A 113,757-nucleotide genomic window follows, 5' to 3' on the forward strand; every position below is an offset into this window, starting at 1 on the left:
CCGCATCCGGGCGCCGGCCTCGTCGATCAGGTCGATCGCCTTGTCCGGCAGGAACCGGTCCGAGATGTACCGGTCGGCCAGCGTCGCCGCCGCGACCAGGGCCGCGTCGGTGATGCTGATCCGGTGGTGCGCCTCGTAACGGTCACGCAGACCCTTGAGGATCTCGATGGTGTGCGCCAGCGACGGCTCGGCCACCTGGATCGGCTGGAAGCGGCGTTCCAGCGCCTTGTCCTTCTCGACGAACTTGCGGTACTCGTCGAGGGTCGTCGCGCCGATCAGCTGCAGCTCACCCCGGGCCAGCATGGGCTTGAGGATCGAGGCCGCGTCGATCGCACCCTCGGCCGCGCCCGCACCCACCAGGGTGTGGATCTCGTCGATGAACAGGATGATGTCGCCGCGCGTGCCGACCTCCTTGAGCACCTTCTTCAGGCGCTCCTCGAAGTCACCGCGGTACCGCGAGCCGGCGACCAGCGACCCCATGTCCAGGGTGTAGAGCTGCTTGTCCTTCAGCGTCTCGGGGACCTCGCCCTTGACGATGGCCTGGGCCAGGCCCTCCACCGCGGCGGTCTTGCCGACGCCCGGCTCGCCGGTCAGCACCGGGTTGTTCTTCATCCGGCGGGACAGCACCTGCATGACCCGCTCGATTTCCTTCTCCCGGCCGATCACCGGGTCGAGCTTGCCCTCCCGGGCGGACTGGGTGAGGTTCGTGCCGAACTGGTCGAGAATCGTCGACGTCGACGGCGCGGTCGGCTCGCCCGGCGCGACCGGCTCCTTGCCCTCGTAACCGGAGAGCAGCTGATTGACCTGCTGGCGGACCCGGTTGAGGTCGGCGCCGAGCTTGACCAGCACCTGGGCGGCGACGCCCTCGCCCTCACGGATCAGCCCGAGCAGGATGTGCTCCGTGCCGATGTAGTTGTGCCCGAGCTGCAGCGCCTCGCGCAGCGACAGCTCCAGCACCTTCTTGGCCCGCGGCGTGAACGGGATGTGCCCGCTCGGCGCCTGCTGACCCTGGCCGATGATCTCCTCGACCTGCTGCCGGACCCCTTCGAGCGAGATGCCCAGGCTCTCCAGAGCCTTGGCGGCAACACCCTCGCCCTCGTGGATCAGGCCGAGCAGAATGTGCTCGGTCCCGATGTAGTTGTGGTTGAGCATCCGGGCCTCTTCCTGGGCCAGGACGACAACGCGACGGGCACGGTCGGTGAACCGCTCGAACACGGAAATCACGTCCTCGCGGCGAAGCCCCACGCCCCTCGCCCAAGGAAACGCACGCGGACGCGCGGAAGTGGACAAGTGTCGCGTGCGCTGAGTCGGAGCCTCTTGGCGTTGACGCTCGGCCCGCGTGGGGGGCCTCGCTACGCTCGTGCAGGCGCGCTGCCCTCTGACCCTACCGCGACTCCGACCTACGATGAGCGAGGGAGGACCACGATGAGCGGAACCGAAGGCCGACGACCCGTACCCGATCGCGCCCGTAAACGCGCGATCCGAGCCCTGGCGGCCGAGCTCGGCGTAGCCTATTCGGTCGCTGCGCGCCTGCTCACGGCCCAGACCCCGGCGCCGGCCGAGCCGCCGCGGCCCGGTTTCCCGATCGGCGGCGACGAGCACCGGGCCTGGATGTTCGCTGCGCGCGAACATCGCACCTTCAACGCCCGGGTGCGGGACACCCGGCTGGCCGCCGAGCTTCCGCTCGGCCGCGCGGCCCATCTGGCCACGCGGTTCCCGCCGCTTCGCGCCACCGCCGGGATCGGTCCGCTCTATCACGGCGAAGGCCGCGAAACTGCCCTAGCCATGCTGTACGCCGTGGTAGCCCACGAATCACCACATCTGCTCCCCCCTACCGACGAACTCACCTGGGCCGCCGAACTCGGTGAGGAAACCGCCGTCGACATCGCCTGCGCCGCGGTCGACCGGGCCGCCCGGCGACTGCTCGACCTCGACCGCTGGCAACTGTGGGTCCGGGTGGAGGCCGCCCTCACCGCCGGCGAGGCCGAACGCGACCGGAAGGTCCGCGACCCGGCCATCACACTCGGCCGGGAACTGCGGTCGACCAGCCTGCGCAGCTCGCTCGACGGCACCCGGCAGATCCTCGACGCCCTCCTGGTCGAACCGCACCACTGCCACCCACCGGGCGAACGGGTGCGCGTCGGCGGCCGCCCCGGCACCGTGGTCGGCGCCGAGTGGGAGCAGGCCGGCCCACCCACCGCCTACCGGGTGCGCTTGGACGCCGAATCGGCCATCCGCACCGTGCCCCTCAACGCGCTGGCCGCCGAATCGGACGCCGAACTGGAGCCGCTCTCCAGCTAGGGAGGGCCGAATCTGCGAATGGCGCGACAGTGCGGTGCCGGCCGTCTCGCCGGCCGGTCGCCGCCAGTTGGTCCGGATGATGAATGGCCCGGCTGATTCGACTCCCGGCCGATTGCCGTCACCGTCGGCCGTCGCCGTCGTCACCGGTGATCTCCTCACCATCCGGCTGACCGGCGAGATCGACCTGGCGACCGCCACGCCACTGGGTGACCGGCTGCAGAACATGGTCGCGACCAGCCCGGCCCGCCATGTCGTGGTCGACCTCGCCGGGGTGGACTTCTGCGACGCCGCCGGAGTCCGGACGCTGGTGTCCCTGGCCACCACGGCCACCGGCCACGGCGGTTCCTTCCGCCTGCACGGGGCCCGCCCGCACATCGTGTGGCTGCTCACCACACTCCAGGCGGCCCACCTCCTCGCCGCGGCCTAGTCTCGCGGGGAGCGGGGAGCGGGAAAGGGGTGGGCGGATGGATCCACGGCTTCGCGGAGCGGTCGACGCGAGTGTGGGCTGGTACGAAGATCTCTGCACCCTGCACGGCGTCGGGTCGGTGCTGGTCGACGGACTCTGGAGCGCGCTCGGCACGCCCCCGCCGCTGCACTCGGACGCGGTGGTCGTCGAGCCGGCCGTGACCGCCGATCAGGTCCTCGCCCGCCTCGAGGGCCGCGATCGCGGCGGGGTGAAGGACAGCTTCGCGACCATGGATCTGTCCGGCGACGGCCTGGGGCTGCTGTTCTCGGCCACCTGGATCCACCGCCCGGCCGCGCCGCCCGGCATGCCGGCCGGGTGGGCCGCCGTGACCAGCCCCGCGGAGCTCTTCGCCTGGACCGGCCGGCACGACACCCGGGACGTGCTGTTGCCGCCATTGCTGCAGCGCGCGCACTTCCGCATCCTGGCCCGGTACGCCGACGATCGGATCGTGGCCGGCGCGGTCGCCCGGCTCGGCAGCGGCACCGTCGACCTGTCGAACGTCTACGCCGTACCCGGGCATGGGGTTGATTGGGCCGAGTTGGCCGCGGTGGCCGGCGCGTTCTTCCCCGGCCGGCCGCTCGTCGGTTACGAACGTGGGGAGGCGCTAGCCGCCGCCCTGGCCGGCGGGTTCGCACCGGTCGGCGACCTGCGGGTCTGGGTCCGGCCGGCGGTCACGGCTCCCTGACGTCGTCGTAGCCCTCTTTCCGCAGGCCGGAGCGGTAGGCGCGGTTCATCACCGGGCGCAGCAACCGGGTGAGTCCGGGAATCGCCGCCATCGCCCGCATCAGGACGGCCGGTGGACCGCTGGTGGCGAGGGCGAGATGCTTCCCCGCTATCGCGAGCAGGTCCGGGGCCGTGGCGCGGTCCAGGTGCGTGCCGGGATCCCACAGCCGCGCGCCGGTCACCGCCTCGTTGCCGATCATCTCGGCCTGCTCGACGTCGATGAGCAGGGCCGCGTGCGGCGGCATCCCGCGCAGCGCCATGGTTTCCAGCAGGTCGGGATCGGTGGTGATCGCGCCGCGGCCGCGGACGTGCAGCACCTCGTCGCGTCCGGGGAGCAGCGCGGCGAACGAGAGCCGGTCGTCCTGCAGCAGGTTGTGCAGGGTGTCGGCGCGCCGGTTGCCCTTCCGGTCCGGGATGACGATCGTGCGGTCGCCCACCATCCGGGCCACCGTCGAGCGGTCACCGCGCGGGCTGGTGTCGCTTCCACCGGACGCGTCCCAGCTGGACAGCGCGAGGAACGGCGACGCCGCCAGGAACTCGGCGATCCCGGTGGGCGAAGCGGGCGGGGCCGGTGGCTTCCAGAGGCGGGACCGGAGGATGGCTTGGGCGCAATGGACGTACGCCTCCTGGATCTTGATGGTTGTCTGTTGGCCTTTTCGGGTGGTCACCGTGCCGTTGACGCGCAGGAGTTCGCCGACGCCGGGCAGAAGGAAGAAGAACGAGACCGGGCCGTACGGGGTGGCGGGCTCGGTGAGGTCGAACGAGATTCGCGTGGGTGAATGGACGCGGACGAACCCCGGGACCCCGCCGATGAAGGTCGTCCGGCTGGTGCCGGCGGCGTCCCGATAACCGAAGGCCGCGAGCGGGCTGAGGGCGAGGATGGCGCGGCAGCCCTCGTCCAGCGCGCTGACCTGCTTCAGCATGATCATCGGTGCCGGCCGGCCGACCAGAGCCTCGATCATCGGACTTCTACTTTCGCTGCTCACACCACTATTGTGAGCAATAGCTCAGTTCTCTGGCTACTCGCTTTTCGCGCCTTCGAGGAGGGTCCCGGATGCCGCCGGCCGACCGCCGTCTTCAGCCACGTCGCAGCCCTCGCCAGGTCCGCGCCGAGCTCACCCGCGAGCGCATACTCACCGCGGCTGCTCACGTTTTCGCCGAACACGGCTACGCCGCCGGCACCACCAACCGCATCGCCGAGCGGGCGCGGATCTCGATCGGTTCGCTGTATCAGTACTTCCCGAACAAGGACGCCATCCTGGCCAAGCTGCTGGTCCAGCACATCGACCGCGGCACCTGGACGGCCGCCGACGGGCTGGACCTCTCCCCCGGCACCCTGGAGGCCACGGTGCGGGCGCTGGTCCGCGACGCCATCGACAACCACAGCGACGACCCGCAGCTGCTCCGCATCATGATCGAGCAGGCCCCGGTGTCGGCCGAACTGATCGAGACGATCGACCGGCACGGCGAGATGCGCACCGCCCAGGTGCGCGACGTCCTGGCCCGGCACCCGGACGTCCAGGTGCGCGACCTGGCCACCGCCGCCGAACTGATCATGTTCACCGTGGAGATGAACATCCACAAGCTGATGGCCGCCCCGCGCACCATCCCGATCGAGACCGTCGAGAGCGAGCTTGTCGACATGCTCACCCGCTATCTGCGCGGCGATCGGTAGCGGCCGCGCTTTACCTATGGCCCATCATGGGCGGCATGGCCATCACTCCGTTCGGCATTGCCTATGACCACGTCTCGGGGGCCGGCGGCACGCCGGTCGTGCTGGTGCACGCCGGGGTTGCCGATCGGCGGATGTGGGAGCCGCAATGGGCGGCGATCGGCCGGGAGCGCGACGCCGTGCGGCTCGACCTGCGGGGCTTCGGCGAGTCGGCGGCGCGGCCGGACGGAACGCTCTCGCACGTCGACGACGTCCTCGCCACGCTCGCCCACCTCGGCATCGACCGATGCCACCTGGTCGCCTCGTCGATGGGGGCCGGCGTCGCCGCCGAGGTCGCCCTGACCGCGCCGCAGCTGGTGCGGTCGCTGCTGCTCGCCCCGCCGGGCGGCAGCCTGCTCGCCGAGCTGACCGACGACCTCAAGGCCTTCTTCGACGCCGAGCGCAGCGCCCTGGCCGCCGGCGACCTCGAGGCCGCCGTCGAGGCCAACATCAAAACCTGGGTGATCGGTCCGGGCCGAGATCCGGCCGAGGTCAACCCCCAATTCCAAGATGCCGTACGCCGGATGCAGCGCCGAGCCTTCGAGATCAACGACACCTGGGCGGACGTCGACGAGGCCGAACTCGACCCACCGGCGCTGGAGCGGCTGGCCGATCTCAAGGTGCCGACCCTGATCCTGATCGGCGGCCACGACCTCGCCACCACCCACGACTCCGCCGACCGGTTGAGCGCGGGCCTGGCCGAGGTCCGCCGGGTCGACTGGCCGGACGTAGCCCACCTCCCGTCCCTGGAACAGCCGGAAAGATTCCTGACCCTGCTCCGCGAATGGCTTGATAGCGTCGGAGATCGCAGTGACGCTTCTCAATCCCTCGGGGGGCTCGGATGGCAATCCGCAGACGGACAGCAGCGGCCGCCGCAGCGCTGATCACGCTGGCGACTCTCGCGATAGGCGGCCCGGCCGAGGCCGCCGGCCCGCCGCCGGGTGTCACCCACGAGCAGAACCCACGCGTACCAGAGGGTGCGGTGTGGACGGAGGCCTACTTCCCGTCCGCCGACCACAGTGGAGTCGAGCTGCACGCCGACGTCCTCCGCCCGGCCGGCCTGCCGGCCCACGCCCGTACCCCGGTGATCCTGGCCGTCGGCCCCTACTTCGGCCACGCGGGCCAGACCGGGCCGGAGGGCTGGGCCCAGACCGGCCCGTCCAGCCGGTTCGCCGACTTCACCAGCGGCACCGGCCTGTTCGCCCGCGGCTACACCTACGTCATGGTCGACCTGCGCGGCTTCGGCGGAAGCACCGGCTGCCTCGACTGGGTCGGCCCGGGTGAGCAGGCCGACGTCAAGGCCGCGATCCAGTGGGTGGCGACCCGCCCGTGGTCGACCGGCAGGGTCGGCATGTACGGCAAGTCGTACGACGCCGTGACCGGCCTGGTCGGCAACAACCTCCGCCTGGGCGCGCTGAAGGCGGTGGTGGCCCAGGAGCCGGTCTGGAACATGTACAACTACCTGTTCAGCAACGCCGTCCCCCGGCCCAACGTGACCGGCACCCCGAACGCCTACAACAGCATCGCCACGATGGCGGCCCTGCCCGACGACAGCGCCCGCTACACGGCAAATGCCACCTACGAGACGGCCCACCCCGAGTGCCTCACCGACAACCTGACGAACAACAACAATCCGGACCTCGACTCGTCCTACTGGCGCGCCCGCAACCTCGCCGCGCAGGCCCGGGGCACCAGCACCCCGCTGTTCGTCACCCAGGGCTTCATCGAGAACAACACCAAGCCCGAGGACGCCGAGGAATACCTGGACAACCACCACGGCGTGGAGCGTGGCTGGCTGGGCCAGTGGGAGCACGTCCGCGGCAACGAGACCAACGGCCAGGGCCAGTTGCTGCAGGGCCGCGCCGGCTTCTTCGACGAGGTCATGCGCTTCTACGACCACTATCTCAAGGGCATCCGCCCGCAGGTGCAGGACCCGGCCTTCGCGATCGAGGACAACACCGCCGCGTGGCGCGCACAGTCGAGCTGGCCCACCCCGTCTTACAAAACCAGGGCAAATCTTTCCGGCGGAGCGTACGTCGATGACGGCGTCGCCTCGGCACTGGCAGCCCCGGCCGACCAGCCGTGGGACATGGAGCACTACACCGACCCGGTGACCCTGCCGGCCGGTCAGAGCTTCGCGGACGACACCCACAGCTACTTCAGCTGGTCGACGCCGACCACGTCAGCCATCCGGATCACCGCCACACCGCGGCTCACGCTGCACGCCAGTGCGCCCGGCAACGTGCTGGTCCGCCTGTGGGACGTCGCTCCGGGCGGGACCGCGGTGATGTTCGACGAGAACGTCTCGCTGATCGAGCAGGCCGGCCGGGTTGCGTTCGACCTGAAGTCCACCGACTGGACCATCGCCGAAGGCCACCAGCTCGGCGTACAGATCGGGACGATCGGCAGCGGCAGCTGGCGGGACACCCCGACCGGCAACACGATCACGGTGACCCGGGCGCGGCTCGATCTCGCGCTGCAGAACCCCCGGTTCGACGTGCCGACCCAGGGCGGCCGGTCCCCGTTCCTGGACACCTATCTCCGGCAGTACACCCGGACGCTCACCGGCGTCGGTACGGGCACCTTCTCGCTCTCCCCACAAAAAGATCGATAGCGGAGGTAACCTTTCCGGCCTCAGCCACGTCATCTTCAATGCGGCCATCGATGACGCCGGACCCCTCGATTGCGAGTGCCATGATTGAGCGACGCAAGGTAATCCTCGGGACGCTGGGCGTCGCCGCCGCGGCGGCGACCGTCGGTGGTTCCGCGCCGAGCTCGGCAAGCGCCGAAACCAAGACGGGCGCCGACCTGGACGAGAAGGCCAGCGCGCCGATCGTGCCGGTCCGGCTGAGCGTGACCCCGGGCAGCGGGTCCAGGACGGTGTCCCCGTCGACCCCGATCGTCGTCACCGTGCGCGACGGCGCCCTGCAGACGGTCGCCGTCACCAGCGGCACGACGCACATCTCCGGTTCGGTGCAGGACGACGGGTCCTGGCGGTCCACCGGAAAGCTGGCCTACGGCAAGACGTACCAGGTGGTGGTGACCGCGACCGACAGTGCGGGCACGGCCACCGAGGAGAAGTCCAGCTTCACCACGGTGAAACCGCAACACCTCATCGAGACGACCTTCCGGGCCAACGCGATGAGCTCGCTGAAGAAGGGCCAGGCGTACGGCGCGGGCCAGCCGGTGATCATCGCGTTCAGCCGCGCCGTCAACAAGAAGGCCGCCGAGAAGGCCATCGAGATCACCACCTCGCCCGCCATCGAGGGCAAGTTCTACTGGAAAGACGGCAAGACCGTGCACTGGCGCCCGGCGAAGTACTGGGCCGGCGGCACCTCGATCACGGTCGACGTCAACCTGTTCGGCGTCCGGCTCGGCAACGGCGTCTACGGCGAGAAAAATGCGTCGACCCGGTTCACCATCGGCCGTCAGCTGATCGCGATCACCGACAACAAGACCCACCTCACCAAGGTCTACATCAACGGCAAACTCGTTCGTACGATGAAGTCCAGTCTCGGTAAGGGCGGCTCGACCACCGGCGCGAACGGCGAGCACATCAGTTACTGGACGACCGGTGGCCCGCACGTGGTGCTGTCCAAGGAGCGCGTGCACAGCATGAGCTCGGCCAGTTACGGCATCACCGACCCGAACGACCCGAACTACTACGGGGCCGAGGACATCGAGTACTGCACCCGGATCACCTACTCCGGCGAGTTCCTGCACGCGGCCCCTTGGAACCACTCCCTGGGCCGGGCCAACCTGTCGCACGGCTGCGTCAACCTGAGCGTGTCCGACGCCAAGTGGGTCTACGAGAACTTCCTGCTCGGCGACGTCGTCGACGTCACCAACAGCCCGCGGAAGCTGCAGATCTGGAACGGCCTCGGCGACTGGACCGTGGCGTTCGACAAGTACGGCGCCTGACCGGTCAGCTCGCCGGGACCTGCTGCTTGGCCCATTCGGCCACCCGGCGGGCGCTCTCCTCTTCGGACAGGTCCTCGACCCGGGTCATGACCGACCAGCGCACCCCGAACGGGTCCCGGATGCTGGCGAACCGGTCGCCGGACACGAACGACGTCGGTGCCTCCCGGATGGTCGCGCCGGCCGCCTCGGCCGCGGCGACCACGGCGTCGACATCCGGGCAGTACAGCCCGATCGAGTAACAGTCCTGGTCCCCCTCGGGCGGCGCGATCAGGCCGTAGTCGGGCTGGGGCGCGCCGAGCTGCAGCAGCCCGTTGCCGAAGTCGAGCACGGCGTGCGCCACCACGTCACCGAACTCGGTCACGTCGACCACCCGGGCCCCGAAGATCTTCACGTAGAAGTCGATCGCGGCGCGGGCCTCCGGGATGGCCAGGAAGGGCGTCAGGGAGGTGGCGCCGTGCGGGGTGCCGTTCGTGGTGTACTGGCCGTCAGCGGCGCGGTTCGTCTCAGTCATAGGTCAGGATCGTAGGTATGCCCAGCCCCGAGCGGCTTGAAGATTCGCGACAGGAATCCCCCCGGGGTGTTCTCTACCCGGCTCGGCTGCCCACCCTCGACCGGCTCCCGGCCCCCGAACCGGTCGCGCAGTTGGTGCGGTGGTTCTGGATTCCCGAGTGGCAGATCCAGCCGGGTCGCACCTCCCGGCAGCACGTGATCGCCTATCCGGCCTGCAACCTGGTGGTCGAGTCGGGCGGGGTCGGCCTGGCCGGACCGACGACCCGCCGCTCGTACCGCGATCTCACCGGAACCGGTTGGGCGGTCGGGGCCCTGCTGCGCCCCGCCGCGGTACCCCACTTCGCCCCGGATCCCGCGAGCCTGCGGGACGCGTACACGGGCATGGATTTTCCGATTTTGTTCGAAATGGTGTCTCGGGCTATGACCGGGCCCGGCGATCGGCACCGGCTGGCCGTCGAGGCCTTCAGCACCTGGCTGGCCGGCGAGGTTCCGGCGCCGGATCAGGAGGCGCTGGCGGCCAACGCGATGGTCGAGGCGATCGAAGCGGATCCGGGGATCCGCAGGGTTCAGGACGCGACCGTACGGCTGAATGTCTCGGCCCGGTCCCTGCAGCGGCTGGCTTCGAAGTTTGTGGGTTTGCCGCCGTTGATGTTGATCCGCCGGCGTCGCCTGCAGGAGGCCGCCGAGCGCCTGCGCACCGAACCGGACACCGCGCTGGCCACCGTCGCCGCCGACCTGGGTTACAGCGACCACGCCCACCTGGCCAACGAGTTCCGGTCGGTCCTCGGACTGACCCTGAGCACCTACCGCGAGCTGGCCACGCCGCCGAATCGTTCGGCGAACCGCGCGGTGAACAGGTCGGCACCCTTGCGCTGATAGACCACCTCGGCGGTGGCCGCGGCGACCCCGTCCGGCGTCGGGAGCTGGCCGACTCCCCCGCGCGTGCCGAGCGGAAGCAGGATCCTCCGATCCGGCGTCGAGAGGTGCACGGCGGCCGGCCGGTCGCCGGCCAGCTGGGCCTGGATGTTCCGCACCACCACCTCGGCCTGCACCATCGCGTAGGACGCCATCCTGGGATCGGGCAGGGCGGTGATGTCGCCGATCGCGTAGACGTGGTCGTAGCCGTTGACATTCATGCGCTCGGTAACCGGAACCGTCGCCTGCTCGGTAAGTGGCGTGAGATGCCCGTCCGCCAGGTAGTCGGTGTTGATCCGGACCCCGAACGCACGGAACCGGATGTCCGCGACGATCTCCTCGCCCGGGTCTGTGGTGCCCAGTCGCAGTTCGACGCCCAGTTCGGCCAGCTGGCGGTGCAGGTCGGCCCGCACCTCCGGGAGAAAGCCGGGCAGGAGCTGATCCCCCCGGTCGACGATCACCACGTGCTTGCCGGGCCAGACCTCCTTGATCTCGCCGGCCAGCTCCAGGCCGACCGGGCCGGCGCCGACGATCAGCACGCGGCCGGCCGCGGCCAGCTCCCGATGCGTATCCCGGAGATCGGCCAGTTGCTCGGCGATGCTTGTCGACGCGGGGTTCGGCTTGGCCGGGTACGAATAGCCGGAACCGGTGGCCAGCACCAGGTAATCGGCCTCGATCCGCTCCCCCGAACCGAGCGTCACGCCCTTCGGATCCACCGAGACGGCCCGGTCGCGAATCACCCGCCCGCGTTCAAGCAGAGTCTCGTACGAGAAGAAGGCGTTGTGCGCCCAGTCCGGCCGGGTCAGCGCCCGCAGCGATGCCGCGGCGTTGACGAAGCCTTCGCGAGGGTCGATCAGCGTCACGTTCGCCGCGGAGTCCAGCGCCTTGGCGACCATCGTCCCGCCGTAGCCCCCACCGATTACCGCCACCGTGCTCATGTTTGCCTCCGCCGGAATGAGTTGACGCGTCAACTCTAGGCCTCCCGGTACGATTCCGCCATGACGCTGGAACCCGAGGAGTGGGAGCTCTGGAACAGCTGGATGCAGGCGCAGCGCCTACTCACCCGTGAGCTGGACCGCCGCCTGCAACAGGACTACGGCATCTCCAAGGCCGAGTTCAGCGTCCTCGTCTCGCTGCACCGGGCCCCCGGCGGCCGGATGCGCGTCGGTGAGCTGGCCGAGTCGCTCGACTGGGAGAAGAGCCGCGTCGCCCACCTGCTCACCCGGATGGAAACCCGCGAGCTCGTGGAGCGAACCGAGACCGGGGCGGGCGGCCGCCGCACCGGCATCGGCCTGACCGCCAAGGGCCGCGCCGCCGCCGACAACGCGATCCTGGGCCACGCGGACAACATCCGCCGATACTTCTTCGAGCCGCTCACGCCCCCGCAGGCCGCCGCCATCCAGGCGTGGAGTCAGCAGATGATCTCCAGCACCAGCGCGCGGTGATCGGAGACCTCCGGGCCGGCCAGGATCTCGAAGTGCTCGACCGCCGCGACGTCGGAGACCAGTAGGTAACTGGCGTGCCGCACCGCCTTCGGATAGTGCGACGTGCGGGTGTCGGCGGTGCCGACCAGGTCGGTCAGGCCTGCCTCGGCCAGTACGCCGAACGTCTCACTGCCGGGCAACAGGTTGAAGTCGCCGCACAGCACCACCAGGTCGCGCGGCCCGCGAATCCGGCGCACCAGCGCGGCCAGCCGCTCGGCCTGCGCGCGCCGTTCGGGGGTGTCCGCCTTGCCGTGCGAGTCGCGCAGCCCGTGCACCTGCACCACCCACACCGACCGGCCGCTGTCCCGGTCGACCGTCTGGACCGCGAGGGCGATCCGGGGACGGCCGGTGGCCGGCCACTCGACGTGGTCGGCGAACTCGCCGTGCACGAAGCCGGAGTCGACCCCGACGATCGGCAGGCCCTCCCCGACCAGGGTGGCCAGCCCGAAGTCCTGCCGGTAGCGGCGGCCCGCGTCGTCGTGCACCGGGCCGGAATCGCTGGTCACGAAGATCGCCTGATGCCGCGGCAGCGCGCCGCGCACGTCGTCGAAGAGGTCGGCCCGCTGGGGCAGGCTCCGCTCGGCATCGGCGAAGCGCGTCCAGCCGCCCAGCCCCGGGGTCCGGGTCACCTCCTGCAGGCAGGCGATGTCGGCTCCGCTGTCCGGCAGCCACTTGAGCAGGTCGTCGGCCAGGGCCCCACCCCAGGCATTGACACTCACGATCCGCATCAGTCGTCGGCCAGCCGGATCGCGAGTTCGATCTGCCACCGGGTCTTCATCCGTTCCGTCCGGGGATCGGTGAGGTAGGCCTCGTACCGGCAGCCGAATCGGTCACCGGCCGGATCCGCCACACAGTCCAGGGCCAGATCCTGCTGCCGGACCCAGTCGATCAGGGCGCCGTTGGCCGGGCGGCCGTGACCGGTATAGGTCAGGGTGGCGTACCGGCCGGCCGGCAGCACCGCGGCTTTCACCCGCTCGTCGCCCTCGACCGGCCCGTCGGTGAGCACGCCCACCTCGACGTCCATCGGACCGTCCATGTCCACGACGTGCAGCCGGAAGAACGTGCGGCCGGTAGCGATCTCGTGGTCGTCGAGCCAGCCGTACAGCTCCTTCATCAGCCGATCGCGCACCGCGAACATCCCCTTGAACGGGGTGATCGTCCGCAGGCCGGCGTAGTGCCGGTCGGCGATGGCGACGACGGCCGGGCCGTCGATGATTTCCATCAGACCACCCTAGGGGTCCCGCCTCCGGCCCTCCGCCCCATTGATCTATGTCGATGCCGTTCGTCGCACGAGGTCTACCGCCCGGCGCAGTGGCCAGGTAAGCGCTTGCCTGTCGATTTTTCCGGAGCACACGCTGAGGATCCGTCCCCCCGGCTTTTGGGAGCAATCATGCACAGACTGCTCGTCCTCGCCCTCGCCATCCCCCTGGCGCTGGCGGCCCCGGCCGCCGCCTCCGCCGCGCCCGGCTGCAGCGTCCGGGTCGACCCGGCGGCCGCCGTCGCCGCCGCGGCCACCACCAACGTCTGGATGGCCGGCGACTCCACGATGGCCAATCCCAGCTCCAGCTCCACCTGTCCGGTCGGCTGGGCCACCGAGTTCGACGGCCAGTTCCACACCAACATCGTGGTGAACAACCTGGCCGTTTCCGGTCGCAGCATCCAGACCTGGCTCTACGAGAGCGGCGTGACGTCGACCAAGAACTCGGCCGGCGAGTGCACCCTCAGCTCGACCACCCCGTCGACCAACTGGCAGAAGACGCTCGACGGCATGAAGGCCGGCGACTACCTGTTCATCCAGTTCGGCATCAACGACGGCGACACCGCCTGCCCCCGGCACGTCGGCAGCGCCCGTTACCAGCAGCTGCTGACCATGATGGCGCAGACCGCGCAAGCCCGCGGCGCCTTCCCGGTGCTGGTCACCCCGGTCGCGGCGATCGCCTGCTCGGGCAGCACCGCGACGCTGAACCGCGGTTTCTACCCGGAGACCTTCGCGGCCGGCACCGCCACCGGTGCCCCGGTCATCGACCTGCGGACGCTCAGCGTCAACTACTACAACTCGCTGGGGCTTTGCCCCAACAACGGCGATTACACCGCCGGGCTGGTGGGTCAGTTCTTCTGCAACGACCACACCCACTTCGAGGCGTACGGCGCCCGCCGGATCATGCGGCTGGTCACCGGTGCCCTGAAGACGCAGAACATCGCGCTCGCCGGTTCGCTGCTCTCTTAGCTTTAGCTTTACCGCAAATCGAAGCGCTTCGATTGACACACAGTTAAACCCGTAGCAACACTCTTCGGCAGGTGCGGATCGGAGCCACCGCCGGTTCCCGCGCCTGTGACCGGACGAGAGGAACATCATGAGATCCATCGCAAGGAAGGCCGGGCTGGCGTTCGCTGCCGCCGCCCTGACCTTCACCGGAGTCGCATACGGCGTCACGAGGTCGGCCGCCGCCGAAGTCGTGGCCCAGCTGACCGCTCCTCAGCTGGTTGCCGACATGGGCGCCGGCTGGAATCTGGGCAACCAACTGGAGGCCAACAACAACGGAGTCCCCAGCGAGACGGCGTGGGGCAACCCGGTCGTCACGCAGGCCCTCATCGACCGGGTGAAGGCGTCGGGCTTCAAGACGATCCGCATCCCGGTCTCCTACCTGGGCAACATCGGCGCCGCCCCCAGTTACACGGTCAACTCCGCCTGGCTGACCCGCATCGCCGAGGTAGTCAACTACGCCTACAGCCAGGGCCTGTACGTGCTGATCAACATGCACGGCGACGGCTACAAGTCGATCACCGGCTCCTGGCTGATCTGCGACGCCGCCGACCAGACCACGATCAAGGACAAGTACCAGAAGGTCTGGCAACAGGTAGCGACGAAGTTCCAGAGCTACAACGAGCACGTCGTCTTCGAGTCGATGAACGAGGAGTTCGACGGCCAATACGGCAACCCGACCTCGGCGTGTTACTCGAACATCAACGCCTACAACCAGATCTTCATCGACACCGTACGCAAGACCGGCGGCACCAACGCATCACGGTGGCTGCTGATCCCGGGTTGGAACACCAACATCGAGTACACGGCGGGCAACTACGGCTTCGTCATGCCCACCGACACGAACCGCTCCAGCTCGATCCCCAGCGCCGAGCAGCGAATCATGATCTCCGTCCACTACTACGACCCGTGGGACTTCGCGGGCCAGGAGGACGGCACCATCACCCAGTGGGGTGCCGCCGCGACAAATGCGGCCAAAAAGTCGACCTGGGGCCAGGAGGACTACATGGACACCATGCTGAAGAAGATGTACGACGCCTTCGTCGTACGCGGATACCCGGTCTTCGTGGGTGAGTACGGCTCGATCGACAAGACGGCCTACGACTCGACGAACAACACGTACCGGGTGAACTACGCGAAGGCCCTGGTGGCCACCGCCAAGAAGTACGGCGCAGCCACCGCCTACTGGGACAACGGCTACAACGGCCAGCACGGCTTCGGCCTGTTCAACCGCACCAACGCCACGGTGACCCAGCAGGCCTTGATCACCGCCATCATCACCGCGGCCGGCAGCACAACTCCCACCACCACGCCGACCACCACCCCCACCACGACGCCGACGACAACGCCGACCACGGCCCCGACGACGGCTCCCACCACCGCGCCGACGACGGCCCCCGGCGGCACCGGCGCCTGCCGGGTCACCAACGCGGTGAACGCGTGGAACACCGGCCTGACCAACAGCATCACCATCACCAACACCGGCACCACCGCGATAAACGGCTGGTCCCTGGCCTTCACCCTGGCCACCGGCCAGACGATCGTCTCGGGTTGGAGCGCCACCTACTCCCCCACCAGCGGCACGGTGACCGCGACAAACGCCAGCTACAACGGCTCGCTGGCCGCCGGAGCGTCAGCCTCCATCGGCTACCAGGCCAACCACACCGGCAACGCCGCCGCCCCCACCGGTTTCAAACTGAACGGCACCACCTGCAGCTGACCCGAAACGCGACGGGCCGGACCGATTGGGGCGCCGGCCCGTCGTGGCGTCAGGCCGACGTGCGGAACGGGGCTACGGTCGCGCGGATCAGGTCGGCCGCACCCCAGTCGTTGTCGAACTGGGCCAGGACCGCGAGGTGCTGGCGCAGCTGGATGATGGGCATGCGGGACTGCCAGCCGCTGTCCAGCGCGGTCAGCTCCGCGTAGACCTGGAAGAACCGGTGCGCCTCGGGTGGGGGTGCGGTGGTCCACACGTGCGCGAGGTCTACTTCGGCCCACATGTAGGACACCGCCGGATCGATCAGCGCGGGCCGGCCGTCCGGGGTGGCCAGGAGGTTCTGGGTCCACAGGTCGCCGTGGGTCAGACAGGCCGGGCGGGTCGGCAGCAGCTCGGGCAGCCGGTGACACAGCCGCTCCAGCGCCGCACGATCGGCAGCGTCGAGTGCGGCCTCGACGCGGGGCTCCCCCAGCCAGCGCAGCAGACGGTGCTCCGCGAAGAAGGAGTAGCCGTCGTCGTTCCAGGTGTTGATCTGCCGGCGGCGGCCCAGCCAGTTGTCCCGGTGCCAGCCGAAGCGCGGGTGGACCGTGCTGGTGTGCAGGTGGGCGAGCGCGTGGGCGAACCGCTCCCAGAAGGCCTCGCTGCCCGGTCTCGGCCGCAGCGCCGACAACACGAGCAGTTCCGGGTTGGCCAGGAGCACGTCCGGGGTCGCCATGCCGTTCGCGCGCAGGGCGGCCAGTCCCTCCGCCTCCGCGGCGAAGACGTCATCGCTCGGCGCGTCGGCAAATGCTTTGACGAACACCGGTGGCGCGTCCGGCCGGGTGGCCATGCCGGCGAGCGCCGCGAGCCCACCGGTCACCGGCTCCACCGCGACGACGTCCCGCATCCCGGCCCGGTGCAGGCGCTCGAGCAGGAACGCCGCCGACTCCATCGGCCCAGCCTATCGGGCGCCGGACGCTGATAGCGTCGGCCACTATGAGGGTCGCGGTGATCGGTGGAGGGGTAGTCGGCCTGTCGGCGACCGTCGCGCTGCTGAAGCAGGGAGTCGACGCCCGTTGCTACGAACCCGGCGACCCGATGGGCGAGCGTTCCATCGGCGACACCCGGATCTTCCGGCTGGCCCACGCCTACCCCGACATGGTGCAGCTGGCCGGCCAGTCGCGCGCGCTGTTCGCCGACTGGAGCGAGCAGGCCGGCACCCCGCTCATCGACGAGGTAGGCACGGTGGTCAGCGGCGCCGACGTCGCGACCTGGGCAAACGCGATGGCCACGGCCGGCGCGGCCCACGAGGTGGTGGAGCCAGGTTCCGCGCGGCTGCGCCTGCCCGCCCGTACCTTCATCGGTCCGGCTTTGATCGACCCGGCCGGCGGGATCATCCGGGTCGACCGGATCCGCACATTCCTGGTCGAAGCGGTCGGCGACCATCTCCGGCAGACACGAGTGGATGCCATCGAAGAGACCGGCCCGGGGGTACGGGTCAGGTCCGGCCCCGATGCGGACACCTTCGACGCCGTCCTGATCTGCGCGGGCGCCGGCACCTCCGCACTGGCCGCCGGCGCCGGCATCGAGATCCCGTCAGCGCTGGAGCACCACCTGCGTGTCAGCTTCCCGATCCGCCCAGAGGCCCCGACCCCACTGCAGTGCTGGATCACCGAGCCGGCCGACGGAGTGCTGGGCACCTACCAGCACTTGGCCGCACCGGGCCGCTGGGCGGTAGGCGGGGACATAGATCCGACCCAGGTGACCTGGGAGGGTGGGCGCCAGGCGGCCGAGCAGGCGTCCCTGGCAGCCCTGACCGCCTACGCCACCGAACACCTGCCGTTCGTAGACCCAACCCCAACCGACCAGGTGTATTGCACACACGACCCAGACCTGGGCGACGGCCTACAGTTCGCCCGCCAGGGCCAGGTCCTAGCCACATACGGCGAGAACTTGATGAAGTTCGCCCCACTGCTGGCCAAAACCCTGACCCACGCCTGCCTCAACGGTTCCACCCCCGCCAACGCCGGCCCCACCGCCGAATGATCGACAGCATCCTCGCCGAGATGGCGGAACCAGGCCACCTCAGGCGGCGATATCTTCTCTCCAGGGTGGCTTCCGGAACTGGGGGCTTTTGCCCGGAAAAAAAGATCCCTTTTCGGTACGCGCCGGACCACTCCCGTGGCACTCGGTCCCGCTGAGCGGGACTCACCCTCCGCGCGCCCGCCCCGGGCGGTCCCGGCCCAAGACCCCAACCCCCCACCCTGCCGAGCAGGACCAACACCAACCTGTTCGACAGTTTGCTCTGCGTACCTATACGCGCTGCTCTGCGCACCTCGGGTAAACGCCAGGCGGGCCGTTCCAGACGCTGGGGAGTTTGCGTTTTTTGCCCATTTCGAGCGGGCCGGTTCCGCATCGAGGTCTTCCCGGCCTCACTCCGGCTCGCAGATGTTGAAGACTTACCGCTCGGAGCTAACGGGAGCTCCGCAAGATCGCGCAGACTCTCGCCCGATGCCGTAGATATGTCCGGCATATCATTTCTTTCTGGCGAGCGATGCCTGGCGCTCTGGCGGCACTGCCCACGAGGCGGGACCGAACCTCCACGATGCGGGACACCGGCCCAGGACCCGCGAGCGGCGACCGTCATGCGGGAGTCGCCGGCTGGGCGGCGGCGCTGGCGTTGCCGACGCCCGATTTCCGGGGTGTCGGCCGGCCTGGGACGGGCCTGAACTCGCGCGCTTACCGGAGGTAAGCAGAGCAGCGCGTATTGGTGCGCAAAGCAAAGCCCCCGCGGGGTGAGTGGTCGGTTGCGCGAGAGGCGCTGCACGCGCCGGTGTTGCAGGCTGGTCGCGCGGTGGCGGCGGTCGGGGGTAGTTGCGGTTGTCGACGGTGTCGCCCGTACCGGAAAGGGTTTGTTTTGAGGGACCTTGATCCTGAAATGTGTCTGGATCCGGGGTCAGCCCTTTACTGCGCCGGCGGTTAGGCCTTCGGTCAGGAAGCGCTGGCCTAACGCGTACATGATTACCACCGGGATGCTTACCAGTAGGGACGCTGCGGCCAGTTGGCCCTGGGGGACCACGTCGCCGGCGATCATTGACTGCATTCCTACCGGGAGGGTTTTGTACTCGTCCTTCGTGATGAAGACGAAAGCGAAGAGGAACTCGTTCCAGGCGTTGGTCAGGGTGAACAGCGCTACTGCCAGCAGGCCGGGCTTGGCCAAGGGCAGCACTATCCGGCCGAACGCCTGGACTCGGGTGCAGCCGTCCACCAGCGCGGCCTCTTCCAGCTCGATCGGGATCGATGCGAAGTAGCCGGACAGCAGCCAGGTGGCAAAGGGAAGTGTGAAGGTGGGGTAGGTCAGCACCAGTGACCACAGCGAGTCGGTCAGCCGCACCCCGATCAGCAGTTGGTACAGGGGGATGAACAGCAGCGCGCCCGGCATCACGTAGGTGAGCAGCACCGTGACGGTGAAGCCCTGCGCCCCGCGGAACCGCAACCGAGCCAGGGCATAGCCGGCCAGGACGGCGCAGGCCAAGGCCACCAGGGTGGACGCCGCGGACACCAGCACCGTGTTGAGGTACCAGCGGCCGAACGGCTGGTTGGTGAACAACGCCCCGAACTGCTCCAGCGTCCACGGCGTCGGCCACAGGTCGTGTTCGCGGGTGACGACCTGGCCCTCGGATTTGAAGGCCGTGACGGCGATCCAGTACAGCGGGCCCAGCACGAAGGCCAGCAGTCCGGCCAGCGCGACCCCGGACCCGAGGCCCGACACCCGGGACGACGCACGGCGGCCGCCCCGAACCTGCAGCGACGACACCACCCGGCCGACCGCCGCCGCGATCAGCAGGATCACCGCGAGGATCACTGCCGCCTTCCAGAAGATGTGCGGTGACGCCCAGGCGAGCAGACCGGTGAAGGCCGCGGAGAGAACCCAGGGCAGCGCCTTGCGCGCCGGTCCGGGCCGGCCTTCGAACCGGGGGACGGCATCCTGGCGTAGCAGGCGGACCAGGAAGAACACCCCGGCGGCGATGATCGGCAGCATGACCAGCGTGACCGCCGCCCCGGCGCCGTACTGCAGCTGCAGAATCGCCTTCGAATAGGCGACCAGCACGTACGGCGTGGTCACGTCGCCGGGACCACCCTGGGTCAGCAGCCAGATGAGGTCGAAGTTGTTGAACGTCCAGATCGAGGACAGGGTCACCGTCACCGTGATGACGTGCCGCAGTCCGGGCAGTGTCACGTGCACGAACCGCTGCCAGGCCGAGGCCCCGTCGATGGTCGCCGCCTCGTACTGGTCGGCGGGGATGGCCTTGAGCCCGGCCAGGAAGCAGATGGTGAAGAACGGCACCCCCTTCCACACGTTGACCAGGATCACCGACGGCATGGCCAGCGACGCGTCGGACAGCCAGCCGGCCGGCCAGCTGTCGACCAGATGCAGATCGGCCAGCAGCGGTCCGATCCCGGACGAAGTGAGCAGGCTGTTGACGCTGCCGAAGATCGGGTCGAGCAGCGCGCGCCAGCTGAACGCCGTCACCACCGTCGGCACCACCCACGGCACCAGGAGAAGGCCGGTCACCAGCGCCCGCCCCCGGCGGAGGCGGTGCAGCAGCAGAGCCGCGGCCAAACCCAGAACAACCTTGAAGATCTCGGCGTACGCCGTGAAGACGAACGAATTCACGACACCGGTACGGAACTGGCCGTCGCCGGCGAGTGCGGCGTAGTTGGCCAGTCCGACGAACACGTTGTCCGCCCCGTGCCGCTCGGTCGTGCTGGTGACGACCGAGCGGGCGATCGGCACCAGCACCAGCGCGCCGACCAGCACGGCGGTGGGCGCCAGGAACAGCGCCGCCAGCCGCCAGTCCCGGCCGAGCAGCCGCTGGACCGGGGTCAGGGAGCCGGGCCCCGGCGGCGAGGGAGCGTTCGCCACCGGGGCCGGCGCTGGGCTGACCGTCCTCACTGCGGGAGCCCCTGCTGGGCGAAGATCTGCACCATCTTCGCGTGCGCGCCCTTCACCGCCTGGGCCGGCGCGGCGCCCTGGACGACCTGCTGCATCATGTCGGTCAGTACGTAGGCGGCGACGACCGCCTGCTGGCCGGCGCTGGCCTTCTGCGGGAAGGTCAGGCCGTTCTTGGTGGACAGCGGCAGCGTCTGCTGGGACATGGTGCGCACCATGCCGAACGCCGGGTCACCGCCGGTGAAGTACGGATCGGCGTCCCAGACCTTCTCCCAGGCCGGCATCACCAGGCCGGGTGCCTCCTTGGACACCCCGACCAGCGCGGGCGCACTGACCAGGTACTGCGCCAGCAGCTTGGCGAGCTCCGGGTTCTTGGCCCCCTTGAAGACCACGAACCCCTGGGACTGGCCGAGAAGCAACGACTTGTCGGTGGCCGGGCCGACGCAGTCGGAGAAGACGTGCGTGTTGCCGTACACCGGATTCTTCTTGGTCTTGGAATCGGCGTAGATGCTGAAGCTGTTGCGGGTGTAACCGAGGACCCCGGCCAGCCAGTTCTCGTTGTTGCTGGTGTCGGTCCAGCTGGCCACGCCCGGTGGCAGCATCGATTTGTACTTGGGGTTGGTGTAGATGTCGCCGAGGAAGGTCACCGCCTGCACCGTCTCGGGCGAGTCGAAGGTGACCTTCTTGCCGTCGTTGGTGGCGATCGACCCGCCGTACGAGTTGATCAGCGCCTCGATCATCCCGTTGCCGTCGCCGGAGCGGTTGACCGTCATGCCCCACCCGAACCGGCGCTTGCCCGGGTCGGAGATCGACAGGCACAGGTCCCGCAGTTCCTCCCAGGTGTAGACGTCCTTGGGGGTGATGCCCTTCTCCTGCATCCAGTCCTTGCGCAGGAACGAACCGATCCCGATGAAGTGGTACGGGATGGCGACCCACTTGCCGTCGAAGACGCAGAAGTTCTTCGCCTCGGCGCAGGGCTCGCCGTACTTGGCCGACAGCGCCGTGACGACGTCGGTGACGTCCTCCAGGTCGCCCAGCGCGTGGAACTGGGCGACGAACCGCGAGTCGGTCATGAACGCCAGGTCCCGGGCGACGCCACCCTTGACCTCGGCGTCGATCTTGGCCACCACGTCACCGGCGTCGGCCTGGACCAGGCTGTTCTCGATCTTCGTACCGGTGGCGTCGGCGAATTTCTTGATCGAACTGTCGAGTGCTTCGTTGGCGGCCGTCGAATACAGCTTCTGCGACAGCACGCCCATCGCGGAGCCCTTCAACGACGCGGCGCCGTCGATCAGCTCCTTCGGGACTTCCGCCTGCACCTTGGGCGACGAGTCGGAGGTGTCCCCGCATGCGGCCAGACCGGCCGCTCCGAGCACCCCCACCCCCATCCCCAGAAAGTCGCGGCGGGACCAGAACGGGCTTTCCTTCATAGCCAGTCGCTCCGTTCGAAATTTCGAACCAAGGTTCGATATATCGTATGGGGTGGACGCGACGCTATGGGACGACCGTGAGAGGTGTCAATGTTTCGATGCGATTTCCGGTTACCGGGGCGTAGCGACGAACCCCATCCGGGCGGACAGCGTGGCGGCGCCCTCGCGGACCAGCCCGGCCCATTCCTCGTGCCCCGCCGGGGTCCAGCGGATGATCGGCGCGGACAGGCTCATGGCCGCGACGGTCGCCCCGGAGTGGTCGCGGACCGCCGCGGCGACGCAGCGCATGGCGGTGTCGGACTCGCCGTTGTCGACCGCGACGCCCTCGGCCCGTACGCGTTCGAGGTGCTCCCGCAGCCGGTCCGGGTCGGTGATGCTGTCCGCCGTCATGCCCGCCAACGCGCCGCCGGCCAGCACCGCGTTCAGGGCCGGCCGGTCGAGGCCGGCCAGCAGCACCTTGCCGACCGCCGTGCAGTGCGCCGGCAACCGCAGCCCGACCCCGGAGACCATCCGGACCGGGTGGGTGCTGTCGACCTTGACCAGGTAGACGACGTCGGCGCCGTCCAGCACGGCCACGTGCACCGCCTCGTTGCACGCGGCGGCGACGTCCCGCGCGACGCTCTGCGCCTCGCGCACCAGGTCGAGCCGGCCGGCGAACGCCGAGCCGAGCTGGAACAGCGGCAGCCCGAGCCGGTACTCCACCGGCTGCCCCGGGACGGAGATCAGGTACGAGCGGGCCACCAGCGTGACGAGCAGTTCGTGGACGGTGGTCCGGGGCAGGGCCAGCCGTTCGGCCACGTCTCGGGCCGAGAGCTGGGAACGATCCAGAAACAGTTCGAGGATGTCTAGTGCGCGGATGACCGCCGGTACCACTCGGGGCATGACGAAGAGGGTAACTCGCCACGGGAATGGTTACATTTCCCCAGATTTAGGATGGTCATATGTCGGTCTCCCTTCATCACCTGCGCGCCGGTGACACGTCGCGCTGGGCGGTGCTCCAGGACGGCGCATGGAGCGAGCTCGATCATGGGCTCGCCGACCTGCTCGCCCGGCCGCTCGACCAGGCCCGGGCGGTCGTCGAGGCGGCCCGGCCGGTCGGTCCGCCGAGGCCCGGCGAGCAGGTGCTTCCCCCGATCGACCGGCAGGAGGTGTGGGCGGCCGGGGTGACCTACCTGCGCAGTCGGGACGGGCGCAAGGAGGAGTCGGCCGGGCACGGTTCGCTCTACGACCACGTCTACGACAGCGACCGTCCCGAGCTCTTCTTCAAGGCCAGTCCGTGGCGGGTGGTCGGCGAAGGCGAAGCGGTCGGGATCCGCGCCGACTCCGGCTGGGACGTGCCCGAGGCCGAGGTGGGCCTGGTGCTCAACGCGGCCGGCGAGATCTTCGGCTACACCCTGGGCAACGACATGAGCAGCCGGTCGATCGAGGGTGACAATCCGCTCTACCTGCCGCAGGCGAAGATCTACGACCGTTCCTGCGCGCTCGGCCCGGCGATCGTGCCGAGCTGGGCGGTCGAGCCGGGCCCGTTCCCGATCGGGTTGCGGGTGCTGCGGGAAGGTCGGGAGGCGTACGCCGGCACGACCTCGACCTCGGCGATGGCCCGCAGCTTCGCCGACCTGGCCGGCTGGTTGTTCCGGGCGCTGAGCTTCCCGGAGGGCGTGGTGTTGCTGACCGGCACCGGAGTCGTGCCGGACGCCGACTTCACCACGCAACCCGGCGACGTCGTCGAGATAACGTCCGCCCCGCTCGGGACGCTGACCAACCCGGTAGTCGCCGTCGGCGAGGGAAAGGGAAAACCGTGACCACGATCGAGAGCCGTTCCCCGCAGTCACCGTCCGACCTGGTGGTGAGCGTTCCCGACACGGCGCCGGAGACGGTGGTGGTGGCGGCCGGCACCGCCCGGGCCGCGGCCGCCGACTGGGCACGCGGCCCGGCGCACGCCCGGACCGCCGCCCTGCACGCCTGCGCCGAAGTGCTCGCCGCGGCGGCCGACGAGCTGACCGGCCTGGTGGTCCGCGAGGTCGGCAAGCCGGTCGGCGAGGCGCGCGCCGAGATCGGCCGGGGCGTGGCGATCCTGCGCTACTTCGCGCAGCTGGCCCTGCTGCCCGAGGGCGAGGTCTACCCGCCCGCCGACGGGGTGTCGTTGCTGCACACCCGGCGCCGCCCGCACGGCGTCGTCGGGCTGATCACCCCGTGGAACTTCCCGGTGGCGATCCCGCTCTGGAAGGCCGCGCCGGCCCTCGCCTACGGCAACACCGTCCTGCTCAAACCGGCGCCACAGTCGTCGGCGGTCACGCTGCGGCTGGCCGAGCTGTTCGCCGGGGCGCTCCCGCCGGGCGTGCTGACCGTGCTCACCGGCCTCGGCGGGACCGGCGAGGCGGTGGTCGACGCGGTCGATGCCGTCTCGTTCACCGGCTCGGTGGCGGCCGGGCAGTCGGTGGCCCGCCGGGCGGTGACCCGCGGCATCCCGGTCCAGTGCGAGATGGGCGGGCAGAACGCCGCCATCGTCCTGCCGGACGCCGACCAGGACGCGACCGCGGCGGCGATCGCGGCGGCCGCGATGGGCTACGCCGGGCAGAAGTGCACCGCCACCAGCCGGGTGATCGTGGTCGGCGATCCGGCGCCGTTCGCCGAGCGGCTGGCCGCGGCGGTCGAGGCGCTGCCGGTGGGTGACCCGGCCGATCCGGCCACGGTGGTCGGCCCGCTGATCGAGTCACGCCCGCGCGACGCGATCCGGGCCGCGGTGCAACGCGCCGAAGAAGGCGGGGCCCGGGTGCTGACCGGAGCTCGGCAGCCCGGCGGCGACGGGTGGTTCCAGGCGCCGACCGTGCTGACCGACGTGCCGCCGGGCGACGACCTGCGCAGCGAGGAGTACTTCGGGCCGGTCTGTGTGGTGCTGCCGGCCGAGTCGGCCCAGGCCGCGGTACGGGTGGCCAACGACGTGCGGCACGGGCTGGTCGCCGCCGTCTACACCCGGGATCTGGGCTCGGCGCTGACCATGTCGAACGGGCTGGACGTGGGGATGGTGAAAGTCAACGCTCCGACCACCGGGGTGGACTTCCACGCTCCGTTCGGCGGCGAGAAGGAGTCCAGTTACGGCCCGCGCGAACAGGGCACCGCCGCCCGCGACTTCTACACCCGGATAGTCACGGTCACACTGACGCCGTAAAAAGTGCCCCCGGCCGCGACCGGGGGCACCACAACGTCAGTTGATGACGAACTGGGAACCAGGTTGGACGACGATGTTGCCGTCGGCCGAATTGGTGATGGTGACGTTGGTCAGGTTGGCGTTACCGCGGGCCCCGCTCATCGCCAGGATGCCGGCGCCGTTGTTCGATTTGTCGATCTTGACATTCGAAAGAAGGACGTTCGGCATGTTGCCGCCGCCGGTCTTGAACTGGATGCCGTCGTAGGTCGAGTCGACGATCTCGGTGTCCCGGATCGTGACGCCGACGATGTCCTTCGAGGACGGGAACAGGGTGATCGCCCCGAATTCCTGGTCCTCGTTCCAGAACACCCCGCCGGCCCGGTAGAGGCCGTTGTTGGCGATCAGCGTGGTCCCGGTGAACGGCAGCGGGTCGTGGTCGGTCGCCAGCATGATGCCGGGGTAGTTCATCGTGTCGTACACCAGGTTGTTCTCGATCGAGTTGCTGAAACCGCCGTAGATCGCGATGGCGTTCGCCCGCCACGGCAGCTGCACCGTGTTGTTGACGAAGTGGTTGTTCGACGCGATGTCGACCGAGGTGTCCTTCACTCGCGGGTTGGCCCAGACCGCCAGCGAGTCGTCGCCGGTGGTGCGGAACGACGAGTTGAAGACCCGCGAGTTACGCGTGCCGTTGCTGAAGTTGATGCCATCGGCGTACGTGTCCCGGATCCGCATGCCGGAGAACTCGAGGTTGTCGCCCGGGTTCCAGTACGCGGGGGTGTCCGAGTAGTCGCGGCCGACCCAGGCACCGACGTTGACGTGCTCGATCCACACGTTGCTGATCTTGGTGTTCTTGCCGAGGCGGCCGTTGATGCCGTGGCCCCGGTTGGCGCGGTTGGTGGTCATACCGAAGATGGCCAGGTCGGAGATCTGGGTGTTGTCGTCGATGTCGAAGCCGACGTTGCCCTCGTGCGGGTGGTTGATGTTGCCGACCACGTTCTGCGGCTCGGTGTTGGTGTAGAGCTGCGTGTGCCACATGCCGGCGCCGCGGATCACCACGTTCCGGATGCCCTTCTGGTTGTACTGGCCGCGGTTCGGGTCGGGCGACAGGATCTTCTGCTCCTGGCGCCACTGGCCGGCCGGGATCCAGACGCAGCTGATCACGCCGTTCTCGTCGTCGGTCACCGCGCGCTGGATGGCGGCGGTGTCGTCGATGCCGTCGTTCGGCACCGCGCCGTAGGTGGTGATCGAGGTGCAGCCGGCCGGCTGGGTCAGCGCCGGAGCCACCTGCTCCAGATCGATCATGTCAAGGTAGTAGAAGGCGGCGGTATCGGTGGCGTCGCGCTGCAGCTTGAAGCGGGTGCCGGCCGGGTACGACGTGGTCAGCAGGGCGTTCGACTCGTCGAACAGCCGCCGCGCGTCGGCCGACGGCGTGTTGGACAGTGACTCGGTGTCGTCGCTGGTGCCGTACAGCCAGCTGTTACGCGACGACAGGGTCAGCTTCTGCACGAACTGGTCGTTGACGTACAGGCTGATGGTGGCGTTCTGGCCGCCGCCGCCCGCGGCGTCCGGGATCGAGTTGCGCACCACGATCGAGTTCGACGGGTTGACCGAGGTGAACTCGACGAACTGGCCGGTGCTGGTCAGCCGCACCGACGCCCGGCCGGAGGACTCGGTGCCGAAGTTGGTGTGCCCGAAGGTCCGCAGCGCGTCGGCCTGGACCAGCGTGCCCTGGTAACGCGCGGCTTCCGCCTCATAGGAGACATAAGGCACGGCTGCGCCGCGACCCACCACAATCGCCTGGGTACGGGCATTGTTGTTCTCGTTCGTCTCGGCGACCAGGTTGGTCGCGTCGGCGGTGGCGGTGATCGTGGCGCCGCCGCTGGTGGCGGTCCAGGTGCCGACCGAAACGGTGACCGTGGCGCCGGCCGCGATCGCCCCGGTGTTCGCGTTGAGCGTGGTGCTGCCCGCGACCACCCGGGTCACGGTGGCCGCCGCCGCGCTGGTGCCGCGGTTGTTGACCGCCACCGCGAAGGTGACCGGGGCCCCGGCCGACGGGTTGGCCGGTGCCGGGGTCACGCTGAGCACCTGCAGGTCGGGCCCGGGTGCCTGGGCGACGACCAGCGCGGACGACGCGGTCAGGGTGTTGTTGGCGTTGTTCTGCTCGGCGACCGTGTCGGCCGGGTCGACCACGGCCGAGACCTGGTAACTGCCCTGCGCGAGCCGCCCGGCGTTGACCGTGACGGTGGTGGAGGCGCCGGCGGCGAGGGCGCCGACGTTCGCACTGCCGACCACGGTGCTTCCCACCCGTACATCTGCGGTTGTAGCGGCCGACGCGGCCGTTCCGGCATTACGCACCGTGGCCGCGACGGTGATCGCGGTGGCCTCGTCCGGCGCGGACGGTGACCAGGTCAGAGCGGTGACCACCAGGTCGGGGTTGGGGGCCCAGGTCCCGAGGACCTGGATCTCGGCGACCTGGCCGCCGGGAGCGCCGGTGTTGCTGAAGATCTGCAGCTGTACGTCGGCGGCCCGGCCGGTGACCGGGATCGTGACGGTGTTCTGGTTGGCCGAGGGGTTGAAGACGTAGTCGGCCCGGGCCTTCAGCGAGACCGAGGAGGCGCCCTGGGCCTGGCCGAAGACCTGGATGCTCTGGGTGCGGGTGCCCCAGGCCTGGTCCGGGTTGAGTTTGATGACCACGCCGGTGATGTCGGCGTTCGCGCCCAGGTGGGTGGTCAGGGTCGACGGGAAGCCGTTGGACTCCCAGTAGGTGCCGGTGTTGTTGTCGTTGGCGTTCGCCGCGACGAAGCCGAACACCGAGGAGGTGGCCTCCAGGGACTTGCCGGTCGCGAGGTTGGTGCCGGTCGGCGGGTCCGGATCCGGGTCGGGGTTCTGCCCGGCCACGCCGTAGATCTCCAGTTCGGACAGCTGGCCCGCGGGCCAACCGGTGTTGCTGGTGAAGGTGGCCCGGACGTAGCGGATGGTCACCGCGGTGAAGTCGATGGTCACGGTGTTGCCGGTGGCCGGGTCGAACAGGCGCCCGGCCGGGCCGGACAGGGTGATCCAGGTCGAGCCGTTGGTGCTGCCCTGCAGGGTGATCGTCTGGGTGCGGGCGGCCCAGGCGGTGGCCGGCGGCAGTTTCAGTTTGGCCTGGTCGACGGCGAGGTTGCTGCCGAGGTCGACCTGCACCCACTGCGGGAAGGCGTTGTTGGGGCTCTCCCAGTAGGAGTTGGCGTTGCCGTCGGTGACGTTGCCGGCGCCGTACACATCGACCGACCCGGAGGCGGTGGCCGGCTTGCCCTGGGCGAGGTTGGTCCCGCCGGCGGCGTGCGCGGTGCCGGGGGTGAGGACCGCGGCGACCAGCACCGCGGCGAGGAGGGTGGGGAGCAGTCTTCGCATGAAGCCCTCTGTTCTGCGGTGGCCGCCGCGGTCGGGGATCCACGATGGCCAGAGGGGGATGGGGATGCCTGCCACGGATTTTCGGCGTTCTGCCGAGTTTTTGCGTAGACAGGCATCTAAGGTTTCAGATGTATGTCCATTAAGTCAACGGCTTCAACGGTCAGCGGCTGGCCGCGGACATGCTGGCCCAGCGGGTGCTGGCCCCGCAGCAGATCCCGGTCGGCGCGATGACCGGCTTCCTGGGCGGCATCTACCTGGGCGTTACGCGAGCTCGTCTGCGCCGTTAGGAGGTATGGCATAAACGATCTTGGAGGGCCTCCCATGCGACGCCGCGTCTTTCTGCAGTCCGCCGTACTCGGCTCGCTCAGGTTTTCCGGGTTCACGGTCGCACCCGCGCCCGGCCCGGAGGATAGGCTCATCGGGGTGTGGACTGGAGAGCATGGCGGTTACCCGGCCTTCGACCAGGTGAACCCGACCTCGATCAAGGCAGCGCTCGACAAGGGCATGGAGCTCAATAGAGCCGAGATCGCCCAGATCGCCGGCTCGGCCGAGCCGCCGGCCTTCGCCAACACCATCGCCGCGCTGGAGGACAGCGGCCGCGCCCTCGACCGCGCGCGACGTTTCTTCGAGATCTTCACCTCGGCGATGAACGACCAGGCGATGCAGGACCTGCAGACCGAGATGTCGCCCGTCCTCTCCGCCTTCGGCGACGACATCATTCAGAACGCCCAGCTTTTCGCCCGGATCCGGGCGGTCTATGACGGCCGGGCCACCGCCGGTCTGTCGCCGGAGCAGAAGCGCCTCGTCGAGAACTACTACCAGAACTTCACCCGGCAGGGCGCGGCGCTCAACGACGCCGACCAGGCCACGCTGAAGGACCTCAATCAGAAGCTGGCCTCGCTCTACACCAGGTTCAGCCAGAACGAGCTTGCCGACGAGGAGAACTACCGGCTCACCATCGAGACCGAGGCGGATCTCGAGGGCCTTCCCGAATCGCTGCGTACGGCGGCCGCGGTCGACGGCAAGTGGGTCTTCACCAACACGCGTTCCTCGATGGAGCCGTTCCTGGCCTACTCCGCCAAGCGCGAGCTGCGGGAAAAGGGCTGGCGCATGTGGATCATGCGCGGCGACAACGGCACCGCCACCGACAACAAGGCCGTGATCAGCGAGATCCTCCAGCTGCGCACCCAGCGGGCCCGGCTGCTCGGCTTCGAGACGTACGCCCACTGGGCCGTCGCGAACAACATGGCGAAGACGCCGCAGGCCGCGATGGACCTGATGATGAAGCTGTGGGGCCCGGCCCTGCGACGCGCCCAGGAGGAGATCGCCGACATGCAGGCGATCGCCGACAAGGAGGGCGCCGGCATCACGATCGAGGCCTGGGACCACCGGTTCTATTCGGAGAAGGTGCGCAAGGCGACGTACGACCTCGATCAGAACGAGGTGAAGAACTACCTCCAGCTGGACAGGGTCCGCGACGGCATGTTCTGGGCCGCCGAGCGGCTCTACGGCCTGCGATTCGCCAAACTCGACGGTCTGCCCGTCTATCACCCGGACATGTCGGTCTACGAGGTGACGCGCGGCGGCGAGCGGGTGGGCCTGTGGTACTTCGACCCTTACGCCCGCACCGGCAAGAGCTCCGGCGCGTGGATGAACGAATACCGCACCCAGGAACGCTTCCGGGCCGACATCACCCCGATCGTCTCCAACAACGCGAACTTCGTGAAGTCCGGCTACGGCCCCGTCCTGATCTCGTGGGACGACGCCGTGACCATGTTCCACGAGTTCGGCCACGCCCTGCACGGCCTCAACTCGAACGTCACCTACCCCGGCGTGGCCGGCACCGCGGTCAAGCGCGACTTCGTCGAGTTCCCCAGCCAGATCAACGAGCACTGGTTCCCGACCCCGGAACTGCTCAACCAATTCGCCCTGCACGTCGACACCGGCAAGCCGATCCCCGCCGAACTGCTTGCCAAGATCCAAAAATCAGACAAATTCAACCAAGGCTTCGGTACGGTCGAATTCCTGGCGTCGGCGATCTACGACATGAAAATTCACCTGGCCGCGACACCGGACGGCACGATCGATCCCGACGCCTTCGAGAAGAGCTGCATGGCCGAGATCGCGCTGCCGCGAGAGATCGTCATGCGCCACCGCCCCACCCAGTTCGGGCATATCTTCGCGGGCGACGGATACGCGGCCGGCTACTACGTCTACCTCTGGGCCGACGCCCTGACCGCCGACGCGTGGGAGCTGTTCGAAAAGAACGGCGTCTGGGATCCAGCCACCGCCAAGGCCTTCCTCGACGACATCCTCGCGGTAGGCAACGCCGTCGCCCCCGACGAGGCGTTCCGCAGTTTCCGCGGCCGAGACGTAGACACCGAGGCCTTGATGCGCTCCCGCGGCTTCGCCTGACGGTCATGTTCAACCACGAGCCAGACGGCTACCAATGTCCCTTCTGCCGGCTAGTAGCCGGCGACGAGGACGAACAGCGAATCAACACCCAGCACGACATCGTGCGACGCGACGAGTTGGCCACCGCGTTCATCTCCCCACGCTGGTGGCCGAACAACCACGGCCACGTGCTGGTAGTCCCAAACGCTCACCACGAAAACCTTTACGACCTGCCGGCCCACTACGGTCACGCGGTCCACGACCTGGTGCGCGACATCGCGATCGCCATCCGCCAGACCTACGAATGCGACGGAACCTCAGTACGGCAACACAACGAGCCGGCCGGAAACCAGGACGCCTGGCACTACCACGTGCACGTCTTCCCCCGCCGCGCCGGCGACAACCTCTACACCACCCGCCCCTACCCCAACTTCGTAACCGCCGACCAGCGCCGCCCCTACGCCGACAAACTCCGCAACTACTTCAAGTCAGCCCCACCCCGCTGACCAGACGCCATCACCCACTCCTCAACCGCGGTGAGGCGATGGCAGTCCAAACCTCGCCCAAATCAGGCTTGACTCTCACACCGTGTCAGGCCGAATGGTACGAGGATGACGTTGCCCTACCGGGGAATCGACGGCGCCGGGAAGACCTCGTTTGTCGCCCCGGCGATCCGCTTTTCCGCGTCCATTCTGGTGGGGCTGCTGGCCGGCCTGGTGCTGCAGGTCTTCACCCTGGCCTTCCTGGGCCGGCTGGGCGAAGAGGCGCTCTACGTGCGTGCGATCTATACCCCGATCGGATTTCTGGTCCTGGCCGTCACTGAAGGGCTCGTGGTCGCCGCGCAGGTGTCGGCGGGAATCGCGACGCGCTCGGGGCGGCGCGACACCCTCCGGCCGCTGCCGACCTTCCTGGTGCTGGGCGGCGGTGCGTTGATCCTCACCGCCGGGGTGTTCGCCGCCGCCGCGGCCCCGATCATGAACGCGCTGGAGGTCGATCCGGCTGACCGCGGGGCGGTGCTGGTCTTTGTGGTCGCGGTCTGTCTGGCTACGGTCGTGAGTCTGGTGCCGCTGGCCGGGGGTGCGGTGCTGCGAGGCATGGGGCGCACGGTTGCCTCATCAGTCCTGTCGGTCGGATTCACACTCCTGTCCATCGGTGCCATGGTGGTGCTGCGAATCTGGACGGACCTGGGCATGCTCGCGGTGCCGGGCAGCACGCTGGTAGCCGGTGTGGTCGCCGGCGCCGCGTCATGGTGGCAGCTGCGCGGGAACACGGCCGCCGGTTCCTGGTTCCGGCGGCACGCAGCGGCGGAACTGTGGATGTTCGGAGCGCCGGTGGCGATCACTTTCCTGATGCTGTCCTCGGTGAACTTCGGTTACCTGCGAGTGCTCCGCAACGCCACCAGCGCGGACATCGCCGGATTCAACCTGGGGCAGGGTGCGAGTTCCTTCTTCATGGTGGTGGCGATCGCCGTCGGTTCCGGCACGGCAATCGTCGCGAATCTGCGACAGGGCGAGGTGCGGCAGCCGATCGACGGGGCCGGGCTGAGCGCCGTCGTCCGAATCTCCCTCCCGGCCTACGCGGCGATCGGCATCCTGGCCTTCGCGTTGCGCGATCCCCTGAGCCGGTTGCTCGCCGTGGACACGAACGTGGCGCGGACGACCGCCGGCTATTTCCGATGGATGGGACCCACGTTCGCGGTCTTCGGCGGGACCCTGGCCGTGCTGACCTACCTGGAACAGGTGGGCCGGGCGCGGACCGCGCTCCTGCTCAACGCTGTCTATTTCGCAGTGCTGTTGGCGGTCGCGTTTCTGCTTCCTCAGCCGGTCGGCAGCGACACCCTGACGAGACTGCTCGCGATCAGCAACGTCGTCGGCTTCCTGACGTGCTGGCAGAGCGCCCGATATTTGATCAATCGCACTCGGTAACAGTGGGACATTCCGACCGGCCAACGCCACGCATGTGCGCGACCAGGTCCCGCCGCTGCCCGCACCGGCCCATCTTCGCCTCCGCCGCGGCACCCGCTACAAGCACCACGGACCTACCACCGATTGACGCGAATATCACGTTGTCGTCAGCTCGTTTTCCCCGGCCTCTGCGCGAGGCTGGCGCAGGCCGCCTGAACCTGCCGCACCCATGGATTTCCGCCGATCGTCACGGTTATTTGGCGACGGTCCCCCGCAACGGTTTCCACGGAAAGTGAGGCCGGCACCGCGAGCAGACCGCGACTGACGGCACATTCGATCTGAAATGCGAGCTGAACCGCCATTGTTGCCGCCGGCCCGACCCGCCCCGCGGTGTAACCGAGGAGCACCATGCCCGGCTGATCGACGGCAAATCCGAGCACGTCCAACGCCATCGGCCCCGCGTTGACGATCGTCACATGCGCGTTCAGGGAAACAGCGGTCGTTTCGCTCCCCACGCCGGCGGACGACTGCACCAGGCCCGGCCGATCGCCGAAATCTGTCAGGGCAACGACCGATATCACCGAGGCGTCAGCTTCCCGCGACGTATGCGCCTGCCACCGATGCGTCACCAGACCACCGACCAGGCCGCCCACGACGAGAAGAATCACGCCCATAATCCACCGACGTGCGCGTCCGGGTGCGTCACCGGAAACCGGCGGGAGACGCTCGGGCAGGTCCAGGTCAATCAGAGCCACTGCCCTCACCCCATGGCCGATCCACGACGGCATCCCCGTTGCGGCGCCTGGATCGAAGCGCCGCAGGGCACCCTAACATCGGGGCGGGCGTGCGACGATCGGCTCGTGTTCGCCTGGCGACGGCCCTATTCGGATGCCTCCCGCGTCTTCACCGGATTCATCGCGGGGGCCGGGACCGTTTTTGCCGTGGTGGTCGTTGCCCTGATCGCCACGCACTGGCGGTCGGGGACGGTGCTGCGGGCCGCCGGCGTCGGTGGTTTTCTCGGTGTGTGGCTCACGGTGGCCTGGCGGTTGCACCGCACCGCCCTGCTGGTGAGTGATGCCGGAGTTCGAGCGCGGTGGCTGCTTCGCACCCGGACCGTCCCGTGGTCGCAGGTCAGTCGGTTTCGGACGGCGCCGGATTTCCTGGTCCGGGAACGATTGTGGATCGTGTTGGTCGACGACCGCATGGTGCGCACCCCGGTCCAGCACGCGGCTGGGGTCTTCGGGAGCGCGCTCAACGACGGCGGCACCCGGCTGGGCGGATCTCGTTACTACACCCTGCTCGATTCGCTGGCCGACGAGATGCGAGCACACGGCAACTGAACAGCGCAGTCATGCGGACGGTGGAGTTCCCGAAGCCGGGTGGTGTGCCAGGGTTGGATCGTGGCCACTCGTAGCTGGGACTCGCGAGAAGCGCTGGACCAGGAGTCCGCGACAACCGCGGTGGCACCCTCGCGCGTACAGCTGATGTTGCAGTTCGGTGGAAACCAGGCCGTTGGGCGGCTGCTCAATGACGGCTATCCGCATGCGGGGGCGATCAACTCGGCATTCGGGCAGAGCGTTCCGCTGCGCAGCGTGGTCGACCCGCAGGGCTGTGCCGAGGCCGGCGTGCCGGCGTTCACCGAGGCCGGGGTCACGCACTTCGCCGAGCCCAAGCCCGATCTGCACGTCGCCGCGCACGAGGCCGCGCACGTCATGCAGCACTCCGGACGGACGTCCGACGCCGGGCTCGGCGCCGAGGGGCATGCGGGGGCGGTGGCCGACGCGGTGGCCGCGGGCCGGTCGGCCGGGGAACTGCTCGGCGCGGGCGGCGAGCGGGTGCCGGCCGAGCGGCACAACTACACGCTCACCAACGGGGACGCCAAATACCAGGGCGTCAACCCGGGTGGCCTGTTCGCCAAGCTTGCCGACACCGGTGAGGCCTGGTCCTACCGTCCGCATCAGCTCTACGCGACGCCGCAGCTGATCAACGAGGCGGCCGCCAAGCTCAGCGGGCAGAAGTCGGGCGTCAAGCTCAGCCCGGACGGCTCCGATCAGCGCACCGTCGACGCGCCCGACAAGACCGGCCGCAAGTCGCTGTCGCTGATGAAGGTGGAGATCGCCAACGGCGGCGGGGGCGAGAAGCAGACGTTGCCGTCCGACTGCCGCCGGGCCGCCCTCGAGGTGATGGGCCTCGCCCAGAACCCGGCCGCGAGCGTCCAGTTCGACGGGCCGAAATCCCTGGTCAAGCCGACCGATCCGCGTAACACGATCGCCGAGACGATGTTCGTGCAGAAGCGGATCAACGAGACCCCGGACTATGCCACCCTGACCGCGGCCGACCAGCGGATCGTCATCGACAAGGCCAAGACCGACTTCGCCGAGCTGTCGGCCGAGGAGAAGGAGAAGCTCAAGCACTCGCCGCTGGCCAACGCGGCCGCGGCCAAGCTGGGCCTGGACGAGTCGGCGATGCCGGGGGTGGGCGAGGCCTACAGCATCCACCGGGCCGGTGCCGCGCCGGCCAACGAGTTCGAGTACCACTACGCCGCCGTCATTCTCGCTCCCGGCCAGGACCGGGTGACCTTGGAGAACTCCGGCGGCGACAAGGGCGACCGCAGCGCGCAGTGGAAGATGGAGATGTACGGCCCGGCCAGCAAGCAGCAGTCGTTCCACGAGGAGTGGGCGCGCGTCTTCGGCAAGGACGCGCACACCGTCGTCGACCGCGACGAGGCGCTCCGCGGGTCAGCCGTCGACTATCCGAAGATGGCGACCTCGGCGCTGCTCGCGCTCTACCGGGACGCGAAGGACCCGGACGAAGTCGGCGCGATGGAAACTGAGCTGCGCAAACGCACCATCCAGATCAGTGTGACCGTCGACGCCCTCGAGGATTACACCAACGACGAGGTGTTCGTCCGGCTGCGCAGCGGCGACAAGAAGCTGGACACCGACATCCTGCTGTTCTCCAAGGGCGACACCCGCGCGTTCCCGGCGCTCTCGTTCGACAAGTTGCTGCCGCTCGGCGACAAGGTGACCGTCGAGCTGTTCGAGTTCGACCTGATCGGCAACGACCTGATCGGCACGATCGCCTGGTCGCTGCCGCTGCTCGACCAGGTCGACGTGCCGAAGGCGGCCGGCGACGCTCGCTACCGGATCAGCCTGTCTACGCCACCCCGCTGAGCCGGATCGCCTCGACCGGACCGTCCAGACGCAGCGGCCCGGCCGCGTAGGGAACGAGCAGCGTGTCCCCCCGCCGTACCGCAAGATTGTCGTTCTCGCCGGTCAGCGTGCCCTCCCCGGCCACCGCAACCACGACGCTGAAGCCCTGCTCGATCCGGTCGCCGCCGCGCAGGCGGCGGGCGGCGAAGAACTCGTCCGCCGCGGCCGGCAGCAGCCCCGACGACGAGCCGCGAAGAGCGTCGAGGCGGGACGGCGACCAGCCGCCCCGATCCACGCACTGCAGGGCCAGGTCGTAGCCGAGGCCGAGGTGACCGTCGGTCAGCCCGAAACCCTCGTACTCCAGCAGCACCGAGAAATCGGTCGGCTCCTGGATCTCGACCAGCAGAATCCCGTCGCCGATCGCGTGCGGCACGCCGGCCGGGCAGAGGATCGCATCGCCGGCCGCGACCGGGATCCGGTTGGTGGCCGCGAGCATCTCGTCGTTCTTCTGCCCGTCGACCCAGCCGGCCAGCTCTTCAAGATCAACATCACGAGCAAAACCCAGATGGACGTACGCGTCGGAGCGCGCGGAAACGATCACCCAGGCTTCGGTCTTCCCGTACGGCGAGGCCAGGTGCGCGGTGGCGAAACTGCGGTCCGGGTGTACGTGCAACGGAAGGCGCTGACCGGCATCGAGCAACTTGACCAGCACCCCGGTGTCGGCCCGGTCCGGGCCCAGCCACCAGCGCGAGTCGGCCGCGATCGCCTCGGCCAGCACCCGCCCGTCGGCCAGCGTGGACAGTCCGGACGGCGCAAGGTCGAACCGGCTGGTCACCGACCCGACCCAGTCCTCGGGCCGATCCGCCAGCGCGGGCACGTTGCGGAACTCGGCGATCCGCCCCTCGCCCCGGTAGAACGTCTCGGGCTGATTCGCTGACAAGACCTCGACAGTCATCCGCGTCCTTTCAAGGCCAGCTCGGCGAGAAATCCGCCGACGAACGTATCGCCGAGCCCGACGGTGGTGGGGTTCTCGACATCGAGCACAAAGCCAGGCACGACCGTCGCGTTCATCCGAGAGGCGAACGCGACGGACTCAGGACGCCGCGGCTGCCGGCGCAGGCGCTCGACGTCCGCGTCGGTGAAGTCGTCGCCGTGGCTGTAGCGGGTGGCGGCCATGACCGTCCCGGTGTCGAGGGCGTCGGCGTAATCCCCCGAACCGGAGGCCAGGGCCCAGTATTTGGTGTGCAGTACCAGTGTCGGCACCGGAATCAGTTTGTGCACCTCGGCGAGCGCGGTCGTGACGTCCTCGGGGTCGAGCAGGTCCACCGTCCGCTTCAAGTAGGACTGCAGCTCGTCCTCGTTCAGCCCGTACACGTCGATGTTGTTGATCAATGCTTCTCGGACCCGGCGGCTGAAGGCCGGCTCGTGATAGGCCGCATCCTCGAAGTAGGTAACCGCGTTCGGCGGGAGCTGCCGCATGTGATCTTTCAACACGGCGAGCCGATCATCGAGCTCGCCGACATCCCGCATCGCGTTAAATCCGGATATAAGGAATACATCAGCAACGCCTAGCCGGTCGCCAAGATTCTCAGTGAGGAACATATCGGCATTTGCCGGGTCGTTCACATAGATCAGGCGGTTCGGGAACGGCGCATTGATGTCGATGTCGTTCGCCCGAATCCACAGACCAGCGTCGTACTGAACGATCAGGTGCGGATAGAAGGTGTCCGCCGTACCGCTGTTGATGTATTCGCTGTCGAATGGCAGCAACCGGCGGAACGTGTCGTTCACGCTGACCAGGTGCAGCGTCGACGGCACCCCGAGCCGGCTCATCAGGATCCCGGCCCGCACCGACGTGCCACCGAGGGTCTGCCGATGCGGGAAGCGATCCGCGAAAGTGGAAAGCGCCGGGGCGGAGGCGACGAAGTGCTCGCCACCCCCACCCCGGGCCACATATCCCAGGATCGACACGACCAGGTCCCGCTCGCCGGCCACGTCGGCCGGCGACGTCAGTTCCGCGGCGACGATGCCGTACTCGACGATCAGCTGCTGCAAGACACCAGCGGTCAGCTTCAGTTCGTAGTCGACACAGCCGCCAAGGCCCAGGACTACACGGGACGCGTCAGTCATCTCAGAACAGGGAACCCTTGCCCTCGGCGCCGAACAGCTCGATCTTCTGCGCCGCGACGACCTTCAGAGCGTCGATGCAGGCCGGCTGGATGGCGTTGGGCTCGCGCAGCTTCGAGTCGACGCCGAGCACCTCGCGCATCTTGTCGTGGTAGGCGACCTTGATGTCCGTCGAGATGTTGATCTTGTTGATGCCGGTCCGCGCGGCCTCCCGGATCTCGTCGTCCGGGTTGCCGGAGCCGCCGTGCAGCACCAGCGGGATACCCACCCGGCTCTTGATCTCCTTGAGCAGGTCCAGCTTCAGCTCCGGCTTGAGGTGCGACGGGTAGAAGCCGTGGAACGTGCCGATCGCGATGGCGAGCGAGTCCACGCCGGTCTGCTCGACGAAGGTGACCGCGTCGTCCGGGTCGGTGTAGATGATCTCGGCCGCGCCGGCCTCGGCGTAGCTGTCGTTGCCGCCGATGGTGCCGAGCTCGCCCTCCACCGACACGCCGAGCACGTGCGCGGAGTCGGTGACCTTCTTGGTGATCGCGAGGTTCTCCTCGAACGGCTTGAGCGAACCGTCGATCATCACCGAGGTGAAGCCGAACTGGAACGCCTCGAGCATCTGCTCGTAGGTGGCGCCGTGGTCCCAGTGGATCGCGATCGGGATGCTGGCACTGTGCGCCCGCGCGATGATCCCCTGGACCATGGCGGCGCCGATGTGCCCGACCTCGTCCGGGTGGATCGCGACGATCAGCGGTGCGTTCATCTGTTCACTGATCTCCACAACTCCCTTGAACATCGCCCAGTCGCTGATGTTGAAGGCGGGCACGGCGAAGCTGTGCTCATTGGCGACATCCAGGATCGCCTTGCCGGTCGTCAGCATTTCGGTGTTTCTCCTTCGCGAGGGGGTTGGCCGTCAGGCCTTCACGGCACCGGCGGTGAGCCCGCCGATGAACCGCTTCTGGAACAAAAGGAAGAGGACGAGTACGGGAATGGAGCCGAGGATGCTCATCGCCATCATTTGGTTCCACTCGTACGAGTGCTGACCCATCAGCATCTGAATGCCGATCGGCACCGTGCGCATGTCGTCGGTGCGGGTCAGGGTGAGAGCGAACAGGTATTCGTTCCACGAGATCATGAACGTGTAGACCCCGACCGCGATCAGGCCCGGTACGGAGATCGGCACGAGGATCCGCCACAGTGCGGTCCAGCCGGTGCCGCCGTCCACCTTGACGGACTCGTCCAGCTCTTTAGGAAGGGTGTTCAGGTACGCGGTGATCATGATGATCGCGTACGGGAGCGTGAACACCATGTGCGTGAGAATCAGACCGGGATAGGTGTTGTACAGACCGAGCGCGACGACGAGCCCGAAGTACGGAATGACCAGGGTGATCGGCGGCACGGCCTGCACACTGACGATCACCGCGTTGATGGTCTTCTGGAACGGGAAGTTGAAGCGGCTGAACGCATAACCGGCCAGCAGCGCCACCAGCAGCGTCAGCAGCGTGACCGCGATCGCGACGATGTAACTGTTCAGGAAGTACCGCAGCTGGGTCCCGTTGCCGAGGATCTCGGTGTACGCGTCCAGCGAGAACGTCTGGGTGATCAGCTTCGGCGGGTTCTGGAAGACTTCGCCGTTGCTCTTGAACGAGGTGGACAGCATCCACAGCACCGGCAGGCCGGCGAACAGCCCGCCGATGATCAGCCCGGTGATGACCCCGGCCTTCGCGAAGGTGCGCTTGGTCTTGATGGCGATGGCCACGGCGATCACCGCTCCCTTTGCTGACGGACGTAGAAGAAGGCCAGGACCATCGTCAGCAGCAGCACGATCACGGCCGCGGCGGACGCGGTGGAGAACTCGTACTCGCTGAAGGCCTGTTTGTAGGTATAGGTGCTGAGCATCTCGGTGGTGTTCAGCGGGCCACCGCCGGTCGTCATCCAGATCAGCGCGAACTGCTGGGACGTCCAGATCAGGTCGAGCACCGCCATGCTGATGATCACCGGGCGCAGCTGCGGCAGCGTCACGTGCACGAACCGCTGGAACCAGTTGGTCCCGTCCACGGCGGCCGCTTCGTACAGGTCGTTGGGGATGCCCTGCAGGCCGGCCAGCAGGCTGATCATGAAGAACGGGTAACCCGACCAGATGTTGATGAAGGTGACCGCCCAGAGCGCCATCCCCGGGTCACCGAGCCAGTTCACGCTCTGGTTGATCAGGCCCAGCGAGTGCAGCACGTAGTTGATGACGCCGGAGGGGTCGAGCAGCAGCCGCCAGATGACCGCGATGACCGCGATCGTGAACAGCCACGGGAGGATGTAGACGATCCGGAAGATGGCCTTGGTGACCCCGCTCAGCAGCTGGGTGTTCAGCATCATCGCGAACGCCAGGCCGAGAACCAGGTGGGCCACCATGCTGACGGTGATGAAGATGGCCGTGTTCTTCATCGCGACCAGGAAGTCCGGGTCGGTGAGCACCTTGGTGTAATTGGCGAACCCGGCGAACACCGAGTTCTCCTGGACGATCACGTTGTCCCGGAACGAGTAGCTGATCACCATGACGATGGGGACCACCATCAGGACCACGATCAGCACGATCGTCGGGGACAGATAGCCGTACGGGACCAGGCGCCGGGCCAGCGTCTTCCGCGCCGGCGCCGCCTGCTCGACCGGCGGGGCGGCCTTCGAGGCGAGCAAAGTCATCACTGTCTCCTAGGTCGGGCGCCGCACCGGCCCCTTGTCAAAACCAGAACTGCGGCAAGAGGGGGACCAGCGCGGCACCCGGGCTGCTAACCGATCACTGACGCCCAGGACTCCTGCGACTTGGCGAGGGCGTCGTCGACGCTCGTCTTGCCGGTCAGCACGAGTTGCAGCTGCTCGTCGAAGCTGCGCATCAGGTCCTCGGACTTGGGCAGGCCGACGAACTCGTTGGCCGGCGTGCTCTGCTTGTAGATCTCGAACGCCTCCTTGAACAGCGGGTCGCTGTTGCTGAAGTCGGGCTCGGCGTTCTTGTTACCGGTGAAGCCGTTGGCCAGGGTGGCGAGCTTCGCGTTGGTCTCCTGGCTCATCAGGTAGGAGACGAACTTGAACGCCTCGGCCTTGTGCTTGGTCGAGTTGGAGATGCCGACACCCCAGGACGCGTACGGGATACCGCGCTTGCCGGTGTAGCTGTCCTCGGCCGGGATGGCCGCGATCTCGAACTTGAGGTCCGGCTTGTTCTTCTTGATCAGGGTGACGTGCGCCAGGGAGTCGATCATCATGCCGACCTGTCCCTGCGTGAACTTCTCGACCTTGTCCTGCTCCTTCATGGTGAGGGAGCCGGGGGCGATGACGCCGGCGTCATTGAGGCTCTTGACGTACTCCACCGTGCTCTTGACCGCGGCGGTCTGCAGGGCCGGCTTGCCGTCGGCCAGCATGCTGCCGCCGGAGGCCCAGAGCCAGGACATGACGTCGTTCTGGATGCCGTTGGGGACGGCCGTGTCGAGCGGGAGCGCCCAGCCCTTCACGTCGCTGCCGGTCGCGGTGATCTTCTTGGCCGCGTCGAGGAACTCGGTGCGCGTGCTCGGCGTCTTGGCCACGCCGGCCTTGGTCAGCAGGTCCTTGTTGACGAACAGCGGGTAGACGAAGTTGACCACCGGGATCATGTACGTCTTGCCCTCGAGCTGGATCTGGCTGGCCAGCTGGCTGGAGTCATAATTCGCGTCGGTCATCAGCTTCGACATGTCCGCGATCGCGCCCTGCTTGGCGAAGTCGTTGACCCAGGCGCCGTCGAGACCCACCACGTCGGGCAGGGTCTTCGAGGCGGCCCCGGTAACCAGTTGCTGCTTTGTCGAAGCGTACGGCGCGCTGATGAGCTTGATCTTGATGTTCGGGTTTTGCGTCGTGAAGTCGTTAACGATCTTGTCCAGCTCCCCGGCCGGAAGCTCGGCCCCCCACCACTGGGCGAACTCGAGCGTGACGTCGCCGCCGGCGCTGGAGTCGTCGGAGTCGCCCCCGCCGCACGCGGCCACGAACGCGACGAGCGTCGCCGCCGTCACCGCACCTATTACTCGCTTCAACCGGGTCGAACGAACCGCCATGGCGGGCTCCTTCTATATCGAAGTCTTTCTGTTCTCTGCCGTGTTGGCGCCACGTTAGCAGCGTGTTACAGATGAAGACAAGGGAAGAACAGCAAAAAACTGCGGAGTACGGCATACTGTTGCGCCTGGGCATCCCATACTCTGCCTGGCAACAGCACAATTGGCTGTTCAGGTAGGCATGCACGCCCTTGCGGCTCTTCGCGGCTCTGCGCATCAGCGTGCAGAGTGGACACGCATTTGTGGCATACTGCCGCACTGACAAGGGGGAATCAGTGAGCGTCGACAGCAACGAACGGCAGCGCCACCTGCCGGCCGGGCGCAAGGCTCAGCTGGCCGCATACGTCGCCGAAACCGGCCAGGTCACCGTCGGTGAGCTGGCCGAACGCTTCGGCGTCTCGATCGACACGGTCCGCCGCGACCTGGATCAGCTGGCCGCCGAGGGCAGCCTCGTGCGCACGTACGGCGGTGCGGTGAGCCTGTCCACCGTCTCCCGCACCGACCGCGCGGTCGACCAGCGGCTCAGCGTCCAGGAGCAGGAGAAGGAGAAGATCGCGGCGCTGGCCGCGGCCCTGGTCCAGGACGGCTCCACCATCATGATCAACGGTGGCACCACCACCCTCGCCCTGGCCCGCAACCTGGGCCAGCACCGCGATCTGACGGTGGCCACCAACAACCTGCTGGTCCCCGGCGCGCTGCCGCCCACGGCGGTCCGCGACATCTACATCTTCGGCGGCGCGGTGCGCGCTCTGACCCTGGCCACCGTCGGCCCGGTCAGCTTCCGCGCCAACACCGGCGCCGACCTGGACATCAGCTGCGACCTGGCGCTGATCGGCGTCGGCGCGGTCTCGGCCGACGCCGGCTACACGACAAGCAACCTGGCCGAGGCCGCGATGATGCAGGAAATGATCTCGCGCGCCGCCCGGGTGGCCATCCTGGCCGACGCGTCGAAGTTCGGCCGCCGGCTGTTCGCCCAGGTCTCCGAGCTGGCCGCCGCCGACTACCTGATCACCGACAGCGCCCCGCCGCCCGACCTGCGCGAGGCCCTGGAGGCGAACGGCGTGGAACTGCTCATCCCCACGGCAGCCGCGACCGCTCCTGCCAGTAAGCGGCAGCCGGCATAGCCAGGTACCTCCACCGCACCGGGTCGGCGTCGAGCTCGCGGGCCCGCAGGTTCGAGGCCAGCTGTTCCCCGGTCGCGGCCCCCGACAGCACCACGGTCGCCCACGGCTGAGCCAGCACCGCCGCGAGCGCGGCGGCATCCCCCGGCGCGTGCTCCCCTACCGCCAGCCGCCCGTTGGCCAGCGCCTCCTTCACGATGACCACGCACCCCGCGTCGTGCGCCTCGGCCAGGGCCGGCCCCGCGCTGGGTTCCAGCAGGTTCCAGGTGGCCTGCACGCTGCGAAACAGTTTTACCTTCAGCGCGGCCCGAATCGCCGCGGCCTGCTCCGGACCGCTGGTGGACAGCCCGATCACGACGCCTTGCGCCGCCAGATCGGCGAGCCGGGCGTGCAGCTCGACGTCGTGCAACGCCGGGCTGTCCGGCGTCACCGAGTGAATCTGATAAATGCCGAGCCGGTCCCCCAGCTGCTCCCGGGTCTCCCCGAGCTGCCGTTCGAAGGTGGCCACGCTGTGGTCCTTGACCTCGTGCACGTCGGCGTCGATCCGCCACCCGGCGGTATAGGTGTAGCCCCACTTGCTGCCGACCGTGACGTCATCGACCTCGGGCCGCCCCCACAGCCACTGGCCGAGGAATTCCTCGGCAAGACCATAAGACCGGGCAACATCAAAATATCTGACCCCGCCGGCGTACGCCTGATCGAGCAGTTCATGAGCCCGGCTCCGCATCACCTCGACCGATCGCTCAGCCGGCAGGTCCGCCGCCCGCCCGAGGTTGATATAGCCCGGCCGCCCCACCGCCGCCAGCCCAAGCCCGATCTTCATGCCCCCATCCTGCCTCAGCCGGGCACCCGGTCCCGCCTCAGCCGGGCACCCGGGCCGTCGAAGAGATCAGTGATGCTGACCTGGATCCGGACCGGTCGGACGAGCGCCATCTGCGTACTCGTCTGCGCTGTTCTGTTGGTGGTCCAGCAGGCCTGGTTCTTCGGCGGATGGGGTGGCCCGGAGGTCGCCACGCTGGTAACCGACGCCTCGTACGTGCCGCAGGCGCTGATGTTCACCGTGCTGGCCGGCCGGGTGGCGGTCTCGAAACGGCAGGAACCGCGGACCCGGCGGGCCTGGCAGGTGATCACCGTCGCGTTCGGCTGGCAGTTGGCCGCCCACTGCGCCTGGTTCGCGCAGTCCCACTTCCTGCACACCACCGGCTACCCGTCCGCCGCCGACTACTGTTTCCTGCTGTTCTCCCCGTTCATGTTCGCCGGGCTGCTGATGCTGCCCGGCCAGCACCGGCGCCGCCGCGACCGGCAGCGGCTGGCGCTGGACGCGCTGATCGTCGGGGCCGGCGGGTTCATGGCGATCTGGTACCTGCTGCTCGGCCCGATCCTGCACGCGCCGGGACTCACCATGTGGCAGCGGGGGTTCACCGCCGCGCTGCCGATCGGCGACCTGCTGCTGGTGCTGGCCATGTCGACTGCCATGCTCCGGCGGCACCAGCCGGAGGTGCCGGGCCCGGTGCGGCTGCTGGCCGGCTCGATCGCGCTGACCGTGACGGCCGACGTCTCGTACAGCTGGATCCAGTTGCACGGCGGCTACACCGGCGGCTCCTGGCCGGACCTGCTGTGGCTGGCCGGCTGCTTCCTGCTGGTCCTGGCGGCCGATCAGCAGTACCGCCGGCCGCGGCATCCCGCGCCGCGGCGCGGGGATCGCAACGCGGTCTTCCTTCTGCCGTACGCGGCCAGCGTCGCCGCCTACCTGCTGCTCGCCGAGCAGTCCTCACACCTGCCGCTCGACCCGTACGGCGGCATGATCCTCGGCTCGGCCGTGCTGACCCTGCTGGTGATGGCCCGCCAGATGCACGCCCTGCGGGACAACCGCGAGATGGCGGTCACCGACGGGCTGACCGGCCTGGCCAACCGGATCCTGGTCACCGAACGCCTGGAACAGCTGGCCGGCCAGCCGGTCCGCCCCGGCCGGCACACCGCGGTCCTGCTCATTGACCTGGACCGGTTCAAGCCCATCAACGACACCTTCGGCCACGAGGCCGGCGACGTCGTACTGGTCGCCGCGGCCGACGCCATGCGCAGCGTGATCCGGGGCGGCGACCTGGCCGGCCGCCTCGGCGGCGACGAGTTCGCCGTACTCATGCCGGGCCTGCCCTCCCGGGAGGCCGCCGGCGCGATCGCCACCCGGCTGCTGGAGACGCTGCGGATGCCGGTGATCTTCGGCGAGCACGTGCTCATGGTCGGGGCGAGCATCGGCGTGGCGGTCCGCGACGATCCGGACGCCTCCGGCGAGACCCTGTTGCAGCAGGCCGACACCGCCCTGTACGCGGCCAAGCGGGCCGGCCGCGGCCGCTTCGAGTACTACTCGGACGTGATGGACACCAAGGCACGCGAGGCCGAGCTGCGCCACGCCGTGGCCGACGACGAGCTGGTGGTGTACTTCCAGCCCGCGGTGGCCCTGGCCACCGGCGACCTGCGGGCGGTCGAGGCTCTGGTCCGCTGGAACCATCCGACCCGCGGCCTGCTGGGCCCGGGCGAGTTCATCGACCTGGCCGAGGAGACCGGCGCGGTGGTGCCGCTGGGCGCCTGGGTGCTGCGCCGGGCGTGCCAGGAGGCGGCCGCCTGGCGCGCCGAAACCCCCGGGGCCGACCCGCTGCGCCTGGCGGTGAACATGTCACCGAAGCAGGTGGCCCAGGCCGACCTGGTCGAGACCGTGCAGACAATCCTGGCCGACACCGGCTTCCCGCCCAACCGGCTGACCCTGGAAATCACCGAAAGCGTGATCCTGCAGCCAGACCCGCTGACCATCAGCCGCCTGGAGGCACTGCGAAACTTGGGAATCCAGCTGGCCGTAGACGACTTCGGCACCGGTTATTCGGCCCTGAGCTACCTACGCCGCCTGCCGGTAACCGTCCTGAAGATCGACCGCTCGTTCGTAACCGGCATAGCCGACGACCCAGAAGCCCGCTCAGTCTGCGAGGCGGTGGTCCACCTGGGCGAAGCTTTCAAAATGAACGTAGTGGCCGAGGGCATCGAAACCCCCGACCAGGCGGCCGCCCTGATAGCCATGGGCTGCACCGTAGGCCAGGGCTTCTACTTCCACCGCCCACTCCCACCCCAGGAAACAGCAGCCTTGGTCCACAAGCGTTTCGCCCCCGTGAGCTAGCCGGGGCTGCCGCCCCGAAAGTCGCGAGACAGAACCAAGGTCGCTGATCACACTGTCCCGGTGACCGAACCAGAGCCAACCGAAGCGGACTACCTACGCCAGTTGGAGCTGGTGGCCCGCGACGTGGTGCACGCGGCCCACGACGAGGGCTGGCTGTCCTACGCCCCCGATCCCGCCGACGCGACCCCGTTGCAGCGAGCGGTAAACGAACTGGCCCGCCACATAAGACGCCAGCACTTCGAGGGCGACGGCTGCGTGGAGGACCGCCCCCTGCAGCATCTGGGCGGCGCCGCCCTGATCACCCCGAGCACCGACGACTACCTGTCCGGCTGCGCCCGACTGGGCGTAGAAGCCCGCCCCGAGGGCTGGGCCCTCTGGTACACCTGGGACGAGAAGGCCCGCCCCCACACCATGGTCACCACCGCCCTGGACACCACCCGAGGACTACTGGAGAGCTGGTCAACCGGCCACGACCTGCATCCCGCCCAGCCCCTGCGAGCCCAGATAGCCGCAATAGTCAGAGGCTGGCCCGGCCCAGTAGTCCTCTCCCCCAGCCACGCCAAAAAAATCGGCCTGACCGGCCACTAGCCCACCCACGGCATCCATACATTCTGCATGCCGCTATGCCCTTTCTTGTGCAATCGGGTAGATTCCTCCATCTTACGATATTGGCACCGGCTTATTCGAAAGAGCATGTTCCACTACGCCCATTCAGACGCTGCCGAAATGCTCTGAAAGTGCTTCCCGACATCGGCTGCGGCGGTCCTCTGAGGGCAGGTCGACCGCGACCGGTGACCCGCTGTTGCCATCGGGAGCGTTGCGGCCGACCGCGCTCGCGGGCCGATCGGCAACCAGAGCTGGGCGGTGCCACGATGTCGAACGGCCGAGGTTGTCCGCTTTGCCTCGCCGCTCCACCACGGCTGACCGGTTCGACCCGGTCCCCACCGCCGACACGTCCCGCTTCGCCCGCGTCGCCCGCCTGCTCCGCGTCACCCACCCGACCTACATCGCTCACCCGGTCAGCTGACCCACCCTGAGCAGCAACATCTTCCGGTTCCTCAGGCTGACTCCGAGCAGCAGTGTCCTCCCTCGCCGGCGCGTCACCGTCGGCCGCAACACCGCCGCAGGGCGCCGCGGGTGACGGCCGCTGAAGGCAGGTCGCCTCCTCCGGCCAGATCAGCGGCGGGACAGCCTCGACATCATCATGCAGACCCAACTCGCCACACTCACGGGAGCAACCATCCGAACGGCAACGCTTCAACGCGTAACGGCGAACGAGCCCCCACCGCCGCTGCGGCAGCCGATCACGACGAAATTCATCGCCGACCGGCGAATAGTTACGTGCTTTTGTGCGATCCCGCAGCCCAGTAATTGTGGACCGATCGAATAGCTGAAGCTGCTGGTACCGCATGCCTATATTCTCGCGCGCCCAAATCGCACCCGCTAAGAGTCGATCATGCCAGTTTCCGGAAGCCAGCGGGAGCCAAAGAATCAGTTGCGTGACCAATCAAATAAACAATCAAATACTGCGAGGTGGATTAGCTCGGACGCCACCGGACGGGCTGCCGACGTGAGCGATGTCGCCGTCATCGCCTTGACGCCCGGCTCCGGCACGATCACCTGATCGAACTCCCAGAAGTAGCTGTCGGGCGCGGGAGGGAGGGCGGCCGTGTGGACTAGCCTCCGGCTCATGACCACTATTTCCGTCATGTTGGCCGTGCCGGACGCGGCGGCGGCATCCGACTGGTATCAGCGGGCGCTCGGCGCCACCGAGCTGTGGAACCTCGGGTCGGTCATCGGGCTGGAACTGGACGGGGCGCCGTTCTTCCTCGCCGAGCCGGCCAACAACGGCTGGGAGAGCCCGGCCGTGCTCGGCAGCACCACCGCCCGGATCGAAGTGTTCACCGACGACCCGGACGCTGTCGCCGAGAGCGCCGCCGCGGCCGGAGCCAACTACCACGATCCGGTGCGCAACCACGAGATGCCGTGGGGCCCGCACCGGCAGGGCGGCTTCTTCGACCCGTACGGTCATCTCTGGCTTGTCGGCGACCGCTCACCGCTGCAACGTCATCGGTGATCGGGTACCAGATCAAGGACAGTAGCGGCGACGTGTGCCGGGGCGGGCGGTAAGACGGGGTGGAAGGAGGCGATTCGCATGGCAGGGACGCTCAGCCCGTGGCCTCAGATCCGCCAGGGCGCCAAGGAACATCCGGTACCGACTCTGCAATACCTGCTGCGGGCGCGCGGCAAGACGGTGACGGTCGACGGCGAGTTCGGGCCGAAGACCGACGCCGCGGTACGCGCCTTTCAGCAGGACAAAGGCCTCGCCGTCGACGGCATCTTCGGACCGAACACCTGGGGTGCGCTGGTCGTCGAGGTCAAGCAGGGTGCGCAGGGCGACGCCGTGCGCGGCGTGCAGGAAGAGTTCCAGTTCCGCAACCTCTCGGACGACCCGTCGAAAGGGCTCGCCGTCGACGGCATCTTCGGACCGAAGACCGATGCAGCCGTACGCGGCTTCCAGTCCGCGATTCACGCCGACGTCCCGTCCATGGCAGTGGATGGCATCGTCGGCCCGATGACGTGGCAAGCGCTCGTCAGCGGGATGCTGTCTTTCTGAAAACCGGGTCAGCCGGCCGGGTTGAAGGTGATTCCGGCCGGCATCGCCTCGGTGATCAAGCTGACGAAGTTGGCGTCCTTGAGGCCGAAGTTGGCGCTGCCGAAGTCGTAGTTGCTCAGGGTGTCGCGGATGCTGGTGGACGGGAACCCGGTCCAGCCGACCAGGGTGGGGTACTGCCAGGCGGCGTACGCGTTCTCCGGCGGCTCGTCCCCGCTGTTGGCCAGCCGGAAGTCGTGGGTGCCGACGCCGTCCTTGTGGTAGACGACCTTCGGGTGGTTGCCGGTCCAGATCACGCTGGTCGACGGGTAGATGTTGAAGTCGCCGTGCGCCGAGGTGGAGACGTACTTGGCCACGTCGTTCTGCACCCACACCACGACGTGCTCCCAGTCGTGCCGATGCCCGCCGATCGAGCTGTTCGCGAGCGCCTGGTCCTTCTCGAAATACAGCCCGTACGCCACGGCGCACCAGCCGTTGTTGCACTTGTACCGCGCGTACCCGTTGGTGTTGTCCAGATCTGACGTGTCGTGGCAGTCGCCGCTCAGCGAACCGGCCGGCTTGAGCCCGCCGTTCACCGTGCCGGTCGGGCCGATCGCCGGCGTCGGGTAGCAGCCGTCGGTGTCGTAGTCGTAGGCCGGCTGCCACTTGGTCTCGACCGCCTCGGCCTTGCCCGGCAGCTTGGTCGGCGGCGCGGCGAGCGCGGGTGTGGCCGCGGCGATCACCAGGGCCAGGGCGCCACCGGCGACGATGGCCGTGCGGGTTCGGTTCCTCATGCGGCACGCTCCATACCCGTGGGTAACAACATCGAGGATGTTCCCGCCTCCGGACGTAAATATCAATGCCTATCAATGACGGTATGACCCGTTCGTGATCTCCAGCCATTCGCCGCGATAACTACCGTCACCGGCATGCGAGATGCCCTGCGCCGCGGCGCCGTCGTGGTCGCCATCGTCACCGGCAGCGTGCTGCCGGCCCCCGCCGCGATGGCGGCTCCGGCCAGTGCGGCCGCCGCCGCCCTGCCTCCGATCGAGACCTGGCTGGCCGACGTCACCGCCGTGACCGACCAGGCCGACGCCTATCTGGACGGCCGCTTGCCGGACAGCCGGGTCAAGGCCGCCATCGTGCTGGACATCGACAACACCGCGCTGGAGAGCGCCTACGAGGGCGAGGTCTGGCCGCCGGCCACCCCGTCGGTGCTGGCGCTGGCCCAGCAGGCGCAGACGCTTGGCGCCGCGGTGTTCTTCGTGACCAACCGCCCCGACATCCTGGCGCCGTGGACCGCGAGCAACCTGTCGGCGGCCGGCTACACCTGGGTCAAGCTCTACCAGCGACCCACCTTCAGCCTCGACTCGGCCCAGACGGTCAAGACCAACTTCCGCATCAAGATCGAGTCAGCCGGTTACACGATCGTCGCGAACGTCGGCAACAACGACAGCGACCTCGCGGGCGGCCACGCCGAGCGCACCTTCAAGCTCCCGGACTACGACGGCCAGCTCGACTGACGCTTCAGGTCACGGTCCAGTCGGCGGTCTCGGTCGGCGTGCCGGCATTCAGGGTGAGGCGGATGCGGTCGATCTCGGCCGTCTCCCGGACATGGAAGGCGACGACGCTGTCGGCGTCGAAGTTCGGCGCGATCTGGAAGCGGAGGGAACCGAGGCCCGCGGTCAGTGGCCCGCTGGCCTCGAACCAGCGGCCCTGCGTGTCGATCGCGAGAGCGTCCTTCTGCGGCTCGGCGATGAACTGGCCGGTCCCGATGTTGTGAATGTGCACCTTTACCACCACCCACTTGTAGCCGGTCAAGGCCGGCCACTTCGGGTAGTCGAACGGGTCCGTCACCTTGACGACCGAGATCTCGATAGGCTCGCCGGTCTCCCCGTCGTGCAGGGTGACCGCACTCCCCAGCGGGACGGCCACCGCGGCCGCTCCCGGTTTGGCCAGGTCATAGCTGGAGTGCGTGGCAGCCAGCGTCGGCTGGGCCGTCGGCATCTGGCTCGGCGCCGCAGTGAACTCCGCGGCCGTGGTCGTGGTCGTCACGGCCGCGGTTACCTGGCCGCGGCCGGCGTCCGGTCGGCCGACCAGCACGGCGAACCCCGCGCTGGCGCCGGCCACCGCGGCAACAGCGACCACCGTCGCCCAGCGCGCGGCACTGCGAAGGGCGGGGCGGGACGGCGCGATCATGGCCATCTGACTCGGCACGGCACGGCCGGACTTTAGCCAATCCGGCGCCTAGTCACTTTTTTTACTATGCAACTCTTTGTATGGTGGCGGGGTGAACCCGTACCCGACGCTGCTCAGTCCGCTGGACCTCGGCCACACGGTGCTGCGCAACCGGGTGGTCATGGGCTCGATGCACACGAAGCTCGAAGATCGGGCCCGCGACCTGCCGAAACTCGCGGCCTACTTCGCCGAGCGAGCCAAGGGCGGCGTCGGGCTGATGGTGACCGGCGGCTACGCGCCCACCTGGCGGGGGTGGCTGGCGCCGTTCGGCAGCATGATGACCAGCGGGCGGCACGCCGACGCGCACCGGCTGGTCACCGACGCGGTGCACGAGCACGACGGCAAGATCCTGCTGCAGGTGCTGCACGCCGGCCGATACTCGTACCACCCGTTCAGCCTGGGTGCGTCGGCGCGGAAGTCGCCGATCACGCCGTTCCGGCCGCGGGCCATGTCGACCCGGCAGGTCGACCGCACCGCGACCAGCTTCGCGCGGGCCGCCCGGCTGGCGAAGCGGGCCGGTTACGACGGCGTCGAGATCATGGGCTCCGAGGGTTATCTGATCAACCAGTTCCTGGCGGCGCGCACCAACGACCGCACCGACGCGTGGGGTGGCTCGGCGGCCAACCGGATGCGGTTCCCGATCGAGATCGTCCGGCGCACCCGGGAGCTGGCCGGCGACGACTTCATCGTGCAGTACCGGATCAGCCTGCTCGACCTGGTCGACAACGCCCAGTCCTGGGAGGAGACGGTCGAGCTCGCCCAGCAGCTGGAAGCCGCGGGCGTGACGCTGTTCAACACCGGGATCGGCTGGCACGAGGCCCGGGTGCCGACCATCGTCACCTCGGTGCCGCCGGGCGCCTTCACCTGGGTCACCCGCAAGCTGCGGCAGGAGGTGTCGGTGCCGGTCATCGCCTCCAACCGGATCAACCGGCCGGAGGCGGCCGAGCAGATCCTGGCCGCCGGCGACGCCGACCTGGTGTCGATGGCGCGGCCGCTGCTGGCCGACGCGGAGTGGGTGGCGAAGGCTTCGCAGAACCGGGAACGCGAGATCATCACCTGCATCGCCTGCAATCAGGCCTGCCTCGACCACACGTTCCGCAACCAGCGGGCCTCGTGCCTGCTCAACCCGCGGGCCGGGCACGAGACCGAGCTTTTGCTACTTCCCACCCGTACGGCCAAAAGGATTGCGGTGGTCGGAGCCGGACCGGCGGGTCTGAGCGCGGCCATCGAATTGGCCGGCCGGGGTCATCGGGTTGAGCTTTTCGAGGCGGCCGCCGAGATCGGCGGGCAGTTCCGGCTGGCCGCGCGGATCCCCGGCAAGGAGGAGTTCGCGCGCACCCTCGACTACTACCGGCACATGATCGACGTCCGAGATGTCCGGCTACAAACAAGGACAAAGGCAAAAGCCGAAGATCTCGCCGGGTACGACGAGGTAGTGGTGGCGACTGGCGTCCGGCCCCGGATACCCGACATTCCGGGCATCGACCATCCGATGGTGATCACCTATCAGGAGCTGATAGAGCGAGGGACCGCCGCCAAAAAAATCGCGATCATCGGCGCCGGCGGCATCGGCTTCGACGTCGGTGAATTCCTCCTGCACGAACCGGACGAACCGCTCGACGACTGGATGCGGCGCTGGGGCGTCACCGACCCGCAGACCGCGCCGGGCGGCCTGGCGGTGAAGGTGAAGACCCCGCCGCGTCGCGAGGTCCACCTGCTGCAACGCAAGACCACCACGCCCGGCAAAGACCTGGGCAAAACGACCGGCTGGGTGCATCGCGCGGCGCTGCAGGACTCCGGGGTCACCATGCGGCGCGGCGTGGAATACCTGCGCATCGACGACCAAGGCCTGCACACCGCCGACGGCCTGCTGGCGGTGGACACCGTGGTGCTGTGCGCCGGCCAGGCCTCGGTCCGCGACCTGGTCGACCCGCTGCGCGAACGCGGCGTCAACGTGCACGTGATCGGCGGCGCCGACGTAGCCACCGAGCTCGACGCCAAACGGGCCATCAAGCAAGCCACCGAACTCGCCGCACGCCTCTAGGAGCCACCATGAAGAACGTGACCGTCGAGCTAGGCAGCAACGGGATCGCCCAGGTCCGGCTCAGCCGCCCCGACAAGCTCAACGCCCTCACCCTGGACACCCTGCAGCAGCTGGTCGCCGCGGCCAAGCAGCTGCGCCGCGACCGCACCGTGCGGGCCGTGGTGATCTCCGGCGACGGCGACTCGTTCAGCTCCGGCCTGGACATCGCCGGCACGCTCAAGACGCCCGGCCGGGTGGTGCGGGCGTTCCTGCCGGTGCCGGGCCGCGGCACCAACCTCTTCCAGGAGGCCTGCTGGGCCTGGCGGCGCGTCCCGGTCCCGGTCATCGCGGCCGTGCACGGCCACTGCTACGGCGGCGGGGTGCAGATCGCGCTGGCCGCCGACCTGCGCTTCGCCACCCCCGATTCGAAGTGGTCGGTGCTCGAGGGCAAGTGGGGCATCATCCCCGACATGACCGGTATCCGCAGCCTCACCGAGGTGGTCGGCGCCGACGTCGCGAAACGGCTGACGATGACCGCCGAACGCTTCAGCGGCGCCGACGCCCAGCGCTACGGCCTGGTCACCGAGCTGGACGACGAGCCGGTCAAGGCGGCCACCGCGTTCGCCGAGAGCCTGCTGACCCGGTCCCCCGACGCGATCGCGGCGGCCAAGCGGCTGATCGACGACGCGCTGACCGGCAGCGCCCGGCGCACCTTCGCCCGCGAGCGCTGGGAGCAGATCCGCCTGCTGCGCCTGCCCAACACCGGCATCCTGCGGCGCGCCGTGGTCAAGAAGGAAGACCCGGAGTTCCGGCCCCGGGCCAATAGGATTCGTCCGTGGCACTGAGGAACGCCGTGCTGGCGGCGCTGATCGACCGGGAGTCCTCGGGCTACGACCTCGCCAAACGGTTCCGGGTGTCGGTCGCCAACTTCTGGACCTCCACCCCCCAGCAGCTCTACCGCGAGCTGGAGAAAATGGAGGCTGAGGGCCTGCTCACGGCCCGCGTCGTCAAACAGGAGAAACGGCCGGACAAGCGCATCTTCTCGGTCACGCTGAGCGGTCGCGACGCCCTTCGGGCGTTCACCCAACAGGATCCAAAGCCGACGACCGTACGCGATGAGCTGCTCGTTCAGGTCGAAGCGCTGGCCCACGCCGACGTGCCGAGCGTGCGCGAGTCGATCCGCGCCCGCATCGAGCAGAGCCGCCAGCGCCTCGACGCCTACGAAAAGCTCCTGGCCGAGATCCTCGGCCCCCGCAGCCACGAAGAGTTCCTGGCCACCGGCAACCGCATCGGCCCATATCTGACGCTGAGCCGAGGCATCAGCTTCGAGCGCGAGAACATCACCTGGGGCGAACTGGCCCTCAGCGTCCTGGCCCGCCGCTACCCCTAGGTCGTGTTTCAAAAAGGGGTCGAGCTGCGGTGAGGTCCAGGTGTCGTCTGGGTGTGCGCCGGAATTGCCCGCATACCGGTGTTGTATGTGGGTGATTCCGGCGTGCGGCCAGGCGGCGGCTGGGCCACGCCGCAGCACGGCATCCTTTTTGAAACACGACCTAGGCGTTGAGGGCGAGGTACCTGAGCCGACGGCCTCCTCGTGGCGCAGGTCAGCGAAGGAATCCCGACAGGACCTCGGTGAACCGCGCCGGCTGCTCCTCGGCCACGTAATGGCCGCAATCGTCGATGATCACCTCGGTGACATCGTCGGCTGCCAGCCGCATCGTCTCGGCGACCAGCGCGCCGCTGTACCGCGCGCCACCGACGGCGAGGACCGGCAGCGTCAGCCGGGTCTTCCGGCGCTGCTCGTTCTGCGCGATCGTGTCGTCCAGGGCCCGGTAGTACGCGAAGCTCGACCGCAGCCCGCGCGGGTCCGCGACGATCGCGTCGACGTAGACATCGACGGCGTACTCGGGAATCGCGTCCGGGGTGGCGCCCTTGGTGGCGAACTGGTGGCCGAAGAACAGCCGCTCCCGTCCCCGGACCAGCTCCTCGTTGAGGTCGTCGAGCCGGTTGAAGCCGAAGTGCCAGAGCCGCTTGTTGACCGCGGCCGAGCTGAAGACCGACGGGGTCGGCGTGAGACCGGGGATGATGGCGTCGACGACGGTGAGCCGGCCCACCCGCTCGGGGTGATCGGCCGCGAGGGCGTAACCGGTCCACATGCCGATGTCGTGGCCGACCACGTCGAAACGGTCGTGCCCGAGCGCGGCCATCAGCGCGACCATGTCGGCGGCCAGCGAGCCGGCGTCGTAACCGTCGTCCGGCCGGTCGGACAGCCCGGACCCGCGCGAGTCGACGGCGACGACGGTGTGCTCGCGGGCGAGGGCGGGCATCACTTCCCGCCAGGCATACCAGGTCTGCGGCCACCCGCCGACCAGCAGCAGCGGCGGGCCGTCGCCGCCGGTGACCGCGTGCAGCCGCAGCCCGTCCAGTTCGACGAACCGGCTGGTGAAAACGTCGGTGAATCCCTCGGGAAGCGGCATCTTGGACTGATCGTTCCAACTTGTCATGCCGGTCACCATACGCATGTTGGACCGATCGGTGCAAGATGCGTAGGCTGAGGAGCATGGCGGGACGCAAGCAATTCGACGTGGACGAGGCGTTACGACGCGCGATGCTCGTCTTCTGGCGCTGGGGCTATGCGGAAGCCTCGATCGACCGCCTCACCGAAGGCACCGGCCTGGGGCGGAGCTCGCTCTACGGCACCTTCGGCGACAAGAGCACGCTCTTCCGGAAAAGCCTCGAGCGGTACGCGCAGACCTACCACCCGCAGTACGACAAGGCACTGTCCGGCCCGCACCCGAACCCGAGCGCCGTGGTGGCCGCCTACCTGCGGGTCACCCTGAACCGCATCGCCGACCCGGCGGTCCCGGACGGCTGCCTGCTCACGATGTCGGCAGCGCAGTTCCCGGCCCTCGACCCGGAGAGCCAGGCGGCGGTCCGCGCCATGATCGACGGTCTGCGGGCGATGCTGGAGCGGGCGATGCGGGCGGCGGGAGCCGACGGGCCGGAGGCGGCCAGGCTGGCGTTGTGCACGGTGGCAACCAACAAGTCCCTGGCGGTGCTGAGCCGCGCCGGCTTCTCGGCCGAGGAACTGGCCACCGTCGCCACCAACGCAGCGTCCGGAGCCCGAACCGTGCCAACACCCGGGTAGCCGTGCGGGCCAGCCGCTGGAGGAGATGCAGCGATAGCGGGCTCAGGCATCACCCGGCCGTACGCAGGTAGGCCTCGGCCAGTTCGCGCAGCCGGGCCCGGCCGAAGCTGCGGCCGTGTCCGGGGTGGACGACGGCGACGTCGAGACCGGCGAGGAACTCCATGCTCCGGCGGTAGGCGGCCACGTCGGAGTTCGGCAGGTCGTCGATCAGGGTGTCGTCGTAGACGATGTCGCCGGAGTACAGGGCGCCGGTGCGCTCCTCCAGCAGGGCGATGCTGCCCGGGGTGTGGCCGGGCAGGTGCAGCACGGTCAGCGCTCGGCCGCCCAGGTCGATGCGGTCGCCGTCGTCGAGCGTGCGGTGCAGGGTCATCGGTTCGACGCGGTAGCTGGCCGGGTCGTAGCCGGGATCGGGCAGGACGTCGAGCATGAGCTCCGGGACAGGTTCGCCCGCCGGGTCGAGGCCCAGCCGGTCGTAGAGCTCCGGGCCGAACAGGCTCGCCGGGATGCCGGCCGCCAGGACCCCCGCCTCGGCCGGATGGGCGGCCCGCTCGCCGAACTCGGGTGCCCCGCCGGCGTGGTCGAGATGCGCGTGGGTCAGCAGGACCATCGGATCGCGATCGAACATGGCCGGGATCGCCGCGCGCAGCGAGACGACCCCGAGCCCGGCGTCGATCACGACGTCCCGGTCGGTGCCGCGCAGCCACCAGAAGTTCGCCGACAGCAGTTCGTTGACGTGCCGTTCCGAAATCCGGGTGACGTCGTCGCCCACCTCGGCCCGGGTGAACCAGTCGGCCATACCCGCCAGGCTAGGCCTCGGGCGTCAGCCGATGGTGGCGACCTGATCCATTTCGAGGGCCCGTCACATGGCCGTAACAACCCCTTGATCAGCGCGGAACCGGCGCGTATGTTTTTGCTTAATCGATGAAGCAGGCGCCACCTGCAGATGTTCGCCGACATGAAAGATCACCGACGTGCTGGGCTGGCACCAGCCGGTCGGCTTGGAGTCGAAGGAGAGCCATGAGAAACAAGCGAGCCCTCGCCGCTCTGGCAAGCGTTGCCCTGACCGGGCTGCTGGTGAGCGGCTGCGGCAACAGCGACGACAGCTCGGGGTCCGGATCGGGACCGGTGAGCCTGACCGTGTGGACCGGCTTCACCGGCGGTGACGCCCCGGGCTACGACCAGATCGTCAGCGACTTCAACGCGGCCCACCCGGACATCAAGGTGACGATGACCAAGATGTCCTGGGACACGATCGGGCAGAAGCTGCCCTCGGCCTGGGTGACCGGGCAGGGACCGGACATCGCCGCCCCCTCGTCCGACCCGAACGCGATCGCGCAGTACGTGAAGACCAACTCGGTCCTTGAGATCACCAACACCGGCACCGGCGACGACAAGGTCAACACCGACCAGCTCGCGCCCGCGCTGGTCAAGGAATTCACCTACAACGGCAAGCTGTACGCGGTGCCGGCCAACTACGCGACGCTGAGCCTCTACTACAACAAGAAGCTGGTCAGCACGCCGCCGACCACGGTCGCCGAGCTCCAGGACCAGGCCGCCAAGCTGACCACCGGCGGCAACTACGGCCTGGTGCTGGCCGACAACAACACCATCCAGATGTGGCCGATCCTGCAGTGGCTCAGCGGCGGCGACATCGTCGACACCAGCAACTGCAGCGTGGTCGGCACCCCGGCCAGTATCGCGAGCCTCCAGCCGTGGGTCGACCTGGTGAAGAACAAGAAGATCTCTCCGGTCGGGCTCAGCGGGGCCGAGGCCGACTCGCTCTTCTCGGCCGGCAAGGCGGCCATGGAGATCAACGGTCCGTGGGCCGCGGCCAGCTACAAGACGGCCGGCGTCGACTTCGGCCTGGCCGCCGTGCCGACCGGCGCCGACGGCAAGTCGGTGACCCTCGGCTCGACCGCTCCCCTGGCGATCTCGGCCAAGACCAAGCACCCGCAGCAGGCGCAGGAGTTCCTCGCCTACTGGACCAGCAAGACCGCGCAGCTGAAGTTCTCCAAGTCCACCGGCTTCCCGCCGCTGCGCACCGACCTCGCCGACGACGCCACCCTGAAGGCCGATCCGACCGTGTCGATCTTCGCGAACCAGGTGCCGAACGCCAAGCTCTACCTGCCGCAGGTGCCCAACGCCACCAAGGTGGACACCGACGCGTACGTGCCGCTGATCCAGACGGCGACGCGGAACGGAGATGTCGCGGGCGCCGCCGCCACCGCCGCCAAGAAGATCAACGAGTTGACCGGCTGCACGCAATGACATCCCTCGCGCGAAAGGTCCCGGCCGCCCTGGGCGGCCGGGGCCCGGCGGGCTGGCTCTTCATGGCCCCGAGCCTGCTGATCCTCGGCACCTTCGTGCTGTTCCCGATCGGCCGGTCGCTCTGGTACAGCCTGCACAACTGGACGGTCGGCGCGGCCGAGCAACCGTGGGCCGGCCTGGACAACTACACCAGGCTGTTCGGCGACGCGCAGTTCCAGCGGGCGCTGGCCAACACCCTGATCATCACGGTCGCCTCCACCGCCGTACTCGTCGTGGTGGGTCTTGGTCTGGCCCTGGCTCTTCAATCGGAAAACGTGGTGAGCCGGGTCGTCCGGTCGGTGTTCTTCTTCCCGACGGTCATCTCGCTGACCACCGTCGGCATGGTCTGGCGCTTCCTGCTCGACCCGGACATCGGGCTGGTCGGCGGCGTGACCAGGGCACTCGGGCTGGACCCGGTCAATTGGCTGCAGTCGACCGCGCTGGCGCTGCCCACGGTGATCTTCGTGAACGTCTGGAAGAACGCCGGCTTCGTGATGATCGTGCTGGTGGCCGGGCTCAAGGCGATCCCGGGCGAGCACTACGAGGCCGCGTCGCTGGACGGCGCCGGGCGGCTGCAGACGCTGCGGTCGATCACGCTGCCGGCGCTGCGCCCGACCATGCTGTTCGTGACCTTCATGGTCACCGTCCAGTCGCTGCAACTGTTCGACCTCGTCTACGTGATGACCAGCGGCGGACCGCTGGATCACACCGAAACGCTGGTCACCAAGCTCTACCGGGACGGGTTCGTCAACTACGAGACCGGTTACGCGGCGGCCACCTCCTGGGTGCTGTTCATCGTGGTGGTGCTGGTCTCGGCCCTGCAACTACGGATCTTCAGGTACAACGATGCTGACTAAATCGCTCAAGTGGGTCTACGTCGGCATCGGGCTGGTGCTGGCGATCGTGCCGCTGATCTGGATGGTGGCCGGCTCGTTCCGCACCGAGGCCGACCTCTACGGGCACACCGCGAGCCTGTTCCCGCACGAGTGGACCCTGCACGGGTACAAGGGCGTGTGGCAGCAGCTGCCGTTCCTGCGCCTGCTGTTCAACAGCGTGCTGTTCGCCGGGGTCACCACCGCCCTGACCGTGCTGTTCGACTCGATGTGCGCGTACGCCCTGGCCCGTCTTGAATTTCGCGGCCGCACCGTGGCCTTCTGGCTGGTGCTTGTCACCCTGATGGTGCCGTTCCAGGTGACCCTGATCCCGGTCTTCATGGAGCTGTTCCACTTCGGCTGGCTCAACACCTACCAGGGCCTGATCATCCCCCGCGCGACAAGCGCGTTCGGCATCTTCCTGTTCCGCCAGTTCTTCATGAGCATCCCGAAGGAACTGGACGAGGCCGCCCGCATCGACGGCGCCGGGCACTTCCGCATCTACTGGCGGGTGATCCTGCCGCTGGCCAAGCCGGCCATCGCGACGGTCGCCCTGCTCAACTTCACCAATCTTTGGAACGACCTGATCTGGCCGCTCGTGGTGAGCACCGACAACACCATGCAGACCCTGCCGGCCGGTCTCGCGCTCTTCGCCGGACAGCACGTCACCGATCACGCGGTGCTGTTCGCGGGCGCTGTCATCTCCCTGCTACCGATCGCGGTCGTGTTCTTCCTGGCGCAGCGTTACTTCGTCGCCGGAATCTCGACAAGCGGCCTGAAATGAGCTCAGCGGTGCCATTCTTCTCCCCCGGCGATCTCCAGTGGCTGCTGGGCATCGAGGACACCTGCGTCTATCCGCCGGTCGGCTCGGGCATGACCCGGCTCGACGAGCACGCGCTGACCGGCCACGACGCGCGGTGGCGGGACGACCTGGTCGCGGTCGCCGACTTCGGCGCCGGCGGTCTGCGGTACGGCGTGAGCTGGCCCCGGATCTGCCCGGCCCCCGGCGTCTACGACTGGTCCGAGCTCGACGAGCGGCTCCGGTTCGCCACCGGCGAGCTGGGCCTGACCGTCATCGCCGACCTCGTCCACTACGGGACGCCGACCTGGCTCGACGGGGCGTTCGCCGATCCGCGCTACCCGGCCGCGATCGCCGATTTCGCGGCCGCGTTCGCCGCCCGCTACCGCGGTGTCGTCGACCACCTGACGCCGCTGAACGAGCCGCTCACCACCGCGTCGTTCTGCGGGCTGCGCGGGGTGTGGCCGCCCGCGCTGACCGGCTGGACCGGCTGGACCCGGGTCACCATGGGCATCGTCGAGGGCATCCGGCAGACCATCGCCGGGGTGCGAGCGGCCAACCCGGACGCGGTGATCGTGCACGTCGAGGCGGCCAGCATGTACTCGACCCCGGATGCCGGGCTGGACGAGCACACCGCGTTACTGGCCGGGATCGGGCACCTGCCCACCGATCTGCTGCTCGGCCGGGTTTCCGCGAATCATCCGCTGCACGACTGGCTCCTCGCACAGGGCGCCGCACCGGCCGACCTCGACCGGTTCCGCACCGACGTGCCGGAGATCGACATCCTCGGCGTGAACTACTACCCCGACCTCACCCCGCGCGTCATCGAGGAGGTGGCCGGCCAGATCCGGCAGGTCACCGCCAACCGGTGGGCCGAGGGTTTGGAGTACGCGCTGCGCACCGCCCACGAGCGTTACCGGCTGCCGATGGCGATCACCGAGACCAGCATCGAGGGCGACGAGAACACCCGCCGCCGCTGGGCCGAGGACTCGATCGCCGCCGTCCGCCGGTTGCGCGACGAAGGCCTGGACATTCGCGGCTACACCTGGTGGCCGCTGCTCGACTTCGTCGACTGGTCCTACGCCTCGGGTGGCCGCAACGTCGAGGAGTTCATGCTCGACCCGGGCAGCGGCGCCACCCCGACCGCCGAGGTCTACGCCGACATCACCCAGGGCGTCACGCCGTTCCTGCGGCGGATGGGCCTGCTGACGGTCAACGACGACCTGCGACGGTCGGAGACCGAGGCCTCCACGGCGTACCGGAAACAGGCGAGCGCATGACCGCCCCTCGTCCGCAACTGGTTCGGGAGCACTGGGCCGACCTGTCCGGCGAGTGGCGGTTCGACTACGAACCGGACCGCTGGTCCCGGACCATCGTGGTGCCGTTCCCGCCCGAGTCCGCGGCCTCCGGGATCGGCGACACCGAAGTCCACGACGTCCTCTGGTACGAGCGCGACATCCCCTGGGACACGATCCTCGCCGCCGGCTACCACCCGTCCCTGCGACCCCGACTGGTGGTGCGGTTCGGCGCGGTCGACTACCGCTGCACGGTCTGGCTCAACGGCGTTCGCCTGGGCGATCACGAGGGCGGGCACACGCCGTTCGGCTTCGATGCTTCTTCGTTAAAACCCGATCAAGATCAAACTCTGACGGTACGGGCGGAGGACCGAGCCGCCGACGTCGGGCAGCCCCGGGGCAAACAGGACTGGCAGCGCGACGCGCACGTCATCTGGTACGACCGAACCTCCGGCATCTGGCAGCCGGTGTGGCTGGAGGCGACCGCCGCGGTGGCGGTGGAGAGCCTGCACTGGACGGCCGACCTGCCGGCCGCCACGGTGCGGGCCGAGATCGGGCTCAACCGGCCGCCGGAGCCGGGGACCTCGTGCGAGATCGAGCTGCGGCACGACGACTGGCCGATCGGCGCGATCCGGGTTCCGGTCACCGGGCAGCGCACGGTCGCCACGATCACGCTGCCCGGCCAGCAGAACGGGCAGGCGTACGAGGATCTGCTCTGGTCACCCGAGCGGCCCACCCTGATCGACGCGACGGTCCGGGTCGGCGGGGACGAGGTCACGTCGTACCTGGGCCTGCGGTCGGCCGCCGTGGCCGACGGCCACTTCCTGCTCAACGACCGCCCCTACTACCTGCGGTCGGTGCTGAGCCAGGGTTTCTGGCCCTCCTCGCACCTGGCCGCGCCCAGTGCACAGGCCATCGAGGAGGAGGTCCGGCTCATCCTGAGCCTCGGCTTCAACACCGCCCGCGTCCATCAGAAGGTCGAGGACCCCCGGTTCCTGTACTGGGCCGACCGGCTCGGCCTGCTGGTCTGGGGTGAGGCGCCGGCCGCCTACGAGTTCTCCCCCACCGCCGTCGCCCGGACCACCCGCGAGTGGCTGGAGGTGCTGGAGCGGGACCGGTCGCACCCGTCGATCGTCACCTGGGTGCCGCACAACGAGAGCTGGGGCATCCAGCACGTGGCGCACGACCCGCGCCAGGCCGCCTTCGTCCGCGGCCTGTACGAGCTGACCCACGCGATCGACGGCACCCGGCCGGTGATCGCCAACGACGGGTGGGAGCACGTGGGCTCCGACATCCTGTCCGTGCACGACTACGACGACGATCCGGCCACGCTGCGCGAACGCTACGGCCCGGGGGCCCGCGAGCGCCTGTCCGACGGGATCGGCCCGGCGGGACGGCGGATGCGCGTACGCGATCCGATCTCGCCGTCCGCACCGCTGATGCTTACCGAGTTCGGCGGCATCAAGTTCGCGCCGGACGGCGCGGGCTCCTGGGGTTACTCGGCGGCCGGGTCGGCCGAGCAGTTCGCCGCGCAGCTCACCGCGCTGTATGCCGCGCTGCGCGCGTCGCCCGAGCTGGCCGGCACCTGTTACACCCAGCTGACCGACACCATGCAGGAGGCCAACGGCCTGGTCACCGCCGACCGGACGCCGAAGCTGGACGTGGCGCTGATCCGCTCCATCGTCTCAGGCACCGCACCCGCATGACTGGCGGTAGCGGAAGCTGACCTCGACGTCGCGGCGGGTCCACTCGGCCGGCTTGCCGTCGATCAGCTTCAGCAGCCGCTCGGTCGCCGCCACGGCCATCTCCTCGGCCGGAACGCTCACGGTGGAGATGGCCGGGGTGGTGACCCGGGACAGTCCGAAGTCGTCGAAGCCGATCAGCGCGACCTCGGACGGCACCGCGCGGCCACGCGACCGCAGCGCGGTCAGCGCGCCGAACGCCATGTCGTCGTTGGCCGCCACGATCCCGTCGTAGGTGTCGCCCAGGCCGTCGACGAGCGCGTGACCGCGCTCCTCACTGAAATCACCCTCCAGGACGATCGCGTCCGCCCCGATCCCGTACGCCGTGACCGCCTCGAGGAAGCCGTCCCGCCGGTCGACGCCGGTCTGATGGTCGAGCGGCCCGGTCAGGTGCAGCAGGCGGCGCCGCCCGTGCACCTCGATCAGGTGCTCGGTCGCCGCCCGGGAGGCGCTGCGGTCGTCCACCCCGATCGTGATCGCGTCGGTCAGCTGCGGGAAGTTGCCGATCAGCACCAGCGGGAGGCCGCTGGCCAGCAGCCGGTCGACGGTCTCGTCCTCGATCGCGGCACTGGTCAGGATGGCCCCGTCGGCGCTGTTGGAGCGCATCACCCGCTCGTAGGCGGTGAGCCCGCGGGCGGTGTCGGCGTTGGTGGCGATCAGCACCTGGGTGTCGTGGTCGTTGGCCACCGAGGTCACGCCGCTGAGCACATGCATGAAGTAGCTGTGCCCGAACACGTGCCGCGAGGTGGTCGGGACGATCAGGGCGATGGCGCCGGCCCGTTGCTTGCGCAGGGCCCGCGCCGCCGAACTGCCGACGTAACCGAGCTCGGCCGCCACTCGCCGGACCGCTTCCTTGGTGGCCGGGCTGATCCGGTCGCTGTCGGCCAGCGCCATCGAACACGCCGCCGGGGTGATGCCCACCCGGGCGGCGACGTCCCGCAGCGTGACCCGTTTGCCCGTCGCGCTCTTGGCCGCCACGCCCGTGCCTCCCCGCTTGATCGATTAATCGTAGCGGCTCAGCGGTTTATCCGTCGGTGGTGAGAATCTTCTCCAGGTTTCGCTCGGCCAGGGCGGTGATCGTGACGAACGGGTTGACCCCGGTGCTGCCGGGGATCAGCGAGCCGTCCACCACGTAGAGCCCCGGGTAACCGGGCAGCCGGCCGTAGTTGTCGGTGGCCTGGTTGAGCACGCAGCCGCCGAGCGGGTGGTAGGTGAGGTCGTCGGCCCACACCTTGTTCGAGCCGAACAGGTCGCTGCGGTAGACGGTGGACTGGGCCTTGTTGATGGTGTCGAAGACCCGTTTGGCCGCGGCGATGGCCGGTGCGTTCTGCGCCGTCTGCCAGCTCAGCCCGACCGAGCCGGTCGACGAGTTCCAGGTGAACTGGCCCCGGTTGGGGTTCTTGGTGATGGCCAGATAGAGGCTGATCCACAGCTCGGTGCCGGCCGGGAACGGCGCGATCTCGGCGAAGACCGGCCCGGCGGTGTCGGCCCAGTTGTCGATGCCCATGGCCGGCATCCCGGACTGCAGGGCGCCGGTGGTGTTCCAGATGTGGTTGGCCCGGGCGACCATCACGTTGCCGTTGTTGCCCCAGCCCTGGCCGACCGCGGCCGGAAGGTTGGGCAGTTTGCCCTGGGCCCGCATCGCGACCAGCAGCTTGCTGGTGCCGACGCTGCCGGCCGCGAAGAACACCCGGTCGGCCCGGACCGTCTTGGTGGCCACCGTGGCCCCGACGGTGTCGATCTGGTTCATCGTCACGGCGTAACCGCCGAGCGGATCGGGGGCGACCGCGGTGACCTGATGCTGGGCGGTGACGGTCAGCCGGCCGGTGGCGGCCGCGGCAGCCAGGTAGGTCTTGTCCAGTGACCGCTTGCCGTAGTTGTTGCCGTAGATGACCTCGCTGTCCAGCGCCGACCGGGTGACCGTGCCGGCCTGCTCCTTCTTCATGTACTCGAAGTCGTACACGTTGTTCAGGAACGTGGTGGTGTAGCCGGACGCCTGGGCCTGGGCGCGACTGACCCGCGCGTACTGATAGCAGTCCGCGGTCTCGAACCAGGCGGTGTCGATGGCGTTGACGCCCAGCCCCGCGTTGGCCCGGGGAAAATACGTGTCGTACATCGAGGCGACGTCGACCGACGGCAGGATCTCGGCGAAGTAGGACCGCTTGGGCACCACCGCCATCCCGCCATTGACCAGCGAGCCGCCGCCGACCCCACGCCCCTGGTAGACCCGGATGCCGGCGAACTTCTCGGAGTCGAGCACGCCGGTGTACTTGGGGATCGACTTGTTGACTCCGATGCCGAGGAAGTAGCCGAGCGGCTGGTCGGTGGTGGTGCGCAGCCAATACGACCGCTGGTCGGGGTTGAGCATGTCGCAGAAGACGTTGCCGTCCGAGCCGGGGGTGTTCCAGTTCATCCCCATCTCGACGACGACGGTGGCGATCCCGGCCTGGGTCAGCCGCAGCGCGGCCACCGCGCCGCCGTAACCGCTGCCGATGACCAGGGCGGGCACGTGGTCGCCGTTGGCCAGCGCGGCGGCGGCCGGGACGGCGAGCGCCGCCGCTTTCAGAAGGGTGCGACGACGTACCATCTCAGGCCCCCTCGGCGATGTTGTTGGCGGCGATGTAGCCGAACGTCATGGCGGGTCCGATGGTGGAGCCCGCACCCGCGTAGCTGTGTCCCATCACGGCGGCGCTGGAGTTGCCCGCCGCGTACAGCCCGGGGATGACCGAGCCGTCGGCCCGCACCACCCGGGAGCCGGGGTCGGTGCGCAGGCCGCCCTTGGTGCCGAGGTCGCCCGGCACGATCTTGCAGGCGTAGTACGGCGCCAGCCAGAGCGGCGCGAGGCAGGAGTTCGGGGTAACCGCGGGGTCGGTGTAGTAGTGGTCGTAGGCGCTGTCGCCGCGGTGGAAGTCGGTGTCCTTACCGGTGCGGGCGAACCCGTTGAACCGGGAGACGGTGCCGGACAGCGCCGAGGCCGGCACGCCGATCTTGGCGGCCAGCCCGTTGAGGGTCCAGTCCTTGACGACCGCCCCCGACGAGTACCAGTCGTCCGGGAACGGCAGCGCGGGCGAGACGTCCCGGAACAGGTACCGGTTGCGGTAGTTCTGGTCGAAGATCAGCCAGGACGGGATGTCCTTCTTGGCGTACATGACGTGCACGACGTCGCTGTACGGCGCGGCCTCGTTGACGAAGCGCACCCCGGCGTCGTTGACGATCAGGCTGCCCGGCAGGGTGCGCTCGGCCAGGCAGAAGTACGGCTCGCCGGGCAGCGGGATGGCCGGGCCCCACCACGAGTCGTCGAGGAAGTCGGTGGCCGCCCCGGCCCGCAGGCCGGCCTGGATGCCGTCGCCGGTGTTCTCCTTGGCGCCCACCGTCCAGTCGACGCCGATCGGCTGCTCCTGATAGGCCAGCCGCATCGACAGGTTGTGCTCGAAGCCGCCGGCCGCCACCAGGACGCCCCGGTTGGCGGTGATGCCGGTGGCGACCCCGTTGCGGGTGACCACGACGCCGGTGACCCGCCCACTGGTGTTGATCTGCAGGTCGACCAGCGGGGTGTTCAGCCAGACCGGCACGCCCGCGCCGGCCAGCCCGGCCCGCAGCGCCCCGGCCAGCGCCTGCCCCATGGTCAGCGGCGTCTTCCCGGCCAGCACGGCCGCGGTGTAGCGGGCCACGCACTCGGCCGCGACGGCCGTGCCCTTGAGGTTGACCAGCGCCAGGTTGAGCCACTTGTAGTCGGCGCTGAACACCGACAGGCCGGCCGGCGTCGCCAGGTAGGCCGGGTTGAGATTGGCCAGTTCCGCGCCGAGCAGCTTGCCGTCGAACAGGTCGGGCTCGATCGAGCGGCCGCGCGCGATGCCGCCGGGCAGCTCCGGGTAGTAGTCCGAGTAGCCGTCCATGTAGCGGAACCGCAGCGGGCTGTTCGCCATCACGAACGAGATCATCGGCGGCCCGTTGTCGAGGAACGCCTTCTGCTTGGCGGTCGGGACGTCCCCGCCCACCACCGCGGCGAGATAGGTGGCCGCCTTGGCCGGCGTGTCCGGCACCCCGGCGGCCAGGATGACCTCGTTGTTGGGGATCCAGATGCCGGCGCCGGACCGGGCGGCCGAGCCGCCGAAGGTCGGGGCCTTCTCCACCACCAGAACGCTGAGGCCGCGTTTGGCGGCGCGCAGCGCCGCGGTCATGCCCGCGGCACCACAACCGATAACCACGATGTCGTACGCCGATTGGGCCGCCGCTTGGGCCGCCGCCGGGTTTCCCAGTGCGGAAGAACCGGCCACCAGGCCGGTTCCGATGGCTGCGGCGCCGGTGAGGACCTGGCGCCGTTTGAGGTGAGCGGACATAGAAGCTCCTCAGACGTTGGAGCTGTAACGCGTTCTACTATCGAACGCGCTGGCGCTCGTGTCAAAGGGATGCGTCTATGAGAACGTGTTTCAGTTCCTCGACATCCTTGACTCGCTCGGCCCGGGTCGCCGCCAACGGCGACACCAGCAGCGTGGTGACCCCGGCGGCGGCCAGCTCGGCCACCCGGTCGCGCAACTCGGCCGGCCCGGCGACAAGCGCGGTGGCGTGCACCAGCCGCTCCGGGACCGCGGCCGCCGCCTCGGCCCGCCGCCCGCTCAGGAACAGCTCCTGGATCGTCGCGGCCTCGTCCGGATAGCCGTACCGGCGAACCAGGTCGTTGGAGAAGTTCTTTCCGCGCGCACCCATCCCGCCGATGTAGAGGGCGAGCTGGGCACGATGCCGGGCCAGCAGCTCGGCGGTCGGTTCGGCCACCGCGAACGGCAGCGGCACCATGATGTCCAGCGGCCCGAGCGCCGGGTCGCGGCGAGCTCGGCCCTCGGCCAGCGCCGGGCCGAACACCTCCGGCAGCGCCGCCGGGTCCAGGAAGAGCGCCTGCCAGCCCTCGGCGATCTCGGCGGCGAGCGCGACGTTGCGCGGGCCCATCGCGGCCAGCAGGATCGGGATGCGGTCGCGGACCGGCCGGTTGATCAGCTTGAGCGGCTTACCCAGGCCGCCGGGCAGCGGGATGCGATAGTGCTCCCCCTGATGCACCAGGGTCTCCCGGCGCCACACCGTCCGGCAGATGTCGACGAGCTCCCGGGTGCGGGCCAGCGGCGCGTCGTACGCCACCCCGTGGAAACCCTCGATCACCTGCGGCCCGGAGGCGCCCAGGCCGAGCGAGAACCGGCCGCCGGAGACGTAGTCGAGGCCGGCCGCGGTCATCGCGGTCAGCGTCGGGGTGCGGGTGTAGAGCTGCATGACACCGGACGCGAGCTGCATCCGGTTGGTGCGGGCGGCCAGGTAGCCGAGCTGGCTGACGGCGTCGAAGCTGTACGCCTCGGGCACCACCACCAGGTCGGCCCCGGCCGCCTCGAACTCCACGACCTCCTCGACCGCGTGCGCGAAGCCCTCTCCGCTGTATCCCAACTGAATGCCCAGCCGCATGTCACGCGCCCGCGTCGTGCACGATCACCTGCCGGATCACGTCGCCCCGGCCGAGTGCGGCGAGGGCGTCGTCGACCTGCTCGAGTCGCAGCCGGTGGCTCACCATGCCCTCCAGGTCGAGGTGCCCGGACCGCCACAGCGCGATCAGCCGGGGGAAGTCGCGCAGCGGGAAGGCCGACCCGTACAGCGAGGAGAGGATCCGCTTGCCCTCGAAGAGCAGCTCGAACGGGTTGAACTCGACCTGATGCTCGGCCCGGCCGGCGCCGACCACCACGACGGCACCGCCGCGGCGGGTCGCGGTCCACGCCGTACGCAAGGTCTGCGGAAGCGCGACCACGTCGAAGGCGTAATCGAATCCCTCGCCGCCGGTGATCTCGGTGGTCAGGTCGCTGAGCTGGTCGGGGGTGACCGCGTGGGTGGCGCCGAAGCGGCGGGCCACGGCCAGCTTCTCCGGCACGGTGTCGACGGCCACGATGATCGGCGCGCCGGAGAGCCGGGCGCCCTGGATGGCCGAGATGCCCACCCCGCCGCAGCCGATGACCACGGCCGTCTCGCCCGGGCGCAGCTGCGCGGTGTTGACCACCGCGCCCACCCCGGTCATCACGCCGCAGCCGACCAGGGCGGCCACCTCGTACGGCACGTCGGGCTCGATCTGCACCGCGCCGATTCGCGGGACCACCATCTCCTCGGCGAAGGCGCCGCAGCCGGCCATCCCGAAGATGGGCAGGTCACCGGCCATGAACCGGGGCATCACGTAGCCGGTCAGCACGTGGGTCATGCAGAGATAGGGCATGCCGCGCACGCACTCGGCGCAGGTGCCGCAGGACGGCAGCCAGTTGACGATCACCCGGTCACCCTCGGCCAGATCGTCGACGCCCTCGCCGACCTCGATCACGTCGCCGGCCGCCTCGTGGCCGAGCACCACCGGCACCGGCTGGGGCAGCCCACCGTCGCGGGCGGACTGGTCGGAGTGGCAGACACCGGCCGCGCGCACCCGGATCCGGATCTCCCCCGGGCCTGGACCCAGCACGGTCACGTCGTCACGAATATCGAGTTTCTCGCCGAGGTCATGGAGTACAGCGGCGCGCATGTCTCACCCCTCTTAAACTAGAACGCGTTCTACGCTAGGCGTCGCCTTCGGGCCGAGCAAGCGTTTGGGCAAGTAGGATCGGACGGTGACAACCACGAAGAAGGCCGCGCCGCCGTCGGAGCGCCGCACGCACCTGATCCGGCTGGCCGCCGACCTGTTCGCGGAGAAGGGTTTCCGGGCCACCACGGTCCGCGAGATCGCCGACGCGGCCGGCATCCTGTCCGGCAGTCTCTACCACCACTTCGACTCCAAGGAGTCGATCGGCGACGAGATCCTCCGCGAGTTCCTCGACGACGTGGTCGGCGGTTACCGGTCCGCGGTCGAGGGCGCCGACGACCCGCGGGTCGCGATCGAGAAGATGGTGCGCTCCAGCACGGCCGCGCTCAGCCGGCACCGGGCCGCGCTGACCATGCTGCAGAACGACTGGGCCTACTTCAGCGCCCAGAAACGCTTCGCCTACCTGCGCACCGCGATGAAGGAGATCGAGCAGACCTGGATCGACCAGTTGGAGCGCGGCAAGCAGGACGGGCACTTCCGGGCCGACCTCGACGCCCGGCTGGTCTACCGGCTGCTGCGCGACATCCTGTGGATCCCGACCTCGTGGAAGCAGAGCCGGGGCAAGTCCTGGAAGACCGACGAGATCGTCGACGGCCTGCTTCGGCTTCTGTTCGAAGGCATCACGGCACGCTAGTCTCCCAAGCAAGCGCTTGGGAGGGACGATGGGCCGACTGGACGGCAAGGTGGCACTCATTACCGGTGGCGCGCGGGGCATGGGCAAGTCCCATGCCCGGCACTTCGCCGCCGAGGGCGCCCGGGTGGTGATCGGCGACGTGCTCGACGACCGCGGCCAGGCCGTCGCCGACGAACTCGGCAGCGTCTACGTGCATCACGACGTGACAAGCGAGGCCGACTGGACCGCAGCCGTCGCTGCCGTCCTGGCGGCCCACGGCCGGCTCGACGTGCTGGTCAACAACGCCGGCATCCTGCGGCACGGGCCGATCGCCGAGATGGACCCGGCGGTGTTCCGGCAGGTGATCGACGTCAACCTGGTCGGCTGCTGGCTCGGCGTGCACTTCGCGGCGCCGGCGATGATCGCGGCCGGCGGCGGCTCGATCGTGAACGTGTCGTCGATCGAGGGCTTCGCCGGCGCGGCCGGCCTGTCCGCCTACAGCGCCAGCAAATTCGGCATCCGCGGGATCACCCGGTCGGCGGCCCAGGAACTGGGCCCGGCCGGCATCCGGGTCAACTCGGTGCACCCCGGCGGGGTGATGACGTCGATGGCGATCGCCGCCGCCGAGCACCTGACCGACGTCGACCCGGCCGCGTTCCTCAAGGCGCTGCCGATCGCCCGGTTCGCCGAGCCGATCGAGATCTCCCGGCTGGTCGCGTTCCTCGCCTCGGACGAGTCGTCCTACACCACCGGCGCCGAGTTCGTGGCCGACGGCGGCCTGCTCGCCGGGCCGGGGTACTGAGATGGCCCTCCTCGACGGTCGCATTGCCGTGGTCACCGGCGCCGGGCAGGGGCTCGGCGCGGCCGAGGCGATCGCCCTGGCCGCCGCCGGCGCCCGGGTGGTGCTCAACGATCTGCCCGGCCCGGCGCTCGACGAGGTGGCGGCCCGCATCCCCTCGGCGAAGGTCTGCCCCGGTGACATCGCCGAATGGTCCACCGGCGAGGCTCTGCTGAAAGCCTTCGGCGGCCTCGACATCCTGGTCAACAACGCCGGCGTGCTGCGCGACCGGATGATCTTCTCGATGTCCGAGCAGGAGTGGGACACGGTCATCCGGGTCCACCTGCGCGGCCATTTCGTCACCACCCGACTCGCCACCGCCCATTGGCGGGACCAAAGCAAGATCCAAGGCCGGCCGGTGTACGCGCGGATCGTCAACACCGCCTCCGAGGCCTTCCTGCTCGGCTCGGCCGGGCAGCCCAACTACGCGGCGGCCAAGGGCGGCATCGTGGCGCTCACGCTCGCCACCGCGCGCGGCTGCGCCCGCTACGGGGTGCGGGCCAACGCCATCTGCCCGCGCGCCCGCACCGCGATGACCGGCTCGCTGATGGGTGCGCCGCCGGACGGCCCCGATCCGCTCTCCGCCGACCGCGTCGCGCCGCTCGTCACCTACCTGGCCGGGCCGGCCGGCGAGCGGATCACCGGCGAGGTCTTCGTGGCGCACGGCGACATGGTGGCGCTGCTCGGGCCGCCGACGGTGCGGGCCGCCTTCCACGCCACCGGCGACGAGTGGACGGTCGACGAGCTGGACGCCACGCTGGGCAAGGTGTTCACCGCCGACCCGCCGTCGCCCGGCTTCGTCTGCTCGGAAACCCTTCCGCTGGCCCCTTCCACGCTCGGCGAGGACTGATGAAACAGCGCGACACCGTGTCCATGCCTCCTGTCGAGATCGCCGCCGTTCTCTCGGCCGGCCGCAAACTCCAGCTCGCCACCATCAATCCGGACGGCACACCGCACCTGGTCAGCATGTTCTACGCGATGCAAGACGGGCGCATCGCGTTCTGGACCTACCGCTCCTCGCAGAAGGCGCGCAACCTGGCCCGCGATCCCCGGGTGACCTGCCTGGTCGAGGACGGCGACGACTACTTCGAGCTGCGCGGCGTACAGATCGTCGGCGACGTGCAGCGGATCGACGACCTGCCCGGGGTGACCGAGATCGGCCGCCTCGTCGCCGCCCGGATGCCCAGCCCGGTGGTCGGCGAGCTGGCGCCCGACGAGATCGCCGCGGCGCTCGACGGTTACGTCGCGCACGCGGCGACCAAGCGGTCCGCCTACCTGGTCGAGCCGCGCCGGGTGGTCAGCTGGGACCACCGGCGCCTGGTCGGCTGAGCTACATCATCTCGTCGCCGGTCGGGATCAGCACGGTCTTGAGCTCGGTGTACGCCTCGATCGACGACCGCCCACCCTCCCGCCCGAGCCCCGACTGCCCGAACCCGCCGAACGCCACGTGCGGTTCGAGCTGGTAGCCGTTGATGCCGACAGTCCCGGCCCGCACCGCCCGCGCCATCCGGATCGCCCGCTTCACGTCGGCGGTGTAGACGGTGGCAGCCAGCCCGTACGAGGTGGCGTTGGCCAGCCGGATCGCCTCGTCCTCGTCGGTGAACGGCACCACCGCGAGCACCGGCCCGAAGATCTCCTCCTGGGCGATGGTGGCGTCGTTGGACACGTCGGCGAAGACCACCGGGTCGACGAAGTTGCCGGCCGCCAGCTCCCCGTTCGGCCGGCCGCCACCGCAGACCAGCCGGGCCCCCTCGGCCTGCCCGCGCTCGATGTAGCCGAGCACCCGGTCCAGCTGCCGCTCGTTGATCAGCGGCGCCGCGGTGACCTCCGGGTCGAACGGGTCGCCGTAGGTGACCAGGGTGGTCATCCCCTGGGCGATGGCCAGGAACTCGTCGTACACATCCCGGTGGACCAGCGCCCGGGAGTGCGCCACGCAGGCCTGGCCGGACAGGCCGAGCGTCACGGTGCCCATCGTGAGGGTGGCGGCGGCATACACCTCGGCGTCCGGGAAGACGATCGACGGGCTCTTGCCGCCGAGCTCGAGGCTGACCCGCTTCATCCCCTCAGAGGCGGCCGCGAGCACCCGCTTGCCGATCGCCCGGCTCCCGGTAAAGGTGATCTTGTCGATCAGCGGGTGGGTGATCAGCGCCTCGCCGGCCGTGTTGCCCGGCCCGGTCACCACGTTGAGCACGCCCGCCGGCAGCCCCGCTTCCTCGAGCAGCCGCACCAGCCGCAGCGCCGCGAACGTCGCGAACTCCGACGGCTTGAGCACCACGGTGCAGCCGGCCGCCAGGGCGGGTGCGACCTTCTGCGCGGCGAGCAGCAGTGGCCCGTTCCAGGGCACCACCGCGGCCACCACGCCGACCGGTTCGCGCAGCGTCATCACCAGGTGGTCGCCACCCTGATAACCCGGAAGCGTCTCACCGCCGAGCTTGTCGACCCAGCCGGCGTGATGGTCGAAGACGTCGGCCACGCACTCGATCGACATGGCGTACTCATCGCCGAAGGTCAGCGGCACCCCGTTGTCGAGCGCCTGCAGCGTGCGCAGCTCATCGGTGTGCGAACGGATCAGGTCGGCGGTGCGGCGCAGCACGGTGATCCGCTGCTTTGCTCGGGACCGCGGCCACGGCCCTTCGTCGAACGCCCGGCGGGCGGCCCGCACGGCCGCGTCCACGTCGGCGTCGGTGGCCATCGCGAAGTCACCGACCTGCTCCCCGGTGGCCGGGTGCTGGTGGGTCCAGGTGCGACCGTCGGCCGCGGGCCGCCAAACGCCGTCGATAAGCAGCTCGCCGGTGGCCAGCCCAACCGCGTCCCGCCTCGTCTTGATCGAGAGAACCATCCGGCACCTCCGGTGCAGGGAATTGAAACACGTTCTATTTCTGCGCAGGGTACGCCGAGCCTCGCAGGTCCGCCAGATACCCCGGCCACTCCCCACCCCCATGCACGGCAAGGGCAGCCCCCGACACATAGGAGGCAAGCGGCGAGGCCAACAGCAAACAAACCCCGGCGACTTCAGCCGCCGTAGCAGCCCGCCCCATCGGCACAGTCCGAGCCACAGCCTCGGGGTCAAGCCCAGCCGCCACCTCACGCCCTGGACCTCCGCCCTCCGCGGCCCCAGGATCCGGCCCGGCGCCCGCGCCGGTCCTGGGATCCGGCCCGACGCCCGCCGCGATCCTGGGATCCGGCCCGACGCCCGCCGCCGTCCTGGGATCCGGGCCAACGTCCGCGACCGGACCGGGGATCACGCTGTTGACGCGGACGGCTGGCGCCCACTCGGCGGCCAGGGTGGTCGCGAGGTGGTGCAGGCCGGCCTTGGCCGCGCCGTAGGCGGCAGTGCCGGGCGACGGCCGCGTGCCGCTGACGCTGCCGATCATGAGGATCACCCCGCCGCCGGCCTGCCGCTGCATGACCGCGTTGGCCGCCTGCGAAACATGCAGCGGCGCAACGAGATTGAGCTCGATGATCTTCGCGTGCAACCGCGGCGAGGCGGTCGCGGCCGGCGCGGGCGGCGCCCCGCCCGCATTGTTGACCAGCACGTCGATCCGCCCGAGCCGGACCACCGCAGCCTCGACGAGCGCAGCGGCCTGCGCCGGATCCCGCACATCAGCCCGAAAGAACTCGGCTGCCCGGCCCGCATCCGCTCTACCGACATCGGCCAACCGCGCCGGAGCGTCGGCATCGGCAGCCGCCGGAGCCGGTGGGTTGCGGCCGCAGACCAGGACTCGGGCGCCGGCCTCGAGGAAGGCGGCGGCGATCGCGGCGCCTATCCCCCGCGTGCCGCCCGTCACGACCACGGCGCGGCCGGTGAAGTCGAGGGGATCCATGGCGCGATGCTAGCCGACCAAGCAAGCGCTAGGTTAGCCTCGCCGCATGGGCGTACATCTGGAGCGCGGCCCGGTCGCCGAGGTGGTGATCGACTTTCCGCCGGTCAACGCCGTCCCGGCGGCCGGCTGGATGTCCATTGCCGAGCTGGTCACCTCGGCCGGCGCCGACCCGGACACCCGGGTGGTCGTGCTGGCCGCCGAGGGGCGCGGCTTCTGCGCGGGCGTGGACATCAAGGAGATGCAGAAATCCGCTGGCCACGACGTTCTGCTGGCCGCCAACCGGGGCTGTGCGGCCGCGTTCGGCGCCGTCTATGACTGCCCGGTTCCGGTGATCGCCGCGGTGCAGGGCTTCTGCCTCGGCGGCGGGATCGGGCTGGCCGGGAACGCCGACCTGATCGTTGCCGCCGACGACGCCACGTTCGGGCTGCCCGAGGTCGACCGGGGCGCGCTCGGCGCGGCCACCCACCTGGCCCGCCTGGTGCCACCTCAGCTGATGCGGGCCATGGTCTACACCTGCCGGCCGGTCACCGCCGCCGACCTGCACCGGTTCGGCACCGTGCACGAGGTCGTGCCGAAAGCCGGGCTGCGGGTCGCCGCGCGGGCAGTCGCCGCCGAGATCGCGGCCAAGGACCCGGTCGTGATCCGCCGGGCCAAGGAGGCGCTCAACGGGATCGACCCGGTCGACGTGAAGCGGTCGTACCGGTTCGAGCAAGGCTTCACGTTCGAGCTCAACCTCAACGGTGCCGGCGACCGCGCCCGCCAGAAGTTCGTGGAGGGCCGATGACCACGATGACCGTCGACGACGTGGTCGCCGAGCTCCGGGACGGCATGACGATCGGCGTCGGTGGCTGGGGGTCGCGCCGCAAGCCGATGGCGCTCGTCCGGGCCGTCTGCCGGGCCGGGCTGCGCGATCTGACCGTGGTCTCCTACGGCGGCCCGGACGTCGGGCTGCTGATCGCGGCCGGCTGCGTGCGGCGGGTGGTCACCGGCTTCGTGTCGCTCGACAGCATCCCGCTCGAGCCGCACTTCCGCCGGGCCCGCCAGCAGGGCGAGATCGAGCTGACCGAATATGACGAGGGAATGCTCTACTGGGGATTATTGGCGGCAGCCAACCGACTGCCATTCCTGCCGATCCGGGCTGGTCTCGGTTCGGACGTACCCCGAGTCAACCCGAATCTGCGAACGGTGCGATCGCCGTACGAAGATGGCAGCGAGCTGATCGCCATGCCGGCCGTGACTCTCGACGCCGCGCTGGTCCATCTGAATCGCGCCGATAGGCGCGGCAATGCGCGCTATCTCGGCCCGGATCCCTATTTCGACGACCTGTTCTGCCTGGCGGCTCGCCGCCGGTTTGTCTCGTGCGAACGCCTGGTCAGCACGGCCGAGCTGGTCGACGGCGGGCCGCCGCAGGGTCTGCTGCTCAACAGCATGATGGTCGACGGCGTGGTGGAGACCCCGCGCGGCGCGCATTTCACCAGTTGCGTTCCGGATTACGACCGGGACGAGGCGTTTCAACGCGAATACGCGACGGCCGCCGCCGGCCCGGCGGAATGGGATCGTTTCCGGGCCACCTATCTGGATGGCGACGAGGAGCACTATCAGAAGGCGGTGGCCGCGCGATGACCCGCGCCGATGTCTGCGTGGTAGCGTGCGCCGAGGCCTGGCGGGGCGACGGCGCGTTGCTGGCCTCGCCGATGGGCCTTATTCCTAAGCTCGGCGCCCAGCTGGCCCAGCTCACCTTCGCCCCCGAGCTGGTGCTCAGCGACGGCGAGGCCACGCTGGTGCGCGACGGCGAGGTGGAGGGCTGGCTGCCGTACCGCGCGGTGTTCGCGGTGGTGGCGGCGGGCACCCGGCACGTGATGATGGGGGCCAGCCAGATCGACCGGTTCGGCAACCAGAACATCTCCTGCGTCGGCGACTGGGCCCGGCCGACCCGGCAGCTGCTGGGCGTGCGCGGTGCGCCCGGCAACACGGTCAACCACGCCACCAGCTACTGGGTGCCCCGGCACGAGCCGCGGGTGTTCGTCGACCGGGTCGACATGGTGTGCGGCGTCGGCCACGACCGGGGTGCCGTCGAGATCCGGCGAGTGGTGACCAACCTGGCCGTGCTGGATTTCGACACTCCCGACCGCTCGATGCGGCTGCGCTCGGTGCATCCCGGCGTGTCCGTCGCGGAGGTGCGGGCGGCCACCGGTTTCCCGCTCACCGTGCCGGCGTCGGTGCCCGATACCCGTTCGCCGACCGAGTCGGAGCTGGCGTTGATCCACGATCGCCTCGACCCGGACAGCTTGCGGCACAAGGAGATCCGGTGAAAACCCGGCTCACCGAGTTGCTCGGCTGCCGGCACCCGATCGTGCAGACCGGCATGGGCTACGTGGCCGGCACCAGGTTGGTCGCCGCCACCTCGGCGGCGGGCGGCTTCGGCATCGTCGCTTCCGCGACGATGACCCTCACCCAGCTGCGGGACACGCTCCGGGAAATCCGCTCCCGCACCGATGCGCCCTTCGGGGTGAATGTACGCGCGGACGCGCCGGACGCCGCAGAACGGATCGACCTGCTGATCGCCGAGGGCGTACGGCTGGCGTCCTTTGCCCTGGCCCCGAACCGCGACCTGATCCGCCGCTGCACCGACGGCGGTGTGTTGACCATGCCGTCCGTCGGCGCCCGCCGGCACGCCGAGAAGGTGGCGGCTTGGGGCGTAGATGCGGTGCTGGTGCAGGGCGGCGAGGGCGGCGGCCACACCGGCGCGGTGCCAACCACGCTGCTGCTGCCGCAGGTGGTCGACGCGGTGGATATCCCGGTGGTGGCGGCCGGCGGTTTCTTCGACGGCCGCGGCCTGATAGCGGCTCTTGCTTACGGCGCGGCCGGCATAGCCATGGGCACCCGATTCCTGCTCACCTCGGACAGCCCGGTCGCGGTCGAGGTGAAGCGCCACTACCTGGCCGCCACGGTGACCGGCACCGTGGTCACCACCCGAATCGACGGCGTGCCGCACCGAGTGCTGCGCACCCCGTTCGTAGACGGCCTGGAACGTTCCAGCCCCGTCATCCAGCTGATCAGATCGGCCCGGCATGCGGCCGCGTTCCGCCGAGAGTCCGGCCTATCCTGGCCGGCCTTGCTGCGCTCCGGCCAAGCCGCCCGACACGGCCGCGACCTGTCCTGGGCCCAGACCTTGATGGCGGCGAACACGCCAGCACTGCTGCGCACATCCATGGTGGACGGCCGCCCATCATCCGGCGTGATGTCAGCCGGCCAGGTAACCGGCCTGATCGACGACCTGCCATCCTGCGCAGAGCTGATCGACCGCATCATGAAAGAGGCCGACGAGCGCCTGACAGCCCTAACCGCCACCCGCTGACAGCCGGCCCCCGAACATGGCCTGATTCGCAGGGCCGAACCGCCTTCTCACACTTTCCCTACGACTACCCCCTGAACCTGTCAAGCCGCACCACCGCACCGCCGACGCAACCTCCGCCCGAGCCGATCTTGCGGAGCGAGCGTCCGGAGCCGACAGGAACCCCACACCCTTCACCCCACGCACCCGAGCGCCACCCCGCCCGCGGCCGATCTTGCGGAGTAAGCGCACGCAGCCGACAGAAACCCCACACCCTCCACTCCACGCACCCGAGCACGGCTCCGCCCACGGCCGACCTTGCGGACTTAGCGCACGCAGCCAACAGGAACCCCACACCCTCACCCAACGAGCCTGAGCGCTACCACCGCCCGCGGCCGCCCGCGGCCGATCTTGCGGAGTAAGCGCACGCAGCCAACAGGAACTCCACACCCTTCACCCCACGCACCCGAACCCCACCCCCGCCCGAGCCGACCTTGCGGAGTAAGCGTCCGGAGCCAACAGGAACCCCACACCCTTCACCCCACGCACCCGAACCCCACCCCCGCCCGAGCCGACCTTGCGGAGTAGGCGCCCGCAGGAACCTGTTGTCCAATGAGCTGATCGCGGAGTGTCAGCGAAATACGGCTAAGCGGTGTCGAGCCCGAGGCCCGTGGCCCGTGGCCACCATGCGGACAACCGCGAGTTGCCGACGGCATCGGCGTGTCGAAAGGCGGTCGCGGCCGGGATCGCTACCGGCCTACAGGCGTTCGATGATGGTTACGTTGGCCTGGCCGCCGCCCTCGCACATGGTCAGCAGGCCGTAGCGGCCGCCACTGCGCTCCAACTCGTGCAGCAGGCTGGTGAGCAGCCGTGCGCCGGTAGCGCCGAGCGGATGCCCGAGGGCGATCGCGCCGCCGTTGACGTTGACCCGGGCCGGGTCAGCGCCGGTCTCCGACAGCCAGGCCAGGACCACGCTCGCGAACGCCTCGTTGACCTCGAACCGGGCGATGTCACCGACCCGAAGCCCGGCCCGGGCGAGCGCGTGCGCGGTCGCCTCGATCGGCGCGGTCAGCATCAGCACCGGGTCGCCACCGCGGGCCGACAGGTGCCGGATGACAGCGCGGGGCCGCAGGCCGTGCGCGCGCACCCCGTGGCCGGAGGCGACAAGCAGAGCCGCCGCACCGTCGGCGATCTGGCTGGACGTGCCGGCCGTGGTGAGCCCACCGGAACGCAACGGTTTAAGCCCAGCCATCCGCTCAGAGCTGGTGTCCCGGCGCGGGCATTCGTCGGTGTCACAGATCCGGCCCTCGCCAGTGCCGCGAGCGGAAACCGACACCGCCTCGTTCTGAGACCGGCCACCACGAGCGGAAACCGAAACCTCCTCGGCCGGGGAACGGCCGCCGCGAGTGGGAATCGGCACCGTCTCGGCGCGGAACCGGCCTTCGTCGATCGCGCTCAACGCCCGCTGGTGGCTAGAGAGCGCCCACTCCTCCAGATCGGACCGGGAGAGGCCCCACTTCGCCGCGATGTCGTCGGCGCTGCGGAACTGCGAAACCTCCTGGTCTCCGTAGCGCGCCCCCCAACCCACCGACCCCCGATACGGCCCGTCCGGGGCCATCGCGCTGCCGATCGGGACCTGGCTCATGCTCTGCACGCCGCCGGCTACCACCAGATCGGCCGTACCGCTCATGACTGCCTGCGCAGCGAAGTGGACCGCCTGCTGGCCGGAACCGCACTGCCGGTCGACGGTAACCCCGGGCACGTGTTCGGGGAGGCCGGCCGCGAGCCACGCCGTACGCGCGATGTCTCCGGCCTGTGGGCCGAGCGTGTCGACGCAGCCGAGAATCACGTCGTCAACGGCGGCCGGGTCGACCGCGACGCGGTCGAGCAGGGCGGCTATCACCTGGCCGGCCAGGTCGGCGGGGTGCACGGCGGCCAGGCCGCCGCCGCGGCGGCCGACGGGTGAGCGGACCGCGCCGATCAGGTATGCGGTTTCCACGGTTGACGCCCCTCCGCCGGATGGACTCTACTAGAACCTGTTCTAATCTATGACACCGGGCGGGCACATGCACGTGGGCTATACACCCGAGCAGGAGCAACTCCGCCGCGAGCTGCGGGCCTACTTCGCCGACCTGATGACGCCGGAGTTGCGGGCGGCGCTCACCGATGAGGACGGCGAGTATGGCGACGGCGACGCCTACCGCGCGGTGGTGCGGCAGCTGGGCCGGGACGGCTGGCTGGCGCTGGGCTGGCCGGCCGAGCACGGCGGGGGCGGTCGCTCCCGGCTCGACCAGCTCATCTTCGCCGACGAGGCGGCCATGGCCGGTGTGCCGGTGCCGTTCCTGACCATCTACACGGTCGGGCCGACCATCGCCCGGCACGGCTCCGACCAGCAGCGGGCCGAGTTGCTGCCGCGGATCGCGGCCGGCGAGGTGCACTTCTCGATCGGCTATTCGGAACCGGAGGCCGGCACCGACCTGGCCGCGCTGCGCACCCGCGCGGTCCGGGACGCGGATGCGTACGTCATCAATGGTCAAAAGATGTGGACCAGCCTGATCCGGTACGCCGATTACGTCTGGCTCGCCTGCCGCACCGACCCGGACGCGCCCCGGCACAAGGGTCTGTCCATCCTGGTGGTGCCGACCGACGCGCCCGGTTTCTCCTGGACGCCGGTGCACACCGTGGCCGGGCCGACCACCAGCGCGACCTACTACACCGACGTGCGGGTGCCGGTGTCGGCCCGGGTCGGCGCCGAGAACGAGGGCTGGCGGCTGATCACCGACCAGCTCAACCACGAGCGGGTCGCGCTCACCTCGGCCGCCCCGCTGCGCCGCGCGCTCGACGAGGTCATCGAGTGGGCGATCGCGACCCGGCGGATCGACCAGGAGTGGGTGCGGCTGCACCTGGCCCGGGTGCACGCCAAGACCGAGGTCCTCAAGCTGCTGAACTGGCGGGTGGCGTCGGGCGAGGACGGTCCTCCGGCGGCGGTGCGGGCTTCGGCCGGCAAGGTGTACGGCACAGAGCTGGCCGTCGAGGCGTACCGGTTGCTCATGGAGGTGCTCGGCCCGGCCGCCACGGTGCGCGGCGGTTCGCCCGGCGCCCTGCTGCACGGCCGCATCGAGCGGGCGCATCGCTCGGCACTGATTCTCACCTTCGGCGGCGGCACGAACGAGGTGCAGCGCGACATCATCGCAGCCGGCGCCCTCGGCCTGCCGGTCAAGCGCTAGGAGACCCCGATGGATTTCTCGCTCACCGGCGAAGCCCGCGACCTCGCCACTCTCACCCGCGGCCTGGCGGCCTCCGGCCGATCCCTCTGGCCCGCGTTGGCCGAGGCCGGCGTGTTGGCCGCGGCCCTGCCAAAAACGGCCGGAGGCGAGGGGTACGGGCTGATAGAGCAATGCGCGATCCTGGTCGAACTGGGTCGCGCCGCCGCCACCGTGCCGTACCTTCCGTCGATTGTGGCGGCCGCCTCGACCCTGGCCCGGTTCGGCGCCGACGAGTGGGTCGGCCCGGCCGGTCGTGGTGAGGTCGTGCTGACCGCCGCGCCGCTCGGCTCGGTGGAGGCCCGCCCGGACGGCACCGGCTGGCGGCTGGACGGCGAGGTGACCGCGGTCCCGGCCGCCACCGAGGCCGCCCTGATCCTGGTCCCGGCCGGCCCGGACGTGTTCCTGGTGCGCCCCGGCGACCCGGGTGTCACCGTCGAGCCTCAGCGGGTCGAGGGCGGTCCGGGCGCGGGCCTGCTCCGGCTGGACGGCGCGGCCGGCCAGCCGCTGGAGGACGCGGCCGGCTGGCTCGCCGCGCACGCCACCGTCGGCACCTGCGCGATGCAGCTCGGCGTGGTCGAACGAGCCTTGGAGATGACCGCCGGGTACGCCCGGGAGCGCGTCCAGTTCGGCCGCCCGATCGGCTCCTTCCAGGCGGTGTCGCAGCGGCTCGCCGACGCCTACATCGACGTGGAGGCGCTGCGGCTGACCCTGTGGCAGGCGGTCTGGTTGCTGACCGAGGAGCGGCCGGCCGCGGCCGAGGTGGCGACCGCCGGGTTCTGGGCGGCCGAGGCCGGCCACCGGGTGCTGCACGCGGCCGTGCACATCCACGGCGGCGTGGGCCTGGACGTCGACTATCCGCTTCATCGGTACTTCCTGGCCGCCAAGTACCACGAGTTCCTGCTCGGCGGCGCCACCACCCAGCTGGCCACCCTCTTCCCGGGAGAAAAAGGATGAAGTTCAGTCTCGGCATCGCGCTCAGCCCACTCGACCAGCTCATCGACCTGGCGCAGACCGCCGAGGAGTGCGGCTTCGCGTCCATCGCACTGCCCGACTCGCTGTTCTACTCCGAAGAAGTGAGCGCTAAATACCCGTACACGCCGGATGGGTCTCGGTTTTGGAATGCCGAGACGCCGTGGGCTGATCCGTTCGTCACGGCCGCGGCCCTCGGCGCCGCGACCAGCCGCATCCGCTTCTACACACAGGTGCTGAAACTCGGCCCGCGTAGTCCGGTGCTGCTGGCCCGGCAGGTCGGCTCGGTGGCGCACCTGACCGGCAACCGGTTCGGCCTCGGCGTCGGCCTGGGCTGGTCGCCGGAGGAGTCGCTGTGGTGCGGTGCCCCGTTCGCGGATCGCGGCGCTCGCGGCGACGAGGCGATCGAGGTCCTGAAGCTGATCCTCGGCGGCGGCATGGTGGAGTACCACGGCAAGCACTTCGACTTCGGCCGCCTGCAGATGAGCCCCGCGCCGACCGAGCCGGTGCCGTTCTACGTGGGCGGGCACGCCGACGTGGCGCTGCGCCGCGCGGCCCGGGTCGGCGACGGCTGGTCCTCGGCGATGATGCGCTTCGACGACCTCCGCACGGTGATCGCCCGGCTCGCCGAGCTGCGCGCCGAGTACGGCCGGGCCGACCAGCCCTTCGAGATCCAGGCGGTCTGCATCGACCGCTTCGGCCTGGACGGCTACCGCCAGCAGGCCGACGCCGGCGTGACCGACGCGATCGTGGTGCCGTGGCGCTTCTACGGCACCGGCTTCGACGGCCCCCTGGCCGCCAAGAAGGACGGCCTCCGCCGCTTCGCCGACGAGGTGATCTCCAAGCTCACGTGACATAGGTCCCAAGGGGGTCGAGCGCGTCGGGGGCCGCGGGGCAGGATCGGTCTCATGAAGCTGCATGAGCGAATCGACGGGCGGTTGCGTTCCTTCATCGAGGCGCAGCCGATGTTCTTCGTCGCCACCGCACCGAGCGGCCCCGGCGGCCACGTAAACGTCTCCCCGAAGGGCATGGCCGGCACGTTCGCGGTGCTCGGCGAACACCGGGTGGCATACCTGGACTACCACGGCAGCGGCGCCGAGACGATCGCCCACCTGAACGAGAACGGCCGGATCACGGTGATGTTCTGCGCTTTCCAGGGCCCCCCGAACATCGTCCGCTTGCACGGCCAGGGCCGCGCAGTCCCGGTGACCTCCCCGGACTACGCCGAACTGGCCGCCGTCTTCCCCGAGCCCCCGGACACCCACGGCGTCCGCTCGGTGATCGACATAGCGGTAGACCGCATAAGCGACTCATGCGGCTATTCGGTCCCCTTGATGACCTACGAGGGCGACCGTGACCTACTGATCCGCTCCCACGAACGCCGCTCCGTAGAAGACCTGGCCGAATACCGCCGGGTAAAGAACGCCGAAAGCATCGACGGCCACCCCGTCTTCGCCAAACCCTGACCGGCAAGGCACCTTTCAGAATCAGGGTCCCAAGAAACAAACCCTTTTCCGGTACGGGCGACACCGCCGACAAGCGCAACTACCCCCGACCGCCGCCACCGCGCGACCAGCGTGCAACACAGGCGCGTGCCGCGCCTCTCGCGCAACCGGACACTCACCCCGCCGAAGGCTTTGCTTTGCTCACCAATACGCGCTGCTCTGCGCACCTCTGGTAAGCGCGCGAGTTCAGGCGCGTATGGGTAAGCAGTGCAAACTGTCGAACAGGCTGGCGTTTGTCCTGGTCGGCGGGGTGTGCTGGCGCCCGCTGGCGGGGTAGGGGTTGGGGTCTTGGGTCGGGACCGCCCGTGGCGGGCGCGCGGAGGGTGAGTTCCGCTCAGCGGGACCGAGTGCCACGGGAGCGGACCGGCGCGTACGGAAAAGGGATCTTTCTTTCCGGGCAAATCCGCCAGTTCCGGAAGCCCACCCCCGATGAGAGCGGGCGGTTTTTGGGAACCGGCGCGCGTCGATCGGTGCGGCGGGTGCGGAACGCCAGACCTCGAGTGCGAAAGATGCCTAGATGTCGGCGAAGGCGGCATCTACCTCGGCGGGGGTCAGGCCGAAGTCGGCCAGCGTGTAGTGGTGGGACGGGGGCTTTCCGGCTGAGTGCGAGGCGGTCATTGCGGCTCGCGCCGGTGGGGTCAGCGGGGTGCCCAGGCGGTCGTAGATGGCCTCTACCGTGCCTAGCGGGTTGGCTACGAAATCGTCGTAGTCGACGTCTATGAAATGGGACGGGTCGTGTTTGGCTCGGGACGAAGCGAACTCGCGCAAGCCCCGGGACCAGGTCGCCAGCTGGTCGCGGCCCAGCACCTGGCCGGTGAAGACCGTGGACCAACCGGCGCAGGCCTGGGTGTTCAGGCTGCACACCGAGGCTATCGCCACCTGGGGGGCGCGGTGGGTCTGGATGATCACGGCGTCGGGGTAGGTGGTCAGCAGCGCGTCCAGGGCGAACAGGTGGCTCGGGTTCTTCAGGACCCAGCGGCGGCCGGGGTCGTGCAGACCGATCAGCTGGAGGTTGCGGCGGTGGCGCTGGTAGGCCGTGGTCCAGTCCTGGGTGCTCAGCCACGCGGCATATGACGGGATGTGGGCCAGGCACTCGAAGGAAATCGACATCATCGACTGGCGTAGCAGCCGCCAGCACTCCTCGACCTGGTCGGCCGCCGTGTAATGCGCGCCCATGAACGACGGATTCGTCTCGTGGTGCTCCGTATAACCGGCCTGCAGCGTGGCGTAGATCGGGTTCGACTCCCAGGTTGCACGGGGTGGACGCGGTTGCGGCACCTCAGTGAGCCACAGCTCCAGGCCCTGGTTGGCCGGGTCGGCGGTCAGCAGGCGGTGCAGGGCGGTGGTGCCGGTGCGGGGCAGGCCGGTCACGAAGACCGGACGGGTCACCTCGACCGAGGCGTGCGACGGGAACTGCTTCCAGGCCGACTCGCTGAGCAGCCGCGAAACCAGGGCCGCGCGCAACAGCGCCCGGGAAACCTTGCTGCCGGCCGGGGTCAGGGCCGCTTCCTGGCCGTACGCCTGCAGCAGCGCAAGCATCCCGGCGCGATAGTCGCCGTCGCCGAAATCGTCGAGTCCGGTCAGGCGGGTCGCTGAGGCGTGCAGGTCTTCCAGGGTGCCGACATCCGTGCGCTCGCTCTGCATCCGAACTCCCGGCTCAGTGGTGGAACTCGCCGCAGTTGACGTCGAGGCACTGGCCGGTGATGCCGGCGGCCAGCGAAGAGGCGAGGAACAGCACCGCGTCGGCCACCTCGTCCGGCAACGGCAGGCGGCGCAGGTCGGTGGTGGCGGCGATCTCGTCGTAGATCTGCTGGGCCGGCACCCCGCGTTCGGACGCCTGGTAGTCGAACCACATCCGCAGGCTGTCGGCCCAGATCCAGCCGGGCGCGACCGAGTTGACCCGCACCCCCTTGGGGCCGAGCTCGCTCGCCAGGTTCTGCGCGACCGCGAGCAGTCCGGCCTTGGCCAGCTTGTACGGCCCGAAGGGTCGCCGGGAGTGCCGCAGCACCGCCGAGTTCACCATCACCACCGAGCCGGCCGACGCGACGAGCGCGGGGGTCAGCAGGCGGGTCAGCCGTAACGCGGCGAGGACGTTGACGTCGAAGCTGGAGCGCAGGTCGTCCAGGTCGACCTTGTCGAGGCTGCGCATCGGCGGCATCACGAACGCGTTGTTGACCAGAGCGTCGACCCGGCCGAACTCGTCCAGCGCGGCCCGCACCAGCGCGGCGCTGGAGTCGTCGTCGGTGAGGTCGGTGGGCACGGCGAGGGCGCGGCGGCCGGCTGCGGTCACCTTCCCGGCCACCTCGTTCAGGTAGGACTCGGTGCGGGCGGCGAGCACCACGTCGGCACCGTTCTGCGCGGCCCGGATCGCGACGGCCTGCCCCAGCCCGGGGCCGATCCCGGCGACGACCACGACCTTGTCGGCGAGCAGCACGGCTCAGCCCAGCATCCGGGCCGCGGTGGCGACCTGCCGGGCGGCGATGCGTTCCCGCCACTCGGCCGGGGAGATCGGCTCGTAGTAGGGCAGTTGCTTGGGCAGGTCGTCGACGGCGACCACCTCGGCCCGCGGCCCGTCATCCGGGGTCAGCGCGCGGGACAGCCGCTGCCAGCGCAGCTGCACGTAGCCCCGATCGTGCCCGGTGCGCTCGATCCAGTTGGCCACGCCGGGATCGCGCTCGCTGATCACGTATCGCACCATGCCGTCCGGGTCGACCCGCGCCTGCGGGACGGTGAGGCTGGTCTGGTGGTTGATGTAGTCCAGCGACACGTACCACATCGTGCCGAGCTGAAGTCCCTGGTAGGGCGCGTCGGAGACCGGCACGGTGACCACCATGGCCTGGTCGTCGGCGAGCTCGTAGTGACCCACCGACGAGTATTGGGTGGCCAGCCCGCCGGGGGTGAGCCGCGGCGTGGTCAGGGTGTTGACCGGCAGGTTGAGATAGAAGCGCTCGGCGAACGCCAGGAATGTGCGGATCCGCCCGACCAGCATCTTGCCGGCCACGGCGTACCGCTTGGCGATTGCCTCCTGCGTGAGCGGCGCCGGAGCCGCACCGAGACGGTCGGCCCGATGGATGCGCAGCGTTCCGGGCTCCTCAGTGGACCAATCGCTGAACACCTCACGCACCACGAGCATGGCCGAGCCGGGCGCGAGCGGGAACGCGTTGGGGCCGGACAGGCCGGGCCCGAACCGGATCTCGAAGGAGCCGTCCGCGTCGATCTCGATCTCCCGGTCGTCGAACGCGGTGAGGCTGTCCGGCACGTTGACCGGCGAGTACGACCCGTCGAGGATCTGGAAGCTCAGGTCGGCGGTGCTGCCACGCCGGCCGGTCACCACATATTCGGCGTCGTCGCGCAGCCAGGCGTGAAAGTACAGCGTGTCGGGATTGTCCAAACCCATTTTGGTGTACGGGCCGGTAGAGCGCACGAAGTAGGGGAAATCGCGGTCGTACGCCCAGGCCATCTGGATCGACGCCCGGATGCCGCCGGCCAGGTAGTCGTAGCCCTCGATGAGGTCCTGATCGCCGCGGATGTGGGGGGCCTCGGCGACGGCGCGCTCGGCTTGCGCGATGGCGTCGGCGAACGGCTGAGTAAGCACACCTCATGCTAGAACGTGTTCTAACTCTTGACCATATGTAGAACGCGTTCCAGTCTGGTGTCCATGCGCGCCTATCGGATGACCGAGTGGGGTTCCAGACCGTCGCAGGTGGAGGTTCCGGAGCCGACCCCGGCGCCGGGACAGGTACTGATTCGGGTCGCCGGGTGCGGTCTGTGCCGCTCCGACCTCACCATGCGGCAGATGCCGCAGAAGGTCGGCGAGCGTCTCGGCTGGCGAATGCCGTTCACCCTCGGCCACGAGGTCGCGGGTTGGCTACCTGACGGCACGCCCGTCGCGCTTACCGCCGCTTCACCGTGCGGCACCTGCTGGTTCTGCCTGCGCGGCCTGGACAACAGCTGCCCGCACGGGCTGACCGGGCGTGGATACGGGCGGGACGGCGGCCTGGCCGAATTCGTCGTCGCCGACCAGCGCAGCGTGCTGCCGCTGGGCGACCTCGATCCGCGGCACGCCGGCCCACTGACCGATGCGGGCGCCACGGCCTACCACGCGGTGCGCCGGGCGCTGCCGCGCATCGTTCCCGGCGGCACCGTGGCGGTGATCGGCGCGGGCGGGCTGGGCGCGTTCGCGGTGCAGTTCCTGCGGGTGCTGACCGCGGCTCGGGTGGTAGCGGTCGACACCGATCCGGCCCGGCTGGCCTACGCGGAGTCGGTCGGCGCCCACGCCACGATGTCCACTCCGGACGTTCGAGGTGCGGACGCCGTGCTCGACTTCGTCGGCACGAACGAGACCATCGCCGCCGGCCTCGCCGCGGTTCGGCCCGGCGGCGCGTACGGCCTGATCGGCTCGGCCGGCGGGCGCCTTGACCGGCCCTGGTTCGGCACGCTCCCCCGCGACGGCGAGGTCTACACGTTCCAGGGCTCGACGATCGCCGACGCCCAGGAGGTGATCGCGCTGGCCGCCGCCGGTCTGATCCGCAACCAGGTCGAGGAGTTCGCGTTCGAGAAGGCCGCCGAGGCGTACGAGCGGCTGGCCGCCGGCACGTTGACCGGCCGGGCCGTCGTCCTGCTCTCCTGAGGCCTGCCCCACCCCGGATTCGGGGGCTGGCCGGGCTGATTCGCCGCCGTCGAATTCCTAGCGTCAACGGCATGAGGAGAACGCTGAGTTCGATCATCGCGGGGGCGCTCATTGCTTCCTCGCTCGCGCTGGCCGCAACCCCGGCCACGGCGGCGACCGGACGACTGGTCTCGGCCACCGCCCTGCACACCTACGCCACCCGCGCCGACGTGGACGCGGCGCTGACCGCCGACCAATTCGACCCCGGAACCGACCGCTACGGCGTGCGGACCTACCGGCTCATCTACCGGACCACCGACGCGACCGGGCGTCCAACCACGGCCAGCGGCCTGGTCGCGCTGCCGATCAACAACCGGAAGACCTTGCGTACGGTGTCGTTCGGGCACGGCACCTCGATCTACAAGCTGGACGCGCCGTCCACCTCCGACGACGTCTTCCTGATCGGTCCCGCGCTGACCTTCGCCTCGGCCGGGTTCGCGGCGGTCGCCCCCGACTATCTCGGCCTCGGAGTCGGGCCGGGCCCGCATCCGTGGATGGACGTGCCGTCGGAGACCACCGCCTCGCTCGACCTGCTGCGGGCGGCCCGGGTCTTCGCCGCTCAACAGGGACGGCAGCTGGACCGCGAGGTCTACGCCTCCGGCTTCTCGCAGGGCGCCTCGGCCGCGCTGGGGCTGGCCCGGGCGTTGCAGTCCGGAGCCGATCCGTGGTTCCGGGCCGCCGCGGTAGCGCCGATCAGCGGCGCCTACGACTTCCGGACCGCGGAGATCCCGGCGCTGTTCACCCCCGAGGTCCACCCGTTGCTGGCCAGCGCCTACACGACGTACCTGCTGGCCGCCTTCGACCGGCTGCACGACATCTACCCCGACCCGGCGGACGTGTTCGCGCCGCCCTACGTGAATCTGCCGGCGTTGTTCGACGGCACCCACCCCGGCCAGGAGATCATCCCGGCCCTGCCACCCACCATCGACGACCTGCTGACGCCGGCCGGCAAGGCCCTGCTCCTGCATCCGACAGGCCGGTTCGCCGCCGCACTGGCCGAGGTCGACAGCGTCTGCACCGACTGGACGCCAAGGATCCCGGTCCGGCTCTATTACAGCCCAGGCGACGAGGAAGCGGTAAACGCCAACACCGCCCACTGCCACGCCACCCTAGGAGCCCCAACGGTCAACGTAGGCGTAAACACCACCTACAACGGCTTCATCCACGAGGGTTCAGAGGTGCTCAGCCTGCCCCGAGTGACCCGCTGGTTCACCGACCTCAACCGCTGAGAGAACCGCCCGGCCGCTCGATGCGGCCGGGCGGCCTAAACACCTTCCGGACCCAAGGCCCAGCCGGGCCGCTTTGCGATCCGGAGAATCAATCCCTTTCCGTACGCGGTGGCGCAGTCCCGTGGCACTCGGTCCCGGCAGGTGCAACTCGCCCTCCGCGCGCCCGCTGCGGGCGGGCCCGGCCCCACGCCGGGCGCCCTCCGGGGTGTGGGTGTCTGGTTGCGCGAGAGTCGCGGCACGTGCCGGTGATGCACGCCGGTCGCGGGGTGTCGGCGGTCGGGTGTGGTTGCGGTTGTGGAAGTCGTTGCCCGTACCGGAAAGGCTTTGCGGTTTTCAGACGAGTTTGCCGAGGCGGGTGAGGGTTTCGTCGGCCTCGGCGATCAGGTCGGCCAGGACGTCGGCTACCGGGCGGACCTCGTTCATGCGGCCGACTATCTGGCCGACCGGCATCGGCACCACCGTTGGGTCGCCGGATTCCATCAGGCGGGTGTGTGCCTCGGCCACCAGCAAGTTCTGCAGTGGCATCGGCAGCGGGCGGGGGGCCTCTTCGGAGTCCCAGGAGTCGGTCCAGCGATTGCGCAGCAGGCGGGCCGGCTTGCCGGAGTAGATGCGGCTGCGGACCGTGTCGGACGAGCCGGCCTTCAACAACGCCTCGCGCAGGGCGGCCGAGGTCTGGTATTCGGCGGTACCGAGCCACACCGAGCCCATCCACACGCCGCGCGCGCCGAGTGCCAGGGCGGCGGCGATCTGCCGGCCGCTGCCGATCCCGCCGGCGGCCAGCACCGGAACATCCACCGCGTCGACCACCTCGGGGACGAGGACCATGCTGGCGATCTCGCCGGTGTGGCCGCCGGCCTCGTAGCCCTGCGCCACCACCAGGTCGACACCGCCGGCCACATGACTGCGGGCGTGGTCGGCCCGACCGGCCAGCGCGGCCACCACCAGGCCGTGGTCGTGGGCCTGGGCGATCACGTCGGCCGGGGGCGGGCCGAGCGCGTTGGCGATCAGCCGGGGGCGGTGGGTCAGCGCCACCTCGACGTGCGAGCGGGCCACCGAGTGCAGCCAGCCCAGCACGCCGGCCCGGCGGGACTCGTCGACGCCGAGCGGTGGCACGCCGAGGCGCAGCAGGGTGCGCTCGACGAAGTCGCGGTGGCCGGGCGGGATCAGCTTGTCGAGGTCGACGGCCGCGCCCTCGGTGGGTTCGTGGCTGGGCATGACCACGTCCACGCCGTACGGGCGGCCGTCGGTGTTCTGGTCCAGCCAGGTCAGAGCCGCGTCGAGCTCGTCGGGGTCGTTGTAGCGCACGCAGCCCAGCACGCCGAGGCCGCCGGACCGGCTGATCGCCGCGACCACCTGCTCGGACGGGCTGAAGCCGAGGACCGGGTGCTCGATGCCGAACCGCTCGCACAGCTCAGTCCGCATGGGTGACCTCCTCGGCCGGGTGCTCGGCGGCGTGCTGGTGGGCCCAGCGGTAGTCGGCCTTGCCGCTGATCGTGCGATGGATCTCGTCGACCAGCCAGATCGCCCGGGGGACCTTGTAGCCGGCGATACGTTCCCGCAGGTGCTCCTCGACGGCGGCCAGGTCGAGCTTGGCGCCCGGCCGGGACTGGACCAGCGCCGCCACCCGCTGCCCGAGCCGGTCGTCGGGCAGGCCGATGACCAGCGCGTCGAAGATGTCGGGGTGCATCTTCAGGGCGCCCTCGACCTCCTCCGGGAAGACCTTCTCGCCGCCGGTGTTCACGCAGGTGCTGCCCCGGCCGAGCAGGGTGATGGTGCCGTCGTCCTCGAGGCGGGCGAGGTCGCCGGGCAGGACATATCGCACGCCGTCGATCTCGGTGAGCAGCTGAGCGGTCTTGACCGGGTCCTTGTAGTAGCCGAGCGGGAGGTAACCGCTCTTGGCCAGCCGGCCGACCTCGCCGGGCCCCACCGGGCGGCCGTCGTCGCCGAGCACCACCGTGGTCGGACCGGGCATGACCCGGGGGTCCTGGACGGCGCCGCCGGGCACGTCGGCGACCACGCCCAGGCCGGTGAAGCCGGTCTCGGAGGCGCCGACCGCATCGGTGACGAGCACGTTGGGCAGCAGTTCCATGTACTGCTGCTTGACCACCGGGGAGAACAGGGCACCACTGGAGTTGATCGCACCGATCGACGAGCCGTCGTGCCGGCCGGTCGCGTACGCCTCGATGATCGGGCGGGCCATCGCGTCGCCGATCAGCACCATCACGTTGACCCGGTGCCGGTCGATCGCGCGCCACACCTCGTCGGCGTCGAAGTGCGGCAGCATCACCACGGTGTCGCCGGCGAACAGGGCCATCAGCGCGGCCCACTGGGCGTTGCCGTGGATGAGCGGGGCCAGGCAGAGCCGCACCAGCGGGTCGGCGCCGACGCCGCGCGCCGACTGCTGCCACTCGTCCTCGAGCGGGACGCCGGTCATGAAGTCGACGCCGCCGCCGAGCGTGCGCCACACGTCCTCGTGGCGCCAGAGCACGCCCTTGGGGTAACCGGTGGTGCCGCCGGTGTAGAGCAGGTAGATGTCGTCGGCGGAGCGTTCGCCGAAGTCCCGGACCGGATCGCCGGCGGCCAGGGCCTCCTCGTAGGAGACCCCGCCCGCAGGTGATACGTCCGAGCCGTCGGGCAGGACCACCACGCTGTGCACGCTCGGCACGGTGGGCAGCACGGCGGCGACCCGGCCGGCGAACCGCCGGTCATGGATCAGCGCCACCAGCGAGGCGTCGTCGAAGAGGAACTGTAACTCGTTCTCGACGTACCGATAGTTGACGTTGACGACCGCCGCGCGCAACTTGTAGACGGCGATCATGGCCACCACGGCCTCGATCGAGTTGCCGGCGTAAAGACCGACGTGGTCGCCCGGGACCACGCCGCGATCATGCAGGAAATGAGCCAGACGGTTCGCGCGCTCCTCGAGCCGGGCATAGCTGATCGCCTGATCGCCGAAGCACACGGCGGTGCGATCCTCGAAGGCGTCGACCGCGTGCTCGAACAGGTCCGCAATATTTGCCGCCATCCCCAGAAAGTAGAACCTGTTATTGTTCGTGACAAGCCCCAGAATCACCGCAGGAGGCACCGTGGAGCCGCACGCCCTCGTCGAGCAACGTGGACCGATCCTGATCGTGACGATGAACCGGCCACAGGTCCGCAACGCGCTGTCGGCCGAGATGATGGCCATCATGCGCGACGCGTGGGACCGGGTGGACGGCGATCCGGAGATCCGGGCGGCCGTGCTCACCGGGGCCGGCGGCGCCTTCTGCGCGGGCGCCGACCTGCGTGCGATGACCCAGTCCCACCCCGGCGACACCTTCGACGGCGCCGACCTGTCCCGCATCGACGCCCTGCTGAAAGGCCGCCGCCTGACCAAGCCGCTGGTCGCCGCGGTGGAGGGCCCGGCGGTCGCCGGCGGCACCGAGATCCTGCAGGCCACCGACGTGCGGGTGGCCGGTGCGAGCGCCCGGTTCGCGGTCTCGGAGGCCCGCTGGGGCCTGTTCCCGCTGGGCGGCTCGGCAGTGCGCCTGGTGCGCCAGATCCCGTACACGATCGCGGTGGAAATGCTGACCACCGGCCGCCAGCTGAGCGCGGCCGAGGCCCGCGAAGCGGGCCTGATCGGCCACGTCGTCCCCGACGGCCAGGCCCTGACCAAGGCCCTCGAGTTGGCCGGTGCGATCGCCGCCAACGGCCCGCTCGCCGTCCAGGCCATCCTGCGCACGATCCGCGAAACCGAGGGCCTGCCGGAAAACGACGCCTTCGCCGTCGAGTCCAAAATCGGCATGGCCGTCTTCCGCAGCGAGGACGCCAAGGAGGGCCCCCGAGCCTTCATCGAGAAGCGCCCGCCGGAGTTCCGGGGGCGCTAGGCAGGTCCCTTGAAACAAACCCTTGCCGGTACGGGTGACACCGTCGACAACCGCAACTACCCCCGACCGCCGCCACCGCGCGACCAGCGTGCAACACCGGCGCTTGCCGCGCCTCTCGCGCAACCGAACACGCACACCTCGGCGAGCTTTGCTTTGCTCACCAATACGCGCCGCTCTGCGCACCTCCGGTAAGCGCGAGAGTTCAGGCCAGTTCCAGCCCGGCCGGCAGCGAGCGAGGGTCGGCGCGATCTTGCGGAGCTCCTGTTGGCTCCGAGCGGTAAGTCTTCAACGTCTGCGAGCCGCAGTGGGCCGGAAAGACCCGGACGCGGAATCGGCCAGCACGGCAGCGGCAAACGACCGGAAACGCCCTGGCGCCTGGAACGGCCCGCCTGGCGCTTACCCGAGATACGCAGAGCAGCGCGCATGGGTAAGCAGTGCAAACTGTCGAACAGGCTGATGTTTGTCCTGGCCGGCGGGGTGAGCCGGCACCCGCCGGCGGGGCGGGTGGGGGTTTGGGTCTTGGGTCGAGACCGCCCGTTGCGGGCGCGCGGAGGGTGAGTTCCGCTCAGCGGGACCGAGTGCCACGGGAGCGGACCGGCGCGTACGGAAAAGGGATCTTTCTTTCCGGGCGAACGATTTCTAGATGGCTCGCTGGCGGCCTGCCCAATAGGGGTCGCGGAGCAGGCGCTTGTAGAGCTTGCCGTTCGGATCTCGGGGCAGCTCGTCGGTGTAGTCGATGCTGCGCGGCAGCTTGAACTTTGCCAGGCGGCCGGACAGGAACGCCAGCAACTCGACGCTGAGCTCGGAGCCGGCCGTCACGCCCGGCGCGGGCTCGACCACGGCCTTGATCTCCTCGCCCCATTCCTCGTGCGGGATGCCGAAGACCGCGACGTCGGCGACCGCCGGGTGGGCGGCGAGCTCGCCCTCGATCTCGGCCGGGTAGACGTTCACCCCGCCGGTGATGATGACGTCGCTCTTGCGGTCGCAGAGGAACAGGTAGCCGTCGTCGTCGAGGTAGCCGATGTCGCCGACGGTGAACATCCGGCCGCGCCACGACTGCTTGGTCTTCTCCTCGTCGCCCAGGTATTCGAAGGTGGCCTCGCCCATCTGCAGATAGACCGTGCCGGGGCGGCCGGCCGGGGCCTCGTCGCCGTCCGGGTCGAGCACCCGCACCCGCGACCCGGGCCAGGCCCGCCCGACCGAACCGGGCCGGACCAGCCAGTCGGCCGCGGTGATCAGGGTGCCGCCGCCCTCGCTGGCCGCGTAGTACTCCACCACCACCGGGCCCCACCAGTCGAGCATCCGGCGCTTGACCTCCTGCGGGCACGGCGCCGCGCCGTGGATCATCACCCGCATCGAGGACAGGTCGTAGCCGGTGCGCACCTTCTCCGGCAGGGCCAGCAACCGGCGGAACTGGGTGGGCACCATATGGCTGTGGGTGACCCGATGACGCTCGATGAGCCGCAGCATCTCGTGCGGGTCCCACCGGTCCATCACCACCACCGGATGTCCGAACTGGAGCGAGATGACCGCGAAGTTCATCACCGCCGTGTGATAGAGCGGCGAGCAGCACAGATGCACATGCCCGTCGAAAGGCTTCAACTTGAAAAGACCGAAAAACCAGAGCGAGACCGGAGGTACGGCGTACGGGTCGGAGCCCGTCAGTGGTCGTCGGACACCCTTGGGCCGCCCCGAGGTGCCGGACGTGTAGACCATCAGCGCACCGCTCGTGCGCTCGCCGAGCGGGCCGCCGAGCTTGGCGAGCGACTGGAAGCCGGGCACCTCCCCCACCGCGAAGAGCGCGGGCACGCCGGCCTCGGCGGCCGCGGCCACGGCGGTCTCGGCGAAGCGCTCGTGGGCGACGAACGCCTTGGCGCCGCTGTCGCGCAGGATGTAGGCGATCTCGGTGGCGGTCAGGTGCCAGTTCAGCGGCACCGAATACAGCCCCGTCTCCAGCGTCGCGAACTCGACGGCGAGCAGGTCGGCGCCGTTGGGCAGCAGCATCGCCACGGTGTCGCCCGGCACCAGGCCGAGCGCCTGCAGCCCGCCGCCGATGCGGTCGGCCTCGGCGGCCAATTCGCCGTAGGTGACGATGCGGCCGTCCGGGTCGACGACGGCCGACTCGTTCGGAGTATCCCGCGCGATGTTCCACAGCCCGATGCCGGTCATGGGCGCCACTCTATAACGCGTTCCAGTTACCGAACAGCCGTCTCGCGGCAGGGTTGATTCACAGAGTTAGAACGTGTTTCACTGGCTGACGTGGTTGCGCCTCCGCTCTCCGCCCCGCTGGACATCGCCTTCGACTACACCCGTTCGCTCGGCCCGGTGCTGGGCCGGTTCATGACCGGCCTGCGGGCCGGCCGGGTGCTCGGCAGCCGCACCGCCGACGGCCGCGTCCACGTGCCCCCACTCGAATACGACCCGGTGACCCACGCCCCGGTGACCGAGCTGGTCGAGGTGCAGTCCACCGGCACCGTGACGAGCTGGACCTGGACCGACCGGCCGTTGGCCGGGCAGCCGCTGGACCGGCCGTTCGGCTTCGCGCTGATCCGGCTGGACGGGGCCGACACCGCCCTGCTGCACGCGGTCGACGCCGGTGCTCGCGACCGTCTCTACACCGGGCTGCGGGTCCGGATCCGCTGGGCGGCCGAGCGGGTCGGGCACATCCGCGACATCGCATGCTTCGAGCCGATCGACGGCCCGGCCGGCGCACTGGACTTTCAAAAAGACGAGCCGGTCACCATCATGACGACGCCGATCCGGCTCTCCTACACGCACACCGCCTCCGCCGACGAGAGCCGCTACCTGCGCGCCCTGGCCGAGGGGCGGCTGCTCGGGCAGCGCTGCCCGGTCTGCCGCAAGGTCTACGTGCCGCCCCGGGTCTGCCCCGCCGACGGCGTGCCCACCGAGGACGAGGTGCCGATCCGCGACCACGGCACGGTCACCACGTTCTGCGTGGTCAACGTGCCGTTCGCGGGCCAGCGCCTCGACCCGCCGTACGTGGTGGCCCAGATCCTCCTCGACGGTGCCGACATCCCGATCCCGCACTTCGTGATCGGCAACGCCGACGACGTGCGGATGGGCATGCGGGTCGCCGCCGTCTGGCGCGAGCCGTCGAGCTGGACGACCACCCCGGAGAACATCGCACACTTCCGCCCGACCGGCGAGCCGGACGCCCCGTACGAGTCCTTCGAGGAGCACCTATGAGCCCGCCGGCGGTCGCCGTCATCGGTTTCGCTCAGGCACCCTGCCTGCCGTCGGCCGGCACCACCAGCGGCGTCGAGACCCTCGTCCCGGTCTTCCGGGAAGCCCTCGCCGACGCCCAGCTCGACCGGCGCGAGGTCGACTTCTGGTGCTCCGGCTCGTCGGACTACCTGGCCGGGCGGGCGTTCTCGTTCGTCAACGCGGTCGACGCGATCGGCGCATTCCCGCCGATCTGCGAGTCGCACGTGGAGATGGACGCCGCGTGGGCGTTCTACGAGGCATACGTGAAGATCCTGGCCGGCGAGGCGGAAACCGCGCTGGTGTACGGCTTCGGCAAGTCCTCAGCCGGCCAGCTGCGCCGGGTCCTGGCCCTGCAGCTCGACCCGTATGTGGTCGCTCCGCTCTGGCCCGACTCGGTAAGCGTCGCCGCCCTGCAGGCGCGGGCGGCGCTCGACGCCGGAGTCGTCACCGAGCAGGCCATGGCCGAGGTGGCAGCCCGCAGCCGCGCCGACGCGGCCGACAACCCGTATGCCCAGGTCCGCGGCCCGATCGACCCCGATGCGCCGTACCTCGCCGACCCACTGCGCGCGCACGACTGCGCGCCGGTCTCGGACGGCGCCGCCGCCCTGGTCCTCGCGTCCGGCGACCGCGCACGTTCGAGCCCCCGACGAGCCTGGATCACCGGCGTGGCCCACCGGATCGACCCGCAGGGCCTCGGCGAGCGCGATCTCACCCGGGTGCCGTCCGCGACCGAGGCGGCCACCGCCGCCGGCCTGCCGGACGACCTCGACGTGGCCGAACTGCACGCCCCCTTCACCCACCAGGAGCTGCTGCTGCGTGCCGCGCTCGGGTTGGGCGACCGGGTCAGGATCAACCCGTCCGGCGGGGCCCTCTGCGGTAACCCGATGTTCTCGGCCGGTCTGGCCCGGATCGGCGCGGCCGCCCAGCAGGTCATGTCCGGCCGGGCCCGAACCGCCGCCGGGCACGCCACCAGCGGGCCGGCGCTGCAACAGAACCTCGTCTGCGTTCTCGGAAGTGAGGCGTCATGATGCGAGCGGCCGTGCTGGGCACCGGGCAGACTCACCACCGGACGCGCCGCACCGACGTGTCGATGGCTGGGCTGTGCCGGGAAGCGATCGACCGGGCACTGGCCGATGCCGGGGTCGACTGGCCGGAGATCGACGCGGTGGTGCTGGGCAAGGCGCCCGACCTGTTCGAGGGCGTGATGATGCCCGAGCTGTTCCTGGCCGACGCGATCGGCGCGGCCGGTCGCCCGCTGCTGCGGGTGCACACGGCCGGTTCGGTGGGCGGCGCCACCGCCAACGTGGCCACCAGTCTGGTTCGCGCGGGCGTACACCGGCGGGTCCTGGCTGTTGCCTTTGAGAAGCAATCCGAATCCAACGCGATGTGGGCGCTGTCGATCCAGCCGCCGTTCACCGCGCCGATCGGCGCCGGGGCGGGCGGCTACTTCGCGCCGCACATCCGCGCCTACATCCGGCGCTCACACGCCCCCGGACACATCGGCGCCCTGGTCGCGGTCAAGGACCGGCAAAACGGAGCCCTTAATCCGTACGCCCACCTACGCCAGCCGGACATCACCCTCGAGTCGGTGCAGGCCTCGAAGATGCTCTGGGACCCGGTGCGATACGACGAGACCTGCCCCTCCTCGGACGGCGCCTGTGCCGTGGTGATCGGCGATCAGGCCGCGGCCGAGGCCTCGTCAAGGAAAGTGGCGTGGATCCGGGCCACCGCGATGCGCACCGAGCCGACGTTCTTTGCCGGAAAAGACCACGTCAACCCGCGAGCCGGGGTGGAGGCGGCCCAGGCGCTGTGGCACGCGGCCGGCATCACCGACCCGCTCGACGAGGTAGACACGGCCGAGATCTACGTGCCGTTCTCCTGGTTCGAGCCGATGTGGCTGGAGAACCTGGGCTTCGCCGAGGCCGGGCACGGCTGGAAGCTTGTCGAGTCGGGCGAGACCCGGATCGGCGGGCGACTGCCGGTGAATCCGTCCGGCGGGGTGCTGTGCTCCAACCCGATCGGCGCCTCCGGGATGCTGCGCTTCGCCGAGGCGGCCATGCAGGTGATGGGCCGGGCCGGCGAGCACCAGGTCGCTGGGGCTCGCACGGCGCTCGGTCATGCGTACGGCGGAGGGTCTCAATTCTTTTCGATGTGGGTCGTCAGTGATATCGCACCGGCAAGTGTTTGATGCTGTTGAGCCAGCCGGAACGGAGCCGCTCGGCCGGGCCGGCCAGGCTGATCTCCGGCGCGAGGTCGGCGATCGCGTTGAAGATCAGGTCGATCTCCAGGCGGGCCAGGTTGGCGCCGAGGCAGAAGTGCGCGCCGCTGCCGCCGAAACCGAGGTGCGGGTTGGGGCTGCGGGTGATGTCGAATTTCTCCGGGTGGTCGAAGACCTCCTCGTCGAAGTTCGCCGAGCCGTAGAAGATGGCAACCCGGTCGCCCTTGTGGATCTGCTGGCCGCCGAGCTCGACATCGCGGGTGGCGGTGCGCTGGAAGACGTTGACCGGGGTGCCCCACCGGACGATCTCGTCGACCGCGGTGCGCGGCCGGGTCGCCTTGAACGCCGCCCACTGCTCGGGGTGCTCGAGGAACGCCAGCATGCCGTGCGAGATCGCGTTGCGGGTGGTCTCGTTGCCGGCCACGGCGAGCATCAGCACGAAGAACCCGAACTCGTCGGACGACAGGTGCTCGCCGCCGATCTCGGCCTGCACCAGGGTGGACACGATGTCGTCGCGCGGGCAGGCCTGCCGGTCCTCGGCCATCTTCATGGCGTAACCGAGCAGCTCCATCGCCGGTTCGAGGGGGTCGGCGGCCTCGCTGTACTCCGGGTCGTCGTAACCGATCATCGAATTCGACCAGTCGAAGACGTTGCGGCGGTCCTCCTGCGGCACGCCGAGCAGCTCGGCGATGGCCTGCAGCGGCAGCTCACAGGCGATCTGGGTGACGAAGTCGCCGGCTTCGCTGTTGTCACCCACGATGCGCTGGGCCCGCTCGGTGAGGGTGCCGCGCAGGCTGTTGATCGCCCGCGGAGTGAACCCGCGCGACACGATCGACCGCTGCTGGGTGTGCTCCGGCGGGTCCATGTTAAGCAAGACGTATCGCTGCATCTCGATGCGGTCCCGCGGCATGCCCGCCTGGAACCGCACGATCGCGGTGTTTTCCCAGCTGGAGAACGTCTCGCTGTCGCGCGACACGGCCATCACGTCGGCGTGCCGGGTGACCGCCCAGTAGCCCTCGTCGTCGAAGCCGGCACTGCCGCGCTCCTGCGGGATCCACCAGACCGGGGCATTGCGGCGCATCTCGGCGAACTCGGCGTGTGGAATCCCGTGGACGTAGATCTCCGGGTCGGTGAAGTCAAAGCCGGTGGGGATGCGGGGCTGGGCCACGACGCCTCCTACTTCTCCCGCAGAAACAGGTTCTACCGATTCAAGCACGGCTGCCACGTCCAGCGCGATGCCTCCTGTGCTTTGATATGAGAACACGTTCTAGAACGGAGGACGCCGTGGGTGTTCCGGTGATCGTCGACGCGGTCCGCACCCCGATCGGCCGCCGCGGCGGTTGGCTGGCCGGCCTGCACCCCGCCGAACTGCTCGGCACCGCGCAACGCGCGCTGCTCGACCGCGCCGGTTTGGACCCGGCGCTCGTCGAACAGGCCATCGGCGGCTGCGTCACCCAGGGCGGCGAACAATCAAACAACATCACGCGTACGGCATGGCTGCACGCGGGCCTACCGCACACCACCGGGTGTACGACCATCGACGCCCAATGTGGCTCGGCCCAGCATGCCACCCACCTGATCGCCGGTTTGATCGCGGCAGACGCCATCGAGGCCGGAATCGGCTGCGGGGTGGAGTCGATGAGCCGCGTCCCGCTGCGCGCCAACCTGGGCGACGCCGGCCTCCCCCGGCCGTCATCGTGGGCGATCGACCTGCCCAACCAATACGTGGCGGCCGAGCGGATAGCCGACCGGCGCGGGCTGACCCGTTCGGACTTGGACGAGTTCGGCGTGCGCTCGCAGGTGAACGCGGCCCGCGCCTGGCGGGAGGGCCGCTACGACCGCGAGATCGTCCCGGTGGTGGCGCCCACAGACAGCGGCATCGTGCCGGTAGCGGCGCCTGCGGACAGCGGCTTCGCGCCGGTCACCCGCGACCAGGGGCTGCGCGACACCACCATGGCGGGTTTGTCCGGCCTGCGCCCGGTCCTGCCCGACGGCCGGCACACGGCGGGCACCTCCTCGCAGATCTCCGACGGCGCCGCCGCGGTCCTGCTGCTGGATTCCGGCCTGGCCGAGCGACTGGGCCTGCGCCCCCGAGCCCGCATCGTGGCGCAGTGCCTTATCGGCGCCGAACCCTACTACCACCTGGACGGCCCGATCGCCGCCACCGACCGGGTCCTGACCCGCACCGGCATGAAGATCGACGACGTGGACGTGGTCGAGGTGAACGAGGCGTTCGCCAGCGTCGTGCTCAGCTGGCTGACCGTCCACCAGGCCGACCCCGCAAGGGTCAACGTCAACGGCGGCGCGATCGCCCTGGGCCACCCGGTCGGCAGCACCGGCGCCCGCCTGATCACCACGGCCCTGCACGAGCTGGAACGTTCAGACGGCACCACCGCGCTCATCACCATGTGCGCCGGCGGAGCAATGTCCACCGCAACCATCATCGAGCGGCTATGAAACCCCGCCAGCGCAGCCGTCACCGAGCGGCTGCTCACGCCCGCCAGCGCAACCGTTACCAAGCAGCTGCTCACGCCTGCCAGCGCAACCACCACCTCGCGCCCGCAAACGCCCGCCGGCACAACTGTCACCCAGCGCCTGCGAACGCCCACCAGCACAGCCGTCACCGAGCGACTGCGAACGCCTGCCAGCGCGACTACCACCTCGCGCCTGCAAACGCCCGCCAGCACAACTGTCACCTAGCGCCTGCGAACAGCCGCCAGCGCAACCATCACCGCGCGGCTGTGAACGCCCGCCGCCACACCGCGATCCCGGTGATCAGCACGCTGGCCGCCGCAGCGCCGACGGCGCAGACGAGCAGCTGCCCGACAGTCCCTGGCCGCACCACCAGGACCACCCCGACCATTCCCGCCACGACCGCCCACACTCCCGCCGCGGGGCGACGGGCGCCAGCTGCGATGCGCGCGTTGACCAGGAAGACGGTCGCCGCATACAGAGCCCCAACCAGCACAAAGTACGGCGCCAGCCGCCCCAGCGCGGCATACCGCCCACCCCCGACCACCCGCACCAGCAGGTCCCCCGCCAACGCTGCCCCACCGACCAGCACGGTGCTGGCCACCCCGATCAACCCCAGCCCGACCCGAAGGGCGGCCCCACCCCGCACCAGCCGAGGCAGCGCCACAATCGTGACGACTTGCGGCGCCCAGATGGCGGCGCGGGTAAGCACGGCCCCCACCGCATACGCCCCCGACTCACCCGGCGGCAGCAGCCGCCGAGCGAGAATGAGATCGGCGTAGGAGGCCACCAAAATGGCCAGCGACGCACTAGCCGCCGCAAAAACCGCCCGCCCCCGCAACACCCCGGCGGCCCCGTCACCGCGCCCTGCCGCAGCCGCGTCGTCCCCCACCGAGCCCGGCACCCCAGCCGCCCCCGCATTCGCTGCCCCGGCCAAGGCCGCACTCACCACCGCCGCGCCTTCCGCCTCAGCGGCCACCGCGCCTTCCGCCTCGGCCGCGGCCGCGCCTTCCTCTTCAATCAGGGCAGGCTGCTCCCCGGCAGATGCCGTCCCGGCCGTCCCGGCCGTCCCCGCGCTCGCCGTCCCGGCCGTCCCCGCGCTCGCCGACGCCCCGGCCGGCGCGGGCTGCGCACCAGTTGGTCCCGCACCCGCGGTCCCAGCCGAACCCGCGCTCACCGACGCTCCGCCCTCCGCCTCAGCTGGTACGGACCGCGCCCCAGCTGATCCCGCACCTGCGATACCAGCCGACCCCGCGCTCCTCGACGCCCCGCCCTCGGCCTCCGCTGGTGTGGGCCGCGGTCCGGCGGGCACCTCGCACTGCGCTGCCGACGGCAGCGGGCCGAGTAGCCGGCTCAGCGTGAGCGGCACTGACCAGGCCACCAGCGCGCCTAGGGCGAACGTGCCGGTCAAGCTCAGGCCGGCGACCATGCCGGCCAGCACACCTCCGTATCGGCCGACGGCCAGCAGGACCGTGCCGCCTGCCAGGCGGCCGAAACGCTCGCTGCCCTGGAGGACGCCCAGCGGGCGGCCGGACAGCACGGCCGGGGCTGTCATCGCGGCCAGCAAGGGCGGCACCAGCAGCGGCAACCGCAGCGCATCGGCCAGCAGCGGCGTGGCGAGCAGCACCGAGCCCGCGCACACCAGCGCGGTGAGCCGGGCCGGGCGGGTCGCCGCGACTGCGCCGCCGGTGCGGGCCACGGCCACCGCGACCGCGGTCTGCAGGCCGATGCCGGGCATCGTGGCGATCGCCACCAGCGCCAGCGCGGCGGCGAGCGCACCCAGGTCGGCCGGGGTGAACCGGCGGGCGCCGAGCACCGGGGCCAGGTATGCGAGCAGGTTGGCCAGCACGTTGGCCGCGGTGACGACCAGGCCCGCCCGCCCGAGGGCGGTGAGGGAGCCGCGCATGCCTGGCGATGAGTCCACGGTGCCTCCACCGTCGCTACGTGCCGACATGGTAACCGACCAACCATCCGAAGTGGAGCGATTGCCCGGGTCCCGGCTGCTGCTCTACGGCTGCGCCGCGGCCGTAGTTCTCGCCGTGCTGGCGCCGCTGGCCCGCGCCGGGTATGTCCTCCGCTACGACATGGTCTTCGTGCCTCGCCAGCCGCTGAGCTGGGACCTTTTCGTCCCGTCCGGCGCACTGCCCCGCGCCGTGCCGCAGGACGCCCTGGTGAGCCTGTCCGCCCTGATCATGCCGGGCTGGCTGGCCCAGCGAATCGCGCTGGCCGGCCTGCTCGCGGCGGCGGCGATCGGCGCCGGCCGGCTGGTCCCGGCCCGGCGGGACCTCACCCGGGTGGTCGCCGCGATCGGCTACGCCTGGACGCCGTTCCTCGCCGAACGCCTGCTGATCGGCCAGTGGGGCCTGCTCGTCTGCTACGCCGCGATGCCTTGGCTGGTCCGGGCGGCGCGCGACGTCCGCCTGGGCCGCCCGGGCGCGGGCGCCCGAGTGGTGCTGGCCGCCGCCTGCGCCGCCATCACCCCAACCGGCGGCCTGATCGCGCTGGCAACGACACTCGCCCTGGCCAGACCGCCCGGCCGTTCCGAAACGGCCCAGCCAACCAGAACAGCCGAGCCAACCGGAACGGCCGAGCGAACCGGAACGGCTGGGCTTCGTTGGCGAGGTCGTGGGCTTGGTTTGGTGCTTGCGGTTGTTGCGCTCAACGCGCCCTGGCTCGTGGCCGCGGCCATCGCCACCAGCCCGCTGGTGTCCGACTCGCGGGCGGTTGCCGCATTCGCGGCACGCGCTGAGAACTGGGGTGGCGCGCTGGTCGCGCTGGCGGGGACGGGCGGCATCTGGAACGCCGACGCCGTGCCGGGGAGTCGCGCCGCGCCGCTCGTTCCGCTGATCACGATCGGGCTGCTCGCCGCCGCGGCGTTCGGTTTCGGACGGCTGCGCCAACGATGGCCGGATGGGACCGCTACCCGGCTGGCCTGGCTTGCTGGGGGCGGTCTGCTGCTGGGTGCGGCCGGGGCGCTGCCGGGCACCTCCGACGTGCTGCGCACGGCCGTTGACCTGCTGCCGGGGGCCGGGTTGTTCCGGGACGGGCAGAAGTTTCTCATCCCGTACGCCCTCGGCCTGGTCCTTTGTATTTCTTTGGGGGTTGAGCGGATTGCCGCAAGGCTGCCGGGCGGGCGGCTCGTGCTTGTCGGCTTTGCGCTGCTTCCGGTGGTGACGCTGCCCGATCTGGCCTGGGGTGCGGGTGGGAAGCTGCGGCCGGTCGCCTATCCGGCCGAGTGGGCGGCCGTCGCGAAGACGGTGGCTGCCGAACCCGGACCGGTGCTCTCGCTGCCGATGTCCGCCTATCGGGTCTATTCGTGGAATCCGGGGGCGGCCGTCTACGACCCGGCCGGGCGCTACCTGGCATCGCCGGTGGTGGCCGACGATCGGCTGGCGGTGGATCTGCGGCCGGAGGCCCTGGTGATCCGGGGTGAGAGCGAGGCGGCGGCCGCGGTGCGGGAACGCCTGGCCGCGGGCGGGCCGGCCGCCGACAGCACGATCCGATGGGTTCTCGTCCAGGGCGGCAACCAGCCGGCCGGGCTGACCGAGGTCTATCGGGGAACGGAACTCACGCTCTATCGCAACCCGGGATATCGCGCGCAGGAAAGAAATCCATCAACCGGGCTGGCCGGCTATCTGCTGGCCGGTTCGGTTGTCGCCGTTGCCGGATGGCGGCGGGCCACGACGAGGAGGAGACAACGATGACCACTTTCAAAACCCTGATCGTCGGCGCCGCGGTGGGTGCGCTGCTCGCCGTCGCCGGTGTCGCGGCCGCGATGGCCGTGCTCAATCCGACCGCCGGTGACGTGGCGACCGAGATGGCAAACCAGGCCAATGCCGGGGGTACGGGCGGGAAAGCGGCCGCCGACCCGAACGAGCCGCCGAACTTCTACGGCGCTCGCTGAGCGGCTTCGTCGACCAGGGCCGCCATCCGTTCGCCGGCGGCGGCCCAGGTGAAGCTTTCGGCGTACGCCCGTGCCGCCGTACCCATCTGGTGCCTTGTCTTCTCGTCGGTGAGCAACCACCGGATCTTCGCGACGAAGTCGCCGGGGTCGTCGGCGAGGAGGCCGGTTTCGCCGTCGCGGATCGCGTCGCACACCCCGCCCGCACTGCGGAACGCCACCGCCGGAGTGCCGTGCGCGGCCGCCTCCATGATGGTCAACCCCCAGCCCTCCTTGAGCGAGGGGACCAGGACCACCCATCCTAGGCTCAGCAACTCATGCTTGCGCTGCTCGCTGACGTAACCGGCGAAGTCGGTGCGGTCGGCCACGCCGAGCCGGGCGGCGTACTCCCGCAGCCTCGGCTCCCAGTAGCCGCGCCCGGCGATGACCAGCCTGGCCTCGGGCAACGCGGCGAGCGCATCCAGTGCGTGCTCGACTCGCTTGTGCGGCATCAAACGACCAAGAACAACCAGGCTTGGGTACGCGGACCGCAGTGCCGAAGCGCACCCAGGACCGACCAGTGCGTTGTGCACCAGCGTGATCCTGGTCCTGGGGATGCCGAGCTCCGCCAGTTCGTCGCGGGTGGCCGTGGACACCGTGACGTAGCGGCAGCGCCGGTAGACACGCGGGCCGACCCGCGATTCCAGCCACCACCCGAACCGTGCCTTCAGGCCGCCGAACACCACCGGCCACTGCTCCCGGTGCACGTGGTGGATCACCACGACGGTCGGGCATCGTGCGTAGAGCGGGGACAGGAACGGCACGCCGTTGCAGACGTCCACGATCAGGTCGGGGCGACCGCGCGCGCCGGGCGCCAGCCGACCCAGGTGGCAGCGGCCGGCCAGGTAGCTGAGCGCGGCCCGCAGGTAGACCGTGTGCCGCCCACCGCGCCGCAGCACGTGGACATCGGTGGGCAGCACCTGCTCGGCCGGCGCTCCGGCGTGTTTCGCGCACAGCAGCGTCACCCGGTGGCCGCGCGCTACCAGTTCGGCCGCTATCCGCTCGGTGTAGACCTCGGAGCCGCCGCTCTCCGGGTTGCGGGTGTCCCGCCAGTTGAGGAACAGGATGTGCGGCACGGCGACGGTGGTGGTCAGCCCTGCGGCACGGCTTCGGTTTCCGGGGCGCGATGCGCGGCGGGCGGCGCTCCCGGTCTCGCGGCCCGGCGGGTGACCAGCAGGCCGGCGACGGCGGCCAGGATCCCGGCGACGAACAGGATGATCGGCAGGGTGCGGCCGTACAGCAGGAGTTGGTTTCGGCCGTCCTTGGTCTGGCCGATGACGGCGTCGGCGGTGGCCTTGTCGTACTGGAAGCTGGCGTCGAGGATCGTGATCGGGGCGGCGCCGGCCGGCACGAGCTCACGGTGCTGCTGCTCGCGGTAGGCCACGATGGCCCCGGTCGACGGCTCGACCCAGAGGGTGCGAGCGGCCTGGTAGTTCATCGTCGCCGATTTCGCCTCGGGCGCGAGCATCCCGGTCAGGCCGGTCAGCGTCTCCGCGTCGACCTCGAGGTCCTGCTGGGGCACGTTCTGCTGGAACACGTACGTCTTGAGGCCGGCGACCGTCTCGGTGCCGGTGTACTTCATCGGCAGCGACTTCTCCAGGGTGCCGTCGAAGTACTGGTAGGTCTTCTTCTCGGTGCCGAACGGGAAGAGATAGAGCTGCCCGGTGTACGAGATGTTGCCCGGCTCGCAGACGCTGGTGTCCGGCTTGTCGATTTTGACGTCGTTGTAGCACTGGCCCTTCCACGCGACCGCGGCGCCGGACTTCCGGTCGAGCGCGATGCGGCCCTCGGACCGGTTGATCGGCACGTTCTGGTCGACCCAGTCGGTAGCCTGATACACGTTCCAGATCAGGGTCTTTCCGTCGAGGCTGCCGGTCAGGTCGGCGGCGGCCTTGAAGTCTGGTTTGATGCCGGTTGTGTTGCGCAGCGTGCCCTGCTCGACGCCGACCTCGGGGGTGCCGTTGGGCAGCAGGCGCGCGCTGACAAAGGTGGCACCAGGTGCGGTTACCACAACATCGGGTGGCTTCAAATCGAACGGATATTGTTTCAGCCCCGGGACTATCAGCCATGCGAGAGCCGCCGCGGCGACGACGCACAGCAGCCCGAGACCGAAGAGCATCGCACCGGCAAACCGCCGCATGAGTGCACCTCCTCTGAGGTAGAACTTGTTACAATCTACTGCCGCGTAACCGCCAGCGAAAGCCTGGGGGAACGATGTCTTTCGAAGTAACCGCACCGCCGCGCCTACCGGCCCTCGACGCGCTCCGCGCCCTGGGTGCCGCCGCCGTGACCGGTGTCCACGTCGGAATCGCCACCGGCTGGGGCACCGGTCAGTGGGGTGGCCTGGTCGCCCGGCTCGACGTCGGCGTCACGATCTTCTTCGTGCTCTCCGGGTTCCTGCTGTTCCGGCCGTTCGCCTGGGCGGTCGCGCACGGCGCCGGCCGGCCCCGAGCCGGCGGCTACCTGTGGCGGCGCGCCCTGCGCATCCTGCCGGCGTACTGGTTGACGGTCGCGGTCTGCCTGCTGGTGCTGCCCGGCAACGCCGACACGCCCCGGGGCGACTGGCTGCGCTATGCGACGTTCACCCAGTTCTACGAGCACGGGCACTACCACGACGCGCTCGGGCACACCTGGAGCCTGACCGTCGAGGCCGTCTTCTATCTACTGTTGCCGCTGTTCGCGGTGCTGGCCCTGGGCTCGGTCTGGCGACCGCGGCGCACGGTGGTGCTGCTCTGCGCGGGCGCGGTGGTGTTCACCGGTGGCTGGGTGGCCGCGATGGCCGCCGGGCTCCTCGACATGGGGTTGCACACCATGTGGTTCCCGGCGTTCGCGGCCTGGTTCGCCGGCGGGATGGTGCTGGCCACCGTGCACGTCTCGGTGTCCATCGGCGGGCGTTCCGTGCTCACCTCGCTCGCCGCGGCCCCGCTGACCTGCTGGGCCCTCGCGGCCGGCCTGTTCGTCGTCGCCTCGACGCCGCTGACCGGCCCGCGCGACCTCAGCGAGCCGGCGCCGGCCGCGTTCGGGGCCAAGATGGTGCTGTTCCTGGCGGTTTCGGTGGCGATCGTGCTGCCGGTCGCGTTCGCCGGTCCCGGGCGGCTCCGGACCGCTTTCTCGAGCCCGGTCGCGCGCTGGCTGGGCACGGTCTCCTACGGCCTGTTCCTGTGGCATCCGATGGTGCTGGTCCTGGTGCACCCCAACATCACCGCACCGACCGTCGCCGACGCCTTCCGCACCTACGTCATCGTGGTCGGCGCCGCGTTGATCCTGGCCACCCTGAGCTGGTACGGCCTGGAACAGCCCCTGCAGCAGCTGGGCCGCCACTGGTTCAATCAGCCCCGCTCCGCAGCCGCCCGCCCCGAGCCACTCCCGCCCTCGCCGGCCGAGCCGACCCCGGCCGTCGCCGGATCGGCGGAATTGGGCGCTTCAGAAGTTGCAACGGTCCGGGCGGCAAAGGCCGAAGCGGGAGTCGTCGGGGTCGCGCCGGTCTCGGCTGCGACGTCCGATGTGGATGGTGCGCCGGTGCCTCGGGCCAACGGCAGCGTGCCCAGCCAGAGCGCGGCGAGTGCGGCCACCCCCGCCAGCTGAGGTCCCGGCGCCGAGTGCGGGAAGGGCGCCCGCAGCGACAGAAGGCAGGCGAACGCGAAAAGGGCAACCGGCGCCCACCGCTCGACGAGCAGCACGGCCCGCAGGAACGCGCGCTGCTGCATGACGGGCGCGGCGCGGGCAACCGCCGAAAGCACCACCACCGCGAGGATCCCGAACAGGGCCACGGCCGCCGCGGCGTAACCACCGGCAACCACCAAGAAAAGCCCACCCAAGAGAACAAGCGGAATGTCGCGGCGGCGCGACGGGACAACCCTCTCCTCGTCGCCCAGCGCGACGCTCTCCCCGCCGGCTGGAGCAGCACGCCGTCGGCGGAAGGGCAGTGCGGCCAGCAGGACCGCAAGGGCGAGCACGGCGCCGCCGATCAGACCCACGCGATAGATCCGATCCGGGGCGAACGAGATGGTCACCGCGCCGGACGCACCGGCCGGCACGATCCAGGCCTGCTGCCAACCGTCGACCACCAGCGGTTGCAGCGTCCGCCCGTCGATCCGGGCCTGCCAACCGGCATTGGTGTTCTCCCGCAGCACCAGGACCCGCGCCGAACCCCACGGCGCCAGCGTGACCCGCCGCGCGTCCGGGTCCCAGCGATCGATGTTCAGCACGCTGTCCACCGGCGTCGCGGCCGTCCCGCCCGAGGCAGGCAGCAGCACCAGCCGGGTCGGCTCGGCGGCGGCGCTGCCGGTGGCCACGACGCGCAGCGAACCGGCCGGGCGCAGCCGGTCGGTCCCGCACAGTCGCATCGGGAGTTCCCGGCGTTCGAGCAGGTCGGACACGGTAGCGGTGAACGACGTCCGGATCTTGCGGCCGCCGATGTCCAGGGTCGGGCCGCTGCCGCACGGCAGCCGGACCACGGTGCCCGCTCCCCCGGCCGGACCGGACTGACCACGGGAGGATTCCACGGTGATCTCGCCGACCCCGATCGGAAGGCGTTCGAAGCGATTCCCGTACGGGTCGAAGGACGCCACGTCGGGCGCACCCCCGAACAGGATCGTCAGGTCGTCGGTACGCACCGGCGGGTCCAGGGTGACCCAGCCGTCGGCGCCCACGCTGCTGGAGCGCGAGCCGGAGTCGGACTGCACCGTGACCGCCCACGGAGCGGCCGCGGCGGCCCGGAGAGGCAGAGTGATGCGCAGGCGGGAGACCGTGCGTGGAGACGCCCAGTCGAGGCGCAGCCACGGTGTGCGGTCCTCCTCACCGGCGTACCAGACCGAGTCCGGGTTTCCGTCGACCACCACCCCGGCCCGGGCGGCGGGATCGGCGACCCCGGTCGAGGAGGCAGTCACCCACGGTGTGTCCGGCCCGGCGATCGCCCGGTCGAGGGCGCCATCGACGGCCGGTCCGGCCCGCGGCCGCGCCCACAGCCGGACGGCGTAATCGCCGGGCAACGACCAGGGCACCATCCGATCAAGGACGGCGCCGTCCTCCGATCCGCGCGCCGCCGCAGCGGCGCAATAGGCCACGTCAAGAAAGAAACAGGAGGGTACGGACGGAGCCGCGCTCAACAGCACGGTGGGCGCCGGCGCCCGGTTCGACATCGCGACCGGGGTGAGCGCACCTCGGGTGGAGCCGGGCAGGACGAGGGTGCGCTGCGCCGTGACGCCCGGTAGGGCGAGCTCGGCGATGCCGACGCCGCCGTACCCGACCCGCACACTCCACACCGCCGCTATCTCCACGGTGACCGAGCTGACCGCGAACCATCCGTCGAGCGGCACGGTCACCGTCCCGTCGCCGACCAGTACCTCGTGCCGCTCGTTGCCGGCCCGCACCACGATCCGGGTCGGGATGGCGTCGGCCCCGCGGTCGAAGGTGAGCCGCACCTGGCTGATCCGGCGCGGCTGGTCGAGGGTGACGGTGAGCCACTGCCCCACCGCGAACGTGCCGGGCGCCGACCGCCAGGTGGTCGCCGGGTCGCCGTCGATCGCCGCGTACGGAAGGTGTTCCGGCCGGTTGCCGCTGAGCACCAGCGGCTGACTGTACGAGCTGGACGCCGTCACCCCCTGGACCCCGAGGTAGCGGGCGACGGTCTGCCAGCGGGTCCCGTCGGTGGCGGTGTAGTCGTGCGCAGGCTGGGCCAGCCGCCACGGCTCACCGGCGGTCATGGTGGCCGACGCGTTGTCCCGGGCCTGCCCGAAGGCGACCTCCCGGCGGCGCTGCCCGTCGGTGACGACCGTCCCGCCGGTGGTCAGTCCGGCCGGTTGGTCGGCGGCGAGCACGGTGGGCGCCGCGCTCAGCTGCCCCGCGTCGGCCAGTTCGAGCAGCGATTCCGGCCCGCCGGCCACGGTCCGTACGTCCCCGAGGTCGTAGGCACCCACCGGCGCGGCGGCGCCCGTCACCTCGTACACCTGGAGGGCCGGAACCGGAACGTCCAGGCCGCGGTCCACATGGAAACCGGCGGCTTGGCCGCCGACCGACGGCCCGAAGGTGGCGACGGGCCGCAGCCCCGGCGAGCCGGCCAGCGCAGCCCGAACCGTGACCTGCCGCAGCGAGTCGGTGCGCCCCGTGTCCAGGTCGGCCCGCACCAGCAGATATCGCACGCCGGAGCGGGACAGCAGAGCGGCCAGGCCCGGTGCGCCCTGCCCACCGGCGAGCACGGACTCGACGGTGTCGAGCAGCCGCACGGTGGCCGGCGGCACCAGCGGGTTGGAGTTGCGCACGGCCCACCCGGTGCTCAGCAGCGGCTGAACCATCTCGTCGCCGGGCGCGCCCCACAGATAGCTCGGAAAGCGCGCCCCCGGCACGACGAGCGTCCGCCCAGCGCCGGCGTGCACATCAAGCCAGGCCGCCGCCGTCCGCCAATAGGCCGGCACTTCGGAGAACTTGCCCGCCCCCGGAAGCCCGCCGGACAGCGCAGGCCCGGCCGCAACCACCAGCGCGACCCCCGCCGCAACGGCAACCACCCCAGCACGCAGATAGCCCAGCCCAGACCGAACGACAGCAGGTCGACCAGCCCCAGGACCGGCAGCGGGGTGGCCCGGCTCAGCACCGGGCGCCAGGACGGCAGGCCCGGAACGGGCGGCAGCCCGTAGGACGATGCCGACGAGGTGGACCAGCCCGAGTGCGAGCGGCAACCGCACCAACACATCAAATTTGTGCAGGTTGCGCAGCGGCGCCCCTCCCCCATCGAGCCAGGTGTGCAGGGCTCCGGCGCCAAACCCGGGCACGGTGGACAGATGGCCGAGCCCGACCAGGGCCACCCCCAAGAGCGCCCCAGCGATGAGGAACCGCCGATGCGGCATCCCGCGCCGAGCCAACCCGGCCAACCCGAGCCCGGCCAGCACCATGGTGGCGACGACCAGCCCCGGTTCCACCGCCAGCCGCCACCCGGCCGGCCAGCCCGGCCCGTAGGCCCCGCCCAGATAGGCAAGCCAGTGCGACGCCCCCCGCACGGCGCTGACCACATCGGTGGTGCTGGTAGTGGTGGCCGCCGTCTCGATATAGGAGAGGAACGGCGGGCTGTACCGCCCGAGCACCAACAACGGCACCACCCACCAGGCCGTGGCGCAGAAGACCGCAATCCCCCAGCCCACCGTCAGCCGGAGACTGCGCCGCACGGTGAGCAGCCACAGAACAGGCAACGGCAACACCGCGAGCACCGCCGTAGCGTTGACCCCACCCGCGGTGGCCACGGCGAGGGCGGAGAGCGCCACCGCCCGCACCGGGGCCCGCCGGATGAATGGCCCGACCAGCGGAATCAGCACCCAGGGTGCCATCGCACTGGGCCAGGCCTCGACCGACACGGCCCC

The 113,757-nt window shown here is 69.8% G+C and carries 98 protein-coding genes and 1 pseudogene (1 of these 99 only partly in view); 57 read left to right on the forward strand and 42 right to left on the reverse strand.

The window, feature by feature from the left end; translation table 11 throughout:
- Positions 1-1,215, reverse strand: a 1,215-nt coding sequence (locus Ate02nite_RS27115) for a Clp protease N-terminal domain-containing protein (RefSeq protein ID WP_203810469.1), incomplete at its 3' end; no start/stop codon positions are given.
- 210 nt (positions 1,216-1,425) lie between these two features.
- On the opposite strand from Ate02nite_RS27115, the gene Ate02nite_RS27120 reads away from it, so the two are divergent.
- From Ate02nite_RS27120 to Ate02nite_RS27130, 3 genes are all read left to right on the forward strand, one after another.
- Positions 1,426-2,301 carry a hypothetical protein gene (locus Ate02nite_RS27120; RefSeq protein WP_203810471.1) on the forward strand — a complete coding sequence of 292 codons (876 nt, stop codon included), beginning with the start codon at positions 1,426-1,428 and terminating at the stop codon, positions 2,299-2,301.
- Positions 2,302-2,413: 112 nt separating this feature from the next.
- Complete coding sequence (locus Ate02nite_RS27125; protein WP_203810473.1) at positions 2,414-2,728, forward strand: STAS domain-containing protein; 315 nt, start codon at positions 2,414-2,416, stop codon at positions 2,726-2,728.
- 37 nt (positions 2,729-2,765) lie between these two features.
- Positions 2,766-3,452: a hypothetical protein gene (locus Ate02nite_RS27130; protein WP_203810475.1), complete on the forward strand. Its 687-nt coding sequence runs from the start codon at positions 2,766-2,768 to the stop codon at positions 3,450-3,452.
- Here Ate02nite_RS27130 and Ate02nite_RS27135 read toward each other — a convergent pair.
- Positions 3,439-4,452, reverse strand: a complete 1,014-nt coding sequence (locus Ate02nite_RS27135) for a pyridoxamine 5'-phosphate oxidase family protein (protein WP_203810477.1) — start codon at positions 4,450-4,452, stop codon at positions 3,439-3,441. The two genes, Ate02nite_RS27130 and Ate02nite_RS27135, sit on opposite strands and share 14 nt — an antisense overlap.
- A 92-nt stretch (positions 4,453-4,544) precedes the next feature.
- Here Ate02nite_RS27135 and Ate02nite_RS27140 point away from each other — a divergent pair, with 92 nt between their 5' ends.
- The 4 genes from Ate02nite_RS27140 (at position 4,545) to Ate02nite_RS27155 (ending at position 9,122) form a co-directional block, all read left to right on the forward strand.
- Positions 4,545-5,165: a TetR/AcrR family transcriptional regulator gene (locus Ate02nite_RS27140; RefSeq protein ID WP_203810479.1), complete on the forward strand. Its 621-nt coding sequence runs from the start codon at positions 4,545-4,547 to the stop codon at positions 5,163-5,165.
- A 35-nt stretch (positions 5,166-5,200) separates the two neighbouring features.
- Positions 5,201-6,085: an alpha/beta fold hydrolase gene (locus Ate02nite_RS27145; RefSeq protein WP_203810481.1), complete on the forward strand. Its 885-nt coding sequence runs from the start codon at positions 5,201-5,203 to the stop codon at positions 6,083-6,085.
- On the forward strand, positions 6,043-7,815 hold the full coding sequence (locus tag Ate02nite_RS27150; RefSeq protein ID WP_203810483.1) for a CocE/NonD family hydrolase: 1,773 nt from the start codon (positions 6,043-6,045) through the stop codon (positions 7,813-7,815). The genes Ate02nite_RS27145 and Ate02nite_RS27150 overlap by 43 nt, the downstream gene beginning before the upstream one ends.
- Positions 7,816-7,895: 80 nt before the next feature.
- Positions 7,896-9,122 carry a L,D-transpeptidase gene (locus Ate02nite_RS27155; RefSeq protein WP_203810485.1) on the forward strand — a complete coding sequence of 409 codons (1,227 nt, stop codon included), beginning with the start codon at positions 7,896-7,898 and terminating at the stop codon, positions 9,120-9,122.
- Between the two features lie 4 nt (positions 9,123-9,126).
- Here Ate02nite_RS27155 and Ate02nite_RS27160 read toward each other — a convergent pair whose 3' ends face one another.
- Positions 9,127-9,633 carry a VOC family protein gene (locus Ate02nite_RS27160; RefSeq protein ID WP_203810487.1) on the reverse strand — a complete coding sequence of 169 codons (507 nt, stop codon included), beginning with the start codon at positions 9,631-9,633 and terminating at the stop codon, positions 9,127-9,129.
- Between the two features lie 17 nt (positions 9,634-9,650).
- On the opposite strand from Ate02nite_RS27160, the gene Ate02nite_RS27165 reads away from it, so the two are divergent.
- Positions 9,651-10,508, forward strand: a complete 858-nt coding sequence (locus tag Ate02nite_RS27165; protein WP_203810489.1) for an AraC family transcriptional regulator — start codon at positions 9,651-9,653, stop codon at positions 10,506-10,508.
- Here Ate02nite_RS27165 and Ate02nite_RS27170 read toward each other — a convergent pair.
- Positions 10,436-11,485, reverse strand: a complete 1,050-nt coding sequence (locus Ate02nite_RS27170; RefSeq protein ID WP_203810491.1) for an NAD(P)/FAD-dependent oxidoreductase — start codon at positions 11,483-11,485, stop codon at positions 10,436-10,438. The two genes, Ate02nite_RS27165 and Ate02nite_RS27170, sit on opposite strands and share 73 nt — an antisense overlap.
- Positions 11,486-11,545: 60 nt before the next feature.
- Here Ate02nite_RS27170 and Ate02nite_RS27175 point away from each other — a divergent pair, with 60 nt between their 5' ends.
- Positions 11,546-11,992: a MarR family winged helix-turn-helix transcriptional regulator gene (locus tag Ate02nite_RS27175; protein WP_203810493.1), complete on the forward strand. Its 447-nt coding sequence runs from the start codon at positions 11,546-11,548 to the stop codon at positions 11,990-11,992.
- Here Ate02nite_RS27175 and Ate02nite_RS27180 read toward each other — a convergent pair.
- Both Ate02nite_RS27180 and Ate02nite_RS27185 read right to left on the reverse strand, forming a co-directional pair.
- Positions 11,959-12,759 (reverse strand): endonuclease/exonuclease/phosphatase family protein, encoded by an 801-nt coding sequence (locus tag Ate02nite_RS27180; protein ID WP_203810495.1) that lies wholly within the window; start codon positions 12,757-12,759, stop codon positions 11,959-11,961. The genes Ate02nite_RS27175 and Ate02nite_RS27180 overlap by 34 nt on opposite strands.
- Positions 12,759-13,253, reverse strand: coding sequence for a GyrI-like domain-containing protein (locus Ate02nite_RS27185; protein ID WP_203810497.1), 495 nt, complete (start codon positions 13,251-13,253; stop codon positions 12,759-12,761). The genes Ate02nite_RS27180 and Ate02nite_RS27185 overlap by 1 nt, the downstream gene beginning before the upstream one ends.
- 168 nt (positions 13,254-13,421) lie before the next feature.
- On the opposite strand from Ate02nite_RS27185, the gene Ate02nite_RS27190 reads away from it, so the two are divergent.
- Together Ate02nite_RS27190 and Ate02nite_RS27195 are read left to right on the forward strand one after the other, a co-directional pair.
- A complete protein-coding gene (locus tag Ate02nite_RS27190) occupies positions 13,422-14,258 on the forward strand; it encodes an SGNH/GDSL hydrolase family protein (protein ID WP_203810499.1) in 837 nt (278 codons plus the stop codon).
- Between the two features lie 127 nt (positions 14,259-14,385).
- Entirely contained in the window at positions 14,386-16,014 is a 1,629-nt protein-coding gene (locus Ate02nite_RS27195; protein ID WP_203810501.1) for a cellulase family glycosylhydrolase, read from the forward strand.
- A 49-nt stretch (positions 16,015-16,063) separates the two neighbouring features.
- On the opposite strand, the gene Ate02nite_RS27200 is transcribed toward Ate02nite_RS27195, so the two are convergent.
- Positions 16,064-16,942: a fructosamine kinase family protein gene (locus Ate02nite_RS27200; RefSeq protein WP_203810503.1), complete on the reverse strand. Its 879-nt coding sequence runs from the start codon at positions 16,940-16,942 to the stop codon at positions 16,064-16,066.
- A 44-nt stretch (positions 16,943-16,986) separates the two neighbouring features.
- On the opposite strand from Ate02nite_RS27200, the gene Ate02nite_RS27205 reads away from it, so the two are divergent.
- Positions 16,987-18,036 carry an FAD-dependent oxidoreductase gene (locus Ate02nite_RS27205; protein ID WP_203810505.1) on the forward strand — a complete coding sequence of 350 codons (1,050 nt, stop codon included), beginning with the start codon at positions 16,987-16,989 and terminating at the stop codon, positions 18,034-18,036.
- A 910-nt stretch (positions 18,037-18,946) separates the two neighbouring features.
- On the opposite strand, the gene Ate02nite_RS27210 is transcribed toward Ate02nite_RS27205, so the two are convergent.
- The 3 genes from Ate02nite_RS27210 to Ate02nite_RS27220 form a co-directional block, all read right to left on the reverse strand.
- Positions 18,947-20,917: an ABC transporter permease gene (locus tag Ate02nite_RS27210; RefSeq protein WP_239147720.1), complete on the reverse strand. Its 1,971-nt coding sequence runs from the start codon at positions 20,915-20,917 to the stop codon at positions 18,947-18,949.
- 26 nt (positions 20,918-20,943) lie between these two features.
- Entirely contained in the window at positions 20,944-22,374 is a 1,431-nt protein-coding gene (locus tag Ate02nite_RS27215; protein WP_203810509.1) for an extracellular solute-binding protein, read from the reverse strand.
- A gap of 111 nt (positions 22,375-22,485) precedes the next feature.
- Positions 22,486-23,256, reverse strand: coding sequence for an IclR family transcriptional regulator (locus tag Ate02nite_RS27220; RefSeq protein WP_203810511.1), 771 nt, complete (start codon positions 23,254-23,256; stop codon positions 22,486-22,488).
- Between the two features lie 59 nt (positions 23,257-23,315).
- Between Ate02nite_RS27220 and Ate02nite_RS27225 the strand changes: the two genes are divergently transcribed.
- Together Ate02nite_RS27225 and Ate02nite_RS27230 are read left to right on the forward strand one after the other, a co-directional pair.
- On the forward strand, positions 23,316-24,176 hold the full coding sequence (locus Ate02nite_RS27225) for a fumarylacetoacetate hydrolase family protein (protein WP_203810513.1): 861 nt from the start codon (positions 23,316-23,318) through the stop codon (positions 24,174-24,176).
- The gene (locus tag Ate02nite_RS27230; protein ID WP_203810515.1) at positions 24,173-25,543 is read left to right on the forward strand and encodes an aldehyde dehydrogenase family protein; all 1,371 of its coding nucleotides are present in this window, start codon (positions 24,173-24,175) and stop codon (positions 25,541-25,543) included. The genes Ate02nite_RS27225 and Ate02nite_RS27230 overlap by 4 nt, the downstream gene beginning before the upstream one ends.
- A gap of 36 nt (positions 25,544-25,579) precedes the next feature.
- On the opposite strand, the gene Ate02nite_RS27235 is transcribed toward Ate02nite_RS27230, so the two are convergent.
- Positions 25,580-28,915, reverse strand: a complete 3,336-nt coding sequence (locus tag Ate02nite_RS27235; protein WP_239147721.1) for a CARDB domain-containing protein — start codon at positions 28,913-28,915, stop codon at positions 25,580-25,582.
- A 423-nt stretch (positions 28,916-29,338) separates the two neighbouring features.
- Between Ate02nite_RS27235 and Ate02nite_RS27240 the strand changes: the two genes are divergently transcribed.
- The 3 genes from Ate02nite_RS27240 (at position 29,339) to Ate02nite_RS27250 (ending at position 33,234) form a co-directional block, all read left to right on the forward strand.
- A complete protein-coding gene (locus tag Ate02nite_RS27240; protein WP_203810517.1) occupies positions 29,339-31,330 on the forward strand; it encodes a M3 family metallopeptidase in 1,992 nt (663 codons plus the stop codon).
- Positions 31,331-31,335: 5 nt separating this feature from the next.
- Positions 31,336-31,815, forward strand: coding sequence for an HIT family protein (locus Ate02nite_RS27245; RefSeq protein WP_203810519.1), 480 nt, complete (start codon positions 31,336-31,338; stop codon positions 31,813-31,815).
- Between the two features lie 105 nt (positions 31,816-31,920).
- On the forward strand, positions 31,921-33,234 hold the full coding sequence (locus tag Ate02nite_RS27250; RefSeq protein WP_203810521.1) for an MATE family efflux transporter: 1,314 nt from the start codon (positions 31,921-31,923) through the stop codon (positions 33,232-33,234).
- 146 nt (positions 33,235-33,380) lie between these two features.
- On the opposite strand, the gene Ate02nite_RS27255 is transcribed toward Ate02nite_RS27250, so the two are convergent.
- On the reverse strand, positions 33,381-33,968 hold the full coding sequence (locus Ate02nite_RS27255) for a hypothetical protein (protein ID WP_203810523.1): 588 nt from the start codon (positions 33,966-33,968) through the stop codon (positions 33,381-33,383).
- 105 nt (positions 33,969-34,073) lie between these two features.
- On the opposite strand from Ate02nite_RS27255, the gene Ate02nite_RS27260 reads away from it, so the two are divergent.
- Together Ate02nite_RS27260 and Ate02nite_RS27265 are read left to right on the forward strand one after the other, a co-directional pair.
- A complete protein-coding gene (locus tag Ate02nite_RS27260; RefSeq protein ID WP_203810525.1) occupies positions 34,074-34,553 on the forward strand; it encodes a PH domain-containing protein in 480 nt (159 codons plus the stop codon).
- 60 nt (positions 34,554-34,613) lie between these two features.
- Complete coding sequence (locus tag Ate02nite_RS27265) at positions 34,614-36,386, forward strand: hypothetical protein (RefSeq protein WP_203810527.1); 1,773 nt, start codon at positions 34,614-34,616, stop codon at positions 36,384-36,386.
- On the opposite strand, the gene Ate02nite_RS27270 is transcribed toward Ate02nite_RS27265, so the two are convergent.
- From Ate02nite_RS27270 to Ate02nite_RS27295, 6 genes are all read right to left on the reverse strand, one after another.
- Positions 36,370-37,320: a class I mannose-6-phosphate isomerase gene (locus Ate02nite_RS27270; RefSeq protein ID WP_203810530.1), complete on the reverse strand. Its 951-nt coding sequence runs from the start codon at positions 37,318-37,320 to the stop codon at positions 36,370-36,372. The genes Ate02nite_RS27265 and Ate02nite_RS27270 overlap by 17 nt on opposite strands.
- A complete protein-coding gene (locus tag Ate02nite_RS27275; protein ID WP_203810532.1) occupies positions 37,317-38,495 on the reverse strand; it encodes an ADP-dependent glucokinase/phosphofructokinase in 1,179 nt (392 codons plus the stop codon). Before Ate02nite_RS27275 ends, Ate02nite_RS27270 begins: the two co-directional genes overlap by 4 nt.
- Position 38,496: 1 nt before the next feature.
- On the reverse strand, positions 38,497-39,360 hold the full coding sequence (locus tag Ate02nite_RS27280; protein WP_203810534.1) for a ketose-bisphosphate aldolase: 864 nt from the start codon (positions 39,358-39,360) through the stop codon (positions 38,497-38,499).
- A 33-nt stretch (positions 39,361-39,393) separates the two neighbouring features.
- Positions 39,394-40,239: a carbohydrate ABC transporter permease gene (locus tag Ate02nite_RS27285; protein WP_203810536.1), complete on the reverse strand. Its 846-nt coding sequence runs from the start codon at positions 40,237-40,239 to the stop codon at positions 39,394-39,396.
- A gap of 5 nt (positions 40,240-40,244) precedes the next feature.
- Complete coding sequence (locus tag Ate02nite_RS27290; protein ID WP_203810538.1) at positions 40,245-41,174, reverse strand: carbohydrate ABC transporter permease; 930 nt, start codon at positions 41,172-41,174, stop codon at positions 40,245-40,247.
- A gap of 86 nt (positions 41,175-41,260) precedes the next feature.
- On the reverse strand, positions 41,261-42,550 hold the full coding sequence (locus Ate02nite_RS27295) for an ABC transporter substrate-binding protein (RefSeq protein ID WP_239147722.1): 1,290 nt from the start codon (positions 42,548-42,550) through the stop codon (positions 41,261-41,263).
- 272 nt (positions 42,551-42,822) lie between these two features.
- Between Ate02nite_RS27295 and Ate02nite_RS27300 the strand changes: the two genes are divergently transcribed.
- Positions 42,823-43,671 carry a DeoR/GlpR family DNA-binding transcription regulator gene (locus tag Ate02nite_RS27300; protein WP_239147723.1) on the forward strand — a complete coding sequence of 283 codons (849 nt, stop codon included), beginning with the start codon at positions 42,823-42,825 and terminating at the stop codon, positions 43,669-43,671.
- Here Ate02nite_RS27300 and Ate02nite_RS27305 read toward each other — a convergent pair.
- Positions 43,619-44,491, reverse strand: a complete 873-nt coding sequence (locus Ate02nite_RS27305; protein WP_203810540.1) for an aldo/keto reductase — start codon at positions 44,489-44,491, stop codon at positions 43,619-43,621. The two genes, Ate02nite_RS27300 and Ate02nite_RS27305, sit on opposite strands and share 53 nt — an antisense overlap.
- 72 nt (positions 44,492-44,563) lie before the next feature.
- Between Ate02nite_RS27305 and Ate02nite_RS27310 the strand changes: the two genes are divergently transcribed.
- From Ate02nite_RS27310 to Ate02nite_RS27325, 5 genes are all read left to right on the forward strand, one after another.
- Positions 44,564-46,834 (forward strand): putative bifunctional diguanylate cyclase/phosphodiesterase, encoded by a 2,271-nt coding sequence (locus Ate02nite_RS27310; protein WP_239147724.1) that lies wholly within the window; start codon positions 44,564-44,566, stop codon positions 46,832-46,834.
- Between the two features lie 60 nt (positions 46,835-46,894).
- A complete protein-coding gene (locus tag Ate02nite_RS27315) occupies positions 46,895-47,422 on the forward strand; it encodes a hypothetical protein (protein ID WP_203810544.1) in 528 nt (175 codons plus the stop codon).
- A gap of 310 nt (positions 47,423-47,732) precedes the next feature.
- On the forward strand, positions 47,733-47,861 hold the full coding sequence (locus Ate02nite_RS49520) for a hypothetical protein (protein WP_275422964.1): 129 nt from the start codon (positions 47,733-47,735) through the stop codon (positions 47,859-47,861).
- Positions 47,862-48,524: 663 nt separating this feature from the next.
- On the forward strand, positions 48,525-48,911 hold the full coding sequence (locus tag Ate02nite_RS27320) for a VOC family protein (protein ID WP_203810546.1): 387 nt from the start codon (positions 48,525-48,527) through the stop codon (positions 48,909-48,911).
- Between the two features lie 78 nt (positions 48,912-48,989).
- The gene (locus Ate02nite_RS27325; protein WP_203810548.1) at positions 48,990-49,451 is read left to right on the forward strand and encodes a peptidoglycan-binding domain-containing protein; all 462 of its coding nucleotides are present in this window, start codon (positions 48,990-48,992) and stop codon (positions 49,449-49,451) included.
- 8 nt (positions 49,452-49,459) lie between these two features.
- Here the strand turns inward: Ate02nite_RS27325 and Ate02nite_RS27330 are convergent, their stop codons facing one another.
- Positions 49,460-50,221 carry an NPP1 family protein gene (locus tag Ate02nite_RS27330; RefSeq protein ID WP_203810550.1) on the reverse strand — a complete coding sequence of 254 codons (762 nt, stop codon included), beginning with the start codon at positions 50,219-50,221 and terminating at the stop codon, positions 49,460-49,462.
- Between the two features lie 135 nt (positions 50,222-50,356).
- Between Ate02nite_RS27330 and Ate02nite_RS27335 the strand changes: the two genes are divergently transcribed.
- Positions 50,357-50,950: an HAD family acid phosphatase gene (locus tag Ate02nite_RS27335; RefSeq protein WP_203810552.1), complete on the forward strand. Its 594-nt coding sequence runs from the start codon at positions 50,357-50,359 to the stop codon at positions 50,948-50,950.
- Between the two features lie 4 nt (positions 50,951-50,954).
- On the opposite strand, the gene Ate02nite_RS27340 is transcribed toward Ate02nite_RS27335, so the two are convergent.
- A complete protein-coding gene (locus Ate02nite_RS27340; RefSeq protein WP_203810554.1) occupies positions 50,955-51,632 on the reverse strand; it encodes a hypothetical protein in 678 nt (225 codons plus the stop codon).
- Between the two features lie 85 nt (positions 51,633-51,717).
- Here Ate02nite_RS27340 and Ate02nite_RS27345 point away from each other — a divergent pair, with 85 nt between their 5' ends.
- The 3 genes from Ate02nite_RS27345 to Ate02nite_RS27355 are packed head-to-tail and all read left to right on the forward strand — an operon-like array spanning position 51,718 to position 55,078.
- Positions 51,718-53,709, forward strand: coding sequence for an NADPH-dependent 2,4-dienoyl-CoA reductase (locus Ate02nite_RS27345; protein WP_203810556.1), 1,992 nt, complete (start codon positions 51,718-51,720; stop codon positions 53,707-53,709).
- Positions 53,710-53,717: 8 nt separating this feature from the next.
- Positions 53,718-54,533: a crotonase/enoyl-CoA hydratase family protein gene (locus tag Ate02nite_RS27350; RefSeq protein WP_203810558.1), complete on the forward strand. Its 816-nt coding sequence runs from the start codon at positions 53,718-53,720 to the stop codon at positions 54,531-54,533.
- On the forward strand, positions 54,524-55,078 hold the full coding sequence (locus Ate02nite_RS27355) for a PadR family transcriptional regulator (RefSeq protein WP_203810560.1): 555 nt from the start codon (positions 54,524-54,526) through the stop codon (positions 55,076-55,078). The genes Ate02nite_RS27350 and Ate02nite_RS27355 overlap by 10 nt, the downstream gene beginning before the upstream one ends.
- A 211-nt stretch (positions 55,079-55,289) precedes the next feature.
- Here the strand turns inward: Ate02nite_RS27355 and Ate02nite_RS27360 are convergent, their stop codons facing one another.
- Entirely contained in the window at positions 55,290-56,189 is a 900-nt protein-coding gene (locus Ate02nite_RS27360; protein ID WP_239147725.1) for an alpha/beta fold hydrolase, read from the reverse strand.
- Positions 56,190-56,245: 56 nt separating this feature from the next.
- Between Ate02nite_RS27360 and Ate02nite_RS27365 the strand changes: the two genes are divergently transcribed.
- Positions 56,246-56,833: a TetR/AcrR family transcriptional regulator gene (locus tag Ate02nite_RS27365; RefSeq protein ID WP_203810562.1), complete on the forward strand. Its 588-nt coding sequence runs from the start codon at positions 56,246-56,248 to the stop codon at positions 56,831-56,833.
- A 49-nt stretch (positions 56,834-56,882) separates the two neighbouring features.
- On the opposite strand, the gene Ate02nite_RS27370 is transcribed toward Ate02nite_RS27365, so the two are convergent.
- Complete coding sequence (locus tag Ate02nite_RS27370) at positions 56,883-57,629, reverse strand: MBL fold metallo-hydrolase (RefSeq protein ID WP_203810564.1); 747 nt, start codon at positions 57,627-57,629, stop codon at positions 56,883-56,885.
- A gap of 221 nt (positions 57,630-57,850) precedes the next feature.
- On the opposite strand from Ate02nite_RS27370, the gene Ate02nite_RS27375 reads away from it, so the two are divergent.
- Genes Ate02nite_RS27375 through Ate02nite_RS27395 form a run of 5 tightly spaced genes read left to right on the forward strand, consistent with a single transcriptional unit; the run spans position 57,851 to position 63,812 of the window.
- On the forward strand, positions 57,851-59,101 hold the full coding sequence (locus tag Ate02nite_RS27375) for a sugar ABC transporter substrate-binding protein (protein ID WP_203810566.1): 1,251 nt from the start codon (positions 57,851-57,853) through the stop codon (positions 59,099-59,101).
- Positions 59,098-59,997, forward strand: coding sequence for a carbohydrate ABC transporter permease (locus Ate02nite_RS27380; protein WP_203810568.1), 900 nt, complete (start codon positions 59,098-59,100; stop codon positions 59,995-59,997). The genes Ate02nite_RS27375 and Ate02nite_RS27380 overlap by 4 nt, the downstream gene beginning before the upstream one ends.
- Positions 59,987-60,796, forward strand: coding sequence for a carbohydrate ABC transporter permease (locus tag Ate02nite_RS27385; protein WP_203810570.1), 810 nt, complete (start codon positions 59,987-59,989; stop codon positions 60,794-60,796). The genes Ate02nite_RS27380 and Ate02nite_RS27385 overlap by 11 nt, the downstream gene beginning before the upstream one ends.
- A gap of 8 nt (positions 60,797-60,804) precedes the next feature.
- Positions 60,805-62,091, forward strand: a complete 1,287-nt coding sequence (locus tag Ate02nite_RS27390) for a family 1 glycosylhydrolase (protein ID WP_203810572.1) — start codon at positions 60,805-60,807, stop codon at positions 62,089-62,091.
- The gene (locus tag Ate02nite_RS27395) at positions 62,088-63,812 is read left to right on the forward strand and encodes a glycoside hydrolase family 2 protein (protein WP_239147726.1); all 1,725 of its coding nucleotides are present in this window, start codon (positions 62,088-62,090) and stop codon (positions 63,810-63,812) included. The genes Ate02nite_RS27390 and Ate02nite_RS27395 overlap by 4 nt, the downstream gene beginning before the upstream one ends.
- On the opposite strand, the gene Ate02nite_RS27400 is transcribed toward Ate02nite_RS27395, so the two are convergent.
- The 5 genes from Ate02nite_RS27400 to Ate02nite_RS27420 form a co-directional block, all read right to left on the reverse strand.
- Complete coding sequence (locus Ate02nite_RS27400) at positions 63,792-64,826, reverse strand: LacI family DNA-binding transcriptional regulator (RefSeq protein WP_203810574.1); 1,035 nt, start codon at positions 64,824-64,826, stop codon at positions 63,792-63,794. The genes Ate02nite_RS27395 and Ate02nite_RS27400 overlap by 21 nt on opposite strands.
- A 46-nt stretch (positions 64,827-64,872) precedes the next feature.
- Complete coding sequence (locus Ate02nite_RS27405; protein WP_203810576.1) at positions 64,873-66,435, reverse strand: GMC oxidoreductase; 1,563 nt, start codon at positions 66,433-66,435, stop codon at positions 64,873-64,875.
- Between the two features lies 1 nt (position 66,436).
- A complete protein-coding gene (gene kstD / locus Ate02nite_RS27410) occupies positions 66,437-68,188 on the reverse strand; it encodes a 3-oxosteroid 1-dehydrogenase (RefSeq protein ID WP_203810578.1) in 1,752 nt (583 codons plus the stop codon).
- Between the two features lie 61 nt (positions 68,189-68,249).
- The gene (locus Ate02nite_RS27415) at positions 68,250-69,293 is read right to left on the reverse strand and encodes an LLM class F420-dependent oxidoreductase (protein WP_203810580.1); all 1,044 of its coding nucleotides are present in this window, start codon (positions 69,291-69,293) and stop codon (positions 68,250-68,252) included.
- A 1-nt stretch (position 69,294) separates the two neighbouring features.
- Positions 69,295-70,383, reverse strand: coding sequence for a Zn-dependent alcohol dehydrogenase (locus Ate02nite_RS27420; protein ID WP_203810582.1), 1,089 nt, complete (start codon positions 70,381-70,383; stop codon positions 69,295-69,297).
- 85 nt (positions 70,384-70,468) lie between these two features.
- Between Ate02nite_RS27420 and Ate02nite_RS27425 the strand changes: the two genes are divergently transcribed.
- From Ate02nite_RS27425 to Ate02nite_RS27440, 4 genes are read left to right on the forward strand one after another with little or no spacing between them, the layout of a single operon-like run.
- Positions 70,469-71,074, forward strand: coding sequence for a TetR/AcrR family transcriptional regulator (locus Ate02nite_RS27425; RefSeq protein WP_203810584.1), 606 nt, complete (start codon positions 70,469-70,471; stop codon positions 71,072-71,074).
- A 28-nt stretch (positions 71,075-71,102) separates the two neighbouring features.
- Positions 71,103-71,855: a glucose 1-dehydrogenase gene (locus Ate02nite_RS27430; protein ID WP_203810586.1), complete on the forward strand. Its 753-nt coding sequence runs from the start codon at positions 71,103-71,105 to the stop codon at positions 71,853-71,855.
- A gap of 1 nt (position 71,856) precedes the next feature.
- Positions 71,857-72,741 (forward strand): SDR family NAD(P)-dependent oxidoreductase, encoded by an 885-nt coding sequence (locus tag Ate02nite_RS27435; protein ID WP_203810588.1) that lies wholly within the window; start codon positions 71,857-71,859, stop codon positions 72,739-72,741.
- Complete coding sequence (locus Ate02nite_RS27440; RefSeq protein WP_203810590.1) at positions 72,741-73,220, forward strand: pyridoxamine 5'-phosphate oxidase family protein; 480 nt, start codon at positions 72,741-72,743, stop codon at positions 73,218-73,220. The genes Ate02nite_RS27435 and Ate02nite_RS27440 overlap by 1 nt, the downstream gene beginning before the upstream one ends.
- A 1-nt stretch (position 73,221) precedes the next feature.
- Here Ate02nite_RS27440 and Ate02nite_RS27445 read toward each other — a convergent pair whose 3' ends face one another.
- Together Ate02nite_RS27445 and Ate02nite_RS48965 are read right to left on the reverse strand one after the other, a co-directional pair.
- Positions 73,222-74,730: an aldehyde dehydrogenase family protein gene (locus Ate02nite_RS27445; RefSeq protein ID WP_203810592.1), complete on the reverse strand. Its 1,509-nt coding sequence runs from the start codon at positions 74,728-74,730 to the stop codon at positions 73,222-73,224.
- Positions 74,731-74,764: 34 nt separating this feature from the next.
- A complete protein-coding gene (locus Ate02nite_RS48965; RefSeq protein WP_239147727.1) occupies positions 74,765-75,715 on the reverse strand; it encodes an SDR family oxidoreductase in 951 nt (316 codons plus the stop codon).
- Between the two features lie 46 nt (positions 75,716-75,761).
- On the opposite strand from Ate02nite_RS48965, the gene Ate02nite_RS27460 reads away from it, so the two are divergent.
- From Ate02nite_RS27460 to Ate02nite_RS27475, 4 genes are read left to right on the forward strand one after another with little or no spacing between them, the layout of a single operon-like run.
- Positions 75,762-76,499: an enoyl-CoA hydratase family protein gene (locus tag Ate02nite_RS27460; protein ID WP_203810594.1), complete on the forward strand. Its 738-nt coding sequence runs from the start codon at positions 75,762-75,764 to the stop codon at positions 76,497-76,499.
- Positions 76,496-77,338 (forward strand): CoA transferase subunit A, encoded by an 843-nt coding sequence (locus Ate02nite_RS27465; RefSeq protein ID WP_203810596.1) that lies wholly within the window; start codon positions 76,496-76,498, stop codon positions 77,336-77,338. The genes Ate02nite_RS27460 and Ate02nite_RS27465 overlap by 4 nt, the downstream gene beginning before the upstream one ends.
- Positions 77,335-78,027: a CoA-transferase subunit beta gene (locus Ate02nite_RS27470; protein WP_203810598.1), complete on the forward strand. Its 693-nt coding sequence runs from the start codon at positions 77,335-77,337 to the stop codon at positions 78,025-78,027. Before Ate02nite_RS27465 ends, Ate02nite_RS27470 begins: the two co-directional genes overlap by 4 nt.
- Positions 78,024-79,073 (forward strand): NAD(P)H-dependent flavin oxidoreductase, encoded by a 1,050-nt coding sequence (locus Ate02nite_RS27475; RefSeq protein ID WP_203810600.1) that lies wholly within the window; start codon positions 78,024-78,026, stop codon positions 79,071-79,073. Before Ate02nite_RS27470 ends, Ate02nite_RS27475 begins: the two co-directional genes overlap by 4 nt.
- A gap of 733 nt (positions 79,074-79,806) precedes the next feature.
- On the opposite strand, the gene Ate02nite_RS27480 is transcribed toward Ate02nite_RS27475, so the two are convergent.
- The gene (locus tag Ate02nite_RS27480) at positions 79,807-81,048 is read right to left on the reverse strand and encodes an acetyl-CoA C-acyltransferase (RefSeq protein ID WP_203810602.1); all 1,242 of its coding nucleotides are present in this window, start codon (positions 81,046-81,048) and stop codon (positions 79,807-79,809) included.
- 67 nt (positions 81,049-81,115) lie between these two features.
- On the opposite strand from Ate02nite_RS27480, the gene Ate02nite_RS27485 reads away from it, so the two are divergent.
- From Ate02nite_RS27485 to Ate02nite_RS27500, 4 genes are read left to right on the forward strand one after another with little or no spacing between them, the layout of a single operon-like run.
- Positions 81,116-82,276, forward strand: coding sequence for an acyl-CoA dehydrogenase family protein (locus Ate02nite_RS27485; protein WP_203810604.1), 1,161 nt, complete (start codon positions 81,116-81,118; stop codon positions 82,274-82,276).
- A gap of 9 nt (positions 82,277-82,285) precedes the next feature.
- The gene (locus tag Ate02nite_RS27490) at positions 82,286-83,269 is read left to right on the forward strand and encodes an acyl-CoA dehydrogenase family protein (protein WP_203810606.1); all 984 of its coding nucleotides are present in this window, start codon (positions 82,286-82,288) and stop codon (positions 83,267-83,269) included.
- On the forward strand, positions 83,266-84,138 hold the full coding sequence (locus Ate02nite_RS27495) for a TIGR03619 family F420-dependent LLM class oxidoreductase (protein ID WP_203810608.1): 873 nt from the start codon (positions 83,266-83,268) through the stop codon (positions 84,136-84,138). Before Ate02nite_RS27490 ends, Ate02nite_RS27495 begins: the two co-directional genes overlap by 4 nt.
- A gap of 54 nt (positions 84,139-84,192) precedes the next feature.
- On the forward strand, positions 84,193-84,750 hold the full coding sequence (locus Ate02nite_RS27500; RefSeq protein WP_203810610.1) for a pyridoxamine 5'-phosphate oxidase family protein: 558 nt from the start codon (positions 84,193-84,195) through the stop codon (positions 84,748-84,750).
- 552 nt (positions 84,751-85,302) lie between these two features.
- Here the strand turns inward: Ate02nite_RS27500 and Ate02nite_RS27505 are convergent.
- The 3 genes from Ate02nite_RS27505 to Ate02nite_RS27515 are packed head-to-tail and all read right to left on the reverse strand — an operon-like array spanning position 85,303 to position 88,384.
- Entirely contained in the window at positions 85,303-86,433 is a 1,131-nt protein-coding gene (locus tag Ate02nite_RS27505; protein ID WP_203810612.1) for a sulfotransferase family protein, read from the reverse strand.
- 13 nt (positions 86,434-86,446) lie between these two features.
- Positions 86,447-87,223, reverse strand: a complete 777-nt coding sequence (locus Ate02nite_RS27510) for an SDR family oxidoreductase (RefSeq protein ID WP_203810614.1) — start codon at positions 87,221-87,223, stop codon at positions 86,447-86,449.
- 3 nt (positions 87,224-87,226) lie between these two features.
- Positions 87,227-88,384: a hypothetical protein gene (locus tag Ate02nite_RS27515; RefSeq protein ID WP_203810616.1), complete on the reverse strand. Its 1,158-nt coding sequence runs from the start codon at positions 88,382-88,384 to the stop codon at positions 87,227-87,229.
- Between the two features lie 63 nt (positions 88,385-88,447).
- Between Ate02nite_RS27515 and Ate02nite_RS27520 the strand changes: the two genes are divergently transcribed.
- Together Ate02nite_RS27520 and Ate02nite_RS27525 are read left to right on the forward strand one after the other, a co-directional pair.
- Complete coding sequence (locus tag Ate02nite_RS27520; RefSeq protein WP_239147728.1) at positions 88,448-89,419, forward strand: alcohol dehydrogenase catalytic domain-containing protein; 972 nt, start codon at positions 88,448-88,450, stop codon at positions 89,417-89,419.
- A gap of 71 nt (positions 89,420-89,490) precedes the next feature.
- Positions 89,491-90,687 (forward strand): alpha/beta hydrolase family protein, encoded by a 1,197-nt coding sequence (locus Ate02nite_RS27525; RefSeq protein ID WP_239147729.1) that lies wholly within the window; start codon positions 89,491-89,493, stop codon positions 90,685-90,687.
- A 333-nt stretch (positions 90,688-91,020) separates the two neighbouring features.
- Here the strand turns inward: Ate02nite_RS27525 and Ate02nite_RS27530 are convergent, their stop codons facing one another.
- Both Ate02nite_RS27530 and Ate02nite_RS27535 read right to left on the reverse strand, forming a co-directional pair.
- Entirely contained in the window at positions 91,021-92,109 is a 1,089-nt protein-coding gene (locus Ate02nite_RS27530) for an NAD(P)H-dependent flavin oxidoreductase (protein WP_203810618.1), read from the reverse strand.
- On the reverse strand, positions 92,099-93,712 hold the full coding sequence (locus Ate02nite_RS27535) for an acyl-CoA synthetase (protein ID WP_203810621.1): 1,614 nt from the start codon (positions 93,710-93,712) through the stop codon (positions 92,099-92,101). Before Ate02nite_RS27535 ends, Ate02nite_RS27530 begins: the two co-directional genes overlap by 11 nt.
- Positions 93,713-93,773: 61 nt before the next feature.
- Here Ate02nite_RS27535 and Ate02nite_RS27540 point away from each other — a divergent pair, with 61 nt between their 5' ends.
- Positions 93,774-94,553 carry a crotonase/enoyl-CoA hydratase family protein gene (locus Ate02nite_RS27540; RefSeq protein WP_203810623.1) on the forward strand — a complete coding sequence of 260 codons (780 nt, stop codon included), beginning with the start codon at positions 93,774-93,776 and terminating at the stop codon, positions 94,551-94,553.
- 639 nt (positions 94,554-95,192) lie between these two features.
- Here Ate02nite_RS27540 and Ate02nite_RS27545 read toward each other — a convergent pair.
- A complete protein-coding gene (locus Ate02nite_RS27545) occupies positions 95,193-96,722 on the reverse strand; it encodes an acyl-CoA synthetase (RefSeq protein ID WP_203810625.1) in 1,530 nt (509 codons plus the stop codon).
- A gap of 81 nt (positions 96,723-96,803) precedes the next feature.
- On the opposite strand from Ate02nite_RS27545, the gene Ate02nite_RS27550 reads away from it, so the two are divergent.
- Genes Ate02nite_RS27550 through Ate02nite_RS27560 form a run of 3 tightly spaced genes read left to right on the forward strand, consistent with a single transcriptional unit; the run spans position 96,804 to position 99,966 of the window.
- Positions 96,804-97,760, forward strand: coding sequence for a Zn-ribbon domain-containing OB-fold protein (locus Ate02nite_RS27550; protein ID WP_203810718.1), 957 nt, complete (start codon positions 96,804-96,806; stop codon positions 97,758-97,760).
- Entirely contained in the window at positions 97,757-98,806 is a 1,050-nt protein-coding gene (locus tag Ate02nite_RS27555; protein WP_203810627.1) for a thiolase family protein, read from the forward strand. Before Ate02nite_RS27550 ends, Ate02nite_RS27555 begins: the two co-directional genes overlap by 4 nt.
- Entirely contained in the window at positions 98,803-99,966 is a 1,164-nt protein-coding gene (locus tag Ate02nite_RS27560) for a thiolase family protein (protein ID WP_203810630.1), read from the forward strand. The genes Ate02nite_RS27555 and Ate02nite_RS27560 overlap by 4 nt, the downstream gene beginning before the upstream one ends.
- On the opposite strand, the gene Ate02nite_RS27565 is transcribed toward Ate02nite_RS27560, so the two are convergent.
- On the reverse strand, positions 99,938-101,164 hold the full coding sequence (locus tag Ate02nite_RS27565; protein ID WP_203810633.1) for a cytochrome P450: 1,227 nt from the start codon (positions 101,162-101,164) through the stop codon (positions 99,938-99,940). The genes Ate02nite_RS27560 and Ate02nite_RS27565 overlap by 29 nt on opposite strands.
- A gap of 116 nt (positions 101,165-101,280) precedes the next feature.
- On the opposite strand from Ate02nite_RS27565, the gene Ate02nite_RS27570 reads away from it, so the two are divergent.
- The gene (locus Ate02nite_RS27570) at positions 101,281-102,453 is read left to right on the forward strand and encodes a steroid 3-ketoacyl-CoA thiolase (RefSeq protein ID WP_203810635.1); all 1,173 of its coding nucleotides are present in this window, start codon (positions 101,281-101,283) and stop codon (positions 102,451-102,453) included.
- Positions 102,454-102,724: 271 nt separating this feature from the next.
- Here Ate02nite_RS27570 and Ate02nite_RS27575 read toward each other — a convergent pair whose 3' ends face one another.
- The gene (locus Ate02nite_RS27575; RefSeq protein ID WP_203810637.1) at positions 102,725-104,392 is read right to left on the reverse strand and encodes a hypothetical protein; all 1,668 of its coding nucleotides are present in this window, start codon (positions 104,390-104,392) and stop codon (positions 102,725-102,727) included.
- 28 nt (positions 104,393-104,420) lie between these two features.
- Between Ate02nite_RS27575 and Ate02nite_RS27580 the strand changes: the two genes are divergently transcribed.
- Positions 104,421-106,172, forward strand: coding sequence for an MmpA family trehalose lipid delivery protein (locus tag Ate02nite_RS27580; protein ID WP_438871256.1), 1,752 nt, complete (start codon positions 104,421-104,423; stop codon positions 106,170-106,172).
- Entirely contained in the window at positions 106,169-106,372 is a 204-nt protein-coding gene (locus Ate02nite_RS27585) for a hypothetical protein (RefSeq protein ID WP_203810641.1), read from the forward strand. The genes Ate02nite_RS27580 and Ate02nite_RS27585 overlap by 4 nt, the downstream gene beginning before the upstream one ends.
- On the opposite strand, the gene Ate02nite_RS27590 is transcribed toward Ate02nite_RS27585, so the two are convergent.
- Together Ate02nite_RS27590 and pgfA are read right to left on the reverse strand one after the other, a co-directional pair.
- Positions 106,357-107,502 carry a glycosyltransferase family 4 protein gene (locus tag Ate02nite_RS27590; RefSeq protein WP_438871259.1) on the reverse strand — a complete coding sequence of 382 codons (1,146 nt, stop codon included), beginning with the start codon at positions 107,500-107,502 and terminating at the stop codon, positions 106,357-106,359. The two genes, Ate02nite_RS27585 and Ate02nite_RS27590, sit on opposite strands and share 16 nt — an antisense overlap.
- Positions 107,499-108,548, reverse strand: coding sequence for a cell envelope lipid trafficking protein PgfA (gene pgfA, locus Ate02nite_RS27595; protein ID WP_203810643.1), 1,050 nt, complete (start codon positions 108,546-108,548; stop codon positions 107,499-107,501). Before pgfA ends, Ate02nite_RS27590 begins: the two co-directional genes overlap by 4 nt.
- Before the next feature lie 74 nt (positions 108,549-108,622).
- Between pgfA and Ate02nite_RS48970 the strand changes: the two are divergent.
- Positions 108,623-109,807: pseudogene (locus Ate02nite_RS48970) on the forward strand (acyltransferase family protein); the annotation flags it as partial.
- Here the strand turns inward: Ate02nite_RS48970 and Ate02nite_RS50040 are convergent.
- Positions 109,738-113,757, reverse strand: partial view of an alpha-(1->3)-arabinofuranosyltransferase domain-containing protein gene (locus tag Ate02nite_RS50040; RefSeq protein ID WP_203810645.1) — the 3' portion only. The gene runs 384 nt beyond the window's last position; the window shows 4,020 of its 4,404 coding nt (coding positions 385-4,404); the start codon falls outside the window, past its right edge; its stop codon occupies positions 109,738-109,740. The pseudogene Ate02nite_RS48970 and the gene Ate02nite_RS50040 sit on opposite strands and share 70 nt — an antisense overlap.

This window comes from Paractinoplanes tereljensis, assembly GCF_016862435.1.
In the GTDB taxonomy this organism is placed as follows: Bacteria; Actinomycetota; Actinomycetes; order Mycobacteriales; family Micromonosporaceae; genus Actinoplanes; species Actinoplanes tereljensis.

Excerpts from the sequence above, each read along its gene's own strand:
- Ate02nite_RS27380 (WP_203810568.1), top strand. The coding sequence starts at position 59,098 with ATGACATCCCTCGCGCGAAAGGTCCCGGCCGCCCTGGGCGGCCGGGGC.
- pgfA (WP_203810643.1), bottom strand. The coding sequence starts at position 108,548 with ATGCGGCGGTTTGCCGGTGCGATGCTCTTCGGTCTCGGGCTGCTGTGC.
- Ate02nite_RS27165 (WP_203810489.1), top strand. The coding sequence starts at position 9,651 with ATGCCCAGCCCCGAGCGGCTTGAAGATTCGCGACAGGAATCCCCCCGG.
- Ate02nite_RS27305 (WP_203810540.1), bottom strand. The coding sequence starts at position 44,491 with ATGAAGATCGGGCTTGGGCTGGCGGCGGTGGGGCGGCCGGGCTATATC.
- Ate02nite_RS27295 (WP_239147722.1), bottom strand. The coding sequence starts at position 42,550 with ATGGCGGTTCGTTCGACCCGGTTGAAGCGAGTAATAGGTGCGGTGACG.
- Ate02nite_RS27485 (WP_203810604.1), top strand. The coding sequence starts at position 81,116 with ATGCACGTGGGCTATACACCCGAGCAGGAGCAACTCCGCCGCGAGCTG.
- Ate02nite_RS27190 (WP_203810499.1), top strand. The coding sequence starts at position 13,422 with ATGCACAGACTGCTCGTCCTCGCCCTCGCCATCCCCCTGGCGCTGGCG.
- Ate02nite_RS27325 (WP_203810548.1), top strand. The coding sequence starts at position 48,990 with ATGGCAGGGACGCTCAGCCCGTGGCCTCAGATCCGCCAGGGCGCCAAG.
- Ate02nite_RS27150 (WP_203810483.1), top strand. The coding sequence starts at position 6,043 with ATGGCAATCCGCAGACGGACAGCAGCGGCCGCCGCAGCGCTGATCACG.
- Ate02nite_RS27350 (WP_203810558.1), top strand. The coding sequence starts at position 53,718 with ATGAAGAACGTGACCGTCGAGCTAGGCAGCAACGGGATCGCCCAGGTC.
- Ate02nite_RS27175 (WP_203810493.1), top strand. The coding sequence starts at position 11,546 with ATGACGCTGGAACCCGAGGAGTGGGAGCTCTGGAACAGCTGGATGCAG.
- Ate02nite_RS27370 (WP_203810564.1), bottom strand. The coding sequence starts at position 57,629 with ATGGCCGACTGGTTCACCCGGGCCGAGGTGGGCGACGACGTCACCCGG.
- Ate02nite_RS27340 (WP_203810554.1), bottom strand. The coding sequence starts at position 51,632 with ATGGCCATGATCGCGCCGTCCCGCCCCGCCCTTCGCAGTGCCGCGCGC.
- Ate02nite_RS27495 (WP_203810608.1), top strand. The coding sequence starts at position 83,266 with ATGAAGTTCAGTCTCGGCATCGCGCTCAGCCCACTCGACCAGCTCATC.
- Ate02nite_RS27335 (WP_203810552.1), top strand. The coding sequence starts at position 50,357 with ATGCGAGATGCCCTGCGCCGCGGCGCCGTCGTGGTCGCCATCGTCACC.
- Ate02nite_RS27245 (WP_203810519.1), top strand. The coding sequence starts at position 31,336 with ATGTTCAACCACGAGCCAGACGGCTACCAATGTCCCTTCTGCCGGCTA.
- Ate02nite_RS27375 (WP_203810566.1), top strand. The coding sequence starts at position 57,851 with ATGAGAAACAAGCGAGCCCTCGCCGCTCTGGCAAGCGTTGCCCTGACC.
- Ate02nite_RS27525 (WP_239147729.1), top strand. The coding sequence starts at position 89,491 with ATGAGGAGAACGCTGAGTTCGATCATCGCGGGGGCGCTCATTGCTTCC.
- Ate02nite_RS27235 (WP_239147721.1), bottom strand. The coding sequence starts at position 28,915 with ATGCGAAGACTGCTCCCCACCCTCCTCGCCGCGGTGCTGGTCGCCGCG.
- Ate02nite_RS27195 (WP_203810501.1), top strand. The coding sequence starts at position 14,386 with ATGAGATCCATCGCAAGGAAGGCCGGGCTGGCGTTCGCTGCCGCCGCC.
- Ate02nite_RS27405 (WP_203810576.1), bottom strand. The coding sequence starts at position 66,435 with ATGGTACGTCGTCGCACCCTTCTGAAAGCGGCGGCGCTCGCCGTCCCG.
- Ate02nite_RS27580 (WP_438871256.1), top strand. The coding sequence starts at position 104,421 with ATGGTAACCGACCAACCATCCGAAGTGGAGCGATTGCCCGGGTCCCGG.
- Ate02nite_RS27430 (WP_203810586.1), top strand. The coding sequence starts at position 71,103 with ATGGGCCGACTGGACGGCAAGGTGGCACTCATTACCGGTGGCGCGCGG.
- Ate02nite_RS27310 (WP_239147724.1), top strand. The coding sequence starts at position 44,564 with ATGCTGACCTGGATCCGGACCGGTCGGACGAGCGCCATCTGCGTACTC.
- Ate02nite_RS27160 (WP_203810487.1), bottom strand. The coding sequence starts at position 9,633 with ATGACTGAGACGAACCGCGCCGCTGACGGCCAGTACACCACGAACGGC.
- Ate02nite_RS27490 (WP_203810606.1), top strand. The coding sequence starts at position 82,286 with ATGGATTTCTCGCTCACCGGCGAAGCCCGCGACCTCGCCACTCTCACC.
- Ate02nite_RS27225 (WP_203810513.1), top strand. The coding sequence starts at position 23,316 with ATGTCGGTCTCCCTTCATCACCTGCGCGCCGGTGACACGTCGCGCTGG.
- Ate02nite_RS27385 (WP_203810570.1), top strand. The coding sequence starts at position 59,987 with ATGCTGACTAAATCGCTCAAGTGGGTCTACGTCGGCATCGGGCTGGTG.
- Ate02nite_RS27275 (WP_203810532.1), bottom strand. The coding sequence starts at position 38,495 with ATGACTGACGCGTCCCGTGTAGTCCTGGGCCTTGGCGGCTGTGTCGAC.
- Ate02nite_RS27320 (WP_203810546.1), top strand. The coding sequence starts at position 48,525 with ATGACCACTATTTCCGTCATGTTGGCCGTGCCGGACGCGGCGGCGGCA.
- Ate02nite_RS27415 (WP_203810580.1), bottom strand. The coding sequence starts at position 69,293 with ATGCGGCTGGGCATTCAGTTGGGATACAGCGGAGAGGGCTTCGCGCAC.
- Ate02nite_RS27365 (WP_203810562.1), top strand. The coding sequence starts at position 56,246 with ATGGCGGGACGCAAGCAATTCGACGTGGACGAGGCGTTACGACGCGCG.
- Ate02nite_RS27180 (WP_203810495.1), bottom strand. The coding sequence starts at position 12,759 with ATGCGGATCGTGAGTGTCAATGCCTGGGGTGGGGCCCTGGCCGACGAC.
- Ate02nite_RS27560 (WP_203810630.1), top strand. The coding sequence starts at position 98,803 with ATGATGCGAGCGGCCGTGCTGGGCACCGGGCAGACTCACCACCGGACG.
- Ate02nite_RS27145 (WP_203810481.1), top strand. The coding sequence starts at position 5,201 with ATGGCCATCACTCCGTTCGGCATTGCCTATGACCACGTCTCGGGGGCC.
- Ate02nite_RS27530 (WP_203810618.1), bottom strand. The coding sequence starts at position 92,109 with ATGCGGACTGAGCTGTGCGAGCGGTTCGGCATCGAGCACCCGGTCCTC.
- Ate02nite_RS27220 (WP_203810511.1), bottom strand. The coding sequence starts at position 23,256 with ATGCCCCGAGTGGTACCGGCGGTCATCCGCGCACTAGACATCCTCGAA.
- Ate02nite_RS27545 (WP_203810625.1), bottom strand. The coding sequence starts at position 96,722 with ATGACCGGCATCGGGCTGTGGAACATCGCGCGGGATACTCCGAACGAG.
- Ate02nite_RS27440 (WP_203810590.1), top strand. The coding sequence starts at position 72,741 with ATGAAACAGCGCGACACCGTGTCCATGCCTCCTGTCGAGATCGCCGCC.
- kstD (WP_203810578.1), bottom strand. The coding sequence starts at position 68,188 with ATGTCCGCTCACCTCAAACGGCGCCAGGTCCTCACCGGCGCCGCAGCC.
- Ate02nite_RS27470 (WP_203810598.1), top strand. The coding sequence starts at position 77,335 with ATGACCCGCGCCGATGTCTGCGTGGTAGCGTGCGCCGAGGCCTGGCGG.
- Ate02nite_RS27205 (WP_203810505.1), top strand. The coding sequence starts at position 16,987 with ATGAGGGTCGCGGTGATCGGTGGAGGGGTAGTCGGCCTGTCGGCGACC.
- Ate02nite_RS27395 (WP_239147726.1), top strand. The coding sequence starts at position 62,088 with ATGACCGCCCCTCGTCCGCAACTGGTTCGGGAGCACTGGGCCGACCTG.
- Ate02nite_RS27120 (WP_203810471.1), top strand. The coding sequence starts at position 1,426 with ATGAGCGGAACCGAAGGCCGACGACCCGTACCCGATCGCGCCCGTAAA.
- Ate02nite_RS27155 (WP_203810485.1), top strand. The coding sequence starts at position 7,896 with ATGATTGAGCGACGCAAGGTAATCCTCGGGACGCTGGGCGTCGCCGCC.
- Ate02nite_RS27360 (WP_239147725.1), bottom strand. The coding sequence starts at position 56,189 with ATGACAAGTTGGAACGATCAGTCCAAGATGCCGCTTCCCGAGGGATTC.
- Ate02nite_RS27505 (WP_203810612.1), bottom strand. The coding sequence starts at position 86,433 with ATGCAGAGCGAGCGCACGGATGTCGGCACCCTGGAAGACCTGCACGCC.
- Ate02nite_RS27280 (WP_203810534.1), bottom strand. The coding sequence starts at position 39,360 with ATGCTGACGACCGGCAAGGCGATCCTGGATGTCGCCAATGAGCACAGC.
- Ate02nite_RS27330 (WP_203810550.1), bottom strand. The coding sequence starts at position 50,221 with ATGAGGAACCGAACCCGCACGGCCATCGTCGCCGGTGGCGCCCTGGCC.
- Ate02nite_RS27270 (WP_203810530.1), bottom strand. The coding sequence starts at position 37,320 with ATGACTGTCGAGGTCTTGTCAGCGAATCAGCCCGAGACGTTCTACCGG.
- Ate02nite_RS27435 (WP_203810588.1), top strand. The coding sequence starts at position 71,857 with ATGGCCCTCCTCGACGGTCGCATTGCCGTGGTCACCGGCGCCGGGCAG.
- Ate02nite_RS27130 (WP_203810475.1), top strand. The coding sequence starts at position 2,766 with ATGGATCCACGGCTTCGCGGAGCGGTCGACGCGAGTGTGGGCTGGTAC.
- Ate02nite_RS27465 (WP_203810596.1), top strand. The coding sequence starts at position 76,496 with ATGACCACGATGACCGTCGACGACGTGGTCGCCGAGCTCCGGGACGGC.
- Ate02nite_RS48965 (WP_239147727.1), bottom strand. The coding sequence starts at position 75,715 with ATGGATCCCCTCGACTTCACCGGCCGCGCCGTGGTCGTGACGGGCGGC.
- Ate02nite_RS27445 (WP_203810592.1), bottom strand. The coding sequence starts at position 74,730 with ATGGTTCTCTCGATCAAGACGAGGCGGGACGCGGTTGGGCTGGCCACC.
- Ate02nite_RS27250 (WP_203810521.1), top strand. The coding sequence starts at position 31,921 with ATGACGTTGCCCTACCGGGGAATCGACGGCGCCGGGAAGACCTCGTTT.
- Ate02nite_RS27555 (WP_203810627.1), top strand. The coding sequence starts at position 97,757 with ATGAGCCCGCCGGCGGTCGCCGTCATCGGTTTCGCTCAGGCACCCTGC.
- Ate02nite_RS27185 (WP_203810497.1), bottom strand. The coding sequence starts at position 13,253 with ATGGAAATCATCGACGGCCCGGCCGTCGTCGCCATCGCCGACCGGCAC.
- Ate02nite_RS27135 (WP_203810477.1), bottom strand. The coding sequence starts at position 4,452 with ATGATCGAGGCTCTGGTCGGCCGGCCGGCACCGATGATCATGCTGAAG.
- Ate02nite_RS27140 (WP_203810479.1), top strand. The coding sequence starts at position 4,545 with ATGCCGCCGGCCGACCGCCGTCTTCAGCCACGTCGCAGCCCTCGCCAG.
- Ate02nite_RS27500 (WP_203810610.1), top strand. The coding sequence starts at position 84,193 with ATGAAGCTGCATGAGCGAATCGACGGGCGGTTGCGTTCCTTCATCGAG.
- Ate02nite_RS27200 (WP_203810503.1), bottom strand. The coding sequence starts at position 16,942 with ATGGAGTCGGCGGCGTTCCTGCTCGAGCGCCTGCACCGGGCCGGGATG.
- Ate02nite_RS27520 (WP_239147728.1), top strand. The coding sequence starts at position 88,448 with ATGCGCGCCTATCGGATGACCGAGTGGGGTTCCAGACCGTCGCAGGTG.
- Ate02nite_RS27535 (WP_203810621.1), bottom strand. The coding sequence starts at position 93,712 with ATGGCGGCAAATATTGCGGACCTGTTCGAGCACGCGGTCGACGCCTTC.
- Ate02nite_RS27460 (WP_203810594.1), top strand. The coding sequence starts at position 75,762 with ATGGGCGTACATCTGGAGCGCGGCCCGGTCGCCGAGGTGGTGATCGAC.
- Ate02nite_RS27290 (WP_203810538.1), bottom strand. The coding sequence starts at position 41,174 with ATGACTTTGCTCGCCTCGAAGGCCGCCCCGCCGGTCGAGCAGGCGGCG.
- Ate02nite_RS27420 (WP_203810582.1), bottom strand. The coding sequence starts at position 70,383 with ATGCGCGCCGCTGTACTCCATGACCTCGGCGAGAAACTCGATATTCGT.
- Ate02nite_RS27215 (WP_203810509.1), bottom strand. The coding sequence starts at position 22,374 with ATGAAGGAAAGCCCGTTCTGGTCCCGCCGCGACTTTCTGGGGATGGGG.
- Ate02nite_RS27170 (WP_203810491.1), bottom strand. The coding sequence starts at position 11,485 with ATGAGCACGGTGGCGGTAATCGGTGGGGGCTACGGCGGGACGATGGTC.
- Ate02nite_RS27585 (WP_203810641.1), top strand. The coding sequence starts at position 106,169 with ATGACCACTTTCAAAACCCTGATCGTCGGCGCCGCGGTGGGTGCGCTG.